The sequence below is a fragment of the Rathayibacter agropyri genome (assembly GCF_013249015.1).
Lineage (GTDB): Bacteria > Actinomycetota > Actinomycetes > Actinomycetales > Microbacteriaceae > Rathayibacter > Rathayibacter agropyri.
In genome coordinates, this window is sequence record NZ_JABRPL010000001.1 from 420318 (window position 1) to 534383 (window position 114066).

Below are 114066 nucleotides of genomic sequence, written 5' to 3' on the forward strand. Positions count from 1 at the left end.
TTTCGACGGATCGCCTTGAAGGGGGCGGCACGTCGGTGGACGTGTCATCTCCAGCGACACGCGAGGAAGGGCGTCCCGAGAGCACACGCTGAGGAGGTGGAGACGGGGGGTGCCCCGCCGGGGCGGGGCACCCCCCCGGCGAAGGGGTCGGCTGGTACGCCGGGTTCTGTTCACGCCGCGCCTCTCGGCGGGCGCTGGACGGCCATCTCTCTCGGAGTCGCGTTGCCACGACCCTCCAGCGGTCTACCCGAGGACCCGACGAGCAGCCGCATCGTCCTCTGTCTGACCTTGCTCCGGGCGAGGTTTACCGAGCGGACCGGATCGCTCCGGCCCCTGGTGGTCTCTTACACCACCGTTTCACCCTTACCGCGGACCGGAGTCTGCGGCGGTCTGTTTTCTGTGGCACTGTCTCGCGGGTTACCCCGGGTGGGTGTTACCCACCGCCCTGCTCTGCGGAGCCCGGACGTTCCTCGGCACCGGAACTCTCGCTCCGGTGACGCGACCGTCTTGCCGGCCCGTTCGCCAAGCCAGTGTACGGCTCACGCGAGGGTGGACTCCTCACCGCGCACGAGAATGCAACCGCTGTCGGGGCAGAGGACGACCTCGTCGGGCGCGGTCGCACGGATCCAGGACAGGTCGGACTCCGTCAGCGTGACTCCGCTACCCTCGGAGACCTTCCCGCGAAGGAGGGCCGCGCCGACGCCATAGCGGGCGCGCTGCTTCTCGTAGAGCTCGACGAGGTCCTCGGGAAGAGTAGTGACAAGCGACGCGCGATCGCGGGCGAGCGCGTCCTGCTTGTCACGCAGCTTCTCGGCCTGGGCGTCGCGCTCCTCGGCGAGGGCTGCCAGTGCTGCCACGACATCGTCGCGCTCGGCCTGCGCCGCGGCGACCTCGCCTTCGATCCCCTCGATCCGCTCCATCAGCGTGAGCTCGATGTCCTCGAGATCGCCGCGGCGCTTGACGAGGGAGGTGATTTCGCCCTCCAGCGCCACGATGTCTTTTGCGGACGACGCGGTCTGAAGGCGGTCGCGGTCGCGCGCGAGGCGCTTCTCGACAACGGTGACGTCGGACTCGATCCGACCAAGCTCTGTGCGCACGTCCTCGAGCCGTCCGACCTTCTCGGCGAGAGCGCGACGGGTGTTGTTGTCACGGGCCTGCATGGCCTGGATCTTCGCGATGTGCGGGAGGGTCGCGAGGGCATGGCGAAGCTGCGCGCCCCTCGTATCCAGACTCGCCAGAGTCAGGAGTTGGCGCTGGTCGGCGGGGGTGGCGTTCACGTCACTGTCCTCGTTCCCGGCACGGAGGGTGGGCGTGCCGCGTCTATTCTCCCGTGCCGGCCACCGCTCAGTGCACGATCGCGAAATCCCACGGGTCGGTGCGCGTCTCGCTCACCTCGACGGTGACCGTCGGCAGCGCCTTCCGCAGCGCGGCGGCAGCGACGTCGAGCCAGAGCCACTCGCTCGCCCAGTGCGAGACGTCGATGAGGGCGGGACCGGTACCGTGTATGGCCTTCTCACGTGCCTCCGACGCCGGGTGGTGCCGCAGGTCGGCCGTGATGTAGACGTCGCTTGTGCGCACCGCGGGGGCGCTCAGGAGGGAGTCGCCTGCTCCACCGCAGAGGGAGACCCTCCGCACGGGCGTTTCGTAATCGCCGGCAACGCGCACTCCCACGGCCGTCGGAGGCAACAGTTCGGCGACGGCCGCGGCGAGGCGGCCGAGAGTGAGCTCCTCCGGCAGATTGCCGACGCGACCGAGCCCGACGGACGGGTCGGCACCCGGGATGACAGGCGTCGCTCCGGTCAAGCCGAGCCGGCCAGCGATCACGTCTGAGACGCCGTCAGCCACGATGTCGGCGTTCGTGTGCGCCGAGACCAGGGCGCAGCCACCGCGGATCAGGTCGGCCAGCAGACGGCCCTTGTAGCCATCCTCGGCAATGGAGGTCACGCCTCGCAGGAGGAGAGGATGGTGCGCGAGGAGCAAGTGGAAACCGCCGTCGACGGCCTCCGCCACGGTGTCGGCGACCACGTCGATCGTGAGGAGGATGCGCTCGACAGAGGCGCCGGGGTCGCCGGTAACGAGGCCTGGCGCGTCCCAGTCTTCGGCGGCCGCTTCGGGCCAGAGTCGGTCAATGACGGCGTGGACGTCGCGCAGAGTGGGCATGGGTCCAGGGTAGGGGGGCTCAGTGGGGGTCCTCGGTGTCGACGGCGCGGATCGCTGAAGTGCCCTCTGTGGCGCCGTCCAGCTTCGCATCGAGAAAGTCCGTCGACTCGGGCAGGTGGACCGTCATGCCCCCGTACTGCTCGACCGCGAGCTCGCCCGTGATCCCGGAGGCGGCGAGCACGTGGCCTCCCACAGCGCCGGTGGTGTCGACGAAGTGGGTGTGCAGGCCAGCGGCGGTGACGCCCTGAAAGAAGTGCGGACCGATAAAGCCGAGGAGCGTGCCCTCGACCTCCTCGACGTGGACTTCCCGCTGATCGTCTTTCACCTCCTCGAACGCCTGGTACGGCTTCGTTTGAGCGGTCAACTGGCGCAGAACAAGAGCCTTGACCCCGGCACGAAGGCGCATGCCGACGATGACGTTCGGGCTGGGGACCAGCGCTCGGACCGCCGCGAGGAGAGCGTCGAGGGAAGCCAGTCCTGCGACGGGCACGACATGGTCGGGCTCGAAGCGAGCGACCTCGGCGAAGGCGATTCTGTCCTCCTCGCCGAGGACCGCGACCGAACCGTCACCCCGGAACAGGCGGTGCACGCCGTCCAGGACGACGAGTTCGCCATCCATGTGCTCGCCACAGCCGAGGCCGAAGTCGCCGTGCGCGTTCACCTCCTTTTTCGTGACGGTTCCGTCGAAGAGCCCTGCCAGCAGAGCGTCAACGATCGAGAATTGCGTGACGAGGTTGCGAGTCGAACGGGTTGACATGGGGGTCAGTGTGGCCGAATCACCGTGCAGCATGTCGCGCCAAGGCGCGCGACGGTGGCATACCCGTCGTTACCGGTGGCGCGGCAAGGAGCACGATCGCTCCACTGCGGAGCTCACCCTGGACCATGAGGAGCGGCTGGCCGGTCTTTCGTACGCGAACGGCCTGGCTCTCGCCTCAGTTCAGGAGGAGCTGGCTGCATCGCGGCACGAGGCCGAGCAGTGTCTCCGAGCGCCAGGTTCGCAGGTAGGGCCAGCGAGCCGCGCCTAACGACGAAGGTCCGCACTCCCGGCGGAGTGCGGACCTTGTGGTGGATCCGAGGGGATTCGAACCCCTGACCCCCTGCATGCCATGCAGGTGCGCTACCAGCTGCGCCACGGACCCGCGGGTGGTGCTGTCGTCGATTTCTCGTTGCGGTGCTGTCGCCGCCCAGCGGAAGCAACTCGAATAAAGTACAACACGATCTTCGTGAAGCGAAATTGACTCCCGCCGCCGGGCGTGTTCGTCAGTTCGTTGCAGCCGAGGAGTCTGCCGAGACAGGCTGGTCGAGGGTGAACGGGACTGTCGGGCAGTCCTTCCACAGGCGCTCGAGGGAGTAGTACATCCGGTCCTCCTCGTGGAAGACGTGAACGACGAGATCGCCGAAGTCGAGCAGGATCCAGCGTCCCTCGGCTCGCCCCTCCCTGCGCAAGAGCTTCGCTCCAGACTCGTGCAGTCGGTCCTCGACTTCGTTTGCGATGGCGACCACGTTTCGCTCCGAGCGACCTGTGGCGAGGAGGAAGATGTCGACCAGAGGCAGCGGCCCCGAGACGTCGAGCGCGACGAGATCCTCTCCGCCCTTGGAGTCGGCGGCGGTGGCCGCGAGTTGAAGCAGGGCGCGGGCGGAGTCGGTCGCAGTCATGAAGCCTTCAGTGTCGGTGGTGGAGATCAGAAGATGTTGAGCACGAAGCCACCGACGAACAGCGCGATGGAGGCGACGAGGAGGACGGCTGCCGTGATCGCCAGGACAACGGGCACGCTGATGCCTGCGCGCTTCTGCGGCGCGATCATCGACGTGCCGGCGGCGTGGGTCGACACGGCGCTCGAGGCGCGGACCGGCTCGGATTCGCCTTCGGGCTGCTCGCGGTCGATGCGGTCGACGTAACGGTCGACGTCCGGCGAGTCGTAAAGATTGGGGTGCTGGCCGGTCGAGCCGAGGCTGCGGGGCAGATCGAACGAGCCGGTGACCAGGATTTCTCCCGTGTCCGTGCTGGCGGTGGCACCCGAGCCGGTCGACGGCAGGATCAGGGCGTTGGTGGTCGTGACGGCGCCGGTAGCGGCGACTCCGCTCGCGATGAGCGAGTCAAACGAAGCATCGACCTCTTCTTGTGACTTGCTGTCGAGTTCCTCGGTAATGGCGAGGTGCTCGATCGGCGGGTGGAAGTTGCCGGTGATCTCGGTCGCCTTCTCGTCCGCGATGTCGAGGGAGCCGCCGACGGCAGCGAAGAGCGCGGTGTTCAGGTGTGGTTGCCCGGACTCGTCCTCTGCCGCGGGCTTGTCGGCCTCCTCCGGGCTGTCATCCGTCTCGGAGGCGGGGTCATCCGACGGCGTGGGACCGGAGGGGTCACCGGCCGACAACTCCTGCGCGGTGCCCGTCTCGACGTCCCCGGACACGGGCTCAGCGTCGCGCGTCTCGTCCGCGGTCTGTTCGACGGCAACGGTTCCGGCCGGCGGGACCGAGGAGGTGCGCTCGAAAGCGTCCTCCACGTCCCCAAAGCGGGAGGACCGCTCGGTCTCTGGTGCGGCGGCGACATTCTCGGCCTGCTGCTGCGCGAGGAGCGCCCGCAGTTCCCGCCGAGTGAGGGGACGACCGGTCGCGTTCTCGGTCGCGACGATGTCGAGCGACGACGTCCGCAGATCGGGTTCGCTCGCGGGGCTCGGGGCGACGGGGGTGATCCGCATCGCCTGGGTAGGGGTGAGAACCGGCATGTCGCCGGCGGTTGTCGCGGAGGCGGTGGCAGCCCGGCGGGATGTCGTCGGAGCGGCGGCGGGGGCCGCACCGGCCTCGCGCCTTTCTCGCTCGCGGATCTCGCGCCGGGTGAGCGGCTTCTCCTCGGGCTGAACTGTCATGACGTACTCCGATACAGGTGGTGCTTCGAGATGTACTGGACGACACCGTCGGGAACCAGATACCAGACCGGATGACCCCGGTTTACGCGGCTCCGACAATCCGTCGAGGAAATCGCTAGCGCCGGAATTTCCAACAAGGATACGTCTTGGGCCGGCAATCCCGAAACGTTGAGAACATGGCCAGGCCGGCTGACCGCGACGAAGTGGGCTAGCTCCCAGAGTTCGTCGTAGTCCTTCCAGCTCAGGATTTGGGCGACTGCGTCGGCGCCGGTGATGAAGAACAGTTCGGCGTCGGGACGGGCGGCGTGAATGTCACGAAGAGTATCGATCGTGTAGGTCGTCCCCACGCGGTCGACATCGACGCGGCTCACGGTGAACGTCGGGTTGGACGCCGTCGCAATCACTGTCATCAAATAGCGGTGCTCAGCCGAGGTGACCGTCTTCTTGTGCCACGGCTGACCGGTGGGCACGAAGACGACTTCGTCAAGATCGAACGACTGCGCGACCTCCGAGGCGGCAACCAGGTGTCCGTGGTGGATCGGGTCAAAGGTGCCGCCCATCACGCCGATACGGGGACGCCGAGTGTCTCCGCTCGGGGCGGATGTCACGATCGCGAGGCTCCCGGGCTAGTGGCCGTGACCGTGCTGGTCCTGCGACCCTGCGCCGGTCTTGTGCGAGTGGCGGTTGGCGACATCGCGGTAGCTCCAGGTGACAAAGCCGAGGGCGGTGAAGGCGATCGCGGCAATCAGGCCGAACACGATCGGGGGGAACGGAAGCTCCGCGTGGGCCGCTGCTTCGGCGAGGACGGTCGTCGCGAGGGACATGCAGTGCTCCTTGGAGGTCGTGGACGCCCCGGCGGGGCTCCGTCGAGTGTACCCGGATGGCACGGGCGACGGATCAGCCCACCTGCCACCCCGCGTTCAGGCTCGGATCTGCCCTGCTCCACGCAGCAGCCACTTCGTCGTCGTGAGCTCGGGCAGCCCCATCGGCCCACGCGCATGCAGCTTTTGCGTCGAGATGCCGACCTCGGCGCCGAATCCGAATTCACCTCCGTCGGTGAAGCGAGTGGAGGCGTTGACCATCACCACCGCGGAGTCGACTTCGGCGAGGAAACGCTCGGCGCTGGCGAGGTCGTTCGTCACGATCGATTCGGTGTGGTGCGTCGAGTACCGGTCGATGTGCACCAGTGCGGCGTCGAGGTCATCGACGACGGCCACGGCGACGTCGAGCGAGTAGTACTCGGCCGACCAGTCCTCCTCCGTCGCCGGGACCGCAGCCGGGTGCAGGGCGAGCACGCGTTCATCGCCGTGAACGGTGACGCCCGCCTCCGCGAGGCGGCCCAGGACGGGTGGGAGGAGGCGCTCGGCCGCGTCGCGGTGCACCAGAAGCGTCTCGAGGGCATTGCAGGTGCTCGGCCGCTGCACCTTGGCGTTGTGCACGATGTCGACCGCCCACTGCTCGTCGGCACTCGCATCGAGAAAGATATGGACTACTCCGGCGCCGGTCTCGATGACCGGCACGGTCGACTCCGTGACGACCGACTCGATCAGGCCGGGACTCCCCCTCGGCACCAAGACATCGACGTAGCCGCGCGCGCGCATCAGTGCCTTCGCGCCCTCGCGGCCGTGGTCATCGACCGTCTGCACCAGCGCAGCCGGTAGCCCGACGGAGGCGACGGCATCCTGGAGCAGCTCCACCAGCACGCGGTTCGTGTTCTCGGCGGCGCTGCCTCCGCGCAGGATCACGGCGTTGCCGCTCTTCAGTGCGAGCGCCGCGATGTCGATGGTGACGTTCGGCCGCGCCTCGTAGATCGCTCCGACGACGCCGAATGGCACCCGTACCTGTGTCAGCGAGGCGCCCTGTGGGAGGTTCGAGCCGCGAACGGTCTGCCCGACAGGATCGGTCAGCCCCGCAACAGCCAGGACGGCGTCGGCGAGAGACCCCAGGCGGGCCGGGTCCAGTCGGAGGCGGTCCTGCAGGCCCGCACTCATGCCGCTCGCCCGGCCACGTTCGAGATCGAGCTCGTTCGCCGGGACCACCCGCGCGGCGCTCGTGCGCACCGCCTCGGCGATGGCCACCAGCGCACGGTTCTTGAGGTCGGTCGTCGCACTCCTGAGGGAACGGGAGGCGGCGCGGGACGCGGCGAAGCGTTCGGTCAGCACGCTGCTGTCGTGGGTCGTGTGCGGCATCCGGCCAGTGTATTGGCAGACGCCCTATTGGCAGACGCCCTGACGGCCGAGAAGTCAGTCTGCCTGGCCATCCTCCTCGTCCGCGACTCGCCAGACCCCGCCTTGGCGCTCACGCTCGAGTTCGGCGCGGGCCTGTGCCTTGGCGTCCATCCGCTCGAAGTAGTCCTCGCGGCGCTCGTTGCGGGTCTTGCGCTGGTTCTCATCGAGCCGCATGTCGGTACCCCGAGGGGCGGTGATCAGCTCGGCGGTCGAGGTGAGTGTCGGCTCCCAGTCGAAGACGACTCCGTCGCCCGGTCCGATGACGACGGTGGAGCCGGCGACGGCTCCGGCCGAGAACAGGCCGTTTTCGACGCCCAGCTTCGCCAGGCGGTCGGCGAGGAATCCCACGGCCTCGTCGTTGGTGAAGTCGGTCTGGGAGACCCAGCGCTCGGGCTTCGTGCCCAGGACGCGGTAGACGTTCCCGTAGGACCCGCCCTCGACCTTGATATCAAAGTCCTTCTCGTCGACGGCGCGCGGGCGGATCGTCATCCGCTCGACGCGGGGCACGGCGGCGAGCTCAAGGCGGTGCTTTTCCACGATCTCGGCCAGAGCGAAGGTGAGCTGTCGGAGCCCGGAGTGGCTGACGGCGGAGATCTCGAAGACGCGGTACCCGCGGCCCTCCAGGTCGGTCCGGACGAAATCGGCCAGCTCCTTTGCCTCAGGCACGTCGATCTTGTTGAGGGCGACCAGTTGCGGACGCTCGATCAGCGGGACCTGGCCGTCACCGACGGGGTAGGCGGCGAGCTCGCCGAGGATGATGTCGAGATCTGTCAGCGGATCGCGGCCCGGCTCGAGCGTCGCGCAATCAAGCACGTGCACCAGCGCGGTACAGCGCTCGACGTGGCGCAGGAACTCCAGACCCAGGCCCTTGCCCTCGCTGGCTCCCTCGATCAAGCCGGGAACATCGGCGACGGTGAAGCGCGACTCCCCCGCCTGGACCACGCCGAGGTTGGGAGCGAGCGTGGTGAAGGGGTAATCCGCGATCTTGGGCTTCGCCGCCGAGATGGCCGCGACAAGGCTCGACTTGCCCGCGGAGGGGAAGCCGACCAGAGCAACGTCCGCGACCGTCTTGAGCTCGAGGACGACGTCGCCCTCCCACCCGGGCGTCCCGAGCAGTGCGAAACCGGGGGCTTTGCGCTTCGTCGTGGCGAGCGACGCGTTGCCCAGCCCGCCCTGACCGCCCGGGGCGATCACAAAGCGCAGGCCCGGCTCGTCCATGTCGATCAGTTCCTCGCCGTCGGGCGACTTGACGACCGTGCCGATGGGGACGGGGAGTTCGAGCAGTTCGCCGTTGCCGCCGGCGCGGTGGTCGCCCATTCCCGGTCCGCCGTTCGCGGAATTGCGGTGCGGGTGACGGTGGTAGCCGAGGAGGGTCGTGGTCTGCGGGTCGGCGACGAGAACGATGTCTCCGCCGTGACCACCATTGCCGCCGTCCGGGCCGGCCAGGGGCTTGAACTTCTCGCGACGCACGGAGACGCAGCCGTTCCCGCCGTGGCCGGCACGCAGGTGCAGCGTGACGTTGTCGACGAAGGTGACCATGGGTGTGTATCCGTCCGATGAAGAGGTGTGCGGCGTCGAGATGCCAACGCTACGGGGAGCCGAAGCTCCGGAAAACGCGCAAGGGGCGAGCCGAAGCCCGCCCCTTGCATCCTGTGCCTGTGCGGCCGAGGAGGTCGACCCTACTGGGCGGCCGCCACGATGTTGACGACCTTGCGGCCGCCCTTCTGACCGAACTCGACAGCGCCCGCCGAGAGGGCGAACAGCGTGTCGTCGCCACCGCGGCCAACGTTCGCGCCCGGGTGGAAGTGGGTTCCGCGCTGGCGGACGATGATCTCGCCCGCGCTCACGACCTGGCCGCCGAAGCGCTTGACGCCGAGACGCTGCGCGTTCGAGTCGCGACCGTTGCGAGTGGAACTCGCGCCCTTCTTGTGTGCCATTTCTCATCTCCTCGAGACCGGGGGGCCGCAGCCCCATGCTGATGCCCGCGTGCGATGGCTCGCCTCACGGGTCAGCTCAATTACTGTGCAGGACTACTTGATTCCAGTGACCTTGACGCGCGTGAGGTCCTGACGGTGCCCCTGGCGCTTCTTGTAACCGGTCTTGTTCTTGAACTTCTGGATGATGATCTTCGGACCGCGCAGGTCCTCGAGCACCTCGGCGGTGACGGTGACGCCCGCGAGGGTCGCCGCATCCGAGGTAATCGATTCACCATCGACGAGCAGCACGGCAGGAAGCTGCACGGTGCCGTTCTCGTCGGCCTTGACACGGTCCATCGTCACGATGGTGCCGACCTCGACCTTCTCCTGCCGACCGCCGGCGCGCACAACTGCGTAAACCACTTCTCGTACCTGTTTCTCGTCTGGACGGAGCGGAGGCGCCATCCGGGGCTTGTAGGGACGGGGCTCTGCCCCGGTCTTCCGGTTCGTACCCGTCTCCTCACGATGAAGAGGGAACCGGCACCGCGGCCGGCACCCCCGGAGGGGCGGAGCGACAACGGAAATCTGCGTGAGCACATGGATCGCGCCACACCAACGGTCAAGAGTACGGGTTCCGCACTCCGCGGTCAAACGCACGCACCCCTGGGGCTGCGTCCTCCGACCGACGACCTGGTCACGCTAGCGGAGCTGCGGGCGGGCGTGGCGGCGACGCGCCGCCTACGATCAAGGCGTGGCCATCCTCGTCGACACAGCACGCTGGCCGGCTCACGGCGCGCTCTGGGCGCACCTCGTGAGCGACGTCTCGCTGGAGGAGCTGCACGCGTTCGCTCGACGCGCCGGAGTACCGGAGCGCGGCTTCGACCTCGACCACTATGACGTGCCGGAGGAGCGGATCGCGGAGCTGATCGCCGCCGGCGCGACGCACGTCAGCATGCGGGAGCTGGTCGAGCGGCTCCGAGACAGCGGCTTGCGGGTCAGGGGGCGCGACCGTGAGGAGGCCCGGTGCCGACTCTCGCCGGCCACCGGGCCCTCCTAAGCGCTTCCCCGGCAGCTACTGCTGGTCGGCGCGCCGCGGGGTCTGCTCGGGGATGACGGCGACGCCGGTGAGCGCGGCGGTGGTGACGCGGCGGCTCCTGGCCCGACCCTGGCCCGGCTGTTTGGGCGCGGGCAGCGCATCGAGCACGGAGTCGAGCAGGTGCTCGGCCACGTCGCTGCGAACCCGACGCGGTGGCGTCACAGGAGCCGGCGGGATCGGGATGTCGAGGAGTGCCGCCGCGGCAAGCTCGGCGACCTGCTCGTCGGGCGCCTCTGCGCTCTCCTGGCGAGGCTCGCGGTCACGGCTGCGGCGGCGACGCTCACCCCGAACGGGACGGTCCCCACGGGGCGCCGGCTCGGCGGGTGGCTCCTCTACCGCCTCCTCTGGGGCTGCGATCGGCTCGGTTCCGGTGGCGTCCTCGACCAGCGCGGCCACGTCCTCCGCCGCCTGGCGCATCGCCGGCGGTTGGATGGTGCTTGCGGCGATCTGCGCGAGGGCGTTCTTGGCGTCGTCAGTGATGGCGTGCGTACTCACCGGCTTCGCGGCAGCCGTGGACGTCCCATTCGAGCGACCGGAGGCGGACTGCTGATCGCCGCCCCTGCCGCGGCGGCGCTGCTCCTGCTGCGGCGCGGCGGTCGAGCGGTGCTTCAGCACCGGATCGTGGTGCACGATGACACCGCGGCCGGCGCACACCTCGCAGTTCTCACTGAACGTCTCGAGCAGACCGAGCCCGAGCTTCTTGCGGGTCATCTGCACGAGTCCGAGCGAGGTGACCTCGGCCACCTGGTGCTTGGTGCGGTCGCGGCTCAGGCACTCGACCAGGCGCCGCAGGACGAGGTCGCGGTTGGACTCGAGCACCATGTCGATGAAGTCGACGACGATGATGCCGCCGATGTCACGCAGCCGCAGCTGGCGGACGATCTCCTCCGCCGCCTCGAGATTGTTCTTCGTGACCGTCTCTTCGAGGTTGCCGCCCGAGCCGACGAACTTGCCGGTGTTCACATCGACGACGGTCATGGCCTCCGTGCGGTCGATCACGAGCGAGCCGCCGCTGGGCAGCCACACTTTGCGCTCCAGAGCCTTCTCGATCTGCTCCGTGATGCGGAACTCGTCGAAGGCGTCCTGCTCGCCGGTGTAGATCTCGACACGCTCGAGCAGATCGGGAGCGACCTGGCTGAGGTAGAGCTCGATCGTCTCGCGGGCATCGTCGCCGGCGATCACCATCTTTTCGAAGTCCTCGTTGAAGACGTCGCGCACGATCTTGATGAGGAGGTCAGGCTCGCTGTGGAGAAGCGCCGGCGCCTGGCCCGTCGCGGCCTTCTCGCTCAGCGCGGTCCACTGCGCGGTGAGGCGCTCGACGTCCACCGTGAGCTGCTCCTCGGTGGCGCCCTCGGCAGCCGTGCGGACGATGACACCGACGTTCTCGGGCAGCACTTCCTTGAGGATCTTCTTCAGGCGCGCGCGCTCGGTATCGGGAAGCTTGCGCGAGATGCCGTTCATCGATCCGTTGGGCACGTACACGAGGTAGCGGCCGGGCAGCGAGATCTGGCTGGTCAGACGGGCACCCTTGTGACCGACCGGGTCTTTCGTGACCTGCACGAGGACACGATCGCCGGGCTTGAGTGCGAGTTCGATCCGGCGGGGGCCGCCGGCGTTGTTCGCGGCGTCCCAGTCGACCTCGCCGGAGTAGAGCACGGCGTTGCGGCCGCGCCCGATGTCGACGAAGGCGGCCTCCATGCTCGGCAGAACATTCTGCACGCGACCGAGGTAGACGTTGCCGATGAGCGACGCCTCCTGGGAGCGGGCGACGTAGTGCTCAGCGAGCACGCCGTCCTCGAGCACACCGATGCGGATGCTGTCCTGCCTCGAACGCACGACCATCACGCGGGCGACGGCCTCGCGGCGAGCGAGGAACTCAGACTCGGTGACGACAGTCCGGCGGCGGCCCGCGTCGCGGCCGTCGCGACGGCGCTGTTTCTTGGCCTCGAGCCGAGTCGAGCCCTTGATGCGCTGCGGCTCGGTAATCAGCTCGGGTTCGCGCGCCTCGCGGGGTGCGCGCGGTTGGCGGACCCGGACGACGGTCTGCTCAGGGTCGTCCGATCCGGCTCGATCGCTCTCGCCGCTCCGGCGTCGCGAGCGGCGTCGGACCGAGCCCTGCTCGTCCGCAGGGGCGTCCCGCTCCTCCCGCTCGTCGCGGACACCGAGGGGGGCTCCTCGCGGAGGCAGCGGGGTCAGCTCGACGTAGTCGGGCAGGACAGGGGCCTGGAACAGGAGCGACGTGGAGGGCAGGGCGGGCCGGCGCGGCTCCTCCTGCTCAGCGGCCGCCGGTGGCAGCGCAGGAGCGAACGCGGTACCGGTCGGCGTCGACGGGTCGGACGCCGCTGTGGACACGTCCGACTCCTGCGTGGACACACCACGTGTCTGCGTCGACTCATCCTGTGTCTGCGTCGACACGTCGGCAGAAGCCTCCGCCTGCCCGGTGCCGTCATTGCCGGTCTGGTCGGTCTCGTTGCTGTCGATGATCGTCTCCCCTGTCGCTGGCGCGCTCGACTCGGCCCGCCGGGTCGTCCGGCGGGCACCGAAGAGGCGGCTGATCTTTCTGGCCCCGCTGCGGGGCTCGTCGCGGTCCTGATCGGATCCGCTCGTACTGTTGTCTTCCACCATTCCTGGTGCACTCCTCGGCCGGGTCGTTCGCCGCGCCGTTTCCCCGGATGCTTCTCTCGTGCGAGGGGCCTCGGCCCGTCGCGAATCCTTCCGCTCCCCCGGTCCCATCGCTCACGTGGCGCAGACTCCGGGTGCAGCTTCACTCTCGGAACTGACTATCCGACACGTACTCCACCGTCGTGCGACCAGCGGTCGTCTCTCGGTGGAGCGGAGACCGGGCACGTCCATTCGCGGAACGCTATCGATCTCCTGTGGCCCGGTACTCGCCCGGTAAACCTTCTTCGCGTCGGTGCGGAGTCTCCCGGACCGACGGCTCCGATTATCGCACGCATTCCCAGAGGCGTTGATCCGGCGCATGCCATAATCCCCCGGTGTCCAGCAATCCCGGGGTGCCCGGCACCCCCACCCAGCAGCGTCCCGTCGTTTTCGCCGTCCTGCTGATCGTGCTCGGGATCATCGGCTGGACCGCCGCGTTCGCCCTGACGAATGACAAGTTCGCTGCCCTTGAGAACCCCGACGCGAGCCTCGGCTGCGACTTCAGCCTCCTCGTGCAGTGCAGCGCGAATCTGAACTCCGCACAGGGCGCGATCTTCGGTTTCCCGAATCCACTGATCGGGCTCGCCGCATGGATCGCGCCCATCGTTGTGGGAGCAGGTCTTCTCGCGGGCGCTCGTTTTGACCGGTGGTTTTGGGCAGTGTTCAACGCCGGCTTCGTCCTGGCGCTGGTCTTCGTCGGCTGGCTCGTCGCGACGAGCATCTACGCTCTCGGAACGCTGTGCCCCTGGTGCATGCTCACGTGGGCAGTCGTCATTCCCGGCTTCTGGCTCGTGACGCTGCGCAATCTCCGCGAGGGCGTGTACCCGGTTCCGTCGGCGGTCCGCCGCGTCGCGCGGGCGGCCTACGGCTGGACCCCGTTCCTCACGCTGCTCTGCTACCTGCTCATCGCCGTCCTGGCGCAGGTGCGGCTGGACGTGCTCGCCTACCTGTGACGGACACCGTCACGGTAAGCGGATCGCCTCGGGAGACCTGAGCGCCGCAGGCCAGCTACGCTCAGGCCGATCAGAATACTCAGGCGAACCAGAGAGCGAGTTCGCGAGCGGCGGATTCCTCGGAGTCGGACCCGTGCACGAGGTTCTGCTGAACCTTGAGACCCCAGTCGCGTCCCAGGTCGCCGCGGATCGTGCCCGGCGCCGCCGTGGTGGGGTCGGTGGTTCCGGCGAGGGCGCGGAAGCCTTCGATGACGCGGTCGCCGGCGATGCGGAGGGCGACAATCGGGCCGCTCTCCATGAACTCGACGAGGGGTTCGTAGAACGGCTTGCCCTCGTGCTCGGCGTAGTGGGCGGCGAGTAGCCCGCGGTCGGCCTCGACGAGCTTCACATCGACGAGGGAATAGCCCTTCGCCTCGATGCGGCGAAGGATCTCACCGGTGAGGTTGCGGGCGACGCCGTCGGGCTTGACGAGGACGAGGGTCTCCTGGGTTGCCATGGTTCAGCGGTCTCCTTCGGTGGGATCGGTGGGGTCCGCCGCCCGGCGGGTCTGTGCGTCGAGGCGGGTGCCGGTCACCATGCAGTACGTCCACAGCGCCACGAAGGCGCCACCGACGACGTACATGATCGGGACCAGCAGGCCCGAGGCCACGATAACGAACTGGAGCACCCAGCCGACCCGGAACCCGACCAGGCGATTGAGAAGGCCGACGGTGGCGACCAGCGCAAGGCAGAGCACCGCTCCTGAGACGAGCACGACCACCGGATCAGCGACCTTCAGCCCGAAGCCGACGAGCGTCGCGAGGACAACGATGACCGCCTCGAAGCCGAGCACGATCGAGCCGAGGCTCTCACGCACGGTTCGCGTGCGGCGTGAGCGTCCGGCTGTCACGACCCCAACCACTTCTCGTCGCGGGCGACGGTGATCGTGCTGCCAACGAGCGTGATGGAGCCGGTGACCAGCAACGCGCCCTTGTCAGTGCGACTGGCGAGGACGCGACCCGCGGTGAGCGCTCCGTGCGGGTCCTCGGCAACGCGGACCGCCTCCTCCGGGAACACCGTGCGGGCAAGGGCCGCGAGTTCGGCGGCGGGCAGGGCGCGGTCGCTGGGCGCCGTCGTGACGATCAGTTCGTCCACGACCGGGAGCAACGCGCGGAGAATCCCCTCGGCGTCCTTCTCGGCCAGCACGCCGAGCACGGCCGTCACCCGGTCGAAGTCGAAGTAGCGGTCGAGCGCGGCGGCGAGGGAGGCGGCGCCGTGAGGATTGTGCGCCGCATCGACGATGGTGCGCGGCGCGAGTCCCACCACCTGCAGGCGTCCGGGCGAGGTGGCGGCCGCGAAGCCCTCGTCAAGGACGTCGCCGGTCAGCTCCTGCGTGCCTCCGCCGAGGAAGGTCTCGACCGCCGCGACGGCGACCGCCGCGTTCTCGGCCTGGTGGTCGCCGAAGAACGGCAGGAGTAGCTGCTCGTAGGTGGTGACGAGGCCGCGGACGGTGATGACCTGGCCGCCGACGGCGACCGTGGTCGATTCGACGTCAAACTCCGCGCCCTCGATAGCGAGCGAGGACTCGGTCACCTCGGCCGCGTGGCGCAGCACCGCCTCTGCCTCGGGGACCTGCCTCGCCGAGACGACGGCTGCGAGCGGCTTCACGATGCCGGATTTCGTGCGCGCGATCTCCTCGATCGTGGAGCCGAGGCGGGCAGTGTGGTCGAGGGCAATCGGCGTGAAGACAGCTACCTGAGCGTCGGCGACGTTTGTCGAATCCCATTCGCCGCCCATCCCGACCTCGATCACGGCGACATCGACGGGGGCGTCGGCAAAGGCTGCGTAGGCGAGCACCGTGAGCGCCTCGAAGTAGGAGAGCGGCGCCTCGCCCTGTTCAGCGAGTTCGACGTCGGTCATCCGCAGGTAGGGCTCGACGTCCTGCCAGTTCTCGGCGAGTCTGCGATCCGAGATCGGCTCGCCATCGAGGACGATCCGCTCATTGACGCGCTCCAGGTGCGGGCTGGTGAACAATCCGACGCGCAGCCCGTGAGCGCGCAGAAGGCTCTCGATCATCCGGCTGGTCGAGGTCTTGCCGTTGGTGCCGGCGATCTGGATGACCGGGTAGGCCCGCTGCGGGTCGCCGAGGATCTCGACGGCGCGGCGGGTCGGCGCCAGGCGCGGGCGGATGCTCGCCTCGCCGAGGCGCGCCAGGAGCGCCGCGTAGACGGCGTCGGCGGCCGCGCGGTCAGCGTCATCGTTCTCGAGCGGATCAGACATCCGCGGCCTCGACCTTTTCAATGCGAATGATGGCGGTGCCGGCGGGGCCGAAGGTGATCGCTCCCTCTCCGCCCTCGAGCGGCACGGTGAGCGGGATGAAGGCAAAGCCGGTCGCGAGGGTCTCCTCCGCGATCCAGAGCGCGTGCGGCTCGAGCGTGTGCAGACTCGGCTCGTCAAGGACGATCTCCAGCACGATCCTGTCGCTGACCTCGAGGCCGGCCGCCTTGCGCGCATCCTGCACGGCGCGGATGAGGTCGCGGGCGAGCCCCTCCGCTTCGAGCTCGGGGGTCGTTGCAGTATCGAGCAGCACGAAGCCGCCGCGCGGGAGCAGCGCGATGGCGCGGTCATCGCCGGCGGAGCCACTGACCTCGAGGGTCAGCGCGTACTCGCCCTCGACCAGCTCGACGCCGCCAGCGGTGACGACGCCGTCCGTCTCGCTCCAATCGCCGGCCTTCGCCGCTCTGATCACGGTCTGCACGCCCTTGCCCAGGCGGGGACCCGCGACGCGGGCGTTGACCGCGAGCCGCGACGTCACTCCGTAATCGGCGGCGCTGGAGTCGACAAGCGGCACCAGCGACACCTCCTTCACGTTCAGTTCGTCACGGAGAATCGCCTCGAACGGCGCCAGTTCGTCGGCGTCGGCGACGACGACGGTCAGACGCGCGAGCGGCAGCCGCACCCGGAGTCCGGCTTGCTTGCGCAGCGAGAGGGCGGTCGACGAGAGAACGCGCACGGCGTCCATCGCGCGCACAAGGGACTCGTCGAAGGGGAACTCGTCCGCCTCGGGCCAGTCAGTGAGGTGAACGCTCCGCCCGCCGGTGAGGCCCTGCCAGATCTGCTCGGTGATGAGCGGGAGGAGCGGCGCGGCCGTGCGGCAGACAGTCTCGAGGACGGTGTACAGCGTGTCGAACGCCTCTGAGCCGTGGCCTTCGGCATCGACGCCCCGCCAAAAGCGGTCACGGGATCGGCGCACGTACCAGTTGGTGAGCACGTCCGAGAAGTCGCGGAGCGCGGCCGCCGCGAGCGTGGAGTCAAGCGCCTCGAGGTGTCGGGTGACGGTCGTTACGAGATCGTGGGTCTTCGCCAGCAGGTAGCGGTCGAGCACGTCCTCGGAGTCGGTGCGCCGGGTCGCCTCGTAGCCCCCTTCTGCGGAAGCATTGGCGTAGAGCGAGAAGAAGTACCACGTGCTCCACAGCGGCAGGAGCACCTGGCGAACGCCCTCGCGGATGCCCTCCTCGGTGACCACGAGGTTGCCGCCGCGCAGCACCGGGCTCGACATCAGGAACCAGCGCATCGCGTCGGAGCCGTCGCGGTCGAAGACGTCGGCCACATCGGGATAGTTGCGCAGCGACTTCGACATTTTCTGCCCGTCGTTGCCGAGCACGATGCCGTGGCTGACGACGTTGCGGAAAGCGGGGCGGTCGAAGAGTGCCGTCGAGAGCACGTGCAGCGTGTAGAACCAGCCGCGGGTCTGGCCGATGTACTCAACGATGAAGTCCGCCGGGTTGTGGGTGTCGAACCAGTCCGCGTTCTCGAACGGGTAGTGCACCTGCGCGAACGGCATCGAGCCGGAGTCGAACCACACGTCGAGGACGTCGGAGATGCGGCGCATCGTGGAGCGGCCGGTCGGGTCGTCGGGGTTCGGGCGGGTCAACTCGTCGATGAAGGGGCGGTGCAGATCCTCCGGGCGCACGCCGAAGTCACGCTCCAGCTCGTCGAGCGAGCCGTAGACGTCGATGCGCGGATACTCGGGGTCGTCGCTCTTCCACACGGGGATGGGCGAGCCGAAGTAGCGGTTGCGGCTGATCGACCAGTCACGCGCGCCCGAGAGCCACTTGCCGAACTGGCCGTCTTTAACGTTCTCCGGGACCCAGGTGATCTCCTGATTGAGCTCCTCCATCCGGTCGCGGATCGCCGTGACACGAACGAACCAGCTCGAGACGGCCTTGTAAATAAGCGGATTGCGGCAGCGCCAGCAGTGCGGGTACGAGTGCTCGTAGCTGGCCTGGCGGAGGAGGCGGTGCTCCGCCCGCAACAGCCGCGTCAGTGGCTTGTTCGCCTCGAAGACCTGGAGGCCGGCGACCTCGGCGATCTGAGGCAAGAAGCGTCCGCCGTCATCGACGGAAATGATGACGGGGATGCCCGCCGCCTCGCACACCTTCTGGTCGTCCTCGCCGTAGGCGGGGGCCTGGTGCACGATGCCGGTGCCTTCGCTCGTGGTGACGTAGTCGGCGACCAGGATGCGCCACGCGTTCTGCGTGCCCCAGGCCTCGGTGTCGGCATAGTGGTCCCAGAGGCGGTCGTAGCTGATCCCCTCGAGTTCGGCGCCGCGGTGCGTGCGCGAGACGGCGGCCAGGGCCGACGCGGCGTCGGGGTAACCCAGGTCCTTCGCGTAGGCCCCGACCTGGTCGATGGCAAGAAGGTACTCGGCCGAAAGTTCGCGCTCCTCCGGCTCGCCCTTGCCGTCGGCCGCGCCGTCCGGGCCCGCGGGCACGACGGCGTACTCGATGTCCGGCCCGACCGCGAGGGCGAGGTTGGTCGGCAGGGTCCACGGAGTCGTGGTCCACGCCAGTGCGCGCACTGCCGTGAGCTGCAACGCCTCTGCGGTCTCGCCGACCAGCGGGAAGGTGACGGTGACCGTCTGGTCCTGGCGCATCGTGTAGACGTCGTCGTCCATCCGCAGCTCGTGGTTTGAGAGCGGAGTCTGGTCGCGCCAGCAGTAGGGCAGCACGCGGTAGCCCTCGTAGGCGAGGCCCTTGTCATAGAGCTGCTTGAACGCCCAGATCACCGACTCCATGAAGGAAGGATCGAGTGTCTTGTAGTCGTCGTCGAAGTCGACCCAGCGAGCCTGGCGGGTGACGTACTCCTGCCACTCCCCCGTGTAGCGCAGCACCGACTCCTTCGCAGCCGCGTTGAACGCCGCGACGCCCATTTCTTCGATCTGCGATTTGTCGGTGATGCCGAGCTGCCGCTCCGCCTCGAGCTCGGCCGGGAGGCCGTGGGTATCCCAGCCGAAGCGACGGTGCACTTGCCTGCCACGCATGGTTTCGAAGCGCGGAAAGACGTCCTTGGCGTAGCCGGTGAGCAGGTGGCCATAGTGCGGCAGGCCGTTGGCGAAGGGCGGTCCGTCGTAGAACACCCACTCCGGAGAGCCCTCGCGGGCCCGGATCGACGCCTGGAAGGTGTCGTCGGCCTTCCAGTAGGCCAGCATGCGCTCCTCGATCTCGGGGAAGCGCGGCGACGGGGTCACGCCCCGGCTGAACGCGGAGTTGTCGGCGGGTTCGGCGCCGTCAGGGGTGGGCGGGGTCAGGGGGTAGGTCACGTGCGATCTCCTGGCAGTGCTGCTGGTCTGCACGAGGACGGCCCGCCCGGATCTCAGACCCCGGGCCGGGTCGCGGTACCACCTCGCTTGGACCGGTCGGCCAGACGCTCCTCACGGAGTGCCCGCTAACGCGTTCCCACTCGATCGGCTGTCACGGGCCGCACCCGTTCGGGTCTACTGGGCATCGGCCGGAGCCGACGCCGTTCTTCCGAAGACTCACCGGTGATAGCCGGGTCTCAGTCATCCACCGGGTATCCTAGCGCGTCGGCGGATACGGAAGAAGGAGAGATCATGACAAAAGGAGAGATCATGACAAGAGGAGCGAAGCGGGGACGGCCGCGCGCCTCGTCGCGGTCGATGCTCGAGGACGCGGCTCTCGACCTTTTCATCGAGCAGAGCTACGGCCGAACGACGGTGGAACAGATCGCTCTGCGCGCCGGAGTCTCGCGCAATACGTTCTTCAACTACTTCGAGTCGAAGAGCGACGTCTTCTGGGTCTTCGTGGATGACCGCCTTGCGCAGCTACCGGAGGCGCTCGCCGAGACCGACGCCGACCGTCCCGTGATGGACGCGCTCCGCGAGGCTCTGCTCGTCGTCGGCTCCGGTTTCGGTCCCGCAACGGTGCCGTGGGTCCTCACCCAGTCCGAGCTGATCGGCGGCGTCCACGAGCTGCAGGCCTCCGCACTCTCGCGGCTCGCGCGACAGGCGGCAGTCATCGCCACATTCGTGGAGGAGCGGAGCGCGCATCCGCTGCCCACGCACCTCTCGCGCTCCGTCGCCTACGCGAGCGTCGGAGCAGCAGTGGCGGCCGTACAGTCGTGGGGCGCCGCCGGCTCTACACGGGGCGAGCTGGTGCCCTATCTCGAGGAGGCGCTGGCGCCCGTCTGCGCCGGCTTCGCCTCCGTCGTCTCCTGAACCCGTCGCCGCACCGCGGGATATCCATCGTGTCGCCCTCCCTCGGTGCGGCTCGGCTGACATCCCGCGAGGGGCGTGTGTGCGGCCCGGTAGGATTGGCGCGGCTGAGAGCCGCCATCCAGGCACCATCACCACCGACGCGGTGCCGCCCACAGTGAACCGGAGCATCATGACCCTCGCCGACCGTCTCCCCGCGAAGCCCGCCCTCGAGGGCCTGGAGTCCAGGTGGGGTTTGCGCTGGCAGACCGACGGGACCTACCGGTTCGACCGTGCCGGACTCTCCCGTGCTGACGTCTACTCGATCGATACGCCGCCGCCGACCGCGTCCGGCTCGCTGCACATCGGGCACGTCTTCTCCTACACCCACACCGACGTGATCGCGCGCTTCCAGCGGATGCGGGGAAAGAGCGTCTTCTACCCGATGGGCTGGGACGACAACGGCCTGCCCACCGAGCGCCGCGTGCAGAACTACTACGGGGTGCGCTGCGATCCCACGCTCCCCTACGACCCCGAATTCGCCCCTCCGTTCGAGGGCGGCGACACGAAGAGCAGCAAAGCTGCCGATCAGAAGCCCATTTCGCGCCGCAACTTCATCGAGTTGTGCGAGCGTCTAACCGTTGAGGACGAGAAGCAGTTCGAGGACGTCTGGCGGTCTCTCGGCCTATCCGTCGACTGGTCGCAGAGCTACCGAACAATCGGCGACGAGTCGCAGGCGGCGTCACAGCGCGCGTTCCTCCGCAATCTCGCTCGCGGGGAGGCTTACCAGGCCCAGGCACCCACCCTCTGGGACATCACGTTCCGCACCGCGGTGGCGCAGGCTGAGCTCGAGGACAAGGACCAGCCCGGCGCCTACCACCGCATCGGCTTCCACCGTGACGGAGCCAACGACGTCTTCATCGAGACGACCCGGCCTGAGCTGCTCCCCGCCTGCGTCGCGCTGGTCGCGCACCCGGATGACGAGCGCTACCAGCCGCTGTTCGGCACCACCGTCCGCACGCCGCTCTTCGATGTCGAAGTACCGGTACTCGCGCACCACCTCGCGCAGAAGGACAAGGGGTCGGGCATCGCGATGATCTGTACCTTCGGCGACGTGACCGACGTGGTCTGGTGGCGCGAACTCGACCTGCCCAATCGCGCGATCATCGGCTTCGACGGACGCCTCATCCCGGAGCCGCCCGCCGCGATCACGGGCAGTGCCGGCCGGGAGGCCTACGCTCAGCTCGCTGGCAAGACCGTCTTCTCTGCCAAGCAGGCCGTGGTAGCGCTGCTGAAGGAGTCGGGCGAGATGGTCGGCGAGCCACGTCCGATCACGCACCAGGTGAAGTTCTTCGAGAAGGGCGACAAGCCGCTCGAGATCGTTTCGACCCGCCAGTGGTACATCGGAAATGGTGCGCGCGATGCCGCCCTCAAGGAGCGGTTGCTTGAGCTCGGCCGCGACATGCGCTTCGTGCCCGAGTTCATGCGGGTTCGCTACGAGAACTGGGTGAACGGCCTCTCTGGCGACTGGCTGATCTCGCGACAGCGCTTTTTCGGCGTGCCGATCCCGGTCTGGTACCCGCTCGATGGCGACGGCACTCCGCTCTTCGACTCCCCGCTGGTACCGGAAGAGGCGGCGTTGCCCGTCGATCCGTCCAGCGATCCCGCCCCGGGCTACTCCGAGGACCAGCGCGGCGTACCCGGCGGGTTCCAGGGTGAGCTCGACGTGATGGACACCTGGGCGACGTCCTCCCTTACCCCGCAGCTCGCGGGCGGCTGGGAGCGCGACGACGAACTGTGGCAGCTGGTCGCGCCCTACGACCTGCGCCCGCAGGGTCAGGACATCATCCGCACCTGGCTCTTCTCGACGCTCCTGCGCTCGCAACTCGAAGACGGCCGCGTTCCCTGGCTCACGGCAACCGTGTCAGGCTTCATCGTCGACCCCGACCGCAAGAAGATGTCGAAGTCGAAGGGCAACGTCGTCACCCCCGCGGCGATGCTGGAGCAGCACGGCTCGGACGCGGTCCGCTACTGGGCAGCCTCCTCCCGCCTGGGCACGGACGCCGCCTTCGACCCGCAGAACCCGACGCAGATCAAGATCGGCCGCCGCCTGGCGATCAAGATCCTCAATGCGGCGAAATTCATCCACGGCTTCCCGCTCGCCGAGGGCGCCACGGTGACGAATCCGCTCGACCTGAGCATGCTCGCGACGCTCGACGCGGTCATCGACGAGGCGACGACCGCGCTCGAGAACTACGACCACGCGCGGGCCCTGGAGACGACGGAGGCGTTCTTCTGGACGTTCTGCGACGACTACCTGGAGCTCGTCAAGGAACGCGCCTACGGCGAGGACGGCGCCTCGGCGGCAGCAGCATTACACCTCGCACTCGACGCTCTGCAACGCCTCTTCGCTCCCTTCCTCCCCTTCGCGGCGGAGGAGACGTGGTCGTGGTCGCACGACGATTCTGTGCACCGTCAGCCCTGGCCGACCACGGGAGATCTCGGAGGCGACCCCTCGGTGCTGACCGCCGCGAGTTCAGTGCTCACGGCCATCCGACGCGCGAAGACCGATGCGAAGGCATCGCAGAAGACGCCGGTGGTCTCCGCCGTCGTCACCGCTCCGGCCGATCTCGCCTCCTCGCTCCGGCTCGCCGCGAACGATCTCGCGGCCGTCGGGCGCATCGCGGAGCTGACGTTCGAGGAGGGCGACGCGCTCTCCGTCGCGATCGAGCTCGAACCCGAGGCCTAGGAACCCCGGGAGGAGACTCCCGCCGTGCGAGAGGACACTTCATGCAACTCGGAACCCGATGGGCGGTGGGCGATACGCCGCCGCAGACCCTGCCGGAGATCGTGGTGACCGCGGTCCACGAGGTGGAGGGCGAGCTCGCCGGCTCCGGAGCGGCGACCGCCACCTGGCGCTGGACGCTCACCTGGCTCGAGGGCAAGCCGGTTCTCGAACTCGATGACGGCACCACCATCACGTACCGGCCGGAGGAGGACGCCGCCCTCATCACGCAGCCCCAGGGTCGCGTCGAGGACGAGGACGAGGACGACTGGGGCTAATCGGACTGTCCTCGCCGGCGAAGGCGTCTCTAGACCCGACGGCCCGGCACGAGCCACGCCAGAACGATCAGCCCGACGACGAGTCCCCAGAACGCCGAGCCGATCCCGGCGATCGTGGTACCCGAGGCCGTCACGAGAAGGGTCGCGGCGGCGGGCAGGCGCAGCGTCACGTCCGCCACAGCCGCCTGCACGGCCGCGACGAACACACCGAGGAGCGCAAGCCCCGCGACCGCCTCGATGAGGAGCGGGCTCGCGGAGGACACGAGGGCCGCGGCGGCGCCCGCGAACAGGCCGAGCACCAGGTAGGACGCGCCCGCCGAGACGGATGCAACCCACCGCTGCTCCGGCCGCGCGGACGCCTCGGGACCTGCGGTCAGCGCCGCGCTCAGGGCGGCGAAGTTGATCGGCACACCGCCGAACACGGCTGCAATTCCCGACAATGCCCCGCTCGAGACGATGCCCGGCCGAGAGTGCGCCTCGTAGCCGAAGCTTGTGAGCACCGCGATACCCGGGATGTTCTGCCCCGCCATCGTCACGACGTAGAGCGGCAACCCGATCCCCACCATCGCGCCAATCTCGAACACCGGAGCGACCAACTGCGGCATCGGTAGCAGCCGGGCGCCGGCCAGGGCCGCCCCATCCGTCACCAGCAGCAGCACGATGGCCAGCGCGATAGCCGCGGGCGCTGCCCAGCGCGGGAGGAGCCGCGCCAGAATCAGCCAGAGCACGATTACCGGCAGTGCCAGTGCGGGGGTCTCGACAGCGGCCCGCACAGGCGCGAGGACGAGCGGGAACAGGATGCCCGCAAGCATCGCGTTCGCCAGCGGTCGAGGAATGCGCGCGACCAGCCTTCCCAGCGTCGGCCACAGGCCGGTGATCACGAGCAGGGCGGAGGCGAGGAGGAACGCCCCGACCGCGCGATCGAAACCACCAGGGAGCGTCGCCGACGCGGCGAGCAGCGCGGCGCCCGGAGTGCTCCAGGCGAAGGTCATCGGCACCCGATAGCGGACGCTGAGCAGGATGCACAGCAGGCCCTGGAGCACGCAGACGGCGAGGAGTCCGGAGGCGGCCTGGGAATCGGTGGCACCAACGGCGACGACCCCACCGAGGACGATCGCGAAAGAGCTGGAGAAGCCGGTCAGCGCAGCGACGACCCCGGCAAGCAGCGGCTGGATGATGGCGGTGCCTCCCGGGCGCGAACCGCGGGCCAGGGCCGACGGACACGCCGATAGCGCGCTCCGCCAGAGTAGGGAAGACACAGGATCGCGCGGGACGACGCGAGGGGCCAATCACAGCGAACTGGCGCGGAAGGCCGATCCGCTCGCTCGGTCAGCGACAAGACCTGCGCGTTACGCGCTCTTTTCCTCGCGGCGCGGCGTGTGCGGCACGATCGTCGGCGCGGCGTTGTCGAGGACCGCGGCACGAGTGACGACGACGCGGGCGACCTCGTCGGACGACGGCACCTCGAACATGATCGGGCCGAGCACCTCCTCGAGGATCGCGCGCAGGCCACGCGCCCCCGTCTGGCGCAGGACGGCAAGGTCGGCAATGGCCTCGAGCGCGCCACGGTCGAACTCGAGCTCGACCCCGTCGATCTCGAACATCCGTTGGTACTGCTTCACGAGCGCGTTGCGCGGTTCGGTCAGGATCTGCATGAGCGCGTGCTGGTCGAGCTGAGTGACGGTCGTCACGATGGGCAGGCGGCCGATGAATTCGGGAATGAGCCCGAACTTGTGCAGATCCTCCGGCAGGACCTCGCTGAAGATATTGATCTCGTCGTCCTTGTTGTGCAGCGGAGCGCCGAAGCCGATCCCTCGCTTGCCGGCGCGCGACGAGATGATGTCTTCCAGCCCCGCGAAGGCCCCCGCGACGATGAACAGCACGTTCGTCGTGTCGATCTGGATGAACTCCTGGTGCGGGTGCTTGCGGCCGCCCTGCGGCGGTACCGAGGCGATCGTCCCTTCGAGGATCTTCAAGAGCGCCTGCTGTACTCCCTCACCCGACACGTCGCGGGTGATCGAGGGGTTCTCGGCCTTTCTCGCGATCTTGTCGACCTCGTCGATGTAGATGATGCCGGTCTCGGCCCGCTTGACGTCGTAGTCGGCGGCCTGGATCAGCTTGAGGAGGATGTTCTCCACATCCTCGCCCACGTAACCCGCCTCGGTGAGGGCCGTCGCGTCGGCGACCGCGAACGGGACATTGAGGCGCTTAGCCAGGGTCTGCGCGAGATAGGTCTTGCCGCAGCCGGTCGGACCGATCAGCAGGATGTTGCTCTTGGCGATCTCAACCTCGTCGTGGATCGCGTCCGCCGCCGTGATGGTGTTGCGGGCTCGGACGCGCTTGTAGTGGTTGTACACCGCGACGGCGAGGGTCTTCTTCGCCTGCTCCTGCCCGATTACGTACTCCTCGAGGAAGCCAAAGATTTCCTTGGGCTTCGGGAGGTCGAACTCGTGGCTCGTCTCCTCGTTGGACTCGGACAGGCGCTCTTCGATGATTTCGTTGCAGAGCTCGACGCACTCGTCGCAGATATAGACACCAGGTCCCGCGATGAGCTGCTGAACCTGCTTTTGGCTCTTACCGCAGAAGGAGCACTTCAGCAGGTCGGCGCTCTCGCCAATACGTGCCACGGGAATGCCCCACTTCCTTGTCGTGCGTCTGTCGTGCTGAGTTCGAATCATGCGCTGGAGCGACGAGGCTCCGGCGTGCCCAGACGGAAGGTGCGACTGGACGACTCTTCGAGCCTAGCCGTTGAGCCGCGGAGGCTCGGGAGGCGGGCCACATTTGCCGTCCCTTGCGCGGTGGGTGGCGCTTTGCTACGGGCGACGGGAGGTCTCGACGGCGCAGGAGCGTGATACCGCGGCAGGGGCCGGGCCGCGGATCGCTCCGCCGCCCGGCCCCTGCCGCGACGATCGTCAGGCCGTGAGAGCGGGAAGGCTCTTGCGACTCGTGAGGACCTGGTCGATCAGCCCGTACTCGAGCGCGTCGCTCGCACCGAGGATCTTGTCGCGGTCGATGTCCTTCTTGACCTGCTCGACTGAGCGGTTGGAATGGCTCGACAGGGTCTCCTCCAGCCACTCGCGCATCCGCATGATCTCGGCGGCCTGGATCTCGATGTCCGAGGCCTGCCCCCCGCCCTGCTGCACGGCTGGCTGGTGGATGAGGATGCGCGCGTTCGGCAGCGCGAGGCGCTTGCCCGGCGTGCCAGCGGCCGTCAGCACCGCCGCGGCCGAGGCCGCCTGCCCGAGCACCACGGTCTGAATGTGCGGGCGGATGTACTGCATCGTGTCGTAGATCGCCGTCATCGCCGTAAAGGAGCCGCCCGGCGAGTTGATGTACATGACGATGTCGCGGTCCGGGTCCTGGCTCTCGAGCACGAGGAGCTGGGCCATGATGTCGTCCGCGGAGGCATCGTCGACCTGCACGCCGAGGAAAATGATGCGGTCCTCGAAGAGCTTCGCGTACGGGTCCTGGCGCTTGTAGCCGTAGGCCGTGCGCTCCTCGAAGGTGGGGAGGATGTAGCGCGAGGACGGTGCGGCTCCCGAGCCGAATGCCGTTCCGCCGAAGGTGGGTGTGGTCATTGTCTGTTCCTGATCTCTCGGCGCGTTCGCTGGACTACTCGTCGATGGCGGTTCCGCCACCGCCGGTCACGTCGGACGCCGACGAGCGGATGTGGTCAACGAAACCGTAGGCCAGAGCCTCCTCGGCGCTGAACCAGCGATCGCGGTCGCCGTCCTCGTTGACCTGCTCGACGGTCTTGCCGGTCGCCTTCGCGGTGATTTCGGCGAGACGCTTCTTCATGTCGAGGATGAGCTGCGCCTGGGTCTGGATGTCGGAGGCGGTGCCCCCGAAGCCGCCGTGCGGCTGGTGCAGGAGCACTCGCGCGTTCGGGGTGATGTAGCGCTTGCCCTGCGTTCCGGCGGTGAGAAGGAGCTGCCCCATCGAGGCCGCCATCCCGATGCCCACGGTCACGATGTCGTTCGGGACGAACTGCATTGTGTCGTAGATCGCCATGCCCGCGGTGATGGAGCCACCGGGCGAGTTGATGTAGAGGAAAATGTCGCGCTCGGAGTCCTCGGCTGCCAAGAGCAGGAGCTTCGCGGCGATCTCGTTCGCGTTTTCGTCGCGCACCTCGGAACCGAGCCAGATGATCCGGTCCTTCAGCAGGCGGTCGAAAACACTGTTGGGCATAACCATGTCGGCCATGTATTGCTCCGTTTCAGTTGTCGCTTCGGAGGTGAATCTATCGGACGGTGCCGCGCCGATCCGACCGTGTTCGCCGGGGGCGGAGCCGAAGTCGTTCGTGTTCGCCCGCGGCGGACCGGCGGGCCGATGACGACAGAAGCCGCCCTCCGACGGATCGGGGGCGGCTTCTGTTCGTGCTGCGAGGACTACTCGGCGACCGGGGTCTTCTCGGCGGGAGCGGCGTCCTTCTTCTTGGCCGGGGCGCGCTTCTTCTTGGGGGCCGCTACGGGCTCCTCCTCAGCGGCGGGCTCGGCGGGTACCTCGGCATCCTCGGTGGCCTGCGTCTCCTCCACGACCTCGGCCTCGTCCGAGACGGCGGTGTCGGGCTCGGCGGTGTCGGGCTCGGCGGAGTCGTCGTCGCCCGGCACCGCGGTGAATGACGTGAGGTCGACCGGGTTGCCCTCCGTGTCGGTGACCTTCGCCTTGCCCAAGACGATCGCGAGGGCCTTGTTACGGCCGACCTCGCCGACCATCTGGCCGATCTGGTTGTTCTCGGACAGAACCTTAATGAACTCGTTGGGCTCCATGCCGTACTGAGCGGCACCCTGGATGAGGTATTGCATGAGTTCGTTCTGGCTGACCTGCACCTTTTCCTGCTCGACGACGTGGTCGAGCAGGATCTGGGTCTTGAAGGTCTTCTCGCTGGCCTCGGTCACCTCGGCGCGGTGCTCCTCATCCTCGAGGCGATTCTCGCCCTCGAGGTGGCGGTGCACCTCGTCCTCGACGAGGGATGCGGGCACCGGAACCTCAACGAGCTCGAGCAGCGCGTCGACGAGCTTCTCGCGGGCTTCGCCGCCCTGAGCGAACGTCTTCTGCTCGGCGGCACGCTCCTTGAGGGAGGCGCGCAGCTCGGCGATGGTGTCGAACTCGCTGGCGATCTGAGCGAAGTCGTCGTCGGCCTCGGGGAGCTCGCGCTCCTTCACGGCGCCGAGCGTGATGGCGATCTCGGCCTGCTCGCCGACATGATCGCCTCCGACCAGCGGAGCCGAGAACGTCGTGCTCTCGCCGGCAGTCAACGAATCGAGCGCCTCATCGATGCCCTCGATGAGCCGACCCGAGCCGAGTTCATACGAGACGCCCGTCTCGCTGTCGACCTCGACGCCGTCAATGGTCGCGATCAGGTCGATCTGCACGAAGTCGCCGAGAGCCGCGGGGCGGTCAACGGTGACCAGAGTGCCGAAGCGTCCGCGGAGCGTGTCCAACTCGGCCTCGACGTCGGCGTCGGTGACCACGTCAGCGTCGACCGTCAACTCAATGCCGTCGTAATCAGGCAGGGTGATCTCGGGCCGGACATCGACCTCGATGGAAAGCTCGAGGTCGCCGGTGAAGTCCTTCTCGCTCGGCCAGGTGACGATGTCGGCCTGCGGGCGCCCCAGCGGGCGGACCTCGGTCTCGCGGACGGCCTCGCGGTAGAAGCCATCGAGGCCCTCGTTGACCGCATGCTCGAGAACGGCTGCCTTGCCGACGCGCTGATCGACGATGGCCGGCGGGACCTTGCCCTTGCGGAAGCCGGGGACGTTGATCTGCTCGGCGATGTGGCCGTAGGCGTGCGTGATGCTGGGGCCGAGTTCGTCCGGGGTGACCGAAATCGCGAGCTTCACGCGCGTCGGGCTCAGCTGTTCTAGCGTGGTCTTCACGTGAGGGGATCTCCTGTGCTGGTTGGTGTCGGCGCCGGATGACCGGTCGTCACGGGTCGATGTCGTCACGATGAGGTCTCGTGGTCGGGGCGACAGGATTCGAACCTGCGACCTCCCGCTCCCAAAGCGGGCGCTCTAGCCAAGCTGAGCTACGCCCCGAATGCGCGGGCCTGGGCACCGTGCTGATGAGACTCTCATCGAGCCGTCCCCGCACGTCCGCTCGCGCAACACGCCGAAATGGCCTTCGCAAGTGTACTGCACGGAGGCTCCGACGATCCGAACCGCGTGACGCGGACGAACGGAGTGTCCGCGGTTCGCCGTCGATGTACTACGCTGTCCTGGTGCCCGGTCAAAAGACCCGGACACGCCGAATATCCGCCGATAAGGGCCGGAATTCGGGGCTGTAGCTTAGTGGTAAAGCCTCTGTCTTCCAAACAGATGATGCGAGTTCGATTCTCGTCAGCCCCTCCACCACCTCACAGTTCCTCCATGTCACTCCGCGCCGCGGTGCTCCTCGGTCAGCGTGAGGTACGAGGCAGCGTTGTGGCGGATGCTCGCACGCTCGTCCTCGGACAGTTCTCGGCGCACCTTCGCCGGGACGCCAGCCACGAGGGAACCGGGCGGCACGATCACACCCTCCAACACCACGGCGCCTGCCGCGACGAGCGATCCCGCCCCAACGACGGCACCGTTCAGAACCGTCGCGTTCATCCCCACGAGCACGCCGTCCTCGAGAGTGCAGCCGTGCAGGACGGCGTTGTGCCCGACCGACACGCCCGCGCCGATCGTGGCGTCGAAGCCTTCATCGACGTGCACGATGACACCGTCCTGCAGATTGCTGCCGTCACCGACCTCAATCCGCGCATTCTCCGCGCGGAGGACGGCTCCGTACCAGACGCTCGCCCGCTCGCCGAGGACCACCGAGCCAACGACGACGGCCCCGGGCGCTACCCAGGCCGAGCCGGCGATCACCGGCGTGCGCCTCCCGGACAGGGAGAGGACGCGAGCGCCCTGCGCAGGAGTCGATGACATCGGATAATCCTTTCAAAAGTCTTTCAGCGCCCCGAAGTCTTTCAGCGCCCCGCGCGCAGCCACGCGAGCACGGCCAGGACGCGCCGATGGTCGGAGCCCGAGTCCTCGAGTCCTAGCTTCTGAAAGATCGCGGTCACGTTCTTCTCGACGGCACCGACGCCGACGAACAGGGCCGTGGCGATGCCGGCATTCGTCCTGCCCTGCGCCATCTGCTCGAGCACCTCCCGTTCCCGGGGCGTGAGGGCGGCCAGCGGGTCACGATTGCGTTGCAAGAGGGAGGCGACGACCTGCGGATCCAGCACCGTCCCTCCGGCGTGGACGCGCTCGACAGCGTCGCGCAGCTCGTCCACCGACGCGACCCTGTCCTTGAGCAGGTAGCCGAGGCCACCGTCGCCCGAGCCGAGCAACTCCTGGGCATAGGTCACCTCGACGTACTGGCTCAGCAGCAGGACGGCGATCGCGGGGTGACGGCGGCGGATGTCCAGCGCCGCACGCACGCCCTCGTCCCGGAAGGTCGGTGGCATGCGGACATCGAGGACCGCGACGTCGACGGCTCCCGGATCGCGAGCGAGGTCGGCGAGCAGGCTATCGGCGTCGCCGAAAGCCCCGACGGACTCGAAGCCTGCGTCCTCGAAAAGGCGGACGAGACCCTCGCGGAGAAGAACCGAGTCCTCGGCGATGGCAACGCGGATCACGGGCACCTGCTCAGGATAGGACTCTCGGACGGAAGGGGACGTGGACGCCGATCGTGGTCGGCCCGCCGAGCGGCGAGTCGACCGTCAGCAGCCCCTGCAGTCCCCGGACCCGCCCGCCTATCCCCTCGAGGCCGTGACCGGTGACCGCGGTGGCGCCGCCGACTCCATCGTCAACGACCCAGGCGTCAAGCCAGCGCTCCCCCGCCGGCCCCGCATCGCGGATGTCGAGGTGCACCCGGATCGAGCGCGCGGAGGCGTGCTTCGAGGCGTTCGCGAGCAATTCGGCGAGGACGAAGTAGACGCTGCGCTCTACCTCGGGCGGCACGTCGGCCACGGAGTGCTCGGTCAGCACCTCGACGGGGACCGGGCTGAGTGCCGCGAGCGAAAGCACGGCAGCCTCGAATCCGCGGTCCTGGAGAATCGGTGGCGCCACACCTCGGGAGAGCGCGCGGAGCTCATCGAGCGCAGCCCGCACGTGCTCACGCGCCTCGTCGACGAGAGTTGCGGCCGAGTCCGGGTCGGCGGCGATCCGGGTACGGGCGGAGGCAAGATCCATCTGCACGCGCAGGAGCCGCTGCTGGGGTCCGTCGTGAATGTCGCGCTCGAGCTGCCGCAGTGCTCGGTCCTCGGCGGCGACCGCCGCGCCGCGAGAAGCGCTGAGTTCGGCGACTTCGCGCTGGAGCGCCTCCGACTCCCACGGCCCGAGCAGCAGACGGTCGACGAGGAACCGCGCGAGGGTGAGACCGCGGGTCACGAAGGGGAGCGTCGTGACGAAGAGCACTGTGACCGCGACAGCGGCCGCGGTGACGAATCCGTCTGGCGGCTCCGGTGCGCCGAAAAGGTCCGCCGCCTGCGATGTCACCACCTCCACCACCCGTGAGCTGCCACCGTCGAAAGCTGAGACGAGGGTGCCGGGACCCGCTCCGACCCACAGCACCAGGACGAGACCGAACAGGATGGCGAGCAGCGGAGCGACGACGAGCGTGTGCAGGAGCGCCAGCCAGTAGTGGCCGTCGATCACCGGACCGTAGAGCGCGAAGGTGGCGGGAGTGACGGAGGCAGGCGCCCTCCGCCACTGTGGCTGCTGCACGGAGGGTCGACCGGCCAGGACGTCCAGGCCGACCGCCGCCCGCGAGAAGAACCGTGCTGCGTAGAGGGCGGCGGGGAGGAAGACCAGCCCGATGAGGACGCCGAGCAGTCCGAGCGAGAGCACGAGCGCGACTCCCGCGCAGAACGAGCCGAGGATGGCGAGCGGGACGGCGAGCACCAGAGAAAGCACTTCACGGGGCACTCCGCGCCACAGCCGGAGGTAGGCGCGGGTGGCCTCGCCGAGAGCCGATCTCGCGTCGCTCATCCGCTCCTCCGATCCGTCTCCGCGCGCCGCGGTAACCCGGTCGAGCGTACCGGCGTGCAGACCAGCGGTCCCGGCGGCGGGCCCACGAATCGCAGGCGGGTGAGCCTCACCTTCGCCCGACTGAGCCGAGCCTGCGCTTGCTTGCGGCGGCTCAGGATCTGCGTAGTCTCGACAATCAATCACCCCCTTTCGGAAGGAAGACGATGTCCACCACATCCGTCCCGTCGCTCACCTCGTCGAACCCGGATGTCGCATCCGGAGTCGCGCAGTTCCTCAGCCCGGTCGTCATCGAGATGACCGCCCTCGCCGTCAACGGCAAGCAGGCGCACTGGCACGTCCGCGGCGCAAACTTCATCGGCGTGCACGAACTGCTCGACGCGATCGTCGCCCGTGCGATCGAGTGGGCAGACCTGGCCGCCGAGCGCGTCGTCGCTCTGGGTCTTCCCGTCGACGCGCGCATTCAGACGGTCGCCTCGGCCACGCAGTCCGAGCCACTCACCCCTGGTTTCCAGCGCTCCGAGAACGCCATCGTCGAGATCATCCGGCAGATGGACGTCGCAATCGCGACCGTCAATACCGCCATCGCCGAACTCGCCGAGATCGACGCGAGCAGCCAGGACGTCGCAATCGAGATCGGCCGTGGTCTCGAGAAGGACCGCTGGTTCCTCTTCGCCCACGTCAGCGAGAGCTGAGCGCGCTCCCTCGGACGGCCTGCCGGATCTCTGGATCCTGCAGGCCGTTCGTCATTCCTCCGCGGGATGCCACTTGTGACGCCGTTCTTCGGCGTGTCGCGTACCCAGGAGGCATCTCGCGAGAGGGAGAACCCGGGCGCGTCAAAGTTCGTGAGTGATGCGCCCGGCCAGGAGGGTCGCGGCGACCGGCATCGAGCGCAGGGCCCCCGCGTCGGCCGTCAGAGGGTCGCGGTCGACGACCACGAGGTCCGCCACGTCACCCGGCTGCGGGCACAGGCGGCGCACGCGCGTGGACGCGGCAATCGCCTCCTCGACGCTCACCCGCTGCTCTGGGTGCCACGGCTCGTCACCGGGGAGCGCGCGGGCGACGGCCGCCGAGATCGCGACCCACGGGTCCAGCGGAGCGACCGGCGCGTCCGAGCCGAGCACGACCGTCGCTCCGGAGTCGAGCAGGGAGCGGAGCGCGAACGCGCGGCCGGTACGGCCCGCCCAGTACCGGTCCGCCACGTCGTGGTCGTCGAGCGCGTGAGCCGGCTGAACCCCCGCCTCCACTCCGAGCGCGGCGAAGCGCGGCAGGTCTGCGTCGGAGAGCAGCTGCGCGTGCTCGATCCGGCCGCCGCCGATCCGGCCGAGCGCGTCGAGGGCGATGGTCGCCGCGGCGTCGCCAATCGCGTGCACGGTTGAACGAATGCCGCCCGCCGCCGCCCGGGCGAGCAGCGCGTCGAGTTCGGCCGGGTCGACCGTGAGCGCACCGCGCCCGTCGTCTCCGGCATAGGGATCAACGCAGTACGCCGTACGGGTGTTCAGCGATCCATCGATCAGGACCTTGAGCGGACCCATCCGCAGGAGGCCGGCGCCGCCGGGGAGCTCGTCGCCCGAGCGGAGCCCCTCGGCTAGCGCGCGGTCCAGGTGGTCGCGGTAGACGCCCGTCTCGACGCGCAGGGAGCGGATACCGCTGCCGACCCGCCGGGTCCAGTCCTCCGCGTTCCAGCGCATCTCGAGATCGACCACTCCGACGACGCCGCGCGCCGCCGCCCGCCGCGACGCCGTATCGGCGAGCACGTCGAGGTCTTCGTCGCTGAGGGCCCCGAGCGCGGTCACCAGCGCGAAGCACGGGTCCTCGCGGAGAAGGTCGTCGTGCACGGGGAATCCGTAGCGCCGGTAGGCGGCGGTGTTGAGCCACGCGCAGTGCAGGTCGCCGCTGATCAGGACGACGGGTCGCTCCGCGGAAACCTCGTCGAGCAGCGCCGTCGTCGGCGGCTCGGCCCAGAGCCCGTCGCGGAAGCCGAAGCCCACCAGAGTCGCGGGTCCAGGAGCGGTGATCAGCCTCGCGCGCACCGACTCCGCGACCTCGCGAGGGGAACCGGCGGTCGACACATCGAGCCGCGGCGCGGTCATCGCCCACTGCGAGAAGTGCACGTGCTCATCCCAGAGACCAGGCAACAGCCAGCGACCGTCGAGCTCGCGCACATCGTCGCCGCGGCCAGCCTCGACTCCCGTTCCCATCGCCTCGATCCGCCCGCCGCGCAGCAGCACCGACACCGGCTCCGCCGTCCCGGGCAGGCGCGCGCCGCGCAGCACGAGCCCGGAGCCACTCCGCTCATCGGGGGCGCGGTCCTGGGTCACCGGCTCTTCTGCTCCACTCATGACTGGCACACTGGGCACCAGTACAGCTTGCGCGCGCCGATCTCCTCGAGCAGGACGTTCGTCCCGCAGACGCGGCACGGCAGTCCTTCGCGCTTGTAGACGTAGTGACGTTCGGCGCGACTGCGCACAGCCGCGGAGCGCTCGGAGGCGGTCAGGCCGCGCCGGGTCATCATCAGCCCCGTGCGGATGCCATCCTCCAGCAGGTGCGCCCAGTCGGTCCACAGTTCGCGCGCTACCTCGAGCGGCACCTGCTTGCCCGGCACGTGCGGGTCGAGCCCGGCACGGTACAGCAACTCGGCACGGTAGATGTTGCCGATGCCGCTCACCACCGACTGGTCCATCAGCACCAGGCCGACCGGAGTGGCGGTCTTGCGCAGCCGGTTCACGAACCGGTCACGGGCCTCGTCAGAGGCGTCGGTCGCCGGATCCGGGCCGAGTCGAGCGATCAGGGCCTCCACCTGGGCAGGGTCCATCACGTCGCAGGCGGTGGGGCCTCTCAGATCAGCCACGGTCTCCTCCGTCTGGAGGCGCACGCGCACGGCACCCACGGGCGGCGGCGGGAACTCCTCGAGGTCGTCGTCGGACTCGTGCTCGGTCTCGGAGAGGCGCACCGCGCGGCGACGGCGCGGCGCCCCGATGCTGCTGCCCGCCGTACCGTCCGGGAACAGCGGCGAGACACGGCCGAGGAAGTCCCACGCTCCGTAGAGACCGAGGTGGACGTGCAGGGTGAGCTCACCCTCGAAGCGCAGCAGCAAGTGCTTGCCGACCGCAGTCGACTCCTGCACCTCGCGGCCGTCGAGGAGCGCCGCTCCCTCAGCGAAGCGACCCTGCGGACTGCTCGTCGCGACTCGGTGGCCGACGACGTCGCGCTCGAATTGCAGAGCGATCCGGTGGACGGAGTGGCCCTCGGGCACTCAGCGCTCCTTGGCAGCGGAGTCGACGACCCGGCCGGCGATGTCGCCGGTCGCCTCGTACTCGGCCAGCTGCGCGATCCGGCGCACGTGCCGCTCCTCGAAGCTGAACGGCTCGGCGACGAACGCATCGATGAAGCTCGTCGCCTCTGCGACCGAATGCTGGCGGGCGCCGATCGAGATCACGTTCGCGTCGTTGTGCTGACGGGCCAAGACCGCTGTGCTGAGGTTCCAGACCAGCGCGGCCCGCACTCCCGCCACTTTGTTCGCGGCAATTTGCTCGCCGTTGCCGGAGCCGCCAAACACGACGCCGAGGGCCTCGACGCCCGCCTCCTGATCGCGCACGACCGCCGCCGCGGCGTTGATGCAGAAGGAGGGGTAGTCATCGAGCGGGTCGTAGGACGTCGGTCCGTGGTCGATCACGTCGTGACCGGCGGCACCGAGGTGCTCGATCAGGTGCCGGCTGAAGTCCAGCCCTGCGTGGTCCGTTGCGATGTGGATGCGCACGCGCTCGTCCTCCGAAAAAGCCGTCTGGGGCCCGTGGAGCCGGGGCCGGGAGTCAGAGTACCGCGGGCGCGGTCAGTCGAATTGCGGGTCGCGTGTGCGCGAGCGCTTCAGCTCGAAGAAGCCGTCGTACGAGGCGGCTGCGACAATGCCGTCCCATAGGGTCAGCGCCTGCTCGCCGCGCGGGGTGGGTGAGATCACCGGGCCAAAGAACGCCACATCACCGATCGCGATGACGGGCGTGCCGACGTCCTGGCCGACGCGGTCGATGCCGTCGGCGTGGGAGGCACGCATCGGTCCGTCGTACTCGTCCGAGTCTGCGAACGCCGCGAGGTCGGCGGGCAGGCCGACCTCGGCGAGCGACTCCGCGATGATCGCGTCCACATCACGGCGGCCGCCCACGTGGATCCGCGTGCCGAGCGCGTCGTACAGCGGCTTGACGTGCTCTCGGCCCTCGCGCTCGGCGACGGCAGCGACCAGGCGGGTGTAGCGCAGCGCCCGCGGGAAGAATGCGCGGTACGACTCATCGACATCCTTGTCCTCGTTGAGGACGGCGAGGCTCATGATGTGCCACTGCACATCGAGATCGCGGGCGGGGGCTACCTCGTCCACGAAGCGCGAGGTCATCCAGGCCCAGGGGCAGGAGGGATCGAACCAGAAAGTCACGGAGGTCATGAGGCAACGCTACGCCGCACCGACGACTGCCGCTCCGCGTGACGTCCACCGATCGCGGCCCGCGAGGAGCCGCCGGCAGGGCCCCGCGGGCTCCTCCCCGCACCACCGGCGGCTCTAGGCTGGATCGGCGGCGTCCGTCCTCAGGCGCCCCGCGGCAGCGCCCGAGACGAACGGATGGAGCACCCCTGTGCCAGGAGACAACCTCACCCGGAGCGAGGCGCAGCAGCGCGCCTCGCTGATCCAGGTCCACGACTATGACATTGCTCTCGACCTGACCCGGGGTGCCGAGACCTTCTTGAGCACGACCACGGTGCGCTTCTCCGCCACCGAGGGCGCCGCGACCTTCCTCGACGCGATCACGCGGACGGTCCACTCCGTCACCCTCAACGGCGTCGAGCTCGACCCGGCCGACGTCGCCGACGGAGTGCGCATCCGCCTCGACTCGCTCGCACAAGAGAACGAGCTGCGGGTCGTCGCCGACGCGATGTACACCAACACCGGCGAGGGTCTGCACCGCTTCGTCGACCCGGTCGACGGCGAGGTCTACCTGTACTCGCAGTTCGAGGTTCCCGACTCCCGCCGCGTCTTCGCGGTGTTCGAGCAGCCGGACCTTAAGGCGGCTTTCCGGTTCACCGTCACCGCTCCGACCACCTGGCAGGTCATCTCGAACCAGCCGACTCCGGAGCCGGTGCCCGCGGGTGAGGGTGCCGCGACCTGGAGCTTCGAGCCCACTCCGCGCATCTCGTCGTACATCACCGCCCTCATCGCCGGACCGTACGTCGTCAAGACCGACTCGCTGGTGTCGTCCGACGGCCGGACGATCCCCCTCGGCGTGTTCGCACGCGCCTCCCTCGCGCCCTTCCTCGACGCGGACTATGTGTTCGAGAAGACCAAGCAGGGCTTCGCCTTCTACGAGGAGAAATTCGGCGTCCCGTACCCGTTCACCAAGTACGACCAGCTCTTCGTCCCGGAGTTCAACGCGGGCGCGATGGAGAACGCGGGAGCGGTCACCTTCACCGAGACCTACGTGTTTCGCTCCAAGGTCACCGACGCGATCAAGGAGCGCCGGGTCGTCACGATCCTGCACGAGCTCGCGCACATGTGGTTCGGCGACCTCGTCACCATGAAGTGGTGGAACGACCTCTGGCTGAACGAGTCGTTCGCCGAGTACGCCTCCACACTCGCTACCGCCGAGGCCACCGAGTGGACCGAGGCGTGGACCACTTTCGCCGCGATGGAGAAAAGCTGGGCGTACCGCCAGGACCAGCTGCCGTCGACGCACCCGATCGTCGCGACGATCAACGACCTGGAGGATGTGCAGGTCAACTTCGACGGGATCACTTACGCGAAGGGCGCCTCCGTGCTCAAGCAGCTCGTGGCGTGGGTCGGCGAGAAGGAGTTCCTCGCGGGCGTCCACGAGTACTTCGTGAAGCATGCGTTCTCGAACACGGAACTGCGCGATCTGCTGGTCGAGCTCGAGGCCACCAGCGGCCGGGATCTCACCGAGTGGTCGGCGCAGTGGCTCGAGACCGCCGGAGTGAACACGCTGCGCCCCGAGATCGCCGTGGATGAGAACGGGGTCATCGCGTCGTTCGCGATCCTGCAGAGCGCCGTCGAGGACTATCCGACCATTCGGCCGCACCGCCTGGCGATCGGCCTCTACGACTTCGAGGGAGAACGCCTTGTGCGCGTCGACCGACTCGAGCTCGACATCGACGGAGAACGGACCGAGGTGCCCGAGCTGATCGGGCGCTCCCGTCCGGCCCTCGTGCTGCTGAACGACGATGACCTCGCCTACGCGAAGATCCGTCTCGACGAGGCCTCGCTCGCCATCGCCATCGAGCACCTCGCGGGCATCGAGAGCCCGCTTGCCCGCTCGCTGGTCTGGGGCTCGGCCTGGGACGCGACCCGCGACGCCGAGTCGTCCCCGCGCGACTTCGTACGCCTCGTGCTCGGCAACATCGCCACCGAGACCGAATCAACGACGCTGCGCACCGTGCTCAACCAGCTGGTCATCACCGCTACCCAGTACGTCGCGCCCCAGTACCGGGCCGAGGTCGTTCAGGAGGCCGGCGATGCGCTGTGGACCTTCGCCCAGAACGCCACGGGCGGCAGCGATGCGCAATTCCAGTTCGTGAAGTTCTTCGCCGCGATCGCATCGACGCCTGCACACCTCGAGGCCGTGCAGGCGCTCCTCGACGCCAGCACAGCCCTTGAGGGACTCGATATCGACACGGACCTCGGCTGGGAGCTGCTCATCGCTCTCGTCGCGGGAGGACGAGCCGGCACCGACGAGATCGACGCGGCCCTTGCGTCCGACAACACCGCAACCGGGCAGCAGTCGGCCGCGCACGCACGCGCCGCGCTGCCGACCGTGGAGGCGAAGCGCGCGGCGTGGGAGTCGGTCACCGCCGACGACTCGGCGCCGAACACGATCGTCCGCTCGACCGGCCTCGGGTTTCAGCGCGTGTCGGATCCGCATCTACTCGACGCGATGGTGCCGGTCTACTTCGACGCTCTGCGCTCGCTGTGGGAATCGAAGAGCTACAAAATCGCGGAGTACCTGATCGTCGGGTTCTACCCGGCGGCGACGCCCACACCGGCGATTGTCGACGCGACGCGCGAGTGGCTCGACGCGAACCCGGACGTGCCGGCACTGCGCCGTCTCGTGATCGAGAACCTGGCCGCGGTCGAGCGCGCGCTGCGCGCTCAGGCGCGCGACGCCCGCGACTGACCGCCGCCGCGGCTGATCCCTGCTGCTCGAGGACCCCGCGCAGCGGTCGAGTCCCCCCGCCTAGTGCTTCGGCACCGGGCGGGGGGCGGGTCCGTCGTACGCGGACAGCGGTCGGATGAGCGCGTTCGATGCGCGCTGCTCAAGGACGTGGGCCGTCCAGCCCACCACGCGTGCCGCAACGAACAGTGGGGTGAAGATCTCGGTGTCGAAGCCCATCAATCGGTACGCCGGTCCCGACGGGTAGTCGAGGTTCGGCAGGATGCCCGTCCGCTCGGCCATCGCCTCCGCCAGCGCGTCGTACAGCTCGATCAGCGCGCCCGCGCCCTCGTGCTCCACCAAGCGGCGCAACGCCGCCTCCATCGTCGGCACGCGCGAATCGCCCGACTTGTACACCCGGTGCCCGAAACCCATCACCTTGCGCCGCTCGCCCAGGGCCGCCGCGAGCCACTCCTCCGACCGCTCCCGCGCCCGCGGACCCGGACCAATCTCATCCAGTACATGCAGGACCGCCTCATTCGCGCCGCCGTGCAGCGGACCCTTGAGCGCGCCGACCGCCGCGGTCACGGCCGAGTAGACGTCCGAGAGCGTCGAGGTCACCACTCGCGCCGTGAAGGTCGACGCGTTGAACGAGTGCTCGGCGTACAGCACCAGCGAGACCCGGAAGGCGTCGACCACGACCGGCTCGGGCACCGCGCCGAAGGTCGTCCAGAGGAAGTTCTCGGAGTAGTCGAGGTCGTCGCGCGGCTCGATCGGCTCGAGGCCGTGCCTGCGGCGCTGGGCGTAGGCGACGATCCCCGGTAGCGCCGCCCACAGCCGCACGGAGCGCTTGAGGACGGCCTCTGACGCATCGGCATCGGCGTGCGGATCGAGAGCGCCGAGGACGCTGACCGCCGTCCGTACGACGTCCATCGGGTGCGCGGACGCGGGGAGCAGGTCGATCACCGCGCGAACCTCAGGGAGGAGAGGGCGATACTCCCGCTCACGAACAGCGAGCTCGGCCGATTCCGCCACCGAAGGCAGCTCACCGTGCCAGAGCAGCCACGCCACGTCCTCGAAGGAGCACTGCGCCGCCAGCTCCTGCACGGGGTAGCCCCGGTAGAGCAGCGAGTTCGACTCCGGATCGACCTTCGAGATCGCCGTCGTGTCGACGACGACCCCCACGAGTCCCTTGCGAATGTTCTGGTCGGTGGTGCTCATCCTTCGCTCCTTCGAGAGTGTCGGCGGCGGCGCAGGAACGCCCCCGGGTCAGGCGCCGTAGTGGTCGGCGAGGGAGAAGTCGAACACGCCCTCGTCGAAGCGGCTGTAGGACGCGTAGTCGAGCAGGTCGTACAGCTCGGCGCGGGTCTGCATGCCGGGCACCTCGGAGCGGAGTGAGCCCTCGGCTTTCAAGGTGTCCAGAGCGCGCATCGCCGCGCCCATTGCGATCCGCAGCAAAGAGACCGGATGGATGACCACATTCACGCCGACGTCGGCCAGTTGCCGCGCGGTGAAGAGCTCGCTCTTCCCGAACTCAGTCATGTTGGCCAGGATCGGCACGTCGATCGCCGCGCGGACCGCCTCGAACTCGCCGAGATCGCGCATCGCCTCGGGGAAGATCGCGTCGGCACCGGCATCGACGAGGCGCTTCGCCCGGTCGATCGCGGCGGGCAGGCCGTCGAGAGCGCGGATGTCGGTGCGGGCCATGATGACGAGGTCCGGGTCGCGCCGTGCATCGACCGCGGAGGCGATTCGGCGCACCGAGGTGACGTCATCGACCACCGCCTTGCCGTCGAGGTGCCCGCAGCGCTTGGGATTGACCTGATCCTCAATGTGCAGCCCCGCCACTCCCGCGTCCTCGAGCATCTGCACCGTCCGCGCCACGTTCAGCGGCTCGCCGAACCCGGTGTCGGCGTCGACGAGGACCGGTAGATCCGTCAGCCGCGCAATCTGCTGCGAGCGGCTAGCCACCTCCGTGAGCGTGGTCAGCCCGATGTCCGGCAGGCCCAGCTCGGCCGAGAGGACGGCTCCGGACACGTAGATTCCGTCGAACCCTTTGGCCTCGATCAGCCGCGCCGAGAGCGGAGTAAAAGCACCGGGAAGGTGCAGGAGTTCCCCGGAAGCGAGGCGCTCGCGGAACACGCGCCGCTTCTCCGTAGGAGTCCGGGTGGAGTGCAGCATCAGCGGTCCTTCCCCTGGGGGGCGAGAGTGGGGGCCTGGGAAAGCCCGCTTCGAATCTATACGCGCGGCGGCGCCGGTGGCCCACGACGACGGATCCGCCTCCGCAGGCGCCGCGAACCGACCGCTTCTCGGTCTCGTCAGCGGTCCGCCGGACTCGCAGCGAGGCGTCCCGTAGCCTGGTCTGGCCATGCTGTTTCTCGAGACCTCCACCCCTGATCCCGTCGCTGCCACCGTGTCGTTCTTCGACTCACCCGCCTTTTGGAAGATCATCGCGATCCTCGCGATCGTGCTCGGCGCGTTGCTCGTACGTCTCGTCGCGCACTTCGTCATTGGGCGCGTTGTCGACCAGATCGTCTCGGGCGTCAAGCGCCGTCAGCGGGCCGAGGACACCCAGGCGATCGCCGCCTCACCGCTCGCCGCCGTGCGAGTCGTCCAGCGCACCCGCACACTGGGGTCAATCCTCAACAACATCAGCTCGATCCTCATCGTCGTGATCGCTCTGGTGATGATCATCAGCACCATCGATAAGGACCTGATCGGCTCCTTCGCCCTGCTCACCGCCGCACTCGGCGCAGGTTTGGGCTTCGGAGCCCAGAACATTGTTAAGGACGTTCTGAACGGGCTCTTCATGGTCGCCGAAGACCAGCTCGGCGTCGGGGACGTCGTCGACACGGGCCAGGCGACCGGCGTCGTGGAATCGGTCGGAGTGCGCGTCACACAGATCCGCGATGTCAACGGGACCCTCTGGTTCGTCCGCAACGGCGAGATCGTGCGCGTGGGCAATATGTCGCAGGGCTGGTCGCGGGTCATCGTCGATCTCGCGGTCCCGTACGAGAGCGACCTCGAGCAGGTGCAGTCGAGCGTCCTCGCCACCGCGAACGAGCTGGCCGCCAGCAGTCGCTGGCGCGCGCGCGTCATCGACAAGCCGGAGCTGTGGGGCCTGGAGTCGATCGCCGACGATGCCCTCGTGATCCGCGTCGTGATGAAGACCCGCACGACTGCCAAGGACGACGTCGCCCGCGAACTGCGCCTGCGCCTGAAGAAGGCACTCGACGCGCTCGACGTCAAGCTGCCCTCGCTCTCGACCGTAGTTCTCGAAGGCTTCGAGGGAGCGACGAGCGTCGGCGGCGCGAAGCCGCCACGGACGACGCCCTCGCCGACCGTCACGACCGAGCACGGCAAGCCGGTCCGTCTCCCCCGCCCCCTCCGGCGCTCCGAGAATTCGCAGTCCCGTGACGACGGAGGTACCACTCCTCCCGCCCAGGGACCACGCTCATGAGCGGCATGCAGATCAGCGGAACGCCTGGGCTCCGCAGCTTCTGGGAGCACATCGGCGGCCGACCGACGTTCGAGCGGCTGGTACGCCGTTTCTACGAGGGCGTCCGCGAGGACGACGTGCTCTGGCCGATGTATCCCGAGCACGATCTCGAGGGCGCGATCCACCGCCTCACGGGGTTCCTGGAGCAGTACTGGGGCGGCCCCAGTACGTACAGCGCGGAGCGCGGGCACCCGCGCCTGCGGATGCGACACCAGCCGTTCCGCGTGAACCCCGAAGCGCGCGACCACTGGTTGCAGCACATGCGCATCGCGGTCGACGAACTCGAATTGGCACCGGCAGACGACGCTCTGCTCTGGGACTACCTGGAGCGCGCCGCCCACGCGATGGTGAACACCTTCGAGGAGTAGAGGCTCCTGGCAAGCGGGCCCCAGACCACCTGCGGCGTCGGGGCCTTAGCCCGGAGTGCGCACGAGGACGTGCCCGCGACGCGAGGTGAGCCGGCGCCACGCTCCGCTCTCGAGCAACGCCACCGGATCGTCTGGACCGAGGAAACCGAGCGCGAACAGCGCGAACGCCGCCCCCGCAGGCACGTCCTCGAGCCCGTCCAGCGGACGTCCCCACACGGTAGATCGCACACGACCGACGATCTGCTCCCCGGTCTCCGAGCCCACGGCCGCCGCGATCTCCTCGATACCCTCGCGGGCGACGCGCTCGAGGAAGAGCGGATCCACCGGCTCCCGTCGCGTCCAGCCCCCCCGTGGCGGAGACACGCCCGCCCAGGGACCAGCAGTGGCGTCGTCGCCATCGGGCAGTACGACCGGCTTCCCCGCGGCTCCGCCCGGCTCCCACTGCAGGCGCGCCAGACGGTCGGAGAGAGCGCGGATCGGCACGACCCGGTCGAATGTGGCGGACTCGTCGAGTGCGAACACCCGGAGCCCGAGAACAGTGGCCGAACGGTCGAGCAGACCGCGGGGCTGCAGGATCGGCGTGTAGGCGGCCAACACGTGGTCGTCGGCGAGGAGTCGGACCGCGCCGTCCTCGACGCGCGCCGAGCGACCGAGGAAGACGCGCAAGTCTGAGAGGCTCGGCGGATCCGCCAGAGAGAAGGACGAACTCATCGCGCCCATAAACTTACCCGAGGCCGCGCGCCCCGCTGCCCGACACCCCGGAGGTCCCGTGCCCGATCCCCTCTCCTCGTTCCTCACCGCGCTCGACCTTGTCGACACGGGTGCCCGCACCAGCGAGGACATCTCGACGGGCCCCTCCCAGTGGATGCCTGAGGGACGGGTTTTCGGCGGGCAGGTACTCGCGCAGTCGCTGATCGCTGCCGGACGCACGGTCGAGAACCGCGCGGTGCACTCGATGCACGGCTACTTCCTCCGCCCGGGCGACGTCACCCTCCCGATCACGTTCTCGGTCGATCGGATCCACGACGGCCGCTCCTTCTGCACCCGGCGGACGCAGGCCTACCAGAACGGCCAGCCGATCCTCTCGATGATCGCCTCGTTCCAGACGGAAGACTCCGGCCTCGACCACCAGGCACCGATGCCCGAGGGCGTCCCCGACCCGGAGTCCCTGCCGACAACGGCCGACGTGCTCGCCGAGGTGAATCATCCCGTCGGCAGCTTCTGGGCGACGCAGCGGCCGTTCGACGTCCGCCACGTCGAGCAGCCCGTCTACCTCCGCGCCGATCCCCACCGCATCGCCCACCAGAGTGTCTGGATGCGCTCGCTCGGGCCTCTCCCCGACGACCCGATGCTGCACCGCGCAGCCCTGGCCTACGCGAGCGACTATACGATTCTCGAATCGACCCTCCGCCGGCACGGAGCCTCCTGGACCACGCCGGGACTACGGATCGCGAGTCTGGACCACGCGATGTGGTGGCACCGTCCGGCCCGCGTCGACCAGTGGCTGCTCTACGTGCAGGAGGCGCCGAGCGCGTCCGGCGGGCGCGGCCTCTCGCTCGGGCGGATCTACACGCACGAGGGCACGCTGATCGCGAGCGTGGCGCAGGAGGGCATGGTGCGGGTACCGCTCGAGTGAGCGCTCAGCCGCGCTTCGAAAACGCCACCGGCTCCTCGACGTAGGGAGCCCACGCCTGGCGCAGAGCCTCCGGGATGCGCTCAGGACGCCCGGTGGCGGCGGTGACGAGAACCAGGGTCGTCGCCGCCCTGGTGTAGAGCACGCGCGGAACAACCCCCTCGGGTGAGTAGAGCTGGTAGCAAACCTCGAGGCTCGCTCCCCCGATCCGCCCAATCCACAGCTCGACGTCGATCGGCGCCCGCATGTACGGGATGGGAGCTAAGTACTCCACCTCCTGCCGCGCGATCAGCGTGATCGACGCTGCGCCCGGACGTGCGTCCAGCACCGCCGTCGCTCGCCCGCCCGGCTGGGGAGAGTCGGGTCTCCAGAACGCCTGGATGCGCGCCTCCTCGAGCAGGCGCAGCATTTCGGCATTGTTGACATGCGCGTAGGCGTCGAAGTCCGACCAGCGCAGCGGGATGGCGACGTGCAGGCGCATCAGTCGCGGGTGAGCTTGCGATACGCCGACCGGTGCGGCTTAGCGGCGTCGGGGCCGAGCCGCTCGATCTTGTTCTCCTCGTACGCCTCGAAGTTGCCCTCGAACCAGTACCAGTTGGCCGGGTCAGCCTCGGTGCCCTCGTAGGCGAGGATGTGGGTCGCGATCCGGTCGAGGAACCACCGGTCGTGAGTGATCACGACCGCGCAGCCGGGGAATTCGAGCAGCGCGTTTTCGAGGCTGCCGAGGGTCTCGACGTCGAGGTCGTTGGTGGGCTCATCGAGCAGCAAAAGATTGCCGCCCTGCTTGAGCGTGAGCGCGAGGTTGAGGCGGTTGCGCTCTCCGCCGGAGAGGACGCCGGCTTTTTTCTGCTGGTCCGGGCCTTTGAAGCCGAACTGGGAGACGTACGCTCGCGACGGGATCTCGGTCTTGCCGACGGTGATGTAGTCGTGGCCGTCCGACACGACCTCCCAGAGGTTCTTCTGCGGGTCGATGCCGCCGCGGCTCTGATCGACGTACGAAATGTCGACCGTCTCGCCGATCTTCAAGTCGCCGGAGTCGAGCGGCTCGAAGCCGACGATCGTCTTGAACAGCGTGGTCTTACCGACGCCGTTCGGCCCGATGACGCCGACGATGCCGTTGCGGGGCAGGGTGAAGCTGAGGTCGTCAATGAGGACGCGCTCGCCGAACTGCTTGTGCAGCTTCTTCGCGTCGATCACCTGGGCGCCCAGACGTGGACCGACCGGGATCACGATTTCGTCAAAGTCGAGTACCCGAGTCTTCTCGGCCTCGGCCGCCATCTCCTCGTAGCGCGCCAAGCGCGCCTTCGACTTGGCCTGACGGCCCTTCGCGTTGCTGCGTACCCAGTCGAGTTCGGTGGTGAGGCGCTTGGCAAGCTTGGCGTCCTTCTTGCCCTGCACCTCGAGGCGTGCGCGCTTCTTTTCGAGGTAGGTCGAGTAATTGCCCTCGTAGGGATAGAGATGGCCGCGGTCGACCTCGGCAATCCACTCCGCGACGTTGTCGAGGAAGTACCGGTCGTGGGTCACAGCGAGCACGGCGCCCGGATACTTCGAGAGGAACTGCTCGAGCCAGAGCACGCTCTCGGCGTCGAGGTGGTTAGTGGGCTCGTCGAGCAGCAGCAGGTCGGGCTTCTGGAGGAGGAGCTTGGTGAGTGCCACGCGGCGCTTCTCGCCTCCGGAGAGATTCGTCACGAGCGAATCGCCCGGCGGGGTGCGCAGCGCATCCATCGCCTGTTCCAGTTGCGAGTCGAGGTCCCAGGCATCGGCGGCGTCGATCGCCTCTTGCAGCGTGCCCATTTCGGCAAGGAGGCTGTCGAAGTCGGCGTCCGGGTCGGCCATCGCGAGCGAGATCTCGTTGAAGCGGTCGATCTTGCCCTTGATCTCACCGACGCCCTCCTGGACGTTCTCGAGCACCGTCTTGGTCTCGTCGAGCTCCGGCTCCTGCATCAGGATGCCGACGGAATAGCCCGGGCTCAGCCGCGCCTCGCCGTTACTGGGAGTGTCCAAGCCCGCCATGATTGTGAGGATCGTCGACTTGCCCGCGCCGTTCGGGCCGACCACGCCGATCTTCGCTCCGGGCAGGAACGACATGGTCACGTCGTCCAGGATCAGCTTGTCGCCGACCGCCTTACGCGCGCGCACCATCGAGTAAATGTATTCAGCCACACCAAGTCCTCAAGTTCCGAAGGTCTGCGCGGAGTCACGTCGCCCACTCGGCCGGTGCTCCGCGCGAAGACGGAGATTCAGGCTGGGGCGGAACGCCGGGCCTGACCCGCACGCGGAGCGCGAGGCGCGGGACCGTCCGCATGTTCGAGGATAACGGGAAGTCTGATCGCTGGGTCGTCGGCGGCCGGTCGGCCGCGAACGTGCTGACTCGCCCTCCCCCGCTGACCGGGAATCGGAGGGGAGGGCGCGTCAGCGACCGGACTGGCCGATCAGCCGCAGGGAGTCAGCCTGGCGACCGAGTCGGACAGCGTGTTCGTGCTGCCCAGCAGGACGACCTCGCGCGCGCCCACTGCGCTGATGTCAGCGAGGACGGCTTTCGGCACACAGGTCGGCTGCACGGCGAACAGCGGGCTGCCCGTATAGCCGGCGGCCGTGGCGCCCGCGAGCGCGTCGGGGAAGTTCTCCCCCGTGGCGAGGTAGACGGTCTTCGCGCTGGTGAAGGCTGCCTTATTCAGTTTCTCGGACGTGTCGTAGCGATCGATCCCGCCGATCCGGGTGATGACCGGTCCGCGCAACGAGCGCTCGATCCCCGCACTCACCGAGAGCTCGGATCCCGCGATCGTGAGCGACGTCACGCCCAGTCCACTGATGATCCCGCGGGTGACGATGTCCGCCGAGTCAGAGGTGCCATTGACCAGCACGACCGGAGCATCGACGGTTCCCGCCGCCGCGCTCGCGCTGAGGGCATCGGGGAACTTCTCCCCCGTCGCAAGCCACGCCTTCGAGGAGCCCCCCGAGAAGGCGTATTGCATGATCAGCTTCGACGTGTCGTAGCGGTCAACCCCGCCCAGGCGACGGATGTCGCGGTTCTTCGCGTAACCAGCGAGGTCGGAGTAGACCTGGCTGCCGACACTGAGATCGGAGCCGACGACGACGATCTTCGCCGGCTTGAGGCGGGTCAACTCGTCGCGGACGGCCTGACTCATCGAGTCGCGATCGACAAGCAGAAGCGGCCCGCCTTGCTTCGCCGCGGCGGGTCCGGCGCTGAGTGCGTCGGGGAAGTTCTGGCCTGTCGCGATGTAGACGACGGGGACGTTCGCCGGGAAGGTGCGTTGGGAAACCGCGACCGCCGTTCCCTGGCGGTCGGTGCCGGCGATTCGGCTGACGGCGGGGCTGGTGACCGGCGGCGCGGTCGGAGGTGCGGTGGGGGTCGCTGTCGGAGTGGGCGTGGGAGTCGACGACGGAGGCGGCGCGGTCGGTCCGGCACTCGTCACGCGGACGGACGCGTCGACGTTTACTGTCGCGCCCGCGGGCTCCACTGTGCCCCGGCTGATCCCGGAGACCTGGATCACGCTGCCGAGGCGGTCCTTGTAGGCGTCATAGGCCGTGGAGGGGACGGTGACGGAAATTGCGGACTTGTCGCTGTCGACGGAGGTCTGGGCGGGGACGCGCTCGGAGCGATTCGGCCCCACGCTCGCACCGATGCCCTGAAGGTCGAAGAAGCCGGCCTTGTTCGACTCGAGGACGACGACGTCGCTGCCCGCGACGGCGGTCGCGGTCGCAGTGCGACCCCAGAACGAGCCCCCGCGCTGCAGGGACGCGGCGTCGGCAGACAGATCGACACGGCCGACTCCGCCGCCGGCGGGCGAGCCGACGGTAAGAGTGGCGGTCGTGAAGAGCTCGTACCCGACATCAAATGGCTGGCCCGAAGGAATCGAGGCCGCGGCGACCGGCTCCTTCTGCGCCGAGAGCGCAAGAGCGACGCTTCTGCCACCGAATGAGGACAGAGCCCGCTGCATCGGGATGCGGAACGTGCGGCTCCCCGACGTCAGCGTGCTGCTGCCGGTCAGCTCGTTGTCGCCGAGAGTCCAGGTGACGGTCGAGAAGTTCGGGTACGGCGAGCTCGGTCGGGCCGAGGCGGACAGCGTGACCTCGAGTTCCGTGGCGTCCCCGGGGACCGGCGCGACCTGGGATGCCCCGTACTGCTCAGTGACCGACCAGTTGTAGGGAGAGGTCGATACGTCAATTCGCCGGGTCTCGGCTGACGCTGCTCCAGCGCCGTTTATCACTCCGACGACGACAGCGGCGGCACTGGCAACGGCGACCGTGGAACGCAGCCACCTCGCTCGCGTCGTCTCGTGCGCTCGGTTAGCGATCATTCGGTGGTCCCCCATCGTCGTGGTTGTCGTGCCGATCTCACTCGCGAACGGTTGTTCTCGAGGGTCAGGAAAAGCATTCCCCGATGATCAGCCGTCGAAGCATATCCGGCGTCACTATTCTCTGCAAAAGAGAGGAAGAGGCCCTCCGACTGCCCGTCCCCACTGCTTTCCCGTGCTTGCTTTCCGGCTTCCCGGACACTCCGGCTTCGAGGGCTTTCTGGCCTCTCTGGCCTCTCCTCCGCTCCGGATGAGGGACTCCCCTACTGCCCGCCCTTCGGCCTCTGGACGTCCCGGATGCGCTGCAAAACCCAAAGAGGCTGTGGCGCGAAATCATCTGCCGAGCCTTGATACTCCGCGAAGCCGACTGTGCGGCGTTCAGGGTCGTGCATGATCGCGAGGCATTCCGATGAAGAAGCCGCACCTCTCCGAGAGCACCGTTGAGTCCGCCCGAGCAGCAGACGACCCAGGTCGGGCTGAGGCGGGTTAACCGTCGAGAGGCACCGTACGTCCGACGAGGCACGCCCCGGTCGCGATCGGAGCCGCGACGACGGCGTGCACGCCGCCGCTCTTGGGTCCGTATTGACCGAGCAGGCACGAGTCACCGAGCCTGACCGACACCTGAACCGAGTCGGCGTCCAGTCCCACGGACGTCTCGTCCGCCGTCACCTGCATCGCCTCGCGAGAAAACCCTGCCGACGTCAACGCCTGGACCACCGTGGCGCCGGGTACCTGCGGATCGGGCTCGGCGACGGCTCGCAGGACCTGATCGAAGACCGGCAGGTTCTGCTCGGCGGTACCGCCGGGAACGTATACGGCAGGAGTGGGAGAAGCACCCTCGGAGCCGGTGTGCGTAGCGACCGGCGCACGGGGAGCGGGCTCCGTGCATCCGCTGAGAACCGCAGCGAGTGCACACGCGACGAGTGCATGAAGGAGCCGCGACTGAGGGTTCCGTGTCGTCACCTGGCTCCTTTTCCGGGGAGCAGATCTCCCTCCGTGCCCCGGTTCAGAACGGGGTACCCACGGACTCTACCGAAGTCGAGGGATCCCCTTCGCTCGCTCCGGCCGCCATCACGGGCTGGGCCTCGGGAGTCACGGCCCAGTCGTGAGGCCCGTCGCCGGCGTCAGACGCCTGGTCACTCCATCCCGGTTCGGCGACAGGTGCTGACGGAGTGGACGTTCGAGTGACCGTCTTCGTGTACCGGGTCGTGCCCCAGGCCAGGTCGTGCCCAATTCCCTCAGCGGTGAGCACGACGTCTGTCCCCGATTTCCCGCCGGCCTCCCACGCCCGGACCCCGAGACGTCCCGTGACGACGATGCGATCGCCGCGCGCCAGCGATGCCAGTGCATTCCCGGCCAGTCCGTTGAAAGCGGTGACCGTGTACCAGTTGGTAGAGGCGTCGACCCAGCGCTGCTCTGCGCGATCGTAGCGCCTCTGCGCGGAGGCGAGGCGGAACGTGGTCATCGCAGTGCCAGTGGAGGTGTCAATGCTCCGCGGCTCGGTCCCAATGACTCCGATGACGGTGAGCGTGTCGGTCATGGTCGTGTCCTCTCATTCGTCGCACCCGCCACAACTGCGACGGGGACGGCGCCCGAGCGGAGGGGGCTTGTACCGCTCGGGCGCCGCAGGATCAGTGTTGCGACGAAGGGCCCACCTCCGAGTTGGAGGGGGCCCTTCTGGGGAGAGATCGGTCAAACAGACCCCTGTGGAGGAGGCTTACGTTGCGGTGATGTACTTCGAGTACGACGCGCGGATCTTGTTCACCTTCGGCAGAGCGACCGCGAGGCAGTAGCCCTGGCCCGGGTTCTTCGCGAAGAAGTCCTGGTGGTAGTCCTCGGCCGCGTAGTAGACACCGAGCGGGGATATCTCGGTGACGATCGGTCCGTCCCACCATTCCGCTGCGCGGTCGCGGGCGGACTCGAACAGCTCTTTCTCCTCATCAGACGAGTAGAACATCGCCGACCGGTACTGCGTCCCGATGTCATTGCCCTGTCGGTTGAGCTGACGCGGGTCGTGCAGGGTGAAGAAGACGTCGAGGATGACCTGCTCGGGGATGACATCGGGGTCGAAGGTGACGGCCACCGCTTCGGCATGCCCGGTGCGGCCCGAGCAGACATCCTCATAATCGGGCTCGGTCGTGCGGCCGCCGGTGTAGCCGGAGACGACGTCGGTCACGCCATCGAGGACGCGATAGACGGCGTCCAAACACCAAAAACATCCTCCGGCAAGTACGAATGTGCGCATTGCGTGTGACTCACTTCCTGTCGCATCGACGCGTCCGAGGCGTCGGGCACGTCCTGTGATTCAACACCCTTCCTCACCTCCGCATTCCGCGGATGTGAACCCCTCGAATAGAGTCGCCACGTGAGCTATGACGCCGTCCCGGCCCGTTACGACCGCATGGACTACCGACGCAGTGGACACAGCGGCCTGAAGCTTCCCGCCCTCTCGCTCGGGCTCTGGCACAACTTCGGATCAGACCGTTCCCTCGACACGCAGCGGGCGATCCTGCGCCGCGCCCTGGACCTCGGGATCACCCACTTCGACCTGGCCAACAACTACGGCCCACCCTACGGCGCCGCCGAAACCGCCTTCGGCCGGATCTTCGCGGAGGATCTTCGGCCGTACCGTGACGAGATCGTCCTCTCCTCCAAAGCGGGCTACGACATGTGGCCAGGGCCCTACGGCGACGGCGGCTCGCGCAAGTACCTCCTCTCCTCGCTCGATCAGAGCCTGCGTCGCCTCGGTGTCGAGTACGTCGATGTCTTCTACTCCCACCGCCCCGATCCCGAGACGCCGATCGAGGAGACGATGGGCGCGCTCGCCTCAGCAGTGCAGCAGGGAAAGGCACTCTATGTGGGCATCTCGAACTACTCCCCCGAGCAGACTCGCGCCGCGCAGAAGGCGCTCGCTGCCCAGGGCGTTCCCCTCGTTCTGCATCAGCCGCGCTACTCCCTCTTCGACCGCGGACCCGAGGACGGGCTCTTCCCCGTCCTCGACGAGCTCGGTACCGGCTGCATCGTCTTCTCTCCGCTCGCTCAGGGCCTGCTGACCGACCGCTACCTTGACGGCACCGTCCCCCACGGCTCCCGCGCAGCGACCTCGCGCTTTCTCTCGTCGGAGCGAATCGACGAGGACTACCTGACCCGTGCTCGCGGCCTGAACTCTCTCGCCCAGCAGCGCGGGCAGTCACTGGCCCAACTCGCGCTGACGTGGGTGCTGCGGATACAGACGGTGACGAGCGCGATCATCGGAGCCTCGAGCGTCGCGCAGTTAGAGCACAATGCCGCTGCACTCGAGTTCGGGCCGCTCTCGGCGGAGGAGATCGACGCGGTCGAGAAGTTCGCCGTGCACGGGACCACCGCTCTCTGAGCACCGCGAGCGGATGTCGGTGGTCGGCCGTAGCCTGCGGGAGCACTCGGCCGGCGGGTGCTGTGAGTATCGAGCAGGAGGAAACCAATGTCCCTGTCCACGCTGCACGCCATTCGTACTCCACCAACGCTCACCCGGGTCAACCCGCGGCTCTGGCGGGTGAGCACGGGCTCTGGAGCCGTCATCGGGCACATCGAGCTGGTCGACGATCCGCAGGGCGAGCGGTATCGTGCCCGCCTGCTGCGCGCGGGCATGCCGGCCGGCGCCCAGCTCGGAGAGTTCTGGACCGTCGACGACGCCATCGAGGTTTTCCGTGTCGCCTAGGCCCTTCGCGCCTGGGATGCGCCGATACCCGCCCACGGCGGCGTGCCGACCATGCCACGGATGCCGCCCGGGCTAGCGTTCGCGTCATGCAGTGGTGGAACGAGTTCATGTCCTGGATCCGCACCGGCGAGGGGTACCAGGCGATCGTCACAGCCGTGGTGGTCTCGATAGCGGCGGTGATCGGAGCGGTCATCATAGCGTCGGTGTTCCGGGCGTCGATCGCGCGCCTCATTCGGCAGCAGGAGCACGAGCGAAAGAACGCGATCATCGCGACGCTCGTCGATGCGGCTGTCGATGCCTCCGCTTGGAACGCCCTCAGCAGTCCCGAGCGTGTCATGAGCGATCGCGCCTCAGCTCAAGCCGAGACTCATCTCAGGCTCCTGCCTGTCAAAGGCTCCGGAGTGGCTGCTAATTGGGCGGCTCACGAACTCGCCGAGCTGAAGCACACGTCGACCAGCGGCGGCTACCAGACGCAGGCGAGCGTGGGTGAGTTCCGCGATCGCCTCGTGCAGTGGCGCGACAAGCCTGGCCGCGCACGCAAGACGTTCCTGGCCGACCTCGAGCGCTGGCGGTTTTCAGAGACCGGGCGCGAGCGCTCGGAGGAAATCGACTGGAGCGGGGCAGAGCAAGAGGAGCGTCCCGCTGCGAGTCAGCGTCTGGCCGAGCCGACCCCTCGGCCCTCGTCGCCCGGGCTTCCCGTGGTCGTTGGAGGCGGTTCCACCGATTCAGGCGACAACTCCCCGCGTTCCTCGGTTCCGACGATCGTGCTTCCCCCGGCGGCAGGCGACACGTCCGAAGACGAGACGAGTCGTCTCCTCGCCGATGTTGACCGCCTCGACGTCCCGTCGCGTGAGCGATTCGTCGAGGAGCTGCCGCCGATCGAGCCGAACCGTCGCGTACCGTCCGACGATGCACCCGAGCCGACGCGGGCCGGCGACGTGCCGGACTCCGCTGGGCCGGACGCCGAGCCGATCGAGGAGGTCGATGCGGCGACGGTCCAGGCCGATGAAACCCGTTTCCAGCCCACCGCACCCGCGAATGACCGCCCGGCCGCGTCCGAGCGTCCGTCTGACTGACCACCTCGCGTGAAGCACAGAAGGCCCCGACTGCAGCTGCGGTCGGGGCCTTCTCCGTCGTGCGGGTGGTGCATGTCGTACCTACCAACTGTGTGCATCGCTAACTGTGTGCATCGCGTGCACGGGCAACGCGGCCGACCAGCACGGCGAGTGGTGCCGCGACGATCGTCCACGCGACGGCGACTCCACCGAGAATGGCGAGTATCAGCATGGTCGTACCTCCGTTCGTTACGTCGTTGTAATTCCGAACACCTCCAGACTAGGTGCACAGCCCTCACTCAAGCGTCGGCGGGTGGGAAACACGCCGACGTTGCCTCCGATTTACCAGTGTGTTAGAGGCACCGGCCGCACGAGTCCTCACAGGAAGGTCAGGCCACCAGAAGATAGCGCCCACAACGTCTCGACTCTGATCTCCGATCGACGTGAGTCCCGACGAGCGGTGACCGAGCCAACCACGTGAGGCCAGCTGCATCGGGCTTCTGCGGCCGACCTCGCGGAGTCGGCGTAGTACCCTGGCGAGACGCCCTCGTAGCTCAGCGGATAGAGCAGCAGCCTTCTAATCTGACGGTCGCAGGTTCGAGTCCTGCCGAGGGCACGCGGGGACGAGGGCATCCACGTAGATGAGATGCCTGCGATCCCGCAGGTACGTGTTGGTCAGTTGTCGCGCTTGTATCGAGACTGGCGCCTAGCCTCCTGGCCACTCGTCGCAGTCGGCTGACAAGCTGTCGGTCTGCCGCGCGCGGGCCGGAAACCGCGAGACTGAAAGCCACTCAGGCGAAATGTGGTGCCCCGTCTGTGCCTTGATCACAATCGCGCCGCTTGTCCCCGGCAAGATGCAACGGCGCTTCATCCTCCTCGTCGCGGTGCGTCTGGGCAGAGGAGCCGACACATTTGCACGGCGGTGTGGATCATCCAGGTCCTCATAGATGTCGACCGACCACCCGCGCTGGCGTCCCCACAGATCGCTGAGTTCGGGCAGGCACTACCATGACCGCATGACCGCTACACCGCCGCCCCATCGACTCTTTGCCGGGGTCGTCACATTTAACCCAGACGTGACGCGCCTCCGCGAGAACCTCGACGCGGTCGCACCACAGGTGGCGGATGTCGTCGTCGTTGACAACGCCTCCGACGTTGAACCCGACGCCGGACCGTATACCGTCCACCGCTTCCCGGAGAATCATGGGATCGCGGTAGCGCTGAACGAGATCATGCGTCTCGCCGCAGCGGGCGGTGCCACCGCCGTTCTGTTACTGGACCAGGACTCGGTTGCAGAGCAGGGCATGGTTGGTGGACTCGAGCAATCGCTGCTTCCCGGAGTCGCACTCGTAGCACCGAACATTGTCGATCGGGGGCTCGGTGGTGAAGAAGGGGGTAGCAAACGCGACGTCAACTTTTGCATCACTTCCGGGTCGCTCCTCGGAGTCGATGCCTGGGCTGCTGTCGGCGGATACGACGAAGCGATGTTCATCGACTTCGTCGACTTCGACTTTTGCCTACGCCTTCGATCATCTGGCTACAGGATCGTCCGGGATGACGGCGTGGCGCTCGTTCACGAAATCGGGAACGCCCGTCGAGTGGCCGGCGTGGTGGCGTACAACCACTCAGCTGCTCGCAGTTACCATATGGGCCGCGACATGGTCTACTACGCGCGGAAGCACCGCAAGTCACCGAAGGCTCTGAAGGTGGGTGGGCGCGGTATTGCCCTGACCCTTGCCGTGCTTGCCAGGAAGGCGGTGATCATCGTGCTCCACGAGACGGACAAGCTCGCACGGGTCTCTGCTCTGCTCCGCGGCGCGATCTCCGGGATGCTTGCCCGCTCGAGTTAACCGTATCGGCGACGCGTGGAAGAGGACCTCCGTAGGCGATCCCTCGGAATCTTAGCTACTCACGGAGGCTTCGACACCGGTCGACTTTCTGCTCCCTTCATCCCGAACTTCCGAGTGATGCCACCGCACTCGGAGAGGCCGAGCACCATGGAGTGGCGAGCTCAGTCCTCGTCCCAGCCGGGCACGACGATCGTCGGCACCCGTTCCTCGGTCCATAGGGCGATCACCGCAGGATTGTCGTCCACCGCGAGGACCGGCTCGGCGCCATACCGCACGCGGATGGCCGCCAGGATGTCCCGCTTCACAGCGACGTCCGGGCGCCCGTCGCTGTCGGGGCGCATGAGCAGCGCTTCGTGCTCGATGCCCCACTTCCTCAGCCACACCGACGTCCGGTACCGCCACCGCTCCGTGCGGGCCGTGACGATGAAGACCCGGGCACCGGCGGCATGCAGGAGCCCGGCGAGGACACGCGTCGACTCGATCGGCGGGCAGTACGACGCAGCCGCGTGGAACTTCTCGAAGTTCCTCCGACGGGGATCATCGGTCACGTAATGCCGGACCCCGGACACGTCGACGAGGGTGCCATCGACATCGAAGATCACTGCCGGGGCGGGCGGTGAATCGGGCATAAGTCCGCCTCCAGCTACGTGATGATCGAATCGAGGAGTCGTGCGCGGCTCTCAGGCCCCGCGGACGAGGCCGAGCACGCCGACCACGAGCGAGACGGCGGCCAGAGCGAGGGAGGTGCCGATCAGCACGGTGTGCACACGGAGGAAGGTCGTTGCTCGCCCCTCGGAGTCGCGCGCGCGGGGATCGTTACGGACACGACGAAGGAAGGGCGGCCAGACGACGGCGTTCCAGACGGCGTTGGCAATCAGGATCCAGCAGACAAGCGTCATCACGAGAATCAAGTGTAAAGGCCGCTCCCCTGGGCGAATCGGGGCTGTCGGTGGCCGCGGATACACTTTGCTCATGAGTAGCGCCCCCGATCGTCTTGCCCGCGATCGTCTTGCCCGCGATCGTCTTGTCTGGATCGACTGCGAGATGACGGGGCTCGACCTCTCCGTCGATGAACTGGTCGAGATCGCTGTCGTCGTCACCGACTTCGATCTCGAGCCCCTCGACGAGGGACTCTCGATCGTCATCCGTCCCGACGACAGCGCGCTGGCGAACATGGGCGACTTCGTGCGGACGATGCACGAGACCTCCGGCCTGCTCGCCGAAATCCCCTCCGGCGTGAGCGTCGCGGAGGCCGAGTACGAGGTGCTCGAGTACGTGCTGAAGCATGTGCCTGCCGAGCAGCAGGCTCCACTCGCCGGTAACTCGATCGGGACCGACCGGGCGTTCCTTGCCGCGTTCATGCCGCGCCTCGACTCCCACTTGCACTACCGCAACGTCGATGTCAGCACCATCAAAGAGCTGGCTCGTCGCTGGTTCCCGCGCATCTACTTCAACGCCCCGGCGAAGAACGGCGGGCACCGCGCACTCGCGGACATCCTCGAGAGCATCCGCGAGCTGCGCTACTACCGGCGTGCCGTCTTCGTAGCGGAGCCGGGGCCGACGACCGCGGAGGTGCAGGCAGTCTCGGCCGCCGTCGTGGACGAGTTCCCTCCGCGGATGTAGTACTCTCGTACAGTTGCTTCGCGGGGTTCGCCCCGAGAAACACGCTCCTGGTGGGTATAGCTCAGTTGGCAGAGCGCCTGGTTGTGGTCTAGGAGGTCGCGGGTTCGAGCCCCGTTACTCACCCCAGTGGCTGTGCATGCAGCGCAAGAGGCTCGGAGTCCACGACTCCGGGCCTCTTCGACTCCGGCCTCTTCGCGTGGTGGCCCCGTGCAGAGAGGCCGACCGGATGCTCGAACTCGACGAGGCAGCCTTCGAGGCACTGGTCGTTGCCGAACTCGATCAGCTACCGGATGACATGGTCGACGGCCTCGAAAACGTCGTGTTCGTCGTCGAAAACCGACCGGAGGACGGCTCGCTCGATCTCCTCGGCATCTACGACGGCATCGCGCTCACGGAGCGTGAGCGTTACGGCTTCGGTGAAATGCCTGACCGCATCGTGCTGTTCCGCGAGCCGCATCTCGCCGTCTGCGACGACCTTGACGAGCTCCGCGACGAGATCCACGTCACCCTCGTGCACGAGATTGCCCATTTCTACGGCATCGACGACGAGCGCCTGCACGAGCTCGGCTGGGCCTGAGGCTCAGTCCTCGGCGTCGCTGGTGTCGAGCACGACGTCCGCACCGTCCCGGGGACGTTCCCGCGCGCAGTAGGCACGGAAGTCGCGATCCCACTCCTCCCAGTGCGGAGCGAAAAGTTCGCCGTCGCGCGTGAGTGCGCGCTTCCTCCGCTGCGCGTCGTCCGCCTCCAGCCAGAGGACGAGACCAGCGTGCCTCCGCGCCGCGGCGCTCGCGGCACCGCAGCCCTCGAGCAGGAGGAGCGACGCATCGACGCGGCGGCGGCCAGCGGTCGTTCCGGCCGCCCAGTTCCAGGGCCGCCAGCGCGCCGGGAGGCCGAGCGCGTGCGCGCGCACGAGGTCCTGTGCGGTCGCCCGAGCAGCGCTGTCGAGTCCTGACCAGCCGGGGAAGAGGTCGTCCATCCGCACGAGCTCGACCGAGGGTGCGCCCGGAACAGCGAGCAGTTCTGCGAGCAGAGCACGCGCGAACGTCGACTTGCCCGAGCCGCTCGGCCCGTCGAGGAGGACCGTCCGCATCCGCCTGGCGACGACGCGCCGAGCGAGCCGCCTGGCCGTGCCTGCGGTGGAGCCCTGTGCCGACGGAGTGCCCGCGGAAGGCTCAGCCATGCAGGACGAAGCTCCACGCGCCCGTCAGGACGGCGGCCATGACCGAGACGGCCGCGAGAGCGATACCACCGGCAATCAGCAGGACGTCGCCCGCGCCGAGTCGCGACTCCCGAGCCCACGTGCGCGGGATGCCGGAGCCGAAGCCCTTCGCCTCCATCGCGGTCGCGAGGCGGCTGCCACGGCGGATGGCGAGAACGAGCAGCGAGAAGGTGCGCGAGGCGAGGCTTCGCAGGGCCTGCGCAGGACCGTGGCCGTCCGCGACTCCGCGAGCCCGACGCGCCATCGACAGCGTCCGCCAGTCATCAACCAGGAGGCCGACGAGCCGCATGCCGGCCAGGGCGCCGAGGACGAAGCGGGACGGCAAGCGGAGAATTTGGGCGAGGCCGTCCGCGAGGTCGGTCGGGTCGGTCGTCGCGATCAGCACCACGCTCGGCAGCCCGATCGCCAGCACTCGCAGCGCGATGGCGAGGCCGAGGGCGACCGACCCCTCGGTGACGGAGACGATCAGGAACTCGGCATAGACAGCTCCGCTGTCGCGCCCGTAGAGGACGGTGGAGAGGCCCGCCAGCGGCGCAGCGATCCAGACGGGGGCCGTCCGCCTGAGCAGTTCTCCCGCACGGAGCCCGGCGAACGGCAGGACGAGCAGCTCCAGGAGAAGGGCCGTGGCGGCCGAGACCACGTCCACGGTGAGAATCAGCGCCAGCGCGATCACGAGACTCGCCAGGAGCTTCGCTACCGGATTGGCTCGGGCAATTCGACTGCGCGCGGGGACGGACTCGAGGAGCGTCATCCGGCCACCGCCTCGCGCGCGCCCAGAGTCACGACCGTGTCGGCGAGAGCGGTGACCAGCGCCTCATCGTGGGTCACAGCAACCACCGCGGTGCCCTCGTGGCGCTGCTCGGCGAGGAGGTCGACAAGCACTTCCCAGGTCAGCCGGTCCTGCCCGAAGGTCGGCTCGTCGAGCACGAGGACGGACGGGGCTCGAGTGAGGGCGGAGGCGACAGCGAGGCGCCGCTTCTCGCCGCCGGAGAGGGTGAAGGGGTTCGCGTCGGCCAGGTGCGCGAGGCCGAGGCGCTCGAGCAGTTCGTCCGCCCGCCGCCGGTCAGCATCGTCGCGGGCGCCGAGCGTGAGCTCTGCTCTCACGCGGGCCGCGAGGAACTGATGCTCCGGCTCTTGAAACACCATCGCGATGCGCGCGGCGAGCTGCGCCGACGTCCAGCGGATGGGCTCTGGGGCGGCGCCGGAACGCAGGAGGTCGGAGGCGAGGACCTGCCCCGCGATCGGCGGGAGAAGGCCAGCCAGGGTGAGAGCGAGAGTCGACTTGCCCGCGCCATTGGGCCCGAGTACCGCGGTTACCCGTGCCGAGTCGACGGTGAGGCCGAGACCGGAGGCGACGATCGTCGACCGTCGCCGACCGAGCACCGGCCTGCCGATTGACAGGTCGCACACGCTCAGCGCCGCGAGCGCGGGCACGGCACTCGGCGCACGGCGCTGAGGTGCCTCTCCCGGCAGCCAGACGCCCGAGGCACGCAGAATCTCTCGCGCCTCATCGAGGACGAAGGAACCAGCGCCGTCGGCGACCACTCTGCCATCGCGACCAAGGACGATCACGCGGTCGACCAGGTCGATCCACACATCGACTCGGTGCTCGACGACGATCAGCGTCGTTCCGGTGCGCTGACACGTGCGCTCGACCGCCTCGCGCACCTCACTCACGCCCTTCGGATCGAGGTTGGCGGTCGGTTCATCAAGGAGAAGCAGCCTTGGCCGCATGGCGAGAACGCCCGCGAGCGCGAGCCGCTGCTTCTGGCCGCCGGAGAGCGCCGAAGTAGAGCGATCGAGCGCCACGGCGAGCCCGACGTCGTCGAGCGCCTCGCGGACGCGGACCGGGATCTCGGAGCGGGCCACGCCGAGGTTCTCGCAGGCAAAGGCCACGTCATCGCCCACCCGAGCCAGAACGGCTTGCGTGTCCGGATCTTGCAGCACGAGGCCCGCTACTCCGCGACGGGCGAGGGGCGCCGCGCCGTCGAGCTCGAGCTCGCCCGACGCGGCGCCATCCTCCTCGCCGCCGAGTACCCCGGCCAGGGCGTGCAGAAGTGTGCTCTTACCCGCTCCGGACGGACCGAGCAGCAGGATTCTCTCCCCTGGCTCGATCGAGAGGTCGACTCCGGACACAGCGGCCTGCGACCGCCCCGCGTGCCGCCAGCTCCACCCCCGCGCCCGAACCGAGGCGCCGCTCATCGAACGCCTGCGCCAACTCCCTCGACCGTCCGTCCCTCACGACCCGAGGCGAAACGGTCGAGTGCGCCGGACGCGGCGAGCCCACGGACCGCGAACCACGACAGCAGCCCGGCCAGCACGACGCCGGAAACGATCGACGAGACGACGTACACCGTCGTGAAGAGGGCGTCGTTCGCCGCGTAGTAGGACAGCAGGTCATTGATCGCGAGAGCGAGACCCGCGCCGGCTCCGGCGAGCATCGCAACGAGCGGACGTCCGCTGCGGTAGAGGAACAGCGCGAAGACGATCTCGGCGCCGAGCCCCTGCACGAGGCCGGAGATCAGCACGGTGAAGCCCCACTGGGTGCCGATCAGTGCCGAGACGGCCGCGGCGACGAGCTCGGTGTAGAGCGCTGCGCCGGGCTTGCGGATGATTAATCCGCCGAGCACGCCGGCGAAGAGCCAGCCACCCCCGAGCAGACCACCGAGGCCGGGAAGAAACTCGAAGGCCAGGCCGAGGACGTTGATCGCTAGACCCCACGCCCAGAAGACGATGCCGCTCGCGACAGCGATGACGCTCGCGACCACGATGTCGACGACCCGCCAGCGGAGGTTGCGCCGAACTGGCGCGGGAAGGGAGGAGGACTTCGCCGCGCTCGACTTCCGGGCGCTGGAATCCTGCGCATTCGTGTTCTGCGCATTGGTGTTCTGCGCATTCGTGTTCTGCACTGTCGTGCCCTTTCGTGGAAGCGAATGGAGGGCACGGGTTTGGAAGAGGAGATCGAAACGTTCCTTCGCTGGCATGACCCAGATCAGGTTCGACGGTCGAAGGCTGCTGCCTTCCTCTCAGTCCGGTGCACCGGACTCCCGTGTTCGTCGGTAATCATAGACGTCATGTCGTGGTCAGTGGTCGTCGTCCTGGCCGTGCTCCTGCTGGTGCTCCTGCAGGTCCTGCTCTGGCAGCGTCGCTGGCGTATTCGCCGTGAGCTGCTGACGTACGGGACGCGTGTAACCGCGAGGGTCGTCGCGCACGACCCAGCTCGCGGTGACCGCGATTCCGCGCGGGATCTGGGCCGTCTCCTGGTTGTTTACCGCACGGCGGAGGGCGAGGAGAAGCGGGCGGTGAAGACGCCGCAGAGGCGGGGCGACGCGTGGATGGCGGGCGAGCCGGCGGCGGTGATCTACGACCCGCGGCGGCCGAATGACGCCGAGCGTTTGATCGTCGGCTTCGGCCGAACTAAGAAGAAGTGGTTCGCTGCGCGCCAGCAACGCGCCAGCTAATCCGGAACGGGCCCCCGTCGCCGGAGGGCCCGCACACTGTGTCGGAAAAGCTTCTCGGAAGAGCTATTTCTTGAGGGCGCGGATGATTCGCGCGAGCGCCTTGCCGGTCACCCAGACAAACGGGATGCCGACCGCGAGCACCGAGATGACATTGGGCTGGAAGCGCAGGCCGAGATCATCCTTGATATAGGCACCGATCGGGATGATCGTGGCCCCGCCACCTCCGCCGCCACCCTCCTGACCGTCCTCGGAGCCGCTGCCGCCGCCGAAGCCGAACCAGCGAAGGGCGACCGGGACAAGCGAGACGCCGTCGACGGTGACGGGCTCGCCGTAAATCGTCGCGGTACCCGCGGTGGTGACGGTGTCGGCCAGGGAGACTGCGATGTTGGGCATGCTGCGACGGTACTCCGCGCCGCTCAACGTCGACAAGCGGCAGGCCGGGCGTACAGGTCTCGTCCATGTCCTGGCTGCAACGGGCGGGGATAATCGTCGGATGCCCTCCCGCGCCCGTCGCCGCCGCCCCGTGCGCTCGACGGTCACGGCGACCGTCGCCCTCCTCCTCGCTGTCTTCCTGGCGTTTCACCGTGTGCTCCCCGACCCCGTCGGCTGGCTGTCGGTGCTCGAGATCGGCATCCCCTGGACCGGGCTCGCCGTCCTCCTTCTCATCGCGGCAGCGGTGAGCCTGCGCTCGCGGGGCACCGCGGCGGCGGTGACCGTGCTGGCGATGGTCTACGGAGTGCTCGTGCTGCCGGTCGCGCTCCCCGCGCCCGCAGTCCGCTCCGGGTCATTCACCGTCATCAGCCAGAACATCGAGACGAGCGATGATGCGGACCGCCTCGCCGCCGCCCTCGCCTCGCGGGGACCAGACGTCATCGCACTGCAAGAGCTCGACGGTGCAGCGCGCAAGGCCGTCGACGCCGAACTCTCCGACGAGTACCCCTACTCATTCGTGTCGAGCACGGTTGGTGTCTGGAGTCGCACGGCGCTCTCGGGCGAAGAGCCGCTCGATCTCGGTCTAGGCTGGGAGCGGGCTCTCGCCGTGGATGTCGGCACACCGGTCGGCAGCACTCGTTTGTTCGTCGTGCATCTCGCGTCGTTCCGCCCGGGCGACCACGAGGAGCGCGACACCATGCTGTCGGCTCTCGCCGCGGCGCTGAAGGATGACACATCCGCAAAGACCCTCGTGGTCGGCGACTTCAACACTCCGACCGACGACCACCTCTTGGCCCCGGTGCTGGCTGAGGCGGGACTCGTGCGCACGGGCGGCGTCGGCTTCCCGGCGACGTGGCCGTCGCTCCTCCCCCTCGTGGCGCTCGACCATGCGCTCGCCGCTGGAGTGCCGTCGGCGACCCTCGAGGTCCTGCCCCCCAACGGGTCAGACCACCGGCCGATCAGTCTGACGATCGGCTCCGCATAGCAACCGTGTCGCTGATGTCGATGCCCTTCGCAGACTCGGGCGCGGAGCGCGACAACAGCGAGGCCGGTCGCACGGCTCCGGAACCGAAGCGCGCGGCAACACCGTCGACGGCGAGTTCGGCATCGCGCCAGTCGTCGGAGTCGCTCCAGAGGGAGAATGCGACGTCGTCGGCCTCAACCAGCTGCTCGCCGCGCACGCCGATGAGGCGGACCGGGCGGCGTAGCGGATTGGCCGACTCGAGCAGCGCCGACGACGCCTCGAAAAGCACCCGAGCCACGTCCGTCGCCTCGACGAGCGTCCGCGAGCGCGTGAGTGTAGTGAAATCGCCGAAGCGGACCTTTACGGCGACCGTCCGGCAGCGCACACCGGAGCGGCGCATCCGCACGGCGACCTTGTCGCAGAGGCGCAGCAGTTCGCGGCGGACGAGTTCGGAATCGGCGACATCGTCGGCGAAGGTGATCTCGTGGCCGGCGCTCTTCTCCATCTGTCGGGTGTCGACCGGCCGTGGGTCGACTCCGTTCGCGAGCGCGTGGAGGCGGCGACCGCTGGCCTCGCCGAGCACCGACACGAGCGACGGCAGCGGAGACATCGCGACGTCCGCGACGGTTCGCAGGCCCCGCCGCACCAGCGCCTCCTCGGTGCTCCCGCCGACCCCCCAGAGGGCGCTGACCGGCAGCGGATCAAGGAACGCGCGGACGCCGTCGGCCGGGACGACGAGCAGCCCGTCGGGTTTGGATCGGCCGGAGGCGAGCTTCGCGACGAACTTGGTGCTGGCGATGCCGACGGAGCAGGTGAGCCCGAGTTCTGCGTGGACGCGCTGACGGATCTCGGTGCCGATGGCGAACGGTGAGCCGGAGATCCGGCGTGCCCCGGCGACGTCGAGGAAGGCCTCATCGATGCTGAGACGCTCGACCAGCGGGGTGAAGGAGTCGAAGATCGCCATCACCCGACGGGAGGCTTCGCGGTAGCGCTCCATGTGCGGCTCGAGCACGACGGCGTGCGGGCAGCGGCGCAGCGCCACCGCCATCGGCATCGCCGAGTTGACGCCGAACCGGCGCGCCTCGTAGGTCGCGGCGGTCACAACGGAGCGGGCGCCCAGGTGCCCGACGATGACCGGCCGCCCCCGCAGATCGGGACGCTCCAGGAGTTCGACCGAGGCAAAGAACGCATCCATGTCGATATGCAGAATGCTGGCGCGGGGGTCGTCGAGCGACTCGGCCGTGATCTGCCGGCCACTGCCGTCCTGCTTGCTCATGCGTCCTGCTTACTCATGCGTCCTGCCTGCTCACGTGCCGTCCTCCGCTCCGCGACTATGCTCGCACGCACCTCCGACACTGACGGAGGGAATGGCCACCGCTGCGCTGCGGTTGGGCCGAGCACCACGACGCTCCGGAGAGACCATGACGCACGAGCAGCCCGACTCCCCCACCGCCACCGAGATGAGCCACTGGCTCGCCCTGCAGGACCGCGCGCACCGCGCCTTCGAGATCCGGCTCGCGGCCGTCGAGGACTGGTCGGCCCCCACTCCTGACACCGAGTGGGACACCCGAGCCCTCGTCCTGCATGTCATCCGCGAGCAGCAGCGCGCCCACACGCTCCTCGTAGGCGGTGACGACTCGCCAATCCGCCTCGAGCCCGTGGCGGCCGACCTGCGCAGTGAGTGGCGGCGCGTGACCGACCAACTCCGTGCTGCGGCCCGGGCCGTTGATCCCGCCGCAGTCCTCCAGCTCGGCCGCGACGCCGTGAGCGCGCTCGAACTGCTCCAGGAGCAGGTGGCCGACGTCACCGTGCACGCCTGGGACCTCGCCCGAGCGACCGGCAGCGACGAGCGTCTCGACGACGAACTGGTGGCGGCCGTTTGGGAGCTGTTCGCCCCGCAGGAGGAGACGCTACGGGCCAGCGGGCTCTACGCCGCACCCGTACCGGTTGATGACACGGCGCCGCTGCAGAGTCGCCTCCTGGCGATCACAGGGCGGGACGACCGAGTCGCCGCCTGAGCGCGTCAAGGTCTGGGAGGCGCCTCCGCGTCGACGGCAGGATGGAAGGCACCACGAACACGGGGCGACCCGCCCCGACGAGGAGAGGAACATCCATGACACGTATCGCCGTCATCGGAGCTCACGGCAAGGTCGGGCAGCAGATCCTGCACCTGCTCTACGACGCCGGTCATGAGTCTGTCGGAGTGATCCGCAATCCCGACCATGCCGAGGACATCATCCGATTGGGGAGCGAACCTCTCGTCCACGACCTCGAGAACAGCACACCCGAGGCGTTCGCCGAGGCGCTCGGCCACGTCGACGGGATGGTCTTCACGGCCGGCGCCGGCCCCGACTCCGGCCCGGACCGCAAGAAGACCGTCGACCTGGGCGCCTCGGTGCTTAGCCAGAAAGCCGCCGCGATCGTCGGAGTGCAGCACTTTGTGCAGATCAGCGCTATCGGGGTCGACGAACCGCTGCCCGAGGACACAGAGGCGGGCTGGAAGGCCTACGTCGAGGCCAAGCGCGACGCTGATGCGGCGCTGCGCGACTCCGGACTGGACTGGACGATCCTCCGCCCGGGAGGACTGACCACGGACGAGGGCACCGGCGAGATCACCCTCGGCACCTCCGTCGAGAAGGGCAACATCCCCCGCGCCGACGTTGCGGCGACCGTGATCGCGGTGCTGGCGCACCCGACGTCCATCGGCAAGACCTGGGAGATCGTCTCGGGCACGACGCCCATCGACGAGGCGGTTGCCGACGGCGCCTGAGTGGCGCCCCGCCTTCTAGAGTGGGGCGGGTGAGCACTCACCCGCCCCACCCCTGGATCCACAGCTACGCGCCCGGCGTGCCGACGCAGCTTGAGCTCCCGACCGGCTCGCTGCTCGACATCGTCGCCGATTCGGCCGAGCGCTATCCGGACAGGGTCGCCCTGGAATTCTTTGGCCGCTCGACCAGCTACTCGCAACTCGCCGACCAGATCGAGCGGGCGGCGGAGGGGCTTCGGCGACTCGGAGTGCGCGCGGGTGATCCCGTCGCCCTGGTGCTGCCGAATTGCCCGCAGCACGTCGTGGCCTTCTACGCCGTGCTCCGCCTCGGCGCCGTCGTGGTCGAGCACAATCCGCTCTACACCCCGCGGGAGCTTCGCCACCAGTTCGAGGACCACGGTGCTCGCATCGCCATCGCCTGGAACCGCGTCGTGCCCGTGGTGCAGGATCTGCCGGCCGACCTGGGGGTCGAGACCGTCATCGCCGTCAATCTGACTCGTGCAATGCCCGCGCCGACCCGCGCGGCGCTGCGCCTGCCGCTGAAGAAGGCGCGGGAGTCGCGCTCCGCTCTGACCGGTCCGGTTCAGGGCGCCATCGACTGGGAGTCGCTCCTGCGCCGCCGGATCGACGCCGCGCACCCGCGACCGACCGCGGATGACCTCGCGGTCATCCAGTACACCAGCGGCACGACCGGCACCCCCAAGGGCGCCGAGCTGACGCATGCGAATCTGACCGCGAACGCCGCACAGTCACGCGCCTGGGTGCCGCAGGTGCGGCGCGGCGACTGCGTCGTTTACGCTGTTCTGCCGATGTTCCACGCCTACGGCTTGACGCTGTGCCTGACGTTCGCGATGAGCATGGGCGCCAGGCTCGTGCTGTTCCCGAAGTTCGACCCGGACCTCGTGCTCAAGGTCGTCCGGAAGCATCCGGCCACGTTCCTGCCCGCCGTCCCCCCGATCGCCGAGCGTCTGGCCCGGCGGGCCGAGGAGCGCGGCATCTCGCTGCACGGCATCGAGATCGCGATCTCGGGGGCGATGCCGCTCGATCCCGCGCTGGTGGAGTCATTCGAGGCGCTGACGGGCGGCACGCTGGTCGAGGGCTACGGACTGTCTGAGACGTCGCCGGTGCTGATGGCCAATCCGGTCGGGCCGACGCGCCGCGCGGGCACTGTCGGCCTGCCGCTACCCGGGACCGACGTGCGAATCGTCGATCCGGACGACCCCTCCACCGAGCTGCCAGCGGGCGAGCAGGGCGAGCTTGTGGTGCGCGGTCCGCAGGTGTTCCGTGGCTATCACCGCAAGCCGGAGGAGACGGCGGCCGCCTTCACAACCGACGGCTGGTTCCGCACGGGCGACATCGCGACGATTGACGGCGACGGCTTCGTACGCATCGTTGACCGGATCAAGGAGCTCATCATCACGGGCGGCTTCAACGTGTCCCCCTCCGAGGTGGAGGAGGTGCTGCTGCGCTTGCCCGCGGTCCGCGAGGTCGCGGTGGTGGGTCTGCCGGGCGCCCGCAACGGTGAGACAGTGGCAGCCGCCGTCGTGCTCGAGCCCGGAGCGCACCTGGACATCGAGGCGGCCCGCGCCGCGGTGCGCGAGGCGCTCACTCCCTACAAGGTGCCCAAGCGCATCACCGTCGTGGACGAGCTGCCGCGAAGCATGATCGGCAAGGTGTTGCGCCGCAAGGTCGCGGCGATGCTCGCCGAGCGCGACTGATCCGACGAGAAGGGCCCACGACCCCAGCAGGTGGTCGCGGGCCCTCGTGTAACAGGCGCTCGTGTATCAGGGGTCAGAAGCCGAAGTCGCCACCACCGAAGTCACCACCGCCACCAAAGTCGCCGCCAAAGTCACCACCGCCGGAATCACCCCAGCCGCCGGAGTCGCCACCGTCCGCGCCACCCGCCTCTCCGCCGCCGTCCGCCGCTGCGTCGCCGTCGCCCGAGGCGTAGTCGCCGCCCGCGTCGGGCAGGAAAGCACCCGCGATGGCCGAGCCGATGGCGAAGCCTGCGATGGTGCCGAGCATCGAGGAGGCGAGCATGCCGCCAAAGCCCATCCCGCCTCCGCCTGCGAATCGCCGCTCCATGAAGCCGGGCTGGCGCAGTTCGCTGCGGGTCGCCGACTGCGCCAGCGTGCGCGGGTCATCGTCCTGGGGCGCGTCGCCCGCGGGTGCTCCCTGGCTCAGTTCGCGGAAGACCTGCTGCCGCTGCTCGGGAGTCAGCTGCTCGAAAGCTTCGCGGTGGACCTGCTCGATCGCCTCCGGCGGTGCGGTGCGGAGCAGGTAGCGGTAGCGTTCGATGGCCCTCTCGTCGTCGCTGCGCGGTGAGGCAGCGGGTGGCGTGCCGTACTCGGGCCGGCGGTCACCGGCCCGGGGTGGTGCGTAGTCGGCTCGGCGAGCGTTCTCGGGCTGCTCGTCGCGGCCGAGCAGTCGGTCCAGGAATCCCATGATCTCCTCCTCAGCGCCTCGTCATCGGGCGCAGGGCCCACCGTAGGCCCTCTTCGTTGCTCCGGCTCGCAGGATCGTGGTGGCTCCCCGAACGGGTGTCATTCGGCGTGCCGCGAACGGTTGTGCGAGCCGAAGGTGGACACGGAGCGGCAGCGCGTCACCGCTGCTTCGGGATGACCAACCACATCACGAGATAGGCGATGATCTGCGGCCCGGGGAGCAAACACGAGAGCACGAAAAGGAGCCGCACCACGAAGGGGCTCCAACCGAAACGGCGGGCGAGACCGGCACAGACGCCGGCAATGATCCTGCCCCGACGGGGGCGCACGAGAGTAGCCATACCTCCAGCCTCTCCTAGGCCGCCTGGATGCGGCATCCGGGAAACCCCCTAGTCGGGTAGGGGCAAACCGTGGAGTTCGGCGGGCAGGGAGCCACCGATCGAGCGGGCAAAGGCGGCAGATCGCTCCGCCTCCTGCTTCGGCCACACCACACGGAAGCGCTCGAAGACGATGTCGCCGATGCCGTCGGGCGACACTCGGGCGAAGTAGTGGCGGTGCCCCTCGAGCCACGACGCGCGGGAGCGGTCCCCCTCGCCCTCTGCCCAGGCGAAGTCCTCGTCGACGGACTCGAGCGGGCCGATCCGGACGTGCTCGGTCAGCAGCACGAGGCGCGCCGCTCCCGACCCATCGCAGACGATCCAGTGCTGACCCGCGCAGGGCATCGGGGCGTCGTCGGCGAGGGAGGCGGTGGCCGTCTTCACTCCGCGCCGCACCAGGCCGAGCAACTCGTCGGCCATCGCCGTGCTGTCGCCGAATGACTCAACCGGTGGGAGGGTCGCGCCGAGTGACGGGACGACGGCACCGTACTCCGCCCAGAGGGCCGCCGCAGAGTCGCGGTCCGGCTCCGGCAGCACGGTCGGCTCCGGAGTCGCGGGGACGAGCGGCACGAGGTTCGCTCCGGCCAGAGCGGCGGGATCATCACTGTGGTTGTCGGGAGTGGTCACCGTCTCGAACGGCCAGTGCTGCTGGAGCCAGCGGCGCGAGTAAGCGTCGAACTCCTCCTCAATCCGGGATCCGCGGAGGCCCGGGACGACCCACCACGAGGCCGCGGCAGAGTCTTCGCCGCCCGGGCGGACGCTCAACGCACCGAGCGCCTGAGTCCAGTCGTCGCCGACGAGCAGGAACACGTGAGCCCGGCCCGAGCGCGCTTCCTCCTCCAGGCGCAGGAGCGCTCGCACGTCATCCCCGAGCGAGGCAGACGGCAACGCGGATGGGTCATCAGGGTGCAGGAGCGCCGCCAGCCAGGGACGCTGCTCGCCGATGACCGCATGCAGCAGGTCGGCGTCGCTCGAGACCAGCGGACGCAGGAACGCACCCGCCGGCAGTTCCAGCCGTGTGGGAACTCGACCAGGTTCGCCCATTTCGGTTACCGTTTCCGTTCAACCGGCCGCGCGCTCCAGAACCAGCTCGCGCACACGGGATGCGTCCGCCTGGCCCTTCATCGCCTTCATCACTGCTCCAATGACGGCTCCCGCGGCCTGCACTTTGCCGTCGCGAATCTTCGCGAGCACGTCGGGCTGCGACGCCAGCGCCGCGTCGATCGCCTCGATCAGGGCGCCGTCGTCTGACACGACCGCGAGCCCGCGGGCATCGACAACCTGCCTCGGCGAACCCTCACCAGCGATGACGCCCTGGAGCACCTCGCGGGCAAGTCGGTCCGTGAGCGTTCCACTGTCGATCAAACCCGCGAGTTCGGCGACCTGGACGGGTGTGACCAGCGCGGTCGGATCCTCGCCCGCCGCGTTCGCCAGTCGGGCGATCTCGCCGGTCCACCATTTTCGGGCCGCCTGCGGAGTCGCACCGGCAGCGACCGTGTCGGCGATCTCGACCAGCAAGCCGCTGTTGGCGACGTCCTGGAACTCGAGGTCGGTGAAGCTCCACTCGACCTTGAGCCGGCGGCGACGGTCGGCCGGCTTCTCGGGAAGCGCGGCCCGCAGCTCCTCGATCAGTTCGGGGCTCGGCACGACCGGAAGCAGGTCAGGCTCGGGGAAGTAGCGGTAGTCGTCCGCATCGCTCTTGGGGCGCCCCGCTGAGGTGCGGCCCGTGTCCTCGTGCCAGTGCCGCGTCTCCTGCGTGATGGTGCCTCCGGAGGCGAGAATCGCCGCCTGACGCTGGATCTCGTAGCGCACGGCGCGCTCAACCGAGCGCAACGAGTTCACGTTCTTCGTCTCGGTGCGGGTGCCGAGCTTTTCTTGGCCGATCGGGCGGAGCGAGACGTTCGCGTCGCAGCGGAGGTTGCCGCGCTCCATCTTTGCGTCCGAGATGCCGAGGGCGAGCACGATGTCCCGGATCGTCGCGACGTACGCTTTCGCATACTCCGGGGCACTCTTCCCGGCGCCGTAGATCGGCTTCGTGACGATCTCGACAAGCGGGACACCCGCGCGGTTGTAGTCGACAAGGGAGTACTCGGCGCCCTGGATGCGGCCGGTAGAACCGCCGACGTGCGTGAGCTTGCCCGCGTCCTCCTCCATGTGCGCGCGCTCGATCGGAATCTGCACGAGCGATCCGTCGGCTAGCTCGATCTCGACCGTGCCCTCGAAGGCGATGGGCTCGTCGAACTGCGAGATCTGGTAGTTCTTCGCCAGGTCGGGGTAGAAGTAGTTCTTCCGAGCGAAGCGGCTGGACGGCGCGATCGAGCAGCCAAGGGCGAGACCGAGGCTGATCGAGTAGCGCACCGCCCGCTCATTGACCACGGGCAGCGAGCCCGGGAGTCCGAGGTCGACCGGGGTGACGTTCGTGTTGGGCTCGGAGCCGAACTCGTTCGGTGCGTCGGAGAACATCTTGGTCTTCGTGTTGAGTTCGACGTGCACTTCGAAGCCGAGCACCGGCTCGAAGCGTTCGAAGACCTCGTCGTAGTCCATCAGCTCGGGGGCGGACGTGTGCGCGGACGCCATCAGACGGCACCTTCCTCGGTCGCGGAGAGCACGGAGCGGGTCAGGTCGGGAGCCTCGGCGAGCAGCGGGTGGCCCCACTTCTCCTCCAGCAGCGCCTCGAGCGCCGCGCCGACCGTGTAGAGGCGTACGTCTTCGCGGGCAGGTGCCAGGAACTGCACGCCGACCGGCAGGCCGTCCTCGTCAGCGAGGCCCGCGGGAACGGAGATGCCGGGGATACCCGCCAGGTTCGCCGGGATGGTCGCGATGTCGCCGCGATACATCGCCAGCGGGTCGCCAAGCTTCTCGCCGAGACGGTAGGCGGTGGTCGGCGCAGTCGGCGACGCGATGACGTCGACACTCGAGAAGGCCGCGTCGAAATCGCGCTGTACCAGTGTCCGGACCTTCTGGGCGCTGCCGTAGTAGGCGTCGTAGTAGCCGGCCGAGAGCGCGTAGGTGCCCAGGATGATCCGGCGCTTGACCTCGGGGCCGAAGCCCTGCTCGCGAGTCGCGGCCATGACCTGCTCGACGGTGCCGCCGCCAGGCGGCGTCACGCGGAGGCCGAAGCGCACCGAGTCGAACTTGGCGAGGTTGCTGGAGGCCTCCGCAGGGAGGATCAGGTAGTACGCGGCGACCGCGTGCTCGACGCTCGGGAGGCTGACCTCGACGACCTCGGCTCCGGCGCGCTGGAGGATCTCGAGCGCCTCGTGGAAGCGGGCCAGCACGCCGGGCTGGAAGCCCTCGCCGCCGTCGAGCTCCTTCACCACGCCGATGCGCACGCCCGTTACGTCGGCGCGACGGACCGCGTCGGCGAAGGAGGGCCAGGAGTCGCGGAGCGAGGTGGAGTCGCGCGGATCGTGCCCGGCGATCACGTCGTGCAGCAGGGCGGAGTCGAGGACGGTTCGCGAGACCGGGCCGATCTGGTCGAGGCTCGAGGCGAGCGCAATCGCTCCGTAGCGCGAGACGCCGCCGTAGGTCGGTTTCACGCCGACGGTGCCGGTGACGTGGGCGGGCTGGCGGATCGAGCCGCCGGTGTCGGAGCCGAGGGCGAGCGGTGCCTCGTAGCTCGCGACGGCCGCAGCGGAGCCACCGCCGGAGCCGCCGGGGATGCGGTCGAGGTCCCACGGGTTGTGGGTGGGGCCGTAGGCGGAACGCTCGGTCGTCGAGCCCATCGCGAACTCGTCCATGTTGGTCTTGCCGATCGGCACGAGTCCGGCCTCGCGGACCTTCCGCATCACTGTTGCGTCGTACGGCGGGCGCCACCCCTCGAGGATCCGGGAGCCGCTGGTAGTCGGCATGTCGTTCGTGACGATGACGTCCTTGACCGCAAGGGGCACGCCGGCGAGCGGGTGCAGCGGCTCCCCTTGTGCGCGGCGCCGGTCGATTGTCTCGGCCGCGGAGACCGCGCCCTCGCGAGCGACATGCAGGAACGCGTGGACGGCGCCGTCGACCGCAGCGATCCGGTCGAGGTGGGCGCGGGTCGCCTCGACGGAGGAGACGGAGCCGTCGGCCAGCTTCGCCGAGAGCGCGGAGGCGCTCAGGCGGACGAGCTCGTCGCCGTGCCCGCTCACTGCTCCTCCCCCAGGATCGCGGAGACCTGGAAGCGGCTGCCGTCATGCTCGGGCGCTCCCGACAACGCCTGCTCGAGCGTGAGCGTCTCGCCGACGACGTCGGGGCGGAACACGTTTTCGAGCGGGATCGGGTGGCTGGTGGCCGGCACCTCGGGGGTGGCGACGGCCTGGACCGCGCGCACGGAGTCGACGATCTGGTCGAGTTCCCGCGTGAGGTCCTGGATCTCGTCGGACGTGAGGTCGATCCTGGCCAGCTGGGCCAGATGGGCGACCGTGTCGGCCGTGATCTCGGACATGCATCTCCGTCTGGTGGTTCGGTGGATTCCCGGCGCCCAGTCTACTCGGCGCGACCGCGGCGACTCCGCCAGATGGGCTCCGTCGGATCGAGGCCAACCCTTTCAGTGGTGCCGACTTCTACGGATGTGATCCGGGCAGGATTGTCGACGCCATTCGTCGCGTCCTGAACGCTGCCGATAGCACCCGAGCTACCTGATCTGGGACCCGATCAGCCATATCAGAGGTGCCGGTGCTGACCGTTGTCGTCCCTCACCAGCACTGAGAAGTCAACGACGAGTTGGGCGATGTGCCCATGAGTGTCAAGGCCCCAGTACACAGGGTAAGAGCCGTCGCCCCACCCGGAGTCGCAGGCAAAGCCGATGTTTGACCCCTCGAGTGGGAATTGCGTGACCGCTGGCCGTGTGGCGTCGTCCAATGCCTCGTATGCCGTGTTCTTGTCTCGTGGAGTCATGGCCGAGTAGGCGGCAAAGTCGACTATGCAGATGCATCCATGATCGACGCCGACCGTATCGTTCTCCTCGCCCACCGGATTGGCGAGGTTCCACGAGACTGGTGGGTTGTCGTTGAACAGCACCCGCACGGCGGCGTTGCGACCGAACGCGGTGACCCGATCAACCGGGTAGGTACCTGGGGGGACGGTGCGGGCGAGTGGGCGGGTGTCGTCGTTATCCCAACCGAAGTCCCACACCGAGAGCACACCACTGCTGGTGGTGAGTTCTCCGACTCTGGAGACCTGGGTCTGAGTGACCTCCCCGTCATCGGGGTCGCAAACCTCACGATCCGTGAAGTTGCGGATCTCGTCTATGAACGCTTCATACTCCGGCAGTGGAATGAGGGCGGCGTCTGCTGCGCAATCGCGTTGTCGTGTGGCGATGGTCGCGGCATCAACGAAGGGGAGCGCCGGGTCGCTGTAATGCACCACGATGTTGAAGATCTTAAAGTCTCCGTCTTGTGCGTGCACAACGTACTCGTGGAACCGTCCGTGTGTGCCGTCGTCGTTCCCGAAAAGCACAAAAGTGGTATCACCGTCCGTCTCAGAGCGAATGTGCTCCTCGGGCTTCGATGCGTACTCAGGCCGGCTGCCAAAGCTTCCGCCGAGTTCGCAGGCGGACGTGTCGGTGAAATGATGCTGCTTCACCGGCTTCAGCAGGTCTCGCCACTGCGGGAAGAAGACCTCGAACACCTCATCTCGCTGCTCTGCGCGAGCATGCAAGGGGCCGGCGGCCTTCCACTGCTCCTGGTAGTCGGCCAGAAACCGTTGCACGCGCTCCTCAGGGCTCTTGGCGGGTTTCGGCTGCTTCACTTTTCTCCATGGCGTCCACACGATCGCATGCTACATGAAGTCGAAGCCAAGGACTGTACCTGCAGGGCTAGATTCTAGCTAGGTCGTTGACTGTAGGGTGGGGGTGCGCTAAGGTCCGCGACGTGTCTACGCGATCTGACCTGCTCGCCATATTGCGCAGTCTGCCGGGAGTGCTGTTTATTGAGCCAAGTCGAGAGATCTTCGACCAGAGCGAGCTGCACGAGTCCGCTCGCCTTCTCCGTCGAAGTCACGGTCTTGGGGAGCATTATCCGTACATCGGATGGCACCGCCAGCAGGATTCCTTCAATAAGCGGGGCGAGTTAACCAGGCCGCAGTGGGTGTATTTCGGTGGCGATCGATCACTAGTGTCCGCGGCGCTGAACGCAGTCGTGGGCTCAGGGTTCGTGGTTTCCGGTGGGAACAGCGATGACGAGCCGTTTGTCGTGTTCCACGATGCGAGGCCGCTCGGGACGAGTGCCGATCAGTTGGAGGCTTGGCAGCGACGACTCGCCGTGCTGCTCGCACCTGGCGATGTGGAGCTCAGGCCGGGTGAAGAGGACGAACTGCGCGCAGTTCTTCGCGGGCCGGAGCTCGCTGAGGTGCACGCCGGTGCGGCACGTGCGCTGCGTACCAGGGCACTGTTGACGCACGATGATCTCGCCATATTGCTCGCACCCAGCACGCTCTCCAGGCTGGAAACCACCCGAGAGCTAGGGTCTCCGCGCACCGAGCTGTCTTACACGCTTGAATATGCGTTCGAGACCGGTTACCCCGCCGCCGCTTCGGTGGTCGCCGGGTTGGCCCGGGAAGGCCGCGCGGATGCGGAGATCCTTCGCGCTTGGGGTGGAGCGGATGCTGTTCGCGCCGCCGCCGAAAACACGTTCGCGACCGGGCGCGATGCGAGTACATATTTTGATCTCGTCGCGATGCGGGGCGAAGACCCGGTGGCCGCTGCCGTGGCCCTTGCAGAGCGGCGCCGGGAGGCTGCACTGGTCCCGCCACTCACCGAGGACATCGTCTGGGCAATCGAGGAGCTGTTCGCTACGCCACACGAGCCCCGCGGTGCGTCGTCACTCGCCGCGGTGCGTGATGACCGATTGCCCGCCTGGATGCGGGCGCGGATCGCCGACGTGCTCACCAGGGGCCCGAGAACGCCGGATGAGAACAGGGCACAGTTGGCGAACGGGTACGGCTGGGCGGCGGAAGTGACGGAGGCGTGGCCCGGAGCGGTCGACGAAGCGCGCCGAGATGCAGGCCTGCCGCCGAGCCCCGGATTCGATGTCTCGAGCACGTTCGCTCACAAGTCCGTCATTGAGAATCGCGAGTATATGCTCCGGGTTCACCTCGACGGAATGCGGGCTGCGCTGCGTGATGCTGCTCTGAACGAGCCAAGTGCTGCCGTACTTCTCGAGATCGTGCATACCGCGGGTGCTCTCACCTCCGACGAACTGGACGTACTGCTCCGCGACTGGCGAAAGCGCCTCTTTGTTCGGCCAGACACTTACACCCCGGCACCACCGGCCGTCGTCACGCTGGCGATCGCCGCGCTTGAGGCTGGCCTCCCTGAGGGAGCAACGATCACGAGCGCTCTGCGGGGCGACAAGCGTAAATGGACACAGAAACACCGGCTCGCGGTCATCGGTGCTCGTGACTCGGATACCGAGACGGAAGCGCTACTTTTTCAGCAAGAGGAGCAAATGGTCGGTGGCGACCGTGGATCTTTGCACATCCGTCACGCGCTCGTACGGGTGTCCGCCCGCCGGCGCGGCATCGACCCCATCCAGTGCGCAGCTGAACTGCTGCTCGCGGCTCCTGCACATCCCGCGTACCTCGCTCGCGACTACGCAGCCATTATGATCGCACTGGCCGAGCCGGGCAGTGCGCTCTGGGCACACTCCTTCCGCGACCGGTCCACGAACGCCTTGAAGGCGGCTCTCTCCGTCGCCGATGACGATTCTCTCCCGATCCAAGCCCGGCAGGTTGTCCTAGACCTCGCACAAGAGACCCGCGTACTCACCGATCCTAAACGGGCGGCCAGCCTCCCCCATCCCGTTGACATCACCCGCCTGCAGAACGATCTCACACGGATCCAGCACAAGCTCCACTCCACCGGACCCGACCGAATTGAGCAACGACGGAGATGGTGGCGACGCCGCTAGGGCGTGTCACTGAAGCCTGACGGCGTGCTCGCGGTGTCCGTTTCGTTGCATCGCGTTCGGCTGGAATGGTTGCACGACTCTTGCGGATCAGGCGGCAATCATTGCCCGATCGGGCTCGAGATACTGGCCAACGGCTTTCACAAGCCGAGTTCGTTTAGGCGGCAGAAGGTCAGGGTCGTCGAAGCTATCGTGAGACACGTCGAGGTCTCTCGGATGGCTGGCGTAGGAACCTTCATCATCGGAAGACCTCAACCCCGTTCCACGCTCCGACGCACCAACCCCACACCCGTACGGCTACACCCTCAACTGCAAAGAGCCTTCAAACCTCCGATGAGTTCGCGTAGTTTCGCTTCCTCGTTCGGCAACGCCTTATCGAGCAGGCGCTTGCCTGCCCGGTCCATCGCAACCGTGTGATGCTCGCCCTTGCCGACATCGACACCAATGAACACATCGACGCTGATGTATCAAGTGATACTCGTGGGTGCAAGCCGAGACGGCGCTCGCGGGGACGCGGCAGAGCAAGACGAGGTGGTCGATCCGGCCGACGACCGCGGCAGTCGGGCGCTCGGCGGAAAGCAGCGGGGCGGCGCGAGGCGCGGCGGCGATCGTGAGCGGCGCAGGAATGCGCGCCGTTCCCCGCCGCTCGCGTCAGGCATCGGGCACGGTCGTCTCCTCCGCGGTCGGCGCCCCGCCCGTGGGACCGGCGGGAGCGGGCCCAGCACCGGCGGCCTCAGCAGCCTCCGGCAGCGCGATGGCCGCAGGTCCCTCCGTCACCAGCCGGTGGAACTCGGCCGCGGTGATAATCCGCAACCCCAGCGCCTCGGCCTTGCCCAGCTTGCTGCCCGCGCCGGGGCCTGCGGCGACGTAGTCGGTCTTCTTCGACACGCTCGAGCCCGCCTTGCCGCCGGCGGCGAGGATCGCCTCCTGGGCGCCCTCGCGGGAGTAGCCCTCGAGGCTGCCGGTCGCGACGACCGTGAGGCCGGCGAGGACACCGCCCGCGGCGTCGGCCGCGCCCGGTCCGGGGTGGCCCGGAGTCGCGAAGCGCACACCCGCAGCGGCCCAGCGCTCGACGATCTCGACGTGCCAGTCGACCTCGAACCAGGCCAGCAGCGCATCGGCGATGATCCCGCCAACGCCATCGACAGCCGCCAGCTCGTCGCGGCTCGCGGCTCGGATCGCGTCGAGCGAACCGAAGTAGCCGGCCAGCGCTCGGCCCGCGACCGGACCGACGTGCCGGATGCTGAGCGAGACCAGCAGGCGCCACAGCTCTTTGGTCTTCGCGCGCTCGATGTTCTCGATCAGCCGCAGGGCGTTGGTGGAGGGCACCGAGACGGCATCTCCCTCGAAGGCGCCAGCCGCCGGATCGAACGCGCCGTCCTTCGCCGGCTGGCGCTTGCGCTTGAACGGGGTGACCACCTTCGGCTCGCCGTTTGCGTCGAGCTTCTGCAGCCCGGTCTCGGAGTCGCGGACGACGACCTCGATCGGGAAGACATCGGCCACCGTGAGCTCGAACAGGCCTGCCTCAGTGCGCAGTGGCGGATCTGCCGGGACGAGCGGCTGCGTGAGCGCCGCCGCGCTGACCTCGCCGAGCGCCTCGATATCGAGCGCGCCACGGCTGCCAATGTGCTCGACACGACCGCGTACCTGGGCGGGGCAGGACTTCGCGTTGGGGCAGCGGAGATCGACGTCGCCCTCCTTTGCCGGCGCGAGGGTCGTGCCGCACTCGGGGCACTGGGTCGGCATCACGAACTCGCGCTCGGTGCCGTCACGCAGCTCCACCACCGGGCCGAGCACCTCGGGAATCACATCACCCGCCTTGCGCAGCACGACCGTGTCGCCGATCAGCACACCCTTGGCTCTGACGACGTCGGCGTTGTGCAACGTCGCCTGACGCACCTCCGAGCCGGCGACCCTGACCTTCGTCATCTGCGCGAACGGAGTGGCGCGGCCGGTGCGCCCGACGCTCACGACGATGTCGAGGAGCTTCGTGTGCACCTCCTCGGGCGGGTACTTGTAGGCGATCGCCCAGCGCGGGGCCCGGCTGGTGGCGCCGAGCTCGCCGTGTAGCTCAAGCTCGTCCACCTTGACGACGACTCCGTCGATCTCGTGCTCGACGCAGTGCCGGTCGCGCCCGTACTGCTCGACGAACGCGAGCACCTCGTCGACCGACCGAAAGACGCGGTTGTGGGCGCTGATCGGCAGGCCCCAGGCGGCGAGCAGGCCGTAGACGTCGGACTGCGTGCCCACAGGCGGGTCGGGCCAGGCGCCGATGCCGTGGACGTAGAGCGCGAGCGAGGACACGCGCGCCTCGCCGGCGCGCAGATCGAGGCCGTCCTTCTTGTCGAGCTGCTGGCGGAGTCCTCCGCTCGCTGCGTTTCGCGGATTGGCGAAGGTCGGGAAGCGGCGCAACGCGCTCAAGCGGGCCTTCTCCTCATCGAAGTCGCCGCGCGTGCCGACGGGGCGGGCCGACCAGCGCGCACGCCATTCCTCGACCGCCTCCTCGCGCAGCCGCTCCTGCAGCGCGTTGAGTTCGGTGAAGGCGGCCACGGGGATGAACACCTCGCCGCGGACCTCGACCAGTGCCGGATGACCTTCGCCGGACAACCGCTCGGGGATGCCTGCGACGCGAAGCGCGTTAACGGTAACGTCCTCGCCGATTCGGCCATCGCCGCGGGTTGCGGCGGTCACGAGGCGGCCGTGCTCGTAGTGCAGCGAGATGGCCAGGCCGTCGATCTTGAGCTCTGTGAGCCAGGAGATGGGACGGTCGGCCGACGCGACCGTCTTCTCGCACCACTCGCGCAGCTCATCGGGCGAGAACACGTTGTCGAGCGAGAGCATCCGCTCGGCGTGAGTGATGGGGGCGAGGCCGGCGCCGACGACGCCGCCGACTGTCTGCGTCGGTGAGTCGTCTGCGGCAAGGTCGGGATGCTCGGCCTCGAGGGCAGCGAGTTCGAGGACGAGAGCGTCGTACTCGGCGTCGGCGAGCGGGGAGGAGTCGGCCGCGTAGTACGCGTCGCTCGCGGCGCGGATGCCCGCACGCAGCTCGTCGACCCGCTGGGAAGGATCGACGACCGCGTCGCTCATCCGAGCACCGCCGCGGGATCGGCGGCCACCGTGCGGTCGATCGTGCACTGGCCGAGCACGCGCGTGCCCAGGTAGACGACGGCCGTCTGGCCGGGGGCGACGCCGTCGAGCGGCGAGTCAGGAGTGATCACGAGTTCCACACTGCCATCGACCTCCGACACCACGGCCGAGGCCGGGACCGGATCCGCGTGCGCCCGGATCTGCACGTCGCAGCGGAACGGCGTCGTCGCGTCCTCGGGTGCCGCTCCCGTCCAGCTGAAGCGGGCGCCGGCGATCTGCCCGATGCGCAGCGCCTCCCGCGGACCCACGACGACCTCGTTGGAGACGGGACGCACCTCGAGCACGAAGCGCGGTCGGCCGTCGGGGGCCGGAACGCCCAGGTGCAGCCCGCGCCGCTGTCCGACCGTGTAACCGTGCGCACCTTCGTGCGAGCCGACAACCGCTCCCTCACGGTCCACGATCGCCCCGGTCTCCGGCGCCACCCGCTCCGCCAGCCAGCCCCGGGTATCGCCGTCGGGGATGAAGCAAATGTCGTAGCTGTCCGGCTTGCTTGCGACGCTGAGACCGCGGCGGGCCGCCTCCGCCCGTACGAGGGCCTTGGAGGGGGTGGAGCCGAGCGGAAACATCGAGTGCTCGAGCTGCTGGGTGGTGAGCACGCCGAGGACGTAGGACTGGTCCTTCGCCTCGTCGCTCGCGCGGTGCAACTCAAGCGAGCCGTCAGCGGCGGTGCGGAGCGAGGCGTAGTGGCCGGTGCAGACGGCATCGAAACCGAGGTCGAGCGCCTTCTCCAGGAGCGCGGCGAACTTGATCCGCTCGTTGCAGCGCATGCACGGATTGGGCGTGCGGCCAGCCGAGTACTCGGCGACGAAGTCATCGACCACGTCGAGCTTGAAACGCTCCGAGAAATCCCAGACGTAGTAGGGGATGCCGAGGACGTTCGCGGCCCGCTGAGCGTCCATCGAGTCCTCGATCGTGCAGCAGCCGCGGCTCCCGGTGCGCAGGGTACCGGGCATCCTGCTCAGCGCGAGGTGCACGCCAACGACCTCGTGACCCGCCTCCACCGCGCGCGCCGCGGCCACCGCCGAGTCCACTCCACCACTCATCGCCGCGAGAATCTTCACCGTGCGAGTCTACGTTTCGCACTCGCGAGGCACGAGCCGAGGCAGGCGCCGAACGTCAGAGGGAAGGCAGCACCGCGCGGCTCGACAGTCCGGCCCGCGCCGCCCGCGCGTAGGCGGGAGGGAGCGCGGCGAGCAGCGCGTCGACGTCGGCGTCGCTCGACGTGTGCCCGAGCGTCATCCGAAGGACCCCGCGCGCCTCGTCCTCGCTGCGGCCGAGCGCGAGGACCACATGAGAGGGTTCGGGGATGCCCGCTGTGCAGGCGGAGCCGGTCGAGACAGAGACACCCGCGCCGTCCAGCAAGAAGAGCAGGGAGTCACCCTGGGCGCCGGGGAACGCGAGGTGCGCGTTGTTCGAGACGCGGCGGCCGGAGTCGAGCGGCGGACCGGTCAGCGTCGCTCCCGGCACAGCCGCGAGGGCGCCGATGACCAGCCGGTCGCGCAGGAGGGTGAGGCGACGGGTCTCGCCGGGGAGTTCTGCCTCCGCCTCGACCGCGGCGGCCGCGAACGCCGCGGCACCCGGAACGTCCTGGGTGCCCGAGCGCACGCCGCGCTGCTGGCCGCCTCCGTGCAGCACCGGCACCACACGCGCGTCGCGCGCGAGCATGAGGGCGCCTGTGGCGATCGGTCCACCGACCTTGTGGCCCGACACGCTGACGGCGACGAGCCCCACGCCGCCGCGCGAACCGGAGGCGCGGCGCACCTCGTCGATCCGCAGCGGCAGGTGACCCAGGGCGGCGACCGCGTCGAGGTGCAGCGGCACGCCGGCGCGGGCGCAGACCTCGGCGAGGGCAACCACGGGGTTGATCGTGCCGATTTCATTGTTCACCCATAGCGCGGTCACCAGGGCAACGGAGCCGGGATCGCGCTCAAGCGCCGCAGCGAGCGCGTCTGGCTGCAGAGTCCCCTCGGCGTCGAGCGGTAGCCACTCGATGCTGGCGCCCTCGTGCTCGGCGAGCCAGGCGGCACTATCGAGAGTGGCGTGGTGCTCTCCCTCGGCGACGAGCAGGCGCGTGCGGGAAGGGTTCTCCGCGCGCCGCTGCCAGAACAGGCCCTTGATTCCGAGATTGATCGCCTCGGTCCCTCCCGCGGTCAGGACGACCTCGATGGGCTCGCAGCCGAGCACACCGGCGAGCGCCGCGCGCGCGTCTTCGAGTCGCCGTCGTGCTTCCTGACCCGAGGCGTGCACGGAAGAGGGGTTGCCGAGCTGCGCCGAGGCCTGGGCGAACGCGGTGAGAGCAGTGGTACGCAGCGGCGTGGTCGCGGCGTGGTCGAGGTAGATCATGACAGCCATTCCTCCCGCGTCAGGGGCACGGAGGAGGCCGGTGCCCGTCACTACTGTAAGTCGCATGACCTCTCACGATCCCCTGGCCCGGCTCGGCGTGAGCGTCGGCGATCAGGGCGGGGAGTTGCGGGTCTGGTCGGACAGCGCGAGTGCCGTCGACCTCCTCCTGTATGACGACAAGGACCCGGCCTGGATCACGCGGACCGTTCCGCTCGCCCGCGACGATGACGCCGTGTGGTCCGTGCACTCCGAGCTGCTGGTGCCCGGCCGCCGCTACGCCCTTCGCGTCGACGGCCCGAGCGGACCGCGCCACCGATTCGACCCCCGGCGCGCCCTGCTCGAGCCCTACTCGAGGGGTCTGCACCGGGTGGCTGAGAACGAGTGGCGCTCGGTCGTCGTCGACGACGCGTTCGACTGGGGCGCCTCCTCCCGCCCGGGCACGCCGCTGGCCAGCACCGTGATCTATGAGGCGCACGTGAAGGGCCTGACGAAGCTGAACTCCGCACTCCCCGCGGAGCTGCGCGGCACCTACGCGGGCCTGGCCCACGAGTCGACGATCGCTGCCCTGCTCGATCTCGGGATGACGGCGGTCGAGCTGCTGCCCGTGCATGCGTTCGTCTCGGAGCAGCGGCTGCTGCGGCAGGGCCTCACCAACTACTGGGGCTACAACACGCTGAACTTCTTCAGTCCGCACGCCGCGTACGCCTCCCCCAGCGCCCAACGTGGCGGGCCGAGCGCGGTGCTGCGCGAGTTCAAGGGGATGGTGAAGTTGCTGCACGAGGCCGGCCTCGAGGTGATCCTCGACGTCGTCTACAACCACACGGCGGAAGAGGGTCCCGGCGGTCCGATGTCGAGCCTGCGCGGGATCGACGACGCGGGCTGGTACCGCCAGACAGCACAGGGTCACTACGTCGATGTCACGGGCTGCGGCAACACGATCGATTTCGGCCGGCCCGCGGCGCAACGGCTGGTCCTCGACTCCCTGCGCTACTGGTCCGGCGAACTGGGGATCGACGGCTTCAGGCTCGACCTCGCGGCCACGCTCGGCCGCGACGAGAACGCTCACTTTCACCGCGACCACCCGCTGCTCCGGGCCGCCGTCGAGGATGCAGCGCTGGCCGGCGTGAAGATGATCGCCGAGCCGTGGGACGTGGGCATGGGCGGCTGGCAGACGGGTAACTTCCCGGCCGGCTGGTCGGAATGGAACGACCGCTACCGCGATCGGGCGCGGAACTTCTGGCTCTCGGACATCGACTACGCCCGGCGCGCGGGGACGGCACCCGTCGGCATCGGCGGATTCGCGACGCGGCTCTCCGGCTCCTCCAACACCTTCTCGGCCGAGCGGGGCCCGCTCGCCTCCGTCAATTTCGTCACGGCGCACGACGGCTTTACCCTTGCCGATCTTGTCTCGTACACCGTCAAGCACAACGTCGGCAACGGCGAGTCCAACCGCGACGGAGCCGACACCAACCGCTCCTTCAACCACGGCTTCGAGGGCCCAACGACCGACGAGCGGATCACCCTCGACCGCCGAAAAGCGATGCGCAACCTGCTCGGCACTCTGCTGCTCTCGGCCGGCGTCCCGATGCTGACAGCGGGCGATGAGACCGGGCGCAGTCAGCGCGGCAACAACAACGCGTACTGCCAAGACTCTGACCTGACCTGGCTGCGCTGGGAGGGCCTTGCTGACTGGCAGCTGGCGCTGCGGGCACACACCCGCACACTCCTCCGTCTCCGCCGCGAGCATCCGGCGCTGCGGCCCTCCCGCTACGGCCGGGGCGAGGAGGTCACGCCGGGAGCGAGCAGCATGCGCTGGTTCGATGCGCACGGCCGCGGCATGTCTGACGAGGACTGGACCTCGGCCGCGCACCGGACGCTGCAGTACCTTGCGGCGTCGACGCACGTCAACGGGGATCCCGACCGGGTGCTCCTCGTCGTGCACGGCGTGGAGCAGGACACCACGGTCGTGCTCGCGGAGAATTCGGGCGTCACCGGCTACACGCGACTGTGGAACAGTGCGGAGCCGGAGCCGCTGGAGCACGGCGAGTCCTTCGCGGCAGGCCAGGTCATCCGCGTGGCCGCGACGTCGATGCAGCTCTTCGTGGCGCACGGGTCGGCTCCGGAGCAGGAGTTGGCTCCGGAGCAGGACGCCTGATGTCGCGAAACGGACCGGGGACTCCCGCGACGGTCGCGCTGACAGCGGCGGGCCTCCCTTTCCTCCCGCGGGAGTACCGCCACGACCCGTCGATGACGAGCTACGGGACCGAGGCCGCCCAGGCGCTCGGCGTGGAGCCGGAGCGGGTCTTCAAGACTCTTGTGGTCGATGTGGATGGCGAACTCGTGGTCGGCATCGTGCCGGTGACCGGCTCGCTCGATCTCAAGGAGCTCGCCGCGGCAGTCGGTGGCAAGCGCGCCGTGATGGCCGACCCCGCACTCGCGCAGCGCCGCACCGGCTACGTACTGGGCGGAATCTCGCCGATCGGCCAGCGGACGCGACACCGCACGGTGCTCGACGAGACCGCCGAACTCTTCGACACCGTGCTCGTCTCGGGCGGTCGCCGCGGTTTTGACATCGAGCTCGCCCCCGCCGACCTCGTCGCCGCGACCGGCGCCCAGCTCGCGCACCTCACCCGCTGACCCGCGCGTCGTCGTCCCTCCCGCGAGATGCCACTGTGCTCACGTTCTTCCGCGTGTCGCGTACCCAAGTGGTATCTCGCGGAGGGGGAACCGGGTTAGGTGGCGGCGGCGGTGAGGCCGAGTTCGGCCGGGCGGGCGAGGAGCGGGTGGCGGGGTACCACGCGGACGGTGTAGCCGAAAGGGCCGCTGCGGTCGAGGGTCAACACGCCCGCGTACGGGACGCGTCCGACCGCGTCGGCAGGGACGACAGCGCCCGCTTCCTCCGCCACCTCGAGCTCGTGCCGACGCACCGAGGTCAGCGAGCCGTCGGCGGCTGAGGTGCCGTACACCACTTCCACTGTGACGTCGGCGGGCGAGAGTTCGCCCAGGCGCACCCCCGCGCGCACCGCGAGCCGGTCGCCGCGCTGCGGCACTGCGTCGATCCCGCCCGATTCGACCGAGGCCACAACGACGCCCGGCCAGCCCGCACGGACCCGGCGCTTCCAGGACGCGAGCTCCTTCGCCGGCTCGAAGTGATCGTCTGAGACCGCGCGCGCTGCCTCCGCCGCCGGCTGGTAAAGGGCCGCGACGTACTCGCGCACCATCCGCTCGGCTGAGAGTGTGGGCGAGAGTGTCGCCAGAGTGTGGCGGATCGAGCGCACCCAGCGGTGCGGAACGCCGTCGTTGTCGCGCTCGTAGAAGCGCGGCACGACCTCGGATTCGAGCAACTCGTACAGCGCGTCGGCCTCGAGCGTGTCGCGGGCCTCGGGGTCGAGGGCGCGGTCGGAGGAGGGGATCGCCCAGCCGTTGTCGCCGTCAAAGTACTCGTTCCACCAACCGTCCAGGATCGAGAGGTTCAGCGAGCCGTTCAGGGCCGCCTTCATCCCGGAGGTGCCGCACGCCTCAAGCGGTCGCAGCGGATTGTTCAGCCAGACGTCGGTGCCTGGGTAGAGCAGTTGAGCCATCGCGATGTCGTAATCGGGCAGGAACACCATGTGCCGGCGGATGTCAGGCTCCTGCGCGAAGCGAACCAGCTTCTGGATGAGCCGTTTCCCCTCCTCGTCCGCCGGGTGCGACTTGCCCGCGATGACGATCTGGATCGGGTGCTCTGGATGAGTGAGCAGCGCGCGCAGGCGCTCAGGGTCGTGCAGCATCAGGGTCAGGCGTTTGTAGGTGGGCACGCGCCGTGCGAAGCCGACCGTGAGCACATCCGGGTCGAGGATCTGGTCGAGCCATGCCGGCGGTGACCCGCCCGGATTTTGTTCCTGCCAGGAGCGAGTAGCGCGTCGACGCGCGTCCTGCACGAGCTGGTCCCGCATCGTCCGGCGGGCCCGCCAGAGTGCGTCATCGCCGAGGTCTTCCGAGGCCCAGTCGGCCCGGGTCGTGTCGTCGGTGCCCAGCCGATCCCGCGCCAGTGCCCGAAGAATCGGGTCGGTCCACGTCGCCGCATGCACCCCGTTCGTGATCGAGCCGATCGGTATCTCCGCCGTCTCAAAGCCGGGCCACAGACTCGCGAACATCGACCGGCTCACCTCACCGTGCAGGGAGGAGACGCCGTTCGAGCGCTGCGCCAGGCGCAGACCCATGTACGCCATGTTGAACGCGGTGCTTCCGGAGTCGCCCGGCTCGGCTCCCAGCTCCAGGACGTCCTCGACCTGCACCCCGGGCAGCAGCTCGGTGGAGAAGTACCGACCGATCAGCGCCCGGTCGAAGCGGTCGATACCCGCAGGCACAGGGGTGTGCGTGGTGAACACCGTGCTCGCTCGCACCACTTGCAGTGCCTGATCGAAGTCGAGCCCTGCGCCGATCAGGCCCGAGATGCGTTCGAGCCCCTGAAAGCCGGCGTGGCCCTCGTTGGTGTGGAACACCTCCGGGACCGCAGTGCCCGAGACCTCGGCCCACAACTCGAGCGCGCGCACGCCGCCGATCCCGAGCAGCAACTCCTGCAGGAGACGGTGCTCGCTCTCTCCCCCGTAGAGACGGTCGGTGACCGAGCGCAGCGCGTCCTCGTTCTCGGGGATGTCGGCGTCGAGCAGGAGCAGCGTCACCCGGCCAACCTCGGCACGCCAGACCCTGGCGTACAGCGCCCGGCCCTCCGGCAGCGCGAGCACGATCCTGGCGGGCGACCCGTCGGCGCGCCGCACGACGCGCAGCGGCAGGCCGTCCGGGTCGAGCGAGGGGTAGGACTCGAGCTGCCAGCCATCAGCCGAGAGGCCCTGCGAGAAGTAGCCGGAGCGGTAGAACAGGCCGACTCCGATCAGCGGCACACCCAGGTCCGAGGAGGCTTTGAGGTGGTCGCCCGCGAGGATGCCGAGCCCACCGGAGTACTGCGGAAGCGCCGCGGCGATGCCGAATTCCGGCGAGAAGTAGGCGACTGAACGCGGTACCCCCTCCGCCAGCGACTGGTACCAGCGCGGCTCGGTGCGGTACCGCTCGAGCTCGTCGCGCAGGCGCCATGCCTCATCGACGAAGCCCTGGTCTCTGGCGAGTTCGGCGAGGCGCTCGGGGCTGACCGCTCCGAGCAGCGCCGTCGGGTCGGCTCCGCCACGACGCCAGAGCTCGGGGTCGACCCGCTCGAACAGGCGCCGGATGGGCTCGTGCCACGCCCAGCGCAGGTTGCCAGCCAGCTCGCCCAGAGCCGAGAGCTCGGGCGGAAGGACAGAGCGGACGATGAAGCGGCGGATCGCCTTCACGGCACCCCTCGACTCTCTGCGGACTCAGGAGAGACGGTCGCGGAGCACCGTCGCGGTCGCGCTCGGTCACCCTAGCGGAGCGTCCCGGTCCCCGATCGGCTCCGGCGCGGACTGTTCGCACGGCTCCGGGAATTATTCGCACAGCTCCGCGGGCGGGCGCAAGCGTCGTGTGCGCGCGGTCGGCGATCGCTACTGTCGTGACGTGGCTCAGTTACCTTTCGGCAAGGCTCCGCACGGCAAGGACGCACGACGAGCGGATCGCGAACGCGCACCCGAAGCGCCCCCCGAAGTGGAGGTGGTCGACCCGGCACCCACCGTTCCCGCCGCCGCTTCGGCTCCGGCGGCCGCGGCGGCTCCCGCGGCCTCCGACGCCCCGCCGGTCGCCGAGGCGCCGGCCACCACCGGCAGCGGCTACCGCGTGCGCGCCGAGCGCATCCCAATCCTCGATCCGCAGCCCCGGCTCGAGGACGACCGGTGGCCCGCGAAGGCGTTCGTCGGCGAGGTCGTCCCCTTCGCCGCCACCGCGTTCCGTGAGGGCCACGATCTCATCGGCGTCGACCTCCTGCTCACGTCCCCCACTGGGGCACAGTCGGAGCACCGCATGTCGCTGCTCGCGACGGGAACAGACCGGTACGGCCGCCTGGTGCTACTGGACGCCGAGGGTGACTGGACGTACCGCATCCGCGCCTTCGCTGACGACTGGGCCACCTGGCTGCACACCGCCGAGGTCAAGATTCCGGCGGGCCTGGACATCGAGGTCACCTTCGCACTCGGCGCAGGCCTCCTGCGCACCGGCGCGGACGACGAGACCCGGCCCCCGGCCGAGCGCGACCTACTCGCCGACACCGCCTCCCGCCTGGCCGACACCGACCTGCCGGCCGACGAGCGCCTGGCCGCGGCGACCGACTCCGCCGTGCACGACGCGCTCGACGCCCGTCCGGTGAGGAGCCTTGCCAGCGTGTCGGAGCACCGGACCGTGCACGTCGAGCGCACCCGCGCTGGCGTCGGCGCCTGGTACGAGTTCTTCCCCCGCTCCGAAGGCGCCGTGCGCCACGACGACGGCACCGTCACCAGCGGATCGTTCCGCACCGCGATCGACCGCGTCCCCGCCGTTGCGGCGATGGGCTTCGACGTGCTCTACCTGCCGCCGATCCACCCCATCGGCCGAGCTTTCCGCAAGGGCCCGAACAACACCCTCGAGGCCGGCGAGAGCGACCCGGGGTCCCCCTGGGCGATCGGCTCAGCCGAGGGTGGCCACGACGCGATCCACCCCGACCTCGGCACCCTCGACGACTTCCGTGCGTTCCACTCCGCGGTCACCGACGCCGGCCTCGAACTCGCCCTCGACTTTGCACTGCAGGCGTCACCGGATCACCCCTGGGTCACCAGCCATCCGGAGTGGTTCACCACGCTTCCGGACGGCACGATCGCCTACGCCGAAAACCCGCCGAAGAAATACCAGGACATCTACCCGATCAACTTCGACAACGACCCCGCGGGTATCCGCCAGGAGGCGCTGCGAGTCCTGCGCCACTGGATCTCGCTCGGCGTGCGGATTTTCCGCGTCGACAACCCCCACACGAAACCGCTCGACTTCTGGGAGTTCGTCATCCACGAGATCACCGCGGAGCACCCCGAGGTGCTGTTCCTCGCGGAGGCGTTCACCCGCCCGGCGATCATGCGGGCGCTCGGCAAGGTCGGCTTCCAGCAGTCGTACTCGTACTTCACCTGGCGCAACACCAAGGAGGAGTTGGCCGAGTTCTTCACCAGCATCGCGCACGAGACGGCCAACTACATGCGGCCAAACCTGTTCGTGAACACGCCGGACATCCTCACCGAGTACCTCCAGTACGGCGGACGGCCTGCCTACAAGGTCCGTGCCGCGCTGGCCGCGACCGCGTCTCCGCTCTGGGGCGTCTACGCCGGCTATGAGCTGGTCGAGAACGTCGCACGCCCGGGCGCCGAGGAGAACATCGACAACGAGAAGTACGAGTACAAGACGCGCGATTGGGCGGGTGCGGAGGAGTCGGGCCGCTCGCTGGCGCCGTACCTCACGCGCCTCAACGAGATCCGACGGGCGCACCCTGCCCTGGGGCAGCTGCGCAACCTCCTGGTGCACGGCAGCGACGACGACGCGATTCTCGTCTACTCCAAGCACTTGCAGCGGGCGTTCACCGGAACGGGAGCGGCAGACACACTCCTCGTGGTCGTCAACACCGATCCGCACTCGGCCCGCGAAACCACCGTGCACCTCGACCTGCCCGCGATCGGGCTCGACTGGGGTGCGAGATTCGAGGTCGAGGACCTGATCACGGGCTCCGTCTGGACCTGGGGCAGCGACAACTACGTGCGGCTCGACTCCTTCGTCGAGCCCGTGCACATCCTGAGCGTGAAGGCGGACGAACGATGAGCGGAACTGTTCCCGACGGCGAAAGCCCGGCCGACGCCGCAGGCCTGGCGCCGCACGCCGAGACCGTGTCGACCGCAGGCACCAGCTCGGCGACGACCACGAGCCACGGCGCGCATGCTGCAGAGGCTGCTCCCCAGCGCCCCGGAGCGGACGGCGAGAACGCGCGCCGCTACGCCGTCGAGACAGCGCCGGAGGCACCGCAGCCGGTCGCCGCGAAACCCGCCGCGGGACCGATCGACGGCACGTCCGCGATCTCTGTCCCTGACCTCCCCGACTGGGTGCTGCAGCAGATTGCCACCGGCAGCAACGCGCTCCCTCACGACGTTCTCGGCCAGCACGTCGTTCAGGCGCCCGGCGTCGCAGACCCGGTCACCGTGGTGCGCGTGCGCAGGCCCCTCGCCGAGAAGGTCACGATCGTGCTCTCGAGCGGCGCCCGCGTCGAACTGAGCCACCTCGGCCACGGCGTGTGGCAGGGCTTTCACGTCCTCGGGCCGCAGGCCTACACCGTCGAGGCACGCTACGACGGCGGCGGCGAGTGGACGGCGGAGGACCCGTACCGCTTCTCGAAGACCGTCGGCGACCTAGATCTCTACCTCATCGGCGAGGGACGGCACGAGCGACTCTGGGAAGCGCTCGGTGCCCGCCACTGCGAGCACGAAGGAGTGTGGGGCACCTCCTTCGCCGTCTGGGCGCCGCATGCTCAGGCGGCCCGCGTGATCGGCGACTTCAACGGGTGGGACGGCGAGGGCCACTCACTCCGCAACCTCGGCGTGACCGGTGTGTGGGAGATCTTTGCGCCCGGCGTCGAGCCCGGCGCCTCCTACAAGTTCGAACTGCTCTCGCGCGACGGCCGCTGGGTGCAGAAGGCCGATCCGATGGCGCGCGCGACAGAGGTCCCGCCGGCGACAGCCTCGAAGGTCCCCGTCTCGCACCACCGGTGGGAGGACTCCGCGTGGATGCAGAAGCGGGCGTCCGTCGATCCGCACACACAGCCGCTCAGCATCTACGAGATGCACCTCGGCTCCTGGCGTCCGGGCCTGGGCTACCGCGACATCGCGGATCCGCTGATCGACTACGTGACGGAGCTGGGGTTCACGCACGTCGAGTTCATGCCGCTCGCTGAGCACCCCTTCGGCGGCTCCTGGGGCTACCAGGTCACCGGCTACTACGCCGCCTCGAGCCGGTTCGGCACCGCCGACGACCTGAAGTATCTGATCGACCGCCTCCACCAGGCGGGCATCGGCGTCATCGTCGACTGGGTCCCCGGGCACTTCCCGAAGGACGACTTCGCCCTCGCCAGCTTCGACGGCGAAGCCCTTTACGAGCACCCGGACTGGCGCCGCGGCGAGCAGATGGACTGGGGCACCAACGTCTTCGATTTCGGACACACCCAGGTCCGCAACTTCTTGGTCGCCAACGCCCTGTTCTGGTTCGAGGAGTTCCACGTGGATGCCCTGCGCGTCGATGCGGTCGCCTCTATGCTCTACCTCGACTACTCCCGCAAGGAGGGCGAGTGGCTGCCCAACCAGCACGGCGGGCGTGAGCACCTCGAAGCGATCAGCTTCCTCCAGGAGGTCAACGCGACGGCCTACAAGCTGCACCCGGGAATCATGATGATCGCGGAGGAGTCGACCAGTTGGCCGGGCGTCACCCAGCCCACCAGTTCCGGCGGTCTGGGCTTTGGCCTAAAGTGGAACATGGGCTGGATGCACGACTCGCTGAACTACATGGCGAACGATCCACTGTGGCGCCAGTACCACCTCGGCGAGATCACCTTTTCGTTCGTCTACGCCTTTAGCGAGAACTTCGTCCTGCCGATCAGCCACGACGAGGTCGTGCACGGCAAGGGCTCACTGGTCAACAAGATGCCGGGCGATCACTGGCAGCAACTCGCCAACGTCCGGGCCTATCTGGCGTTTATGTGGGCGCATCCGGGCAAGCAGCTGCTTTTCATGGGGCAGGAGTTCGCGCAGTACTCGGAGTGGAGCGAGGAGCGCGGCCTTGACTGGTGGATTCTCGACCAGCCGAGCCATCGAGGCCTGTGGAACCTCGTCGGTCAGCTCAACCGCGTCTACCGCGACTCCCCCTCGCTCTGGGAACTCGACAGCGTCCAGGCCGGCTTCGAGTGGATCGACGGCGGCGCCGCGGCCGCGAACGTGGTGTCGTTCCTGCGCAAGGACCGCCAGGGGCGCCCCGTGGCCGTCATCGCCAATTTCTCAGGCACAGCCGTCCACGGCTACCGGGTGAGTCTGCCTACGGCGGGCCGCTGGGAGGAACTCATCAACACCGACGCGGAGATCTTCGGCGGCAGCGGCGTCGGCAACTTCGGCGCGGTCGAGGCTCGCGAAGAACCGTGGGCCGGACGCCCCGCCTCAGCCGAACTCGTCCTCCCACCCCTGGCCGTCCTCTACCTCCGCCCGACCCCCTAACCCCCTCCCCCTCATCCCACCCCCCTTCTGGCGGGAGAGGGGGCGGGGAGGGAGAGGGCGGGACGGGTCAGTACAGGAGTGTGGTCAGGCGGGCGCGGGCCTTGTTCACGCGAGGGTCCGTCTGGCCGACGATCTCGAAGAGATCCAGGAGGCGGGCGCGAGTCGCGGCCTTCCCCTCGGCGTCGAGCCGCGGGAACATCGCCAAGAGCCGGTCGAACGCATCCTCGACGTGGCCACCCGAGACGTCCAGGTCGGCGACAGCGAGCTGAGCGTCGAGGTTCGACGGCTCGGCCGCAGCAGTCGAGCGAATGTCCTCCAGGGTGCGTCCCTGTAGCCGGTGGAGCAGCTTCACCTGGGCGAGGCCGGCGACGGCGAGGTCATCGCGTGGGTTCTGCGCAATCGCCGTCTCGTACTCACTGATCGCCGTGGAATAGTCGCCGCGCTCAATCGCGTCATACGCCTCCTGATGATGCGGCGGCAGCGGCTCCGGCTCAGGCTCCGCCCCCTCGGCGGGATCGGCGTCGACCGGGATCGTCCCCGTCACGCCGTTCTGCGCTGCCAGCTGCAAGACCTGCTCGAGCAGGTCGCGCAGCTGATCCTCGGCGAGAAGCCCGCTGAACAGCGGCACAGGGCGCCCGCCGATGATTGCGGCGACGGTCGGCACGGCCTGCACCTGGAAGGCCTGCGCGAGCTGCGGAGCCGACTCGACGTCGACCCCGACGAGCACGAACGCGCCAGCGTACGAGACGACGACCTTCTCGAGCAGCGCGGTCATGCTCGTGCTCTCCTCGGCCCAGGGACCGCGCAGATCGACGATCACCGGGACGCGCGAGGAGAGCTGGACCACCTGGTCGAACTCGGCATCGCCGGCGGTCAGGAGCAGCGGGTTGGCTGCCGGTGCGCCGGAGGCGGCGGGAGCGGCGGCAGCAGCAGCGCCGGCAGGTGGGGTGCGGCGATTCACCAGCGACGACAGGTCGACGGCGCCGCGGAGGTTTCCTGGCAGGGGCGGGACGGTACTCACGGTAGCTGCACCACCGAGACGAGTCCCTGGCTCCATCCGAGCATCACGATTTTCTCCTCCGATCCGACGGGCGGTACATAGAACAACAACTGGTAACCGTAGGTGGTCGCGATCCCGGTGGTCGACTTGTCGGTGCCGAGCAGAGTCTGCGAGGCGCCCGAGGTCGAGACGGTGGACCCCTGGGCGGTCGGCCGGACGGTCGAGGTCTCGGCGATACTGGCCGCGACGAGCGCACCCGAATTGTTCGTCGCGAGGGCGATGATAGGCGAGGTGCCCGCCGTGTTCGAGAACTCAATCGACGCCGTACTCGGTAGCGCTGCACGATCGGCGTTCTTCTTATCAACGCCGACCTGTCCGCGGAGCGTGTCCCCGTCGGCCGAGAAGAGCGCAGCGTACTGGCTGGTGTCGCCGTTGACGAGCACGTCGGCGTACGCGGAGCCCACCGTTTGCGGCGCGAGTTTCATCAGGCGCGAGTCAGGAGCGACAATCGACGTCCCCACCGTGACCGGGGCGACATCCGGGATGCGGGCGTTGGCCTCGAGCGAGATGGCGTAGTCGACCTTGTAGTCGGCGCGCGGGCTTGCCTGGCTCATCATCAGGGCGATCGGCGCCTGCGTGGTGTCGGCCGAGTTCTGGACGACCGCCGTCACGAGGCGCGGCCACGTCCGGGTGTCCTGCGGGAGCACGAGGCTCACCGGCGAGGCGGGGATGGTCTGCGGCGGGACGATGGTGCCGCCCTTGGCGACGACGTTGTAGTTGGTGGTCCGCTCGGTCAGCGCCTCGCCCTGGAAACGGGAGGCGAGGATCGACGCGTCGTGCGCCGCATCCGCTCGGGACGCGACATCCGCGACCTGGGCGACGATCGCCTCCGCCTGCTGCGTCGTGACGACGGGGGTGGCATCGGCCGCGACCGGTTTGGCTCCCGCGGTGGGCGTCGCCGACACGGTGGGGGCTGTGCTCGCGTCGGCAGCCAGATTGGGCCAGTAGTCGGAGCTGCAGCCAGAGAGCAGCACGGTCGTGCCGAGCACGACGGGGAGCACCAGGGCGCTGCGACGGCGCGTGGCGGATGGCGAGGCGATCGACGCTTGAATGCCTGCGCGGGGCCGGGGCCGGCGCGCTCCCCGCGGGATGCGGCCCTGCGGCCCCTTGCGACGAGGGCCGTGCTGTCGGCGCAGGTGCACGAACGCCCAGATGTACAAAACGAGGCCGATGAGGAGGAATACCGCACCGCCCAGAAGCAGCGGTCCGGCGAGCGGAGTCGCGGTGTCCACCGGCCAGCTCACCCGCACGGAGTCGGCCGCGGGGGCGGTGCCGTCGCTCGCGATCAGGACGGACATGTCGGCGGGAACGTCGAGCGCGACCGTGATACTGCCGGTCCCCTCGAACTGCTCGAGCCAGAGGTCAGAGCCGCGCGGGTCGACGACGGCCGAGTTGGCGGTCGCGACATCGGAGGAGAGTTCGACGGGCTTGGCCGTCTCCCGCTCGGCAGTCAGCGCGTCGCGTGCGGAGCCGCGCCCGACCGCACTGTACGCGGACCCACCGACCCAGCCGAGCACGTCGGTCGTGCGGGCGTAGGCGAGAACCATGCTCCCGTTTCCCTCGACCGTGATGGTCTGCCGCCCCGGGTTCGCGTCGAGCGCGCTCCCGTCGATCACGGCGTAGGGGGCCGACGCGTCGAGCGTGGTCTGGGCGGTTAGGGATTCCGGAGGCGCCCAGACCGTCCGCTGACCGATGCCGAGCACGATCAGCGCGGCAGCGATGACGGTGGCGATGATGGCGAAGACGAACCGCACGAAAGAACTCCTCCTGCGTTGCCGGATCGGGGGACGGCCGAGTCCGGCTTCGGGGACGCAGCCGGACCGGGGCGCGACGGCAACAGACAAAGACAGTCCACAGTAGCGGATGCCTCCCACTCGAGACCCGGCAACAGCCGAGAGTACGGCCGAGGCGGCACGCGGTGCGGGTGTCGCCCCGGCTGACGGGCCCTCGCTGAATACACTTTCCCAGTGCCGTGAGCCCCTCCGCGGCCCTGCTCTAAAGGAGACGACGTGGCGAACGACGAGGCCGAATTCACTCAGGTGTTCCGTGGCTACGACCGAGACGAGGTCGATAAGGCCATCCAGGGCCTGCGCCGCGAGCTCATCAACTCGAATACGCAGGCGGCTGAGAGTGGCCGCGAGGTGAAGCGCCTCACCTCCCGCGTCGAGGGTCTTGAAAAGGAGCTGCAGCAGGTCGGCGCTCCCACCTACGCGGGCCTGGGCGCGAAGCTCGAGCACACGCTGCGCGTCGCAGAGGAGCAGTCGGAGCGGATCATTGCGCAGGCCGAGAACGACGCCTCGGCACTGCGCCGGAGTACCCGCGACGAGGGCGATCGGCTGCTGCAGGAAGCGCGCGACGAGGCCGAGCGCCTGGTCACCGAGGCGCGTCGCCGCGCCGACCGTACCCGGGATGAGTCGGAGGCCCAGGCTGCCGCCACTCTCGGCAAGGCGGCCGATGACCGTGATGTGCTGACGCAGGATGCAGTGCGCGAGGCCGCCGCGATCCGGGGATCCGTCGCGACCGAAGCCGCCGAGACGCGCGCCACCGCCAAGCGTGAGGCCGCCGCCATCCGCTCCGAGGCGGAGCGGGAGGCCGCCGAGTTACGAGCGGTCGCCGCGCGCGAGGTCGAGGTGGCGCGCGCCGAGGCCGCCCGTCTCGCCCAGGCCAACGAGGTGCTGCGCGCCGACGTCGCCTCCGAGGTCGACCGCCTTCGCGCGGCCGCCGAGGCCGAGGTTGCTGAAGCCCGCTCCGCTGTCGAGGCCGAAGTGCTGTCGACGCGGGCTGCACTGGATGCCGAGGTCGTGGCGATCCGCGCCGAGGGCGCCCGCGAGATCGCAGACCAGCGCACCCGGCTCGCTCAGGAGCGCGCGGAGGCTGTGGCGACGCTCGACGCCGAGCTCGCCGGAATCCGCGCCGCCTCCGCTGACGAGGCCGCCGCGCTCGCCCGCGACGTGGAGCAGGCGCGGATCGATCTCGTGGTCGAGCTGGCGGCCCGCCGCGAGGAGGCGGACAACGAGGATCTCCTCCGCCACCAGGAGGCGGTCGCGCAGACTCAGCGCTACCTCGACGAGTCGAACCTCCAGCTCGCCGACGCGATCCGGCGGGCCAACGACAAGCGTCTGGAGGCAGACACGCTGCGCAGCGACGCGCTGGACGAGACGACTCGTCTGCGCCGCGCCGCGCAGGACGAGTCCGACGCTCTCCTTGACGCAGCGCGCGACCGGGCGCAGCGGCTCCTTGCCGACGCCGAGCGCCGCAGTCGCGAACTCATGGACACCGCCGAGCGCAGGCTTGACGAAATCCGCACCGAACGCGACGCCATCGCCGGTTACGTGGCCGGCCTGCGCGGCCTCATCGGGCACATCGACGAACTCACCGAGGACGGGGACGGGAAGGCCGAGGACCGCTAGCGCGCTCAGGCACGTTCGCCCGCCCACTCGGTCGGGAGCGGAGACGCGGACGGTGCGACCACGCGCACGATCTCGTCGAGCACGCGCCGCGTCTGCGCCTCGCCCACCCACAGGTGCTTGCCCCCCTCGACCGGGATCAACTTGAGCTGCGGCACGCTCGAGAAGCGCTCCGCGGCCTCGGCGGGGCGCAGGTAGTCGTCCAACTCCGGCACCAGCACCACGAGCGGCCGACCGTCCTCCCCCCAGGCGGCGACCTCCTCAGCGCTCGCGCGATGCAGCGGCGGCGACAGGAGAATCGCGCCGTCCACCGGCTGCTCCCTCCCCCACTTCAGCGCTAGTTCGGTACCGAAGGACCAGCCGACGAGCCACGGGTGCGCAAGCCCCCGCTCGGCCACCAGGGCCATCGCCGCCGCCACGTCGGCTCGCTCGCCGGTGCCGTGCCCGAATGCTCCGTCGCTCGTTCCGCGAGGTGAACTGGTGCCGCGGGTATTGAAGCGCAGCACGGCGACGTCAGCGAGGGCGGGCAGGCGGGCCGCCGCCTTGCGCAAGATGTGCGAGTCCATGAAGCCGCCGTGGGTGGGCAGCGGGTGCAGGGTGACCAGCGTCGCCCGCGGCTCGCGCTCCAGCGGCAGGGCGAGCTCGCCGACCAGCGTCAGTCCGTCGGACGTGTGCAGCTCAATGTCCTCGCGGCGGGCGGGGAGGACGACGCCTCCGCGGATCTCGTGGGTCATCGTGCTCCTCGGATTCTCCAGCAGTGCGTGTGCCAGTGGCGGCGTCCGGCCAGAGAGGCCGCGTCACCGAGAGCTCCATCCGCCCGCCAGGCGACGACATGGGCCTGCCCGACGTCAATCGTCAGCGCGCAGCCGGGGCACGCGTAGTTCTTCACCGCGCGAGCCGAGGAAACCGGCTGGACCGTCCACTCACGGCCCGCATGAACCTCGGTGCGCCGCCGGCCGACAAGCATCTGCGAGAGGTCACGCTGCTCGTCGTCACCGTCGCGGCGACTCCCCCGGGGTCGATTGCTGCGCGGCATACCCCCCAGTCTAGGAGGCGGTCACGGCGTGCCACGGTCAGTGCGAAGTGTCGTCCATCTCGAGCCGCGTCTCCTCCGCATCGAGCATCCGCTGCGCCTGCCGCAACGTTCGGGACGAGTAGACCCCGCGTCCACGCGCTTCCAGCAGGGCCTCCCGTTCAGCGAGCAGCACGGCGATCCGCAGTCGTAGGTACTGCGCGTGCGGACCGAGCGGAGCGTCGTCTCCGCGCTCCACCTGCTCCCACGCCACCTGCGAGCGGGTGAGGGTGTCGCGCCGGACCCGCTCGACCACGCGCTCGCCGGCCTCCCCGTCCGGCAATTGGGCCACGGCGTCCGGAAGGGCCTGGATGCCCGTGGAGGCTACCTCGTCGAGCAACGTGGCCAATTCGCGGCGGTCAGCCTCGCCGTCGGTGCCTTGGATGCCCGTCAACCGAATCAGTGCGGGGAGCGTCGCCCCCTGCACCAGCAGCGTCACCACCGCCACGGTGAAGGCGATCAGGATCAGCTGCGACCGGTAGGGGGTGTCCTGCGGGAGGGACTGCGCCGCGGCGAGCGTGACGACGCCGCGCATCCCGGACCAGGAGAGGATCACGCCGCCGCGCCAGCCAAACGCCTCGCTGGTCGTCGCGGCCAGGTCCGTCTCGCGGCGCTGGTAGAGCCGCTCGGCCCTGACCTGCCTGCGACGCAAGCGCTCATCGCTCGACGCGCTGTTGCGCAGCCGCATCAGTCCGACGGCGAGACGGCGGTTGATCCGCTCGGCGCGTCTGCCGGAACTGCGCAGCCACAGGAGCAGCGGCCAGACGAAGAGAGTGCGCAGGACGATCAGGATCACGACCGTGGCGAGCCCCAACAGGACCGCCGTTCCCGCCCCGAACTCGCCCGGGTCGACCTCGCTCACGATCGCCTTGATCTCGGCGCCCATCAGCAAGAAGACACCGTTCTCGAGAAGGAACTGCGCTGTGCGCCAATTCACGCGCTCGCTGATCCGCGACTGGGGGCTGAGGAAGCGCGCACTGTTGTGCCCCGTGTAAATGCCGGTGACGACGACCGCAAGCACACCAGAGGCCCCCAATTCCTCCGCGGGGATGTAGGCCAGGAACGGTACGGCGAACGAGACGGCGGTGTCGAGAACCGGGTCCCGCAGCTTCGATCGCACGAAGACGGTGAGGACGCCGATCGCCAGTCCAAGCGCGATCGCCATCACGACCGAGTACGCGAAGAGGACGCTCACCTCTCCCGCGTCGATCGCGTCGGAGGTGGCGGAGGCACCCACCACGGCGGCGGCGGCCGTCGCTGCTCGCAGCAGTACCAGCGCGGAGGCGTCGTTGACGAGGCTCTCGCCCTCGAGCACCGTCACAAGTCTCGGCGGAAGACCGAGCTTTTTGCCGATCGAGGTCGCCGCGACAGCATCGGTCGGGCTCACGACGGCACCGAGGGCGATCGCGGCGGGAAGGCTCAGGTCGGGGAAAACGGCGTAGAGGAAGCCGCCTACCACGAGCGCGGTGACGACCACCAGCAGCACGGAGAGGCCGAAGATCGAGCGCAGATTCCGCCGGAAATCCGTCAGCGGTACCTGGATCGCCGCCGAGTAGAGCAACGGCGGCAGGACGCCCGCCAGGATGACGTCAGGCTCGACCTCGATGTCGGGAACGCCCGGCAGATAGGACGCGCCAATGCCGACGACCACGAGTACCAGTGGGGCCGCGATCCCGAGGCGGTACGAGAAGCGGGCGACGGTGACGACCGTGATGATCCCGACGACTCCGAGCAGCGCGTAATCCACGGCTCCAGGGTAGCGAGACGCTCAGCTGCGGCGTCGCCCACCGTCGGCGGGCGACAGCGGGCTCAGTACCAGCCGACGGATTCCGAGTGTGCCCAGGCGCCGCAGGGCGAGCCGTAGCGGCCCGAAATGTAGCCGAGGCCCCACGTGATCTGCGTGCTCGGGTTCGATGCCCAGTCGCTCCCGACCGTGGCCATCTTGCTTCCGGGCAGGGCCTGCGGGATGCCGTAGGCGCCGCTCGATTTGTTCTCGGCGTAGACATTCCAGCCGGACTCGCGGTTCCACAGCGAGACGAGGCAGGTGTACTCGCTGTCGGCCCAGCCGCGCTGCACGATCATGTCGTACGCGATCGCCTTCGCTGATCCCGGGTCCGGAGTGGCGGCCCGCACGACGGGAGCGGCGGCGGCGGGCGCGGCCTCCTCGGTCTCGCTGGTAGCGGCCTGCGCCGGCGGAGCGACGGGAGTCGGAGTGGGGGTCGGCGTGGGCTTCGCCTGCGCAGCGAAGGAGTCTCGCTCGACGGTTCGTTCGATGCCGCCCGCGACGACCAGGCGCTGCGCCGCATCACCGTTGAAACGCGCCGGAGCCTGGTAGTAGGGCGAGGCGACCGCTCCGCTCGACGGATCGACGACGTTCACCATCACGAACGCGAGGGAGGCGGCGAACGCGAGCACCGTCACGGGGATCCGGGCCCAGGAGCGCCGGACCGGGGTCTGGTGCGGTACCGGCGGGCGTCCGCTGCTGCGGTACGCGGGCGGGCGGGCGACGGAGGAGTGAGGATGCTGAGCCACGATTACGGAAGCATAACGGACGATCACCTGATCGGCCAGCAGATCCGAGCTCGGTCAGCGGACCGCCAGCATGACGTCGACCACCGTGTCGAGCAGCAGGTCGACCTGCTGCTCCAGATAGCCACCGCGCTGCGGTGCGAAGGAGACGGTACGGACGTCGTCGACCGTGAGCACGGAGCCGTCGCGGAAGTAGCCGGAAACGCGGTCGGCGAAGGCGTCCACCTGCCGGAGGTTGTACCCGGTTGTCAGCAAGCCCGCGCGGGTGAAGCGCTCGCGCGGTGCTCGCGCCAAGCGGTTGACGAGTTCCTGGGCCGTCGCACGGGCGCCCGCCAGCCAGGCTTCCTCCCCCTGTTCGGCTATGGCGTACTGGCGCTCCCGCAGAGCGAAGGCGTCCTCCAGCCGCTCGAGAGCCGCATCGACGTGCGGAGCGGAATAGCCGCCCTTACGCAGAGTGAACGCCGTGTGGCGCAGGTCGGCCGCGCGCAGGTCGGCCGCTCCTCCCGACAACTGCGCGTAGGCCTCACGAGCGGAGGCAAGGAACGAGTCGACCTCGGCCGTATCGTAGCCAGGACGGGACTCGCGGGCTCGGGGGAAGGGTGCGGTCATGCCGTCATTCTGTCAAGCTCACCTGCGCCGAGCGGCATCGGCGCGTCTGCAGGCCCGATCAGCGTGTCGGCGGGTTCCTGCGGGGTCAGCGCGCGAAGACGAAATAGAGCACGTAGGCGGCGGCGGCCGACGGCAAAATCGAATCGAGCCGGTCGAGCACTCCCCCGTGACCGGGCAGCCACGAACTCATGTCTTTGATGCCGATATCGCGCTTGATCAGCGACTCTGCCAGATCGCCCAGCGTCGCCGTGAGCAGGACGACGGCGCCGAGCACGGCTCCGACCCACCACGGCTCCCCCAGCAGCAGCACCGCGAGGAGCACGCCGACGACGACTCCTGCGACCGCCGCACCGGCGAAGCCCTCCCAGGTTTTCTTCGGGCTGATGCGGGGTGCCATCGGGTGCTTGCCCCACGTCAGCCCGCTCGCATACGCGCCCGTGTCGACAACGATCACCAGCGCCAGGAACGCGAACGCCCACAGGTGGCCGCCGTCCTCGGCCACGAGGCGGATCGCGAAGGCGCCGAGGAATGTGACGTACCCCTGCACGAATGCACCGAGGCCGATGTCGAGCGCCACATCCCTCCGCGTCGATGAGGTCCGTCGGAACAGTTGCTCGCCGAGCCGCCACAGCGCGATGGCGACGGAGCCGCCGAGTACCGTGGCCCACGCGAGTCCGAGGCCCCCGTAATACGAGGCGGGCACGGCCGCCACGGCGACGATTCCGGTCGGGATACGCGGGATGTCACGGCCCGCGTGGCGCAGCGCGTTCGAGAGTTCGAGAGCCGCGAGCAGGATCATGCCTCCCGCCAGCACCATGAAGATCTCTTTGACGACGAACAGGCTGACGACGATCGCTCCGGCGCCGACCAGGCCGATCAGCGTCGCCGAGACCAGATTGCGGCCGGAGCGGGCCGTCAGACGCTCATTCGTCGCCTCAAGCTGCGCGCGGGTCGCCTCGAGCTGCCGCTCCACATCCGCCCGCCCCTGCTGCGCACGCGCTCTCAGTGCATCGCGGGTCACCATCCGAGATCCCCGGGCACCGGGGACGTGCGGAGACGGTCTGCTCGCGCCGTCCTCGGGTCCTTCGGTGATCTCGGCCACGCTCTACACCTCGAGGAGTTCGGATTCCTTGCGCTTGAGCGCCTCGTCGATCGCGTCAACGTGCTGCTTCGTCAGCGCCTCGAGTTCTTTCTCGCCGCGGGAGAGCTCGTCGTCGCCGATATCGCCCTTGAGGGCGTCGAGATCGTCCTTGCCCTTGCGGCGAATGTTGCGCACGGCGATCTTCGCGTCCTCGGCCTTCGTGCGCACGATCTTCACGAACTCCTTGCGGCGCTCGGCAGTGAGCTCGGGCAGCGTGACGCGGATGAGCGTTCCGTCATTGGTCGGGTTGGCGCCCAGGTTTGGCATATCCCGGATGGCCTGCTCGATGTCGCGCAGCGAGCCCTTGTCGTACGGCGTGACGAGAAGTGTGCGCGCCTCCTGGTTCTGCAGGGAGGCGAGCTGCGAGAGCGGAGTCGGTGTGCCGTAATAGCTCACGAGCACCTTCTGGAACATGCCGGGATTGGCCCGTCCCGTGCGGACCGTGGAAAAGTCCTCCTTGGCGACTTCGACCGCCTTGCCCATCTTGGTCTTCGCGTCGGCCAGTACATCCGAGATCACAGGGGGCTCCTTAAGAGAGGGAAGTGGTCAGTTTAGTTCGAGACGAGGGTGCCGAGTTCACAGCCACGGATGGCTTTCGCGACGTTGCCGGAGGGCTCCATTCCGAACACCTGCATCGGCATACCGTTGTCCATGCACAGGCTGAACGCGGTCGAGTCGACGACCTTGAGGCCACGCTGGAGCGCTTCCTGGTAGGTGAGGGTGTCGAGCTTCTTCGCGTCGGGCTTAGTGCGCGGATCGGCGTCGTACACACCGTCCACGCCATTCTTGGCGACGAGAACCACGTCGGCGTGCGTCTCCAGCGCCCGCTGCGCGGCGACGGTGTCGGTCGAGAAGTAGGGAAGTCCGGCGCCGGCGCCGAAGATCACGACGCGGCCCTTCTCCATGTGCCGGATGGCCCGACGTGGAATATAGGGCTCTGCGACCTGCGTCATCGAGATCGCGGACTGCACACGGGTCTCGGCGCCGGCCTGCTCGAGGAAATCCTGGAGGGCGAGGGCGTTCATCACAGTGCCCAGCATGCCCATGTAGTCGGCCCGGCCGCGGTCCATGCCGCGCTGGGAGAGCTCAGCCCCGCGGAAGAAGTTGCCACCGCCCACGACCACCGAGATCTCCACCTCTGTGGCAGCGTCGGCGATCTCGCGCGCAAGGGCGCTGACCACGTCCGGATTCACGCCGAGAGTGCCGGCTCCGAATGCCTCCCCCGACAGCTTCAACAGCACCCTGCGGCGCTTGCCCGTCGTCATCGCATCCGTCTGCGTCATGGACGTTTCCTCCCGTAGACCCGTACAAACCTATCCCGCGCGGAGCATGCCCGCGACCACGCCCGAGCTCGCCCCGGGCAGAGCAAAGGGAGCCCGGGTCGACTGAACGACCCGGACTCCCCCTGCCTACTGCTTAGGCGCCGACCTTGAAACGGGCGAAGCCCGACACGGTCAGCCCTGCGTCGCCGACGACCTTGCTGACGGACAGCTTGTTGTCCTTTGCGTAGTCCTGGTCGAGCAGCGCGACCTGCTTGAAGTACGCGTTGACGCGTCCCTCGATGATCTTCGGCAGGGAAGCCTCGGGCTTGCCCTCGCCCCGCGAAATCTCCTCGACGATACGACGCTCGTTGTCGACCTCAGCCTGCGGCACGTCCGCACGAGAGAGGTAGGACGGGTTCGCGAACGAGATGTGCTGAGCGACGGAGCGCGCCGTCTCGGCGTCGTCGCCCGAATAGCCGACGACCACGCCGACCTGCGGGGGCAGATCTTTGTTGGTCTTGTGCAGGTAGATCGCGAAGTGCTCGCCCGAGACGGCGGCCAGGCGGCGCAGCTCGACCTTCTCACCGAGGATCGCAGCCTCGTCGTTGATGAGGTCGGCGACGGTCTTGCCGTCAGCGGGAGCCGCGAGGGCCTCCTCCACCGTGGTGGACCCGGCTGCGACGACTGCCGCAAGCACGGCGTCGGCCAGCGCGATGAACTTGGTGCCCTTGGCGACGAAGTCGGTCTCGCAGGCGAGTTCGATCATCGTGGCGACGCCGCCGTTCTCGGCAGCGGCGACAAGGCCCTCGCTCGTCGAACGGTCGGCCCGCTTCGCGTTGCCCTTCGCGCCCTTGAGGCGGAGGATCTCGACCGCCTTCTCCAGGTCGCCGTCGGCCTCGACGAGCGCGTTCTTCGTGTCGACCATGCCGGTACCGAGCTGCTCGCGCAGCGTCTTGACGTCAGCGAGGCTGAAATTTGCCATTGTTCTGCGAACTCCTCTGTGTTCTGAAACTCTGGGTGGTGTTCTGAAACGTGTTCTGAAACTCTGCGGATCAAACACCTCTTGTGATCGCGCTCCCTGAGGGGAGCCGAGCACACCGAGGTGTCGGCCGTTTTAACTCGTGGTGACCATGCACCGACCGAGCGGGGGCCGGACGTCCGCTCTCGCGGCCCGTCCGACCCCCGTCACGGAACGGGGTGTCAGGCCGTGGCGGTCTCGTCGGCCGGAGCGACGTCGGCGTCCGGTGCCTCAGCGGCGACCGGAGCCTCGCTGACGACGAGGGCGTCGGCGACGGCCTCATCGGCAGTTGCAGCCTCGGCGTCGGCAACCTTCTCGGTCTCGGCGCCGGCCTGCTCGTTCGACTCCTGGATGGTGGGCGGCTCGGTCGTGGCCTGCTCCGCGTCGGCGGCGGGGGCGCCCGTGGAGAGCAACTCCTGCTCCCACTCGGCCAGCGGCTCGACGGCCGAGACGTTGCCCTCGGCCTCGGGCTTCTGGTGCCGCTGGATGAGGCCCTCGGCAGCGGCGTCTGCGACGATGCGCGTAAGCAGGCTCACCGAGCGGATCGCGTCGTCGTTGCCCGGGATCGGGTACTGCACCTCGTCGGGGTCGCAGTTCGTGTCGAGGATGCCGATGACCGGGATGCCCAGCTTTTTCGCCTCGTCAATCGCGAGGTGCTCCTTCTTGGTGTCGACGACCCAGAGAGCCGACGGCGTCTTCGACAGGTTGCGGATTCCGCCAAGCGACTTGTGCAGCTTGTCGAGTTCGCGCTTCTTGATGAGGAGTTCTTTCTTCGTGAAGCCGCTCTTCGACGTGTCGTCGAAATCGAGTTCCTCGAGTTCCTTCATCCGGGCGAGGCGCTTCGAGACCGTCTGGAAGTTGGTCAGAAGGCCGCCGAGCCAGCGCTGGTTCACGTAGGGCTGGCCGACGCGAGTCGCCTGCTCGGCAATCGCGTTCTGCGCCTGCTTCTTGGTGCCGACGAACAGGATGGTGCCGCCGTGGGCGACTGTCTCCTTGACGAAGTCGTACGTCTTATCGATGTACGCCAGCGACTGCTGAAGATCGATGATGTAGCTGCCCGAGCGCTCGGTCAGGATGAAGCGCTTCATCTTCGGGTTCCAGCGACGCTTCTGGTGCCCGAAGTGGACACCGCTGTCGAGCAGCTGGCGCATGGTGACGACTGCCATGAGTCGTTCTCCTTCTCTCGGGACCCGGGCGCACGACGGCGCCGAACTCCCGCTCGGTTGTCTGCGACGGCCGGTTGGCTCGTCACCCTGGCGCCCGGCGCACTCCCGCCCATCCGCATGAGCGGAGTGGGACCGTGGGGAGCGGAGGCCCGATGGGCGCGCGTAGTCACCCCGATGAGCGAGGTGCTCAGAGGAGTCTAGCACCAGGGTGGCGGCCGACCTTGCCGCTGCGGGAGGGAGGTGCTACTTGCGCGCCTTGCGTGCCGACTTCATCACGGTGCGGATGTGCAGCGTGTCCATCTCCTCCAGCGAGCGACCCTTGGTCTCGGGCACGAACATGAAGACAAAAACGAACGAGATCGCCGCGAACGCCGCGTAGAGACCGTAAGCGAGGGTGAGCGATACCTCCTGCGAGAGGATCGGGAAGGTCACCGTAATGACGAAGTTCGCAATCCACTGAGCTGAGGCAGCAAGGCCGAGGGCCGCGGCGCGGATCCGGTTCGGGAACATCTCGCCGAGCAGCACCCAGACCAGCGGGCCCCAGGTGGCGCCGAAGAAGACGACGAAAGCGTTTGCCGAGACCAGCGCGATCGGACCCCACGCACCGGGCAGCGAGACGGCCTCGCCGCTGATCGTCGACTGGCTGAAAGCGATCGCCATCAGCGCGAGCGACATCGCCATCCCGGCGGAGCCGACTAGCAGCAGAGGCTTTCGGCCGACCTTGTCGACCAGGAAGATCGCGACGAAGGTCACAACCACGTTCACCACAGAGGTGAAGACCGAGATCGCGAACGAGTTCGATTCATCGAAGCCGACCGCGCTCCACAGCGACGTGGAGTAATAGAAGATCACGTTGATGCCGACGAACTGCTGGAACACCGACAGCAGAATTCCGACCCAGACCACCGGGAGCAGGCCCAGCGCCGGTCCGCGCAGGCTGGAACGCTTCGCGTTCTCGGCGTCCTCGTCGATCCTCTTCTGAATGTCCGCGAGAGCCTCGTCGACCTCGTCACGCGGCGTCACCGTCGCGAGGACCGCACGAGCGTCCTCGGAGCGGCCCTGGGTGGCCAGGTAACGCGGCGACTCTGGGAGCGTCAGTGCCAAAAGACCGTAAATAACGGCGGGCACGGCGCAGGCGATGAACATCCAGCGCCAGGCTGCCACACCGAGCCAGAAGGGCTCCGAGGCACCGTTCGCGCCGGTCGCGATCAGGGTGTCCGAGAGCAGGGCCGCGAAAATGCCGAGCGTAATCGCGAGTTGCTGCAGCGAGGCCAGAGCTCCGCGGATCGCTTTTGGCGCGATTTCCGAGATGTAGGTCGGTGCAATGACGGACGCGATGCCGATGCCGAGGCCACCGACGACGCGCCAGAGCACCAGGTCCCAGACCGCGAAGGCGGCGCCCGCGCCGATCGACGAGACGAAGAACAGGGCCGCTCCGAGCAGCATGACCTTGATGCGGCCCCAGCGGTCGGCCAGGCGGCCCGCGAGGTAAGCGCCCAGTGCGCAGCCGAGCAAGGCTGAGGCGACGGCGAAGCCGATCAGGGCCGCCGAGAGTCGGAACTCGCCCTGCACTGCCTCGACGGCGCCGTTGACCACTGAGGAATCGAAGCCAAAGAGGAAACCGCCGACAGCCGCCGCAATCGCGAGGCCGATGACCTTCCTCTTCAGCTTCGCCGCCGAGGGGTTCGGGATGTCCGCCCGCCCGCTGGTGGTGTCAGATCGTCCGCTGGTCATGGTCGTCTCCGATTCTCGCCGCCGGTGGGGGCGCTGGTGCTGCTCCCGATCCCGATCACGGGCACGTTACTCCAGCCCCGGAGCGCGCCGGGACGGGTTGCGCTCTAGGACCGAGGAATGTCGTCCCTTCACAGGCCGATTAGCAGCATTTTCTCCACTGGTTTCAGCCGAATTGGTCCGCGACTACTCCCGACTCGTGAGGGTGGAGACATGCTCCGCTCCCCAGTTTTACATCCCGGTATCCTCCTTGTGATCGCGCTGCTCTCACCGCTGTGGACCTCGCCGGTCCCCGATTTCCGGGTCGTCTCGCCCTGGGGCACGCCCGCGCACCACTACGCCGCCGGGCATCGCGGCATCGACCTCGCTGCGACTGTGGGTCAGCAGGTCGTCGCGGTCGCCGCAGGAAGGGTGTCGTTCGCCGGACGCGTGGTCGATCGAGCGGTGGTGAGCATCACGCACGCCGACGGGCTGGTATCGACCGTCGAACCGGTCGAGGCCTCGGTGGTAACCGGCCAGTCCGTCGCTCCAGGAGCACCGATCGGAGTCGTCGGCACCGGCGGGCACTGCGACGGCCGGTGCGTGCACCTCGGAGTGCGGGAGCGCGGGGAGTACGTGTCGCCACTGCGCTTCTTCGGCGGCATCCCGCGTGCGGTGTTGCTGCCGATGGACGGCATCGTGGCTCGCCCAACGTCACGCCCGGGGATGCGCGAGCCTGTAGGCGTCGCGGATGCGCTCGGTCGAGACGTGCGTGTAGATCTGCGTGGTGCCGAGACTCGCGTGACCGAGCAGCTCCTGGACCGCGCGCAGATCCGCTCCCCCGTCGAGCAGATGGGTGGCCGCAGTATGGCGCAGGGTGTGCGGGCCAGATGGTCCGGAGCCCTGGCCGCCGTCGAGAAGACGGGCGACGACTCCGTACACCGTGCGCGGGGTAAGCCGGGCGCCGCGACGGCCGAGGAGGAGAGCACGGCTGCCGTCGCCGGTGTCGAGCAGGGGGCGGGCCGCGTCGAGGTAGGCGATGAGCGCCTCCTTCGCGGGGACGCCGAACGGGACGACCCGCTGCTTCGCGCCCTTGCCTGTGACCAGCACAGTGAGGCGGCCGAGATCGACGTCGGTCGTGTCGATGGCCACGAGTTCCGAGACGCGGATACCCGAGGCGTACAGCAACTCGATGATCGCCAGGTCGCGCACCGCGACCGGATCGTCCATCGCCCCGCGGGCGGCGACTACGTCGAGCACCTGCTGAGTCTGCGGCTGCGTGAGCACGCGAGGGAGGGTGCGACCAGCCTTCGGCGTCTTGAGCCGGGCGGCGACATCGATCGGGAGTCGCTCCGTCCGCTGCGCCCAGGAGGAGAAAGACCGGACGGAGGCGGTGCGCCGGGCGAGCGTCGCCCGGGCGATCCCGGACTCCGACTCCCGCCAGAGCCACTCTCGCAGCAGCTCGAGGTCGAGTTCGGCGGTGCCGCGCTGTCCGCGGCTCTCGGCGTGGGCGACGAGCCGCGCGAGGTCGGAGCGGTATGCCTTCGCCGTGGCGGGCGAGAGCGAGCGCTCGTCGAGCACGTAGCGGAGGAACTGCTCGACCGACATCGCGAGCGTCTCGTCGGTCATGAGCCGTCGGGCATCCGCGACCAGAGGTCGATCCGCCCCTGCTCGTCGAGCGCTTCGAGCCGGTCGAGCAGATCGGTGCCGAAGCGGGTCGCGATCGGCGCCCGGGCGGTCGGCACGAATGCTGTCGTAACGGTCTCGGGATGGACGTGGACGAGGGAGAAGCTCTGCGCTCCGTCGATCCCGGCTAGCTCCCGCTCGGGCGCACCGAGGTCCATCGTGTAGCCGGTGGCGCCGGCGACGAAGACCGGCACTCCCGCGAAGGTGGCCGCGGTCGGGTAGTGCAGGTGACCGCCGAGGATCGCGCGGACGTCCGTGCCGCGCACCACCTCCTCGAGCTGGTCCATGCCCCGCAACTCGAGCACCGTCATCGCACCCAGCGGTGTCGGCAGCGGCGGATGGTGCAGCGCGAGGATCGTCCCCAGTGGCGCGGGCGTCACGAGTTCGACGGCCAGCCACTCCAACTGCTCGTCGGTGAGGGCGCCGTGATGGAAGCCCGGGACCGCACTGTCAAGGGCGATCAGCCGGAGTCCGCCCAGATCGACGACCTGGTCGAGCGGGCCTACCCCGTCGAGGGCGAGGAGCACCCGCCGGAACGCGCCGCGCTCGTCGTGGTTGCCCATCACCCAGACGATCGGGCAGCCGAACCGCTGGCCCAGCGGATCGAGCTGCGCCCGCACTCGCCGGTAGGCGTCCTGTTCGCCGCGGTCTGCCACGTCTCCCGTGACCACGATCGCGTCGAGGCGCCCGCCCCGCTCGAGAAGCCGCTCGACCGCCTGTGCGAGCCGCGCGACGGTGTCGACCGTCCCATAGAGCGGCGCACCATTCGCGAGGATGTGCGTGTCGCTGAAGTGCGCGATCACCCGCTCGGCCGCACTGAAGTGCCCGAGTTGCGGGTGCGCTACTCCGCCGTTCCGTGCCGCTGACTCGTCCATGCCGTTCCCCTCGTCGGTCGACCTCCAGCGTAGGTGGGACCGCCGACACGGACTCCGCGCGGCGGGCCCGTCAGCCGGAGGTCATCGACCAGCCTCCGTCCTCGGTCCGCTTGACCAGTCCCTCTCCGAGCAACGCTCCCAGCACTGAGAGGGTGTCACCGAGGGTTTCGCCGGAGTCGCGCGCGATATCGACCGCGTCTCGCGCACCGTGGGCGCGCAGTACCTCGACGACGCGGGTCTCTGTGCTCGTCAGCGCTCGCGCAGACTTGTCACCCTCGCCGACTCCGAGCAGTTCGAGGACCTCCGAAGGCGAGGTGACGCAGGTCGCCGCGTACTCACGCAGAAGGCGGTGGCAACCGGCCGAGGAGGCGCTGGTCACCGGTCCCGGCACTGCCCCGAGCGGGCGGCCCAGGGCGGCGGCATGGCCTGCGGTATTCAGCGAGCCGGAGCGGGCACCCGCCTCCACGACCACCGTGGCGGCCGTCGATGCGGCGATAAGCCTATTGCGCTGCAGGAAGCGCCATCGCGTCGGAGTCGTACCCGGAGGCACCTCCGTCGCGACCGCGCAGCCCGGAGTGGCAATAATCCGGTGGAGCAGATCGGAGTGGGCGGTCGGGTAGAGGCGGTCAGCGCCGCCAGCGAGGAAAGCGACAGTACGGCCGCCGGAGCCGAGAGCGGCGCGGTGAGCGACCGCGTCGATCCCGAAGGCACCGCCAGAGACCACCGTCACGCCACGGGCGGCAGCGCCCGCCGCGAGCTCGGCGGCGACGTGTTCGCCGTAGCCGGTGGCGGCACGGGCGCCGACGAGAGCGAGGCGGTGCTCAGGGTCGAAGGCGGCGGGATCGCCGCGCGACCAGAGCACGAGCGGGGCGTGTGACCCGAGGTCATCCAGGGAGTCCGGCCAGCCCGCGGAGTCGGGGAGGAGCAGGCGCACGTCGAGGCGCCGCGCGATCTCGAGGCGACGCAACAGCAGTGCGCGATCGACGCGGGGGCGCCAGCGCGCAAGCCCGGATGCGAGCGCGCCACTGGCCGAGGAGGTGACCGTCTCCGCCTCCGCAGCGGCCGACATCGGATTCGGTTGGTCCTCCTCGGATCCGCTCTCGCCGGACCACGACGCCGCGAGGATCTGCCCCGCGGACGACGACGACACGACGTGCGCGAACGCCTCCGCCGCGCCAAAGCGCTCGATCAGCAGGGCGGCCACGGAGTCTCCCGGCTCGGTCAGCGAGCTCCAGGCGCACCGGGCGGCGGCATCGCGGCTATCGCCGACCGGCGTCTCGGAATCCGCCGGCAGAAGCATCGCGACGGCGCGCAACTCAGCGCGGTCGAAGAGCCGGTCAGTAGGGATCATGCGGCACCTCCGCGCAGCACGAGGGCTCGAGCGAGGTGCGCCGCGGTCGGACGCTCCACCCCGTCGAGATCAGCGAGGGTCCACCCGAGGCGCAGGACGCGGTCGTATCCGCGCATGGTCACGAGTCCGCGTTCGAGCGCGCGGTCGAGCGAGTGGGATTCGGCAATCGTCGGCCGCAGAGCGTCCGAGCGGAGCCAGGAGCCCGCGACCTCTGCGTTCAGCGTCCACGGCGTCGCCTGGAGCCGATGTGCCGCCCGCGCGCGAGCCTCGACCACTCTGGCGCGCGCCTGCGCACTGGTCAGCCCAGGCGAGTCTCGGCGCGCCGCGAGCTGGGCGGCGCCGACCCTCCGCACGGTGAGACGGATGTCGACTCGATCGAGCAGGGGCCCGCTGAGCCGGGCGAGATAGCGGCGACGCAGCGCCGGTGCGCAGGTACAGGTCTCGCCCGGGATCCCAAACCGGCCACAGGGGCAGGGGTTGGCCGCGAGGACGAGCTGGACCCGTGCCGGGAACTCGGCCACGGCGTTCGCCCGGTGAATGCGGATCACTCCGGATTCGAGCGGCTGGCGCAGTGCATCGAGCGCGACGGCCGAGAACTCGGGCGCTTCGTCGAGAAAGAGCACCCCTCGGGTCGCGCGCGCCACGGCGCCGGGCCTGATGCGTCCGCTGCCTCCGCCCACGATCGCCGCCGGGGAAGCGGAATGGTGCGGGTTCTCGAAGGGCGGTCTCCGCACCAGCGACCCACCGGTCGACGCGCCGACGAGGGAGCGCATGCAGGTCGCTTCCAGCGCGGCGTCATCATCGAGATTGGGAAGGATGCCGGGAAGACGGGAGGCGAGCATCGTCTTGCCCGCGCCGGGAGGCCCGAGGAGAAACACGTGGTGTCCGCCGGCGGCGGCGACGATCATCGCCTCCGCCGCCTCCTCGTTGCCGACCACGTCGGACAGATCCAGGCATGCCCGCGACTCGACGGCTGCGACAGGCGCAGGCGCGCTCTCCGGCAGCACCGCCACCTCCCACTCCAAGCCATGCCAGACGGCGGCAGCGGCGAGCGAGGACACGGCAATCACCTCCACTCCGTCGACCAACTCGGCCTCTGCACGGTCCTCAGCCGGAACCATCACCCTGCGGCGACCCTCGCGGGCCGCCGCGAGAACTGCGGGCAGCACCCCGGGCACCGAGCGCAGACGGCCGTCGAGGCCGAGTTCGCCGACGTGCACGACGGATGCCACCGACTCGGCGTCCACCTCGTGCAGGGCGGCCAGGGCCGCGAGCCCGATCGCGAGGTCGAACGCAGAGCCGTGCTTGGGCATAGCGGCGGGCGAGAGATTGACGGTGATCTTGTACTCCGCGATCGCACTACCGGAATTGATCGCGGCGGAACGAACCCGCTCCTTCGCCTGCGAGAGCGCGGCGTCGGGTAGGCCGATGATCACCATGCCGGGCGTGCCGTCAGCGGAGTGCGCCTCGACTCCGACCACGGCGCCCGCGAAGCCGACCAGGCCGACGGCGGATGTCCTGCCGAGCCCCATCACGCCACCGCCCGGAGGTGGCGCACCTGAGTCGGGACTCCCCCAGGTGCGATGATGCCGACCGCGTCGATCCGCAGGTGTCGCGAGCGCTCACCATGCTCGTTCGCCCAAGCATAAGCGAGCCTGCGCAGGCGCTGCGCCTTGGCCCGCGTAATCGCCTCGACTGGCAGCCCAAAGCGCGTCGACGAGCGCGTCTTGACCTCGATCACGACCAGCGCGGCGCCCTCCCGAGCGATGATGTCGAGCTCGCCCTCGCGCACCCGCCAATTGCGATCGAGAATCTCGAATCCGTGTGCTTCCAGGTGCGCCGCCGCGATCTCCTCGCCGCGCCGCCCCAGTTCGTCCTTGTCCATGCGACCTCCTGCGGGAAGCGTCGCCGATTCTGCCCTGCGGATGCGACGGCAGGTGCGAATCTGGGGAGGGGGCGGCCGATTAGAGGCTGTGGAGGGATGACCCATCACTGTCGCGACACATCACGACAGAGGGCGCAGAACCACGGGCCGATCCCACTAAGTCGCCCGGCAGCGACCGACGCCTGGCGTAACCCGTCCTCACGAAACGAACACTTCACCCGGTCGCTCTGTGGAGTGCGACCGAGATAAGCCACGACGCAATCAGGAAAGCAAGAAAAGCGAATATCGCTCCCATCACCGGGACCCATCGCGTGAGTCGCGGGCAGCGAGAACAGCTGAAGAGGGCGACGATCGATAATGCGGCGGACAGGACTGTCACCGTCGGAGTGATCCAGGTCGTGACGCCCAGGAGCTCGAAGTCGCACACGCCTGGCGCTCCGCTGCAGGCTGCAATCCCCATCTGCTCTATCAAGATACCGACGGAGAGAATCACCCCAGTGGCGAGCAAGATGAGAATGGGAACAATTGTCGATGCCTTGTCTCCCTCTGGGGATGGC

101 protein-coding genes, 5 tRNA genes, 1 other RNA gene, 2 pseudogenes and 1 riboswitch are annotated in these 114066 nt (G+C 68.7%); of the genes and pseudogenes, 31 read left to right on the forward strand and 78 right to left on the reverse strand.

Going from position 1 to position 114066, the window contains the following annotated elements; translation table 11 throughout:
* Positions 1–139: 139 nt before the first annotated feature.
* The 13 genes from rnpB to rplU all read right to left on the reverse strand — a co-directional run bounded on the left by rnpB (position 140) and on the right by rplU (position 9591).
* Positions 140–518, reverse strand: an RNA gene (rnpB, locus tag HRF29_RS01910) — RNase P RNA component class A.
* A gap of 21 nt (positions 519–539) precedes the next feature.
* Complete coding sequence (locus tag HRF29_RS01915; protein ID WP_173243855.1) at positions 540–1277, reverse strand: CT398-like coiled coil hairpin domain-containing protein; 738 nt, start codon at positions 1275–1277, stop codon at positions 540–542.
* 67 nt (positions 1278–1344) lie between these two features.
* Positions 1345–2160, reverse strand: a complete 816-nt coding sequence (locus tag HRF29_RS01920) for a Nif3-like dinuclear metal center hexameric protein (RefSeq protein ID WP_173243859.1) — start codon at positions 2158–2160, stop codon at positions 1345–1347.
* Between the two features lie 19 nt (positions 2161–2179).
* Entirely contained in the window at positions 2180–2917 is a 738-nt protein-coding gene (locus tag HRF29_RS01925; protein ID WP_173243862.1) for an acetolactate decarboxylase, read from the reverse strand.
* Between the two features lie 306 nt (positions 2918–3223).
* Positions 3224–3299 (reverse strand) — tRNA-Ala (locus HRF29_RS01930).
* Positions 3300–3420: 121 nt separating this feature from the next.
* On the reverse strand, positions 3421–3816 hold the full coding sequence (rsfS, locus tag HRF29_RS01935) for a ribosome silencing factor (RefSeq protein ID WP_173243865.1): 396 nt from the start codon (positions 3814–3816) through the stop codon (positions 3421–3423).
* Between the two features lie 26 nt (positions 3817–3842).
* Complete coding sequence (locus HRF29_RS01940) at positions 3843–5024, reverse strand: hypothetical protein (protein ID WP_173243868.1); 1182 nt, start codon at positions 5022–5024, stop codon at positions 3843–3845.
* A complete protein-coding gene (gene nadD, locus HRF29_RS01945; RefSeq protein WP_343043606.1) occupies positions 5021–5632 on the reverse strand; it encodes a nicotinate-nucleotide adenylyltransferase in 612 nt (203 codons plus the stop codon). The genes HRF29_RS01940 and nadD overlap by 4 nt, the downstream gene beginning before the upstream one ends.
* Before the next feature lie 18 nt (positions 5633–5650).
* Positions 5651–5848, reverse strand: a complete 198-nt coding sequence (locus HRF29_RS01950) for a hypothetical protein (protein ID WP_173243871.1) — start codon at positions 5846–5848, stop codon at positions 5651–5653.
* Positions 5849–5944: 96 nt separating this feature from the next.
* On the reverse strand, positions 5945–7213 hold the full coding sequence (locus HRF29_RS01955; protein WP_173243874.1) for a glutamate-5-semialdehyde dehydrogenase: 1269 nt from the start codon (positions 7211–7213) through the stop codon (positions 5945–5947).
* Positions 7214–7267: 54 nt separating this feature from the next.
* Positions 7268–8791, reverse strand: a complete 1524-nt coding sequence (obgE, locus tag HRF29_RS01960) for a GTPase ObgE (protein ID WP_173243877.1) — start codon at positions 8789–8791, stop codon at positions 7268–7270.
* Positions 8792–8931: 140 nt separating this feature from the next.
* On the reverse strand, positions 8932–9189 hold the full coding sequence (gene rpmA, locus HRF29_RS01965; RefSeq protein ID WP_173243880.1) for a 50S ribosomal protein L27: 258 nt from the start codon (positions 9187–9189) through the stop codon (positions 8932–8934).
* A gap of 93 nt (positions 9190–9282) precedes the next feature.
* Positions 9283–9591: a 50S ribosomal protein L21 gene (gene rplU / locus HRF29_RS01970; RefSeq protein ID WP_104223682.1), complete on the reverse strand. Its 309-nt coding sequence runs from the start codon at positions 9589–9591 to the stop codon at positions 9283–9285.
* Between the two features lie 328 nt (positions 9592–9919).
* Between rplU and HRF29_RS01975 the strand changes: the two genes are divergently transcribed.
* On the forward strand, positions 9920–10225 hold the full coding sequence (locus HRF29_RS01975; RefSeq protein WP_173243883.1) for a DUF4031 domain-containing protein: 306 nt from the start codon (positions 9920–9922) through the stop codon (positions 10223–10225).
* 15 nt (positions 10226–10240) lie between these two features.
* Here the strand turns inward: HRF29_RS01975 and HRF29_RS01980 are convergent, their stop codons facing one another.
* Positions 10241–12889, reverse strand: coding sequence for an Rne/Rng family ribonuclease (locus tag HRF29_RS01980; protein WP_173243886.1), 2649 nt, complete (start codon positions 12887–12889; stop codon positions 10241–10243).
* Positions 12890–13260: 371 nt separating this feature from the next.
* Between HRF29_RS01980 and HRF29_RS01985 the strand changes: the two genes are divergently transcribed.
* Positions 13261–13878 carry a vitamin K epoxide reductase family protein gene (locus tag HRF29_RS01985; protein WP_343043607.1) on the forward strand — a complete coding sequence of 206 codons (618 nt, stop codon included), beginning with the start codon at positions 13261–13263 and terminating at the stop codon, positions 13876–13878.
* Positions 13879–13957: 79 nt separating this feature from the next.
* Here HRF29_RS01985 and ndk read toward each other — a convergent pair whose 3' ends face one another.
* From ndk to ileS, 4 genes are read right to left on the reverse strand one after another with little or no spacing between them, the layout of a single operon-like run.
* Positions 13958–14374 (reverse strand): nucleoside-diphosphate kinase, encoded by a 417-nt coding sequence (ndk, locus tag HRF29_RS01990; protein ID WP_173243889.1) that lies wholly within the window; start codon positions 14372–14374, stop codon positions 13958–13960.
* 3 nt (positions 14375–14377) lie between these two features.
* Positions 14378–14767, reverse strand: coding sequence for a DUF4233 domain-containing protein (locus HRF29_RS01995; RefSeq protein WP_343043608.1), 390 nt, complete (start codon positions 14765–14767; stop codon positions 14378–14380).
* Complete coding sequence (locus HRF29_RS02000) at positions 14764–16137, reverse strand: bifunctional folylpolyglutamate synthase/dihydrofolate synthase (RefSeq protein ID WP_173243895.1); 1374 nt, start codon at positions 16135–16137, stop codon at positions 14764–14766. The genes HRF29_RS01995 and HRF29_RS02000 overlap by 4 nt, the downstream gene beginning before the upstream one ends.
* The gene (ileS, locus tag HRF29_RS02005; protein ID WP_173243898.1) at positions 16130–19459 is read right to left on the reverse strand and encodes an isoleucine--tRNA ligase; all 3330 of its coding nucleotides are present in this window, start codon (positions 19457–19459) and stop codon (positions 16130–16132) included. The genes HRF29_RS02000 and ileS overlap by 8 nt, the downstream gene beginning before the upstream one ends.
* 309 nt (positions 19460–19768) lie before the next feature.
* Here ileS and HRF29_RS02010 point away from each other — a divergent pair, with 309 nt between their 5' ends.
* The 3 genes from HRF29_RS02010 (at position 19769) to HRF29_RS02020 (ending at position 23413) form a co-directional block, all read left to right on the forward strand.
* Positions 19769–20374, forward strand: a complete 606-nt coding sequence (locus HRF29_RS02010; protein WP_173243901.1) for a TetR/AcrR family transcriptional regulator — start codon at positions 19769–19771, stop codon at positions 20372–20374.
* Positions 20375–20543: 169 nt separating this feature from the next.
* Entirely contained in the window at positions 20544–23099 is a 2556-nt protein-coding gene (valS, locus tag HRF29_RS02015) for a valine--tRNA ligase (RefSeq protein ID WP_173243904.1), read from the forward strand.
* 41 nt (positions 23100–23140) lie between these two features.
* Positions 23141–23413, forward strand: a complete 273-nt coding sequence (locus HRF29_RS02020) for a hypothetical protein (RefSeq protein WP_173243907.1) — start codon at positions 23141–23143, stop codon at positions 23411–23413.
* A gap of 29 nt (positions 23414–23442) precedes the next feature.
* On the opposite strand, the gene HRF29_RS02025 is transcribed toward HRF29_RS02020, so the two are convergent.
* The 6 genes from HRF29_RS02025 to HRF29_RS02050 form a co-directional block, all read right to left on the reverse strand.
* Complete coding sequence (locus tag HRF29_RS02025; protein WP_343043609.1) at positions 23443–24672, reverse strand: benzoate/H(+) symporter BenE family transporter; 1230 nt, start codon at positions 24670–24672, stop codon at positions 23443–23445.
* A gap of 90 nt (positions 24673–24762) precedes the next feature.
* The gene (clpX, locus tag HRF29_RS02030; protein ID WP_173243910.1) at positions 24763–26040 is read right to left on the reverse strand and encodes an ATP-dependent Clp protease ATP-binding subunit ClpX; all 1278 of its coding nucleotides are present in this window, start codon (positions 26038–26040) and stop codon (positions 24763–24765) included.
* Between the two features lie 285 nt (positions 26041–26325).
* On the reverse strand, positions 26326–26991 hold the full coding sequence (locus HRF29_RS02035) for an ATP-dependent Clp protease proteolytic subunit (protein WP_173243913.1): 666 nt from the start codon (positions 26989–26991) through the stop codon (positions 26326–26328).
* A 34-nt stretch (positions 26992–27025) separates the two neighbouring features.
* Positions 27026–27676 (reverse strand): ATP-dependent Clp protease proteolytic subunit, encoded by a 651-nt coding sequence (locus HRF29_RS02040; RefSeq protein WP_343043658.1) that lies wholly within the window; start codon positions 27674–27676, stop codon positions 27026–27028.
* 125 nt (positions 27677–27801) lie between these two features.
* Positions 27802–29292, reverse strand: a complete 1491-nt coding sequence (tig, locus tag HRF29_RS02045) for a trigger factor (protein ID WP_173243919.1) — start codon at positions 29290–29292, stop codon at positions 27802–27804.
* Positions 29293–29373: 81 nt separating this feature from the next.
* A tRNA-Pro gene (locus HRF29_RS02050) sits at positions 29374–29451 on the reverse strand.
* Between the two features lie 238 nt (positions 29452–29689).
* On the opposite strand from HRF29_RS02050, the gene HRF29_RS02055 reads away from it, so the two are divergent.
* Positions 29690–29763 (forward strand) — tRNA-Gly (locus HRF29_RS02055).
* A 21-nt stretch (positions 29764–29784) separates the two neighbouring features.
* On the opposite strand, the gene HRF29_RS02060 is transcribed toward HRF29_RS02055, so the two are convergent.
* From HRF29_RS02060 to HRF29_RS02070, 3 genes are read right to left on the reverse strand one after another with little or no spacing between them, the layout of a single operon-like run.
* Positions 29785–30324, reverse strand: a complete 540-nt coding sequence (locus HRF29_RS02060; RefSeq protein WP_173243922.1) for a gamma carbonic anhydrase family protein — start codon at positions 30322–30324, stop codon at positions 29785–29787.
* 41 nt (positions 30325–30365) lie between these two features.
* A complete protein-coding gene (locus HRF29_RS02065) occupies positions 30366–31025 on the reverse strand; it encodes a response regulator (protein WP_173243925.1) in 660 nt (219 codons plus the stop codon).
* A gap of 4 nt (positions 31026–31029) precedes the next feature.
* Positions 31030–32373: a sensor histidine kinase gene (locus tag HRF29_RS02070; protein WP_173243928.1), complete on the reverse strand. Its 1344-nt coding sequence runs from the start codon at positions 32371–32373 to the stop codon at positions 31030–31032.
* Positions 32374–32576: 203 nt separating this feature from the next.
* Here HRF29_RS02070 and HRF29_RS02075 point away from each other — a divergent pair, with 203 nt between their 5' ends.
* On the forward strand, positions 32577–33065 hold the full coding sequence (locus HRF29_RS02075; RefSeq protein WP_173243931.1) for a Dps family protein: 489 nt from the start codon (positions 32577–32579) through the stop codon (positions 33063–33065).
* A 141-nt stretch (positions 33066–33206) separates the two neighbouring features.
* Here HRF29_RS02075 and HRF29_RS02080 read toward each other — a convergent pair whose 3' ends face one another.
* The 4 genes from HRF29_RS02080 to HRF29_RS02095 all read right to left on the reverse strand — a co-directional run bounded on the left by HRF29_RS02080 (position 33207) and on the right by HRF29_RS02095 (position 36802).
* A complete protein-coding gene (locus HRF29_RS02080) occupies positions 33207–34712 on the reverse strand; it encodes an amidohydrolase (protein ID WP_173243934.1) in 1506 nt (501 codons plus the stop codon).
* Positions 34709–35626: a DNA-formamidopyrimidine glycosylase family protein gene (locus HRF29_RS02085; RefSeq protein WP_173243937.1), complete on the reverse strand. Its 918-nt coding sequence runs from the start codon at positions 35624–35626 to the stop codon at positions 34709–34711. Before HRF29_RS02085 ends, HRF29_RS02080 begins: the two co-directional genes overlap by 4 nt.
* Positions 35627–36130 (reverse strand): ribose-5-phosphate isomerase, encoded by a 504-nt coding sequence (locus tag HRF29_RS02090; protein WP_173243941.1) that lies wholly within the window; start codon positions 36128–36130, stop codon positions 35627–35629.
* Between the two features lie 72 nt (positions 36131–36202).
* Entirely contained in the window at positions 36203–36802 is a 600-nt protein-coding gene (locus HRF29_RS02095) for a mycothiol-dependent nitroreductase Rv2466c family protein (protein WP_173243944.1), read from the reverse strand.
* 187 nt (positions 36803–36989) lie between these two features.
* Here HRF29_RS02095 and pepN point away from each other — a divergent pair, with 187 nt between their 5' ends.
* Positions 36990–39536 (forward strand): aminopeptidase N, encoded by a 2547-nt coding sequence (gene pepN, locus HRF29_RS02100; RefSeq protein WP_173243947.1) that lies wholly within the window; start codon positions 36990–36992, stop codon positions 39534–39536.
* Between the two features lie 60 nt (positions 39537–39596).
* On the opposite strand, the gene HRF29_RS02105 is transcribed toward pepN, so the two are convergent.
* Together HRF29_RS02105 and prpB are read right to left on the reverse strand one after the other, a co-directional pair.
* Positions 39597–40733: a bifunctional 2-methylcitrate synthase/citrate synthase gene (locus tag HRF29_RS02105; protein WP_173243950.1), complete on the reverse strand. Its 1137-nt coding sequence runs from the start codon at positions 40731–40733 to the stop codon at positions 39597–39599.
* Positions 40734–40781: 48 nt separating this feature from the next.
* The gene (gene prpB / locus HRF29_RS02110; RefSeq protein WP_173243953.1) at positions 40782–41693 is read right to left on the reverse strand and encodes a methylisocitrate lyase; all 912 of its coding nucleotides are present in this window, start codon (positions 41691–41693) and stop codon (positions 40782–40784) included.
* Between the two features lie 187 nt (positions 41694–41880).
* Between prpB and HRF29_RS02115 the strand changes: the two genes are divergently transcribed.
* Together HRF29_RS02115 and HRF29_RS02120 are read left to right on the forward strand one after the other, a co-directional pair.
* Positions 41881–42972, forward strand: coding sequence for a mechanosensitive ion channel family protein (locus HRF29_RS02115; protein WP_173243956.1), 1092 nt, complete (start codon positions 41881–41883; stop codon positions 42970–42972).
* On the forward strand, positions 42969–43379 hold the full coding sequence (locus HRF29_RS02120; RefSeq protein ID WP_173243959.1) for a globin: 411 nt from the start codon (positions 42969–42971) through the stop codon (positions 43377–43379). Before HRF29_RS02115 ends, HRF29_RS02120 begins: the two co-directional genes overlap by 4 nt.
* Before the next feature lie 45 nt (positions 43380–43424).
* On the opposite strand, the gene HRF29_RS02125 is transcribed toward HRF29_RS02120, so the two are convergent.
* Complete coding sequence (locus HRF29_RS02125) at positions 43425–44099, reverse strand: DUF8185 domain-containing protein (protein ID WP_484573222.1); 675 nt, start codon at positions 44097–44099, stop codon at positions 43425–43427.
* A 49-nt stretch (positions 44100–44148) separates the two neighbouring features.
* On the opposite strand from HRF29_RS02125, the gene HRF29_RS02130 reads away from it, so the two are divergent.
* Complete coding sequence (locus HRF29_RS02130; RefSeq protein WP_173243965.1) at positions 44149–45015, forward strand: acyl-CoA thioesterase domain-containing protein; 867 nt, start codon at positions 44149–44151, stop codon at positions 45013–45015.
* A 4-nt stretch (positions 45016–45019) separates the two neighbouring features.
* Here the strand turns inward: HRF29_RS02130 and HRF29_RS02135 are convergent, their stop codons facing one another.
* The 6 genes from HRF29_RS02135 to msrA all read right to left on the reverse strand — a co-directional run bounded on the left by HRF29_RS02135 (position 45020) and on the right by msrA (position 51576).
* Positions 45020–45493, reverse strand: coding sequence for an acyl-CoA thioesterase (locus HRF29_RS02135; protein WP_173243968.1), 474 nt, complete (start codon positions 45491–45493; stop codon positions 45020–45022).
* Positions 45493–47175 (reverse strand): energy-dependent translational throttle protein EttA, encoded by a 1683-nt coding sequence (ettA, locus tag HRF29_RS02140; RefSeq protein WP_173243971.1) that lies wholly within the window; start codon positions 47173–47175, stop codon positions 45493–45495. The genes HRF29_RS02135 and ettA overlap by 1 nt, the downstream gene beginning before the upstream one ends.
* Before the next feature lie 269 nt (positions 47176–47444).
* Complete coding sequence (locus tag HRF29_RS02145; RefSeq protein ID WP_173243974.1) at positions 47445–49334, reverse strand: cell wall-binding repeat-containing protein; 1890 nt, start codon at positions 49332–49334, stop codon at positions 47445–47447.
* A 483-nt stretch (positions 49335–49817) separates the two neighbouring features.
* Complete coding sequence (locus tag HRF29_RS02150) at positions 49818–50294, reverse strand: DUF6993 domain-containing protein (RefSeq protein WP_173243977.1); 477 nt, start codon at positions 50292–50294, stop codon at positions 49818–49820.
* Between the two features lie 43 nt (positions 50295–50337).
* A complete protein-coding gene (locus tag HRF29_RS02155) occupies positions 50338–50871 on the reverse strand; it encodes a single-stranded DNA-binding protein (protein ID WP_173243980.1) in 534 nt (177 codons plus the stop codon).
* Between the two features lie 177 nt (positions 50872–51048).
* Positions 51049–51576: a peptide-methionine (S)-S-oxide reductase MsrA gene (gene msrA / locus HRF29_RS02160; RefSeq protein WP_173243983.1), complete on the reverse strand. Its 528-nt coding sequence runs from the start codon at positions 51574–51576 to the stop codon at positions 51049–51051.
* Between the two features lie 120 nt (positions 51577–51696).
* On the opposite strand from msrA, the gene HRF29_RS02165 reads away from it, so the two are divergent.
* The 5 genes from HRF29_RS02165 to HRF29_RS02185 all read left to right on the forward strand — a co-directional run bounded on the left by HRF29_RS02165 (position 51697) and on the right by HRF29_RS02185 (position 55933).
* The gene (locus HRF29_RS02165; RefSeq protein WP_173243987.1) at positions 51697–52704 is read left to right on the forward strand and encodes an aldo/keto reductase; all 1008 of its coding nucleotides are present in this window, start codon (positions 51697–51699) and stop codon (positions 52702–52704) included.
* A gap of 87 nt (positions 52705–52791) precedes the next feature.
* Complete coding sequence (locus HRF29_RS02170; RefSeq protein ID WP_173243990.1) at positions 52792–53028, forward strand: hypothetical protein; 237 nt, start codon at positions 52792–52794, stop codon at positions 53026–53028.
* A gap of 86 nt (positions 53029–53114) precedes the next feature.
* Positions 53115–54104 carry a hypothetical protein gene (locus tag HRF29_RS02175; RefSeq protein WP_173243993.1) on the forward strand — a complete coding sequence of 330 codons (990 nt, stop codon included), beginning with the start codon at positions 53115–53117 and terminating at the stop codon, positions 54102–54104.
* 522 nt (positions 54105–54626) lie between these two features.
* Positions 54627–54699: transfer RNA gene (locus HRF29_RS02180), tRNA-Arg, on the forward strand.
* 400 nt (positions 54700–55099) lie between these two features.
* A complete protein-coding gene (locus HRF29_RS02185) occupies positions 55100–55933 on the forward strand; it encodes a glycosyltransferase family protein (RefSeq protein ID WP_173243996.1) in 834 nt (277 codons plus the stop codon).
* Between the two features lie 161 nt (positions 55934–56094).
* Here HRF29_RS02185 and HRF29_RS02190 read toward each other — a convergent pair whose 3' ends face one another.
* Positions 56095–56562, reverse strand: a complete 468-nt coding sequence (locus tag HRF29_RS02190; protein ID WP_173243999.1) for a phosphatase domain-containing protein — start codon at positions 56560–56562, stop codon at positions 56095–56097.
* A gap of 51 nt (positions 56563–56613) precedes the next feature.
* Positions 56614–56832 carry an SCO4848 family membrane protein gene (locus HRF29_RS02195; RefSeq protein ID WP_173245835.1) on the reverse strand — a complete coding sequence of 73 codons (219 nt, stop codon included), beginning with the start codon at positions 56830–56832 and terminating at the stop codon, positions 56614–56616.
* Between the two features lie 73 nt (positions 56833–56905).
* Here HRF29_RS02195 and orn point away from each other — a divergent pair, with 73 nt between their 5' ends.
* From orn to HRF29_RS02210, 3 genes are all read left to right on the forward strand, one after another.
* Positions 56906–57556, forward strand: a complete 651-nt coding sequence (gene orn / locus HRF29_RS02200; RefSeq protein ID WP_173244002.1) for an oligoribonuclease — start codon at positions 56906–56908, stop codon at positions 57554–57556.
* A 50-nt stretch (positions 57557–57606) separates the two neighbouring features.
* Positions 57607–57682: transfer RNA gene (locus tag HRF29_RS02205), tRNA-His, on the forward strand.
* A gap of 100 nt (positions 57683–57782) precedes the next feature.
* Positions 57783–58133, forward strand: coding sequence for a metallopeptidase family protein (locus HRF29_RS02210; RefSeq protein WP_173244005.1), 351 nt, complete (start codon positions 57783–57785; stop codon positions 58131–58133).
* A 3-nt stretch (positions 58134–58136) separates the two neighbouring features.
* On the opposite strand, the gene HRF29_RS02215 is transcribed toward HRF29_RS02210, so the two are convergent.
* The 4 genes from HRF29_RS02215 to HRF29_RS02230 are packed head-to-tail and all read right to left on the reverse strand — an operon-like array spanning position 58137 to position 61684.
* On the reverse strand, positions 58137–58736 hold the full coding sequence (locus tag HRF29_RS02215) for an AAA family ATPase (protein WP_173244008.1): 600 nt from the start codon (positions 58734–58736) through the stop codon (positions 58137–58139).
* Complete coding sequence (locus HRF29_RS02220; protein WP_173244011.1) at positions 58729–59526, reverse strand: energy-coupling factor transporter transmembrane component T family protein; 798 nt, start codon at positions 59524–59526, stop codon at positions 58729–58731. Before HRF29_RS02220 ends, HRF29_RS02215 begins: the two co-directional genes overlap by 8 nt.
* On the reverse strand, positions 59523–60977 hold the full coding sequence (locus tag HRF29_RS02225; protein WP_173244014.1) for an ABC transporter ATP-binding protein: 1455 nt from the start codon (positions 60975–60977) through the stop codon (positions 59523–59525). Before HRF29_RS02225 ends, HRF29_RS02220 begins: the two co-directional genes overlap by 4 nt.
* Positions 60974–61684 carry an ECF transporter S component gene (locus HRF29_RS02230; RefSeq protein ID WP_343043610.1) on the reverse strand — a complete coding sequence of 237 codons (711 nt, stop codon included), beginning with the start codon at positions 61682–61684 and terminating at the stop codon, positions 60974–60976. The genes HRF29_RS02225 and HRF29_RS02230 overlap by 4 nt, the downstream gene beginning before the upstream one ends.
* A 43-nt stretch (positions 61685–61727) precedes the next feature.
* Positions 61728–61835: riboswitch (TPP riboswitch) on the reverse strand.
* 14 nt (positions 61836–61849) lie between these two features.
* On the opposite strand from HRF29_RS02230, the gene HRF29_RS02235 reads away from it, so the two are divergent.
* On the forward strand, positions 61850–62236 hold the full coding sequence (locus HRF29_RS02235) for a DUF3592 domain-containing protein (protein WP_173244020.1): 387 nt from the start codon (positions 61850–61852) through the stop codon (positions 62234–62236).
* A 63-nt stretch (positions 62237–62299) separates the two neighbouring features.
* Here HRF29_RS02235 and HRF29_RS02240 read toward each other — a convergent pair whose 3' ends face one another.
* Positions 62300–62629 carry a hypothetical protein gene (locus HRF29_RS02240; protein WP_173244022.1) on the reverse strand — a complete coding sequence of 110 codons (330 nt, stop codon included), beginning with the start codon at positions 62627–62629 and terminating at the stop codon, positions 62300–62302.
* A gap of 100 nt (positions 62630–62729) precedes the next feature.
* Here HRF29_RS02240 and HRF29_RS02245 point away from each other — a divergent pair, with 100 nt between their 5' ends.
* Positions 62730–63653 (forward strand): endonuclease/exonuclease/phosphatase family protein, encoded by a 924-nt coding sequence (locus HRF29_RS02245; protein ID WP_173244024.1) that lies wholly within the window; start codon positions 62730–62732, stop codon positions 63651–63653.
* Here HRF29_RS02245 and dinB read toward each other — a convergent pair.
* On the reverse strand, positions 63628–64908 hold the full coding sequence (gene dinB, locus HRF29_RS02250) for a DNA polymerase IV (protein ID WP_173244026.1): 1281 nt from the start codon (positions 64906–64908) through the stop codon (positions 63628–63630). The two genes, HRF29_RS02245 and dinB, sit on opposite strands and share 26 nt — an antisense overlap.
* Positions 64909–65053: 145 nt before the next feature.
* On the opposite strand from dinB, the gene HRF29_RS02255 reads away from it, so the two are divergent.
* The 3 genes from HRF29_RS02255 (at position 65054) to HRF29_RS02265 (ending at position 68117) form a co-directional block, all read left to right on the forward strand.
* Positions 65054–65650: a TIGR03086 family metal-binding protein gene (locus HRF29_RS02255; protein ID WP_246226577.1), complete on the forward strand. Its 597-nt coding sequence runs from the start codon at positions 65054–65056 to the stop codon at positions 65648–65650.
* Between the two features lie 95 nt (positions 65651–65745).
* Positions 65746–66402, forward strand: coding sequence for an SDR family oxidoreductase (locus HRF29_RS02260; RefSeq protein WP_173244028.1), 657 nt, complete (start codon positions 65746–65748; stop codon positions 66400–66402).
* A 29-nt stretch (positions 66403–66431) separates the two neighbouring features.
* Positions 66432–68117, forward strand: a complete 1686-nt coding sequence (locus tag HRF29_RS02265; protein ID WP_173244031.1) for a long-chain-fatty-acid--CoA ligase — start codon at positions 66432–66434, stop codon at positions 68115–68117.
* A gap of 73 nt (positions 68118–68190) precedes the next feature.
* On the opposite strand, the gene HRF29_RS02270 is transcribed toward HRF29_RS02265, so the two are convergent.
* The 7 genes from HRF29_RS02270 to HRF29_RS02300 all read right to left on the reverse strand — a co-directional run bounded on the left by HRF29_RS02270 (position 68191) and on the right by HRF29_RS02300 (position 74965).
* Positions 68191–68844, reverse strand: coding sequence for a hypothetical protein (locus tag HRF29_RS02270; protein ID WP_173244033.1), 654 nt, complete (start codon positions 68842–68844; stop codon positions 68191–68193).
* Between the two features lie 157 nt (positions 68845–69001).
* Positions 69002–69184: a PspC domain-containing protein gene (locus HRF29_RS02275; protein ID WP_173244036.1), complete on the reverse strand. Its 183-nt coding sequence runs from the start codon at positions 69182–69184 to the stop codon at positions 69002–69004.
* Between the two features lie 48 nt (positions 69185–69232).
* On the reverse strand, positions 69233–70264 hold the full coding sequence (locus HRF29_RS14645) for an ASCH domain-containing protein (protein ID WP_222929572.1): 1032 nt from the start codon (positions 70262–70264) through the stop codon (positions 69233–69235).
* A gap of 18 nt (positions 70265–70282) precedes the next feature.
* A complete protein-coding gene (gatB, locus tag HRF29_RS02285) occupies positions 70283–71797 on the reverse strand; it encodes an Asp-tRNA(Asn)/Glu-tRNA(Gln) amidotransferase subunit GatB (protein ID WP_222929573.1) in 1515 nt (504 codons plus the stop codon).
* Positions 71797–73344 (reverse strand): Asp-tRNA(Asn)/Glu-tRNA(Gln) amidotransferase subunit GatA, encoded by a 1548-nt coding sequence (gatA, locus tag HRF29_RS02290; RefSeq protein WP_173244040.1) that lies wholly within the window; start codon positions 73342–73344, stop codon positions 71797–71799. Before gatA ends, gatB begins: the two co-directional genes overlap by 1 nt.
* Positions 73341–73640, reverse strand: coding sequence for an Asp-tRNA(Asn)/Glu-tRNA(Gln) amidotransferase subunit GatC (gene gatC, locus HRF29_RS02295; RefSeq protein ID WP_173244043.1), 300 nt, complete (start codon positions 73638–73640; stop codon positions 73341–73343). The genes gatA and gatC overlap by 4 nt, the downstream gene beginning before the upstream one ends.
* 218 nt (positions 73641–73858) lie before the next feature.
* Complete coding sequence (locus HRF29_RS02300; protein WP_222929574.1) at positions 73859–74965, reverse strand: DUF4241 domain-containing protein; 1107 nt, start codon at positions 74963–74965, stop codon at positions 73859–73861.
* A 344-nt stretch (positions 74966–75309) separates the two neighbouring features.
* Here HRF29_RS02300 and HRF29_RS02305 point away from each other — a divergent pair, with 344 nt between their 5' ends.
* Positions 75310–77103 carry a hypothetical protein gene (locus HRF29_RS02305; RefSeq protein WP_173244049.1) on the forward strand — a complete coding sequence of 598 codons (1794 nt, stop codon included), beginning with the start codon at positions 75310–75312 and terminating at the stop codon, positions 77101–77103.
* A gap of 317 nt (positions 77104–77420) precedes the next feature.
* Here the strand turns inward: HRF29_RS02305 and HRF29_RS02310 are convergent.
* From HRF29_RS02310 to HRF29_RS02325, 4 genes and pseudogenes are all read right to left on the reverse strand, one after another.
* Positions 77421–77564 (reverse strand): annotated as a pseudogene (locus HRF29_RS02310) (IS110 family transposase); the annotation flags it as partial.
* Between the two features lie 187 nt (positions 77565–77751).
* Positions 77752–80187 carry an NAD-dependent DNA ligase LigA gene (ligA, locus tag HRF29_RS02315; protein WP_173244052.1) on the reverse strand — a complete coding sequence of 812 codons (2436 nt, stop codon included), beginning with the start codon at positions 80185–80187 and terminating at the stop codon, positions 77752–77754.
* Positions 80184–81308 (reverse strand): tRNA 2-thiouridine(34) synthase MnmA, encoded by a 1125-nt coding sequence (gene mnmA, locus HRF29_RS02320; RefSeq protein ID WP_173244055.1) that lies wholly within the window; start codon positions 81306–81308, stop codon positions 80184–80186. Before mnmA ends, ligA begins: the two co-directional genes overlap by 4 nt.
* 55 nt (positions 81309–81363) lie before the next feature.
* On the reverse strand, positions 81364–82590 hold the full coding sequence (locus tag HRF29_RS02325; RefSeq protein WP_246226578.1) for a cysteine desulfurase family protein: 1227 nt from the start codon (positions 82588–82590) through the stop codon (positions 81364–81366).
* Between the two features lie 64 nt (positions 82591–82654).
* Between HRF29_RS02325 and glgX the strand changes: the two genes are divergently transcribed.
* Both glgX and ybaK read left to right on the forward strand, forming a co-directional pair.
* Positions 82655–84745 carry a glycogen debranching protein GlgX gene (gene glgX, locus HRF29_RS02330; RefSeq protein ID WP_173244061.1) on the forward strand — a complete coding sequence of 697 codons (2091 nt, stop codon included), beginning with the start codon at positions 82655–82657 and terminating at the stop codon, positions 84743–84745.
* Positions 84745–85227 carry a Cys-tRNA(Pro) deacylase gene (gene ybaK, locus HRF29_RS02335; RefSeq protein WP_173244064.1) on the forward strand — a complete coding sequence of 161 codons (483 nt, stop codon included), beginning with the start codon at positions 84745–84747 and terminating at the stop codon, positions 85225–85227. The genes glgX and ybaK overlap by 1 nt, the downstream gene beginning before the upstream one ends.
* A 95-nt stretch (positions 85228–85322) precedes the next feature.
* Here the strand turns inward: ybaK and glgP are convergent, their stop codons facing one another.
* Complete coding sequence (gene glgP / locus HRF29_RS02340; protein ID WP_173244067.1) at positions 85323–87899, reverse strand: alpha-glucan family phosphorylase; 2577 nt, start codon at positions 87897–87899, stop codon at positions 85323–85325.
* A 418-nt stretch (positions 87900–88317) separates the two neighbouring features.
* Between glgP and HRF29_RS02345 the strand changes: the two genes are divergently transcribed.
* Positions 88318–90309, forward strand: coding sequence for an alpha-1,4-glucan--maltose-1-phosphate maltosyltransferase (locus HRF29_RS02345; RefSeq protein WP_425503101.1), 1992 nt, complete (start codon positions 88318–88320; stop codon positions 90307–90309).
* Positions 90306–92738 (forward strand): 1,4-alpha-glucan branching protein GlgB, encoded by a 2433-nt coding sequence (glgB, locus tag HRF29_RS02350; RefSeq protein WP_173244073.1) that lies wholly within the window; start codon positions 90306–90308, stop codon positions 92736–92738. The genes HRF29_RS02345 and glgB overlap by 4 nt, the downstream gene beginning before the upstream one ends.
* A 67-nt stretch (positions 92739–92805) precedes the next feature.
* Here the strand turns inward: glgB and HRF29_RS02355 are convergent, their stop codons facing one another.
* Together HRF29_RS02355 and HRF29_RS02360 are read right to left on the reverse strand one after the other, a co-directional pair.
* Complete coding sequence (locus tag HRF29_RS02355) at positions 92806–93759, reverse strand: tetratricopeptide repeat protein (RefSeq protein WP_173244076.1); 954 nt, start codon at positions 93757–93759, stop codon at positions 92806–92808.
* Positions 93756–95552 carry a DUF8094 domain-containing protein gene (locus HRF29_RS02360; RefSeq protein WP_173244079.1) on the reverse strand — a complete coding sequence of 599 codons (1797 nt, stop codon included), beginning with the start codon at positions 95550–95552 and terminating at the stop codon, positions 93756–93758. The genes HRF29_RS02355 and HRF29_RS02360 overlap by 4 nt, the downstream gene beginning before the upstream one ends.
* Before the next feature lie 255 nt (positions 95553–95807).
* On the opposite strand from HRF29_RS02360, the gene HRF29_RS02365 reads away from it, so the two are divergent.
* The gene (locus tag HRF29_RS02365; RefSeq protein WP_173244081.1) at positions 95808–97208 is read left to right on the forward strand and encodes a DivIVA domain-containing protein; all 1401 of its coding nucleotides are present in this window, start codon (positions 95808–95810) and stop codon (positions 97206–97208) included.
* Between the two features lie 5 nt (positions 97209–97213).
* Here HRF29_RS02365 and HRF29_RS02370 read toward each other — a convergent pair whose 3' ends face one another.
* The 11 genes from HRF29_RS02370 to HRF29_RS02420 form a co-directional block, all read right to left on the reverse strand.
* A complete protein-coding gene (locus HRF29_RS02370) occupies positions 97214–97939 on the reverse strand; it encodes an alpha/beta hydrolase (RefSeq protein ID WP_173244085.1) in 726 nt (241 codons plus the stop codon).
* Positions 97936–98241 (reverse strand): hypothetical protein, encoded by a 306-nt coding sequence (locus HRF29_RS02375; protein ID WP_173244088.1) that lies wholly within the window; start codon positions 98239–98241, stop codon positions 97936–97938. The genes HRF29_RS02370 and HRF29_RS02375 overlap by 4 nt, the downstream gene beginning before the upstream one ends.
* Positions 98242–98278: 37 nt before the next feature.
* Positions 98279–100024, reverse strand: coding sequence for a cation:proton antiporter domain-containing protein (locus tag HRF29_RS02380; protein WP_173244091.1), 1746 nt, complete (start codon positions 100022–100024; stop codon positions 98279–98281).
* Positions 100025–100086: 62 nt separating this feature from the next.
* The gene (locus tag HRF29_RS14750; protein ID WP_343043611.1) at positions 100087–100809 is read right to left on the reverse strand and encodes an aggregation-promoting factor C-terminal-like domain-containing protein; all 723 of its coding nucleotides are present in this window, start codon (positions 100807–100809) and stop codon (positions 100087–100089) included.
* Between the two features lie 54 nt (positions 100810–100863).
* Positions 100864–101415, reverse strand: a complete 552-nt coding sequence (locus HRF29_RS02390; protein WP_173244094.1) for a DivIVA domain-containing protein — start codon at positions 101413–101415, stop codon at positions 100864–100866.
* An 85-nt stretch (positions 101416–101500) separates the two neighbouring features.
* On the reverse strand, positions 101501–102517 hold the full coding sequence (locus tag HRF29_RS02395) for a phosphatidate cytidylyltransferase (protein ID WP_343043612.1): 1017 nt from the start codon (positions 102515–102517) through the stop codon (positions 101501–101503).
* A 3-nt stretch (positions 102518–102520) separates the two neighbouring features.
* Positions 102521–103075, reverse strand: a complete 555-nt coding sequence (gene frr, locus HRF29_RS02400) for a ribosome recycling factor (RefSeq protein WP_068253412.1) — start codon at positions 103073–103075, stop codon at positions 102521–102523.
* A 32-nt stretch (positions 103076–103107) separates the two neighbouring features.
* Positions 103108–103821, reverse strand: coding sequence for a UMP kinase (gene pyrH / locus HRF29_RS02405; RefSeq protein ID WP_222929599.1), 714 nt, complete (start codon positions 103819–103821; stop codon positions 103108–103110).
* A gap of 151 nt (positions 103822–103972) precedes the next feature.
* Positions 103973–104800 (reverse strand): translation elongation factor Ts, encoded by an 828-nt coding sequence (tsf, locus tag HRF29_RS02410; RefSeq protein ID WP_173244104.1) that lies wholly within the window; start codon positions 104798–104800, stop codon positions 103973–103975.
* 218 nt (positions 104801–105018) lie between these two features.
* Entirely contained in the window at positions 105019–106002 is a 984-nt protein-coding gene (rpsB, locus tag HRF29_RS02415; protein WP_173244107.1) for a 30S ribosomal protein S2, read from the reverse strand.
* Positions 106003–106245: 243 nt separating this feature from the next.
* Positions 106246–107736 carry a sugar porter family MFS transporter gene (locus HRF29_RS02420; RefSeq protein WP_173244111.1) on the reverse strand — a complete coding sequence of 497 codons (1491 nt, stop codon included), beginning with the start codon at positions 107734–107736 and terminating at the stop codon, positions 106246–106248.
* Between the two features lie 210 nt (positions 107737–107946).
* Here HRF29_RS02420 and HRF29_RS15435 point away from each other — a divergent pair.
* Positions 107947–108345 (forward strand): annotated as a pseudogene (locus tag HRF29_RS15435) (murein hydrolase activator EnvC family protein); the annotation flags it as partial.
* An 81-nt stretch (positions 108346–108426) separates the two neighbouring features.
* On the opposite strand, the gene HRF29_RS02430 reads toward HRF29_RS15435, so the two are convergent.
* The 5 genes from HRF29_RS02430 to HRF29_RS02450 form a co-directional block, all read right to left on the reverse strand.
* Positions 108427–109341, reverse strand: a complete 915-nt coding sequence (locus HRF29_RS02430) for a tyrosine recombinase XerC (protein ID WP_173244114.1) — start codon at positions 109339–109341, stop codon at positions 108427–108429.
* Entirely contained in the window at positions 109338–110273 is a 936-nt protein-coding gene (locus HRF29_RS02435; protein ID WP_173244117.1) for a phosphodiesterase, read from the reverse strand. Before HRF29_RS02435 ends, HRF29_RS02430 begins: the two co-directional genes overlap by 4 nt.
* A gap of 70 nt (positions 110274–110343) precedes the next feature.
* Complete coding sequence (gene dprA, locus HRF29_RS02440; protein ID WP_246226579.1) at positions 110344–111624, reverse strand: DNA-processing protein DprA; 1281 nt, start codon at positions 111622–111624, stop codon at positions 110344–110346.
* Positions 111621–113156, reverse strand: a complete 1536-nt coding sequence (locus HRF29_RS02445) for a YifB family Mg chelatase-like AAA ATPase (RefSeq protein ID WP_173244120.1) — start codon at positions 113154–113156, stop codon at positions 111621–111623. Before HRF29_RS02445 ends, dprA begins: the two co-directional genes overlap by 4 nt.
* Positions 113156–113509, reverse strand: coding sequence for a YraN family protein (locus HRF29_RS02450; RefSeq protein ID WP_104264646.1), 354 nt, complete (start codon positions 113507–113509; stop codon positions 113156–113158). The genes HRF29_RS02445 and HRF29_RS02450 overlap by 1 nt, the downstream gene beginning before the upstream one ends.
* Between the last annotated feature and the right edge of the window lie 557 nt (positions 113510–114066).

What these genes read in the sequence shown, in the direction of transcription:
- HRF29_RS02070 (WP_173243928.1), bottom strand. Translation starts at nt 32,373, where the DNA reads ATGAGCGACGCGAGATCGGCTCTCGGCGAGGCCACCCGCGCCTACCTC.
- HRF29_RS02450 (WP_104264646.1), bottom strand. Translation starts at nt 113,509, where the DNA reads ATGGACAAGGACGAACTGGGGCGGCGCGGCGAGGAGATCGCGGCGGCG.
- HRF29_RS02035 (WP_173243913.1), bottom strand. Translation starts at nt 26,991, where the DNA reads ATGACCACACCCACCTTCGGCGGAACGGCATTCGGCTCGGGAGCCGCA.
- HRF29_RS02375 (WP_173244088.1), bottom strand. Translation starts at nt 98,241, where the DNA reads ATGCCGCGCAGCAATCGACCCCGGGGGAGTCGCCGCGACGGTGACGAC.
- HRF29_RS02260 (WP_173244028.1), top strand. Translation starts at nt 65,746, where the DNA reads ATGACACGTATCGCCGTCATCGGAGCTCACGGCAAGGTCGGGCAGCAG.
- HRF29_RS01955 (WP_173243874.1), bottom strand. Translation starts at nt 7,213, where the DNA reads ATGCCGCACACGACCCACGACAGCAGCGTGCTGACCGAACGCTTCGCC.
- HRF29_RS02225 (WP_173244014.1), bottom strand. Translation starts at nt 60,977, where the DNA reads ATGAGCGGCGCCTCGGTTCGGGCGCGGGGGTGGAGCTGGCGGCACGCG.
- HRF29_RS01950 (WP_173243871.1), bottom strand. Translation starts at nt 5,848, where the DNA reads ATGTCCCTCGCGACGACCGTCCTCGCCGAAGCAGCGGCCCACGCGGAG.
- HRF29_RS02190 (WP_173243999.1), bottom strand. Translation starts at nt 56,562, where the DNA reads ATGCCCGATTCACCGCCCGCCCCGGCAGTGATCTTCGATGTCGATGGC.
- HRF29_RS02220 (WP_173244011.1), bottom strand. Translation starts at nt 59,526, where the DNA reads ATGACGCTCCTCGAGTCCGTCCCCGCGCGCAGTCGAATTGCCCGAGCC.
- msrA (WP_173243983.1), bottom strand. Translation starts at nt 51,576, where the DNA reads ATGCGCACATTCGTACTTGCCGGAGGATGTTTTTGGTGTTTGGACGCC.
- HRF29_RS14645 (WP_222929572.1), bottom strand. Translation starts at nt 70,264, where the DNA reads ATGGGCGAACCTGGTCGAGTTCCCACACGGCTGGAACTGCCGGCGGGT.
- glgX (WP_173244061.1), top strand. Translation starts at nt 82,655, where the DNA reads ATGACCTCTCACGATCCCCTGGCCCGGCTCGGCGTGAGCGTCGGCGAT.
- HRF29_RS02170 (WP_173243990.1), top strand. Translation starts at nt 52,792, where the DNA reads ATGTCCCTGTCCACGCTGCACGCCATTCGTACTCCACCAACGCTCACC.
- HRF29_RS02245 (WP_173244024.1), top strand. Translation starts at nt 62,730, where the DNA reads ATGCCCTCCCGCGCCCGTCGCCGCCGCCCCGTGCGCTCGACGGTCACG.
- HRF29_RS02270 (WP_173244033.1), bottom strand. Translation starts at nt 68,844, where the DNA reads ATGGGATTCCTGGACCGACTGCTCGGCCGCGACGAGCAGCCCGAGAAC.
- HRF29_RS02435 (WP_173244117.1), bottom strand. Translation starts at nt 110,273, where the DNA reads ATGGACGAGTCAGCGGCACGGAACGGCGGAGTAGCGCACCCGCAACTC.
- HRF29_RS02185 (WP_173243996.1), top strand. Translation starts at nt 55,100, where the DNA reads ATGACCGCTACACCGCCGCCCCATCGACTCTTTGCCGGGGTCGTCACA.
- HRF29_RS01980 (WP_173243886.1), bottom strand. Translation starts at nt 12,889, where the DNA reads ATGGTGGAAGACAACAGTACGAGCGGATCCGATCAGGACCGCGACGAG.
- obgE (WP_173243877.1), bottom strand. Translation starts at nt 8,791, where the DNA reads ATGGTCACCTTCGTCGACAACGTCACGCTGCACCTGCGTGCCGGCCAC.
- HRF29_RS02255 (WP_246226577.1), top strand. Translation starts at nt 65,054, where the DNA reads ATGACGCACGAGCAGCCCGACTCCCCCACCGCCACCGAGATGAGCCAC.
- HRF29_RS02010 (WP_173243901.1), top strand. Translation starts at nt 19,769, where the DNA reads ATGACAAGAGGAGCGAAGCGGGGACGGCCGCGCGCCTCGTCGCGGTCG.
- dprA (WP_246226579.1), bottom strand. Translation starts at nt 111,624, where the DNA reads ATGATCCCTACTGACCGGCTCTTCGACCGCGCTGAGTTGCGCGCCGTC.
- pyrH (WP_222929599.1), bottom strand. Translation starts at nt 103,821, where the DNA reads ATGACGACGGGCAAGCGCCGCAGGGTGCTGTTGAAGCTGTCGGGGGAG.
- HRF29_RS02430 (WP_173244114.1), bottom strand. Translation starts at nt 109,341, where the DNA reads ATGACCGACGAGACGCTCGCGATGTCGGTCGAGCAGTTCCTCCGCTAC.
- HRF29_RS02390 (WP_173244094.1), bottom strand. Translation starts at nt 101,415, where the DNA reads ATGACCGCACCCTTCCCCCGAGCCCGCGAGTCCCGTCCTGGCTACGAT.
- HRF29_RS02210 (WP_173244005.1), top strand. Translation starts at nt 57,783, where the DNA reads ATGCTCGAACTCGACGAGGCAGCCTTCGAGGCACTGGTCGTTGCCGAA.
- HRF29_RS02075 (WP_173243931.1), top strand. Translation starts at nt 32,577, where the DNA reads ATGTCCACCACATCCGTCCCGTCGCTCACCTCGTCGAACCCGGATGTC.
- glgB (WP_173244073.1), top strand. Translation starts at nt 90,306, where the DNA reads ATGAGCGGAACTGTTCCCGACGGCGAAAGCCCGGCCGACGCCGCAGGC.
- HRF29_RS02020 (WP_173243907.1), top strand. Translation starts at nt 23,141, where the DNA reads ATGCAACTCGGAACCCGATGGGCGGTGGGCGATACGCCGCCGCAGACC.
- rpmA (WP_173243880.1), bottom strand. Translation starts at nt 9,189, where the DNA reads ATGGCACACAAGAAGGGCGCGAGTTCCACTCGCAACGGTCGCGACTCG.
- HRF29_RS02240 (WP_173244022.1), bottom strand. Translation starts at nt 62,629, where the DNA reads ATGCCCAACATCGCAGTCTCCCTGGCCGACACCGTCACCACCGCGGGT.
- HRF29_RS02125 (WP_484573222.1), bottom strand. Translation starts at nt 44,099, where the DNA reads ATGGGCGCGATGAGTTCGTCCTTCTCTCTGGCGGATCCGCCGAGCCTC.
- HRF29_RS02105 (WP_173243950.1), bottom strand. Translation starts at nt 40,733, where the DNA reads ATGAGCACCACCGACCAGAACATTCGCAAGGGACTCGTGGGGGTCGTC.
- gatB (WP_222929573.1), bottom strand. Translation starts at nt 71,797, where the DNA reads ATGGCGTCCGCGCACACGTCCGCCCCCGAGCTGATGGACTACGACGAG.
- HRF29_RS02445 (WP_173244120.1), bottom strand. Translation starts at nt 113,156, where the DNA reads ATGGGGCTCGGCAGGACATCCGCCGTCGGCCTGGTCGGCTTCGCGGGC.
- HRF29_RS02235 (WP_173244020.1), top strand. Translation starts at nt 61,850, where the DNA reads ATGTCGTGGTCAGTGGTCGTCGTCCTGGCCGTGCTCCTGCTGGTGCTC.
- HRF29_RS02325 (WP_246226578.1), bottom strand. Translation starts at nt 82,590, where the DNA reads ATGATCTACCTCGACCACGCCGCGACCACGCCGCTGCGTACCACTGCT.
- HRF29_RS02115 (WP_173243956.1), top strand. Translation starts at nt 41,881, where the DNA reads ATGCTGTTTCTCGAGACCTCCACCCCTGATCCCGTCGCTGCCACCGTG.
- HRF29_RS02060 (WP_173243922.1), bottom strand. Translation starts at nt 30,324, where the DNA reads ATGTCATCGACTCCTGCGCAGGGCGCTCGCGTCCTCTCCCTGTCCGGG.
- tsf (WP_173244104.1), bottom strand. Translation starts at nt 104,800, where the DNA reads ATGGCAAATTTCAGCCTCGCTGACGTCAAGACGCTGCGCGAGCAGCTC.
- orn (WP_173244002.1), top strand. Translation starts at nt 56,906, where the DNA reads ATGAGTAGCGCCCCCGATCGTCTTGCCCGCGATCGTCTTGCCCGCGAT.
- HRF29_RS01925 (WP_173243862.1), bottom strand. Translation starts at nt 2,917, where the DNA reads ATGTCAACCCGTTCGACTCGCAACCTCGTCACGCAATTCTCGATCGTT.
- HRF29_RS02195 (WP_173245835.1), bottom strand. Translation starts at nt 56,832, where the DNA reads ATGACGCTTGTCTGCTGGATCCTGATTGCCAACGCCGTCTGGAACGCC.
- HRF29_RS02155 (WP_173243980.1), bottom strand. Translation starts at nt 50,871, where the DNA reads ATGACCGACACGCTCACCGTCATCGGAGTCATTGGGACCGAGCCGCGG.
- ndk (WP_173243889.1), bottom strand. Translation starts at nt 14,374, where the DNA reads ATGGCAACCCAGGAGACCCTCGTCCTCGTCAAGCCCGACGGCGTCGCC.
- HRF29_RS02145 (WP_173243974.1), bottom strand. Translation starts at nt 49,334, where the DNA reads ATGATCGCTAACCGAGCGCACGAGACGACGCGAGCGAGGTGGCTGCGT.
- HRF29_RS02095 (WP_173243944.1), bottom strand. Translation starts at nt 36,802, where the DNA reads ATGACCTCCGTGACTTTCTGGTTCGATCCCTCCTGCCCCTGGGCCTGG.
- HRF29_RS02420 (WP_173244111.1), bottom strand. Translation starts at nt 107,736, where the DNA reads ATGACCAGCGGACGATCTGACACCACCAGCGGGCGGGCGGACATCCCG.
- gatC (WP_173244043.1), bottom strand. Translation starts at nt 73,640, where the DNA reads ATGTCCGAGATCACGGCCGACACGGTCGCCCATCTGGCCCAGCTGGCC.
- HRF29_RS02000 (WP_173243895.1), bottom strand. Translation starts at nt 16,137, where the DNA reads ATGTCTGATCCGCTCGAGAACGATGACGCTGACCGCGCGGCCGCCGAC.
- rsfS (WP_173243865.1), bottom strand. Translation starts at nt 3,816, where the DNA reads ATGACTGCGACCGACTCCGCCCGCGCCCTGCTTCAACTCGCGGCCACC.
- HRF29_RS02370 (WP_173244085.1), bottom strand. Translation starts at nt 97,939, where the DNA reads ATGACCCACGAGATCCGCGGAGGCGTCGTCCTCCCCGCCCGCCGCGAG.
- HRF29_RS02080 (WP_173243934.1), bottom strand. Translation starts at nt 34,712, where the DNA reads ATGAGTGGAGCAGAAGAGCCGGTGACCCAGGACCGCGCCCCCGATGAG.
- ligA (WP_173244052.1), bottom strand. Translation starts at nt 80,187, where the DNA reads ATGAGCGACGCGGTCGTCGATCCTTCCCAGCGGGTCGACGAGCTGCGT.
- HRF29_RS02120 (WP_173243959.1), top strand. Translation starts at nt 42,969, where the DNA reads ATGAGCGGCATGCAGATCAGCGGAACGCCTGGGCTCCGCAGCTTCTGG.
- HRF29_RS01920 (WP_173243859.1), bottom strand. Translation starts at nt 2,160, where the DNA reads ATGCCCACTCTGCGCGACGTCCACGCCGTCATTGACCGACTCTGGCCC.
- prpB (WP_173243953.1), bottom strand. Translation starts at nt 41,693, where the DNA reads ATGCTGCACTCCACCCGGACTCCTACGGAGAAGCGGCGCGTGTTCCGC.
- HRF29_RS02275 (WP_173244036.1), bottom strand. Translation starts at nt 69,184, where the DNA reads ATGGCTACTCTCGTGCGCCCCCGTCGGGGCAGGATCATTGCCGGCGTC.
- HRF29_RS01940 (WP_173243868.1), bottom strand. Translation starts at nt 5,024, where the DNA reads ATGACAGTTCAGCCCGAGGAGAAGCCGCTCACCCGGCGCGAGATCCGC.
- rpsB (WP_173244107.1), bottom strand. Translation starts at nt 106,002, where the DNA reads ATGGCAGTCGTCACCATGCGCCAGCTGCTCGACAGCGGTGTCCACTTC.
- dinB (WP_173244026.1), bottom strand. Translation starts at nt 64,908, where the DNA reads ATGAGCAAGCAGGACGGCAGTGGCCGGCAGATCACGGCCGAGTCGCTC.
- valS (WP_173243904.1), top strand. Translation starts at nt 20,544, where the DNA reads ATGACCCTCGCCGACCGTCTCCCCGCGAAGCCCGCCCTCGAGGGCCTG.
- HRF29_RS02215 (WP_173244008.1), bottom strand. Translation starts at nt 58,736, where the DNA reads ATGGCTGAGCCTTCCGCGGGCACTCCGTCGGCACAGGGCTCCACCGCA.
- HRF29_RS02135 (WP_173243968.1), bottom strand. Translation starts at nt 45,493, where the DNA reads ATGCGCCTGCACGTCGCCATCCCGCTGCGCTGGTCGGACTTCGACGCC.
- ybaK (WP_173244064.1), top strand. Translation starts at nt 84,745, where the DNA reads ATGTCGCGAAACGGACCGGGGACTCCCGCGACGGTCGCGCTGACAGCG.
- HRF29_RS02175 (WP_173243993.1), top strand. Translation starts at nt 53,115, where the DNA reads ATGCAGTGGTGGAACGAGTTCATGTCCTGGATCCGCACCGGCGAGGGG.